Source organism: Pseudomonas sp. GW821-FHT04D07, from assembly GCF_059420225.1.
The window spans coordinates 19474-134816 of record NZ_JBWKTH010000004.1; the positions used below are offsets into that span (position 1 = coordinate 19474).

Genomic DNA, 115343 nt, shown 5'->3' on the forward strand with positions numbered 1-115343 from the left:
CTGCGTTCGGCACGGTCCCCATGTGGGAGCGGAGCTTGCCCGCGAAGCTTTTGGCGGCCTCAAGGGCCTCATCGCTGCGGTGCGGCGTCCCGACAAACCAGGCTCCTGCAAGAGCCGGCAGTCTGTCAGACCGCCGCCAGCTCGGCGGGCGAGACAATGCTGGTCTTGGCCCCACGCGAGCGCCCGGAACTCAGGTAGGCGGCAATCGACTCCTGGGTCACCTCGCCAAGGAATACCCGCTCGGCGTCCATCACCGGCAGCCACGAACGGTTGAACTCGTACATCCGCGACAACAGGATGCGCAGGTGTTCGTCGTACGCCGCCGTGGCGTTGAACTCGCGCAGGAACTGCGCGCAGGTCCCGGCCTGACGGTGCAGGTCGCGGCGGCGCACATAACCCCGCGCCCTGTTCCCAGCGTCAGTAACCACCATGTAGCGCCGATCATGCTCGTCCATCAGCTCCAGGGCATCGGCCACCGGGGTCTCCGGGCTCACCGATGGCGCGTTGTCCGCGGCGTCTTCGGCCTTCACCAGCAGCAGGCGCTTGAGGGTGCTGTCCTGGCCGACAAAGCTGCTGACGAATTCGTCGACCGGGTGGGCCAACAGGGTGTCCGGGTGATCGAGCTGCAACAGCTTGCCAGCGCGAAAGATGGCGATCTTGTCACCCAGCTTGATGGCTTCGTCGATATCGTGGCTGACCATGATCACGGTCTTGTTCAGCGCCCGCTGCATTTCGAAGAACTCGTTCTGGATCATCTCGCGGTTGATCGGGTCGACCGCGCCGAACGGCTCATCCATCAGCAGCAACGGCGCGTCGGCCGCCAGGGCGCGGATCACGCCGATCCGCTGTTGCTGGCCACCGGACAGCTCACGTGGGTAGCGGTGCAGGTACTGCCTGGGCTCCAGCTTGATCATGCTCATCAATTCACGGGCGCGGTCATGGCATTTCTGCTTGTCCCAGCCCAGCAGTTTTGGCACCACCACGATGTTTTCCTCGATGGTCATATTGGGGAACAGACCGATCTGCTGGATCACATAACCGATGTTACGGCGCAGGGTCACGGCGTCCAGGTCGCTGGTGTCTTCGCCGTTGATCAGGATCTTGCCCGAGGTGGGCTTGATCAGGCGGTTGATCATCTTCAGCGTGGTGCTCTTGCCGCAACCCGAAGGGCCGAGAAATACACAGATCTCGCCTTCGTTGACGGTCAGGCTTACCGAGTCGACGGCGCTGATGGTCTTGCCGTTGCTTTGAAAGGTCTTGGTCAGGTTTTGAAGTTCGATCATTTGAGCAGTCCTTTTGGAGTCAGCGTGCGTTGCAACCATTGCAGAAGCAGGTCGGCGACGATGGCCAGGAGGCTGACCAGTACCGCGCCGACGATCAGCATCGACATGTCGCTGCGACTGATGGCGGCGAGGATCAATACCCCCAGGCCGCCGGCACCGATGGTGGCAGCGATGGTCATGACGCCGATGTTCATCACCACGGCGGTGCGGACACCGGCGAGGATCACCGGCACCGCGATGGGCAGCTCGACCCTGCGCAGGCGCTGGCCGAAGGTCATGCCGATGCCGCGCGCGGCTTCGCGAATACCCGGCTCGACACTGGTTAGCGCCAGGTAGGTGTTGCGCATGATCGGCAGCAGGGAGTAGAGGAACACCGCGCTGATCGCCGGCAGCGGCCCCAGGCCCTGGCCGAACCTGGAGTAGAACGGCAGCAGCAGGCCGAACAGGGCGATGGACGGCACGGTCAGCAGCACCGTGGCGCTGGCTTGCAGTGGCCCGGCCAGGCTGGGAAAACGGGTCATCAGCACGCCCAGGGGCACGCCGACGACAATTGCGAGCATGACGGCGATGCCCACCAGGGTGATGTGCTGCCAGGTCAGGTGCAGGACCTGTGTCCAGTCGAGATGGGAAAAGGCCTTGAGAAATTCCATGTCTTCTCCTCAGTTGATCGGATGTTGGCGCAGGAAGTCGGCGGCCACGGCGGACGGGCTTTCATGCTCGACATCGACCCGCGCATTCAGCTGGCGCATGGTGTCGTTGTCGAACAGCGCCGCCAGTGGCTTGAGATCGGCGGCCAGTTGCGGGTGGGCGTCCAGGTAAACCTGGCGCACCACAGGGGCGGCGGTGTAGTCCGGGAAGTAATGCCTGTCGTCTTCCAGCAGCTTCAATTTGAAGGCGTTGAGGCGACCGTCGGTGGTGTAGACCAGGCCGGCAAACACCTGGCCGTTACGCAGCGCCGTATAGACCAGGCCGGCGTCCATCTGCCGGGTGTTCTTGCGGGTCAGGTTCATCTGGTACAGCTTGACCATGCCGGCCAGGCCGTCGGAACGGTTGGCGAACTCGGTGTCCAGGGCCACCAGGCGGTTTTCCTGGCTGTCTTTGGCCAGGGCCTGGGTCAGGTCGCTGATGCTGTTGATCTGCGGGTATTCCTTGGCCACCTGCTCCGGCAGGGACAGCGCGTAGGTGTTGCTGAACTTCGACGGCGCCAGCCAGACCAGGCCCTTTTTCGCATCGAGCTCCTTGACCCGGGCGTAGGACTGTTCGCTGTCGAGTTTCTCGTCGACATGGTTGTAGGCCACCAGCGACACCCCGGTGTATTCCCAGATCAGGTCCAGTTGCCCGCTTTCCTGGGCACTGCGTGCCAGGTTGCTGCCCAGGCCGCCGGTCACCTGGGGGTTGTAGCCCTTGGTGCGCAGGTACTGGGCGGTGATTTCCGCCAGCAGGGTCTGTTCGGTGAAGACCCGGGCGCCGATGCGGATCAAGGGTTTTTCAGCGGCCTGCGCTATTCCCGCGGACAGCAGGACGCAGACCAGTATCGCAGTCAGTTTTTTCATATCGATTCCTTTGCCGAGTCTTAAGACACTCGGACTCCGCGTTCCAGCCAGAAGCGGCTGGTCATGCTCACCAGGCCGTCAAGCAGCAAGGCCAACAGCGCGGTGCAGGCGGCGCCGAGCAGCAGTTGCGGCTGATTGTTCAGGGCAATGCCGGGGAAAATCAGGCTGCCGAGGCTGTTGGCGCCAATCAGGAACGCCAGGGGCGCGGTACCGACGTTGATCGCCAGGGCCACCCGCACACCACCGATGATGATCGGCGCGGCGTTGGGCAGTTCCACCTGCAACAGCACCTGGCGCGGGGTCATACCGATGCCGACGGCGGCTTCTTTCAGGGAGCCCTGGACGTTTTTCAGGCCTTCGTAGGTGTTGCGCACGATGGGCAGGAGGGAGGCGAGGAACAGGGCGAGGATCGCCGGGCCACTGCCAATGCCCAACACGCCGAGGGCGATGGCCAGCACGGCCAGGGGTGGGACGGTGTTACCGATATTGAAGATCTGCATGAAGCGTTCCGCGCGCCCGACCATGCTCGGTCGGCTCAGCAGGATACCGGCGGGAATCCCTGCAATCAGGGCGGCAAGCATGGAGACAAGGACCAGGATCAGATGAGCTTGCAGGTAAAACAGCAAATCGTCGCGGTACCGTTCGATCGTGTTGATGCCAATCCAGTGGACCAGCAGGGCCAGGAGAGCGACGACAACCGCTCCACCTATCAGCCCTTTGCCATAGCGAATAGCCACAGGCGGACTCCTTTTTTCTGTCGGCGAACACCGCTTCGTGTGGCAATGCCATTCCTGGCCGCCGAAGAAAGTGTTCGCGAAATGCAGCTCGCCACTGCCGGCAAAGCGGCAGGCGGTCGGGCCATAAGCGCAGCCTCGTCAGGCTGACTTGCTGATATTTCAGCCCCTGGTACGAGTCAGGTAGCAGGGGAGTGGACGCCTCCACCTTTTAAAAGGTTCCATAATTGGCAGCATTTAGCCACCCTTGAAGTCACTGCAAGCGGGTGAGCGGTGGTCCGTGGACCTCGGTTTGCGCTATACTCGCCGCCCTTTTTTGACTCACCTGCCAGGCGATTTCCCATGACCCACCAGGCCGCCGAAGTCGCGAAACGCCGCACTTTCGCCATTATTTCCCACCCCGATGCCGGTAAAACCACCATCACCGAGAAGCTGTTGCTGATGGGCAAGGCGATTGCGGTTGCCGGCACGGTGAAATCTCGCAAATCCGACCGTCATGCCACCTCCGACTGGATGGAAATGGAAAAACAACGGGGTATCTCGATTACCACGTCGGTCATGCAGTTCCCGTATCGCGATCACATGATCAACCTGCTCGACACCCCGGGCCACGAAGACTTCTCCGAAGATACCTACCGCACCCTGACCGCGGTCGACTCGGCGCTGATGGTCCTCGACGGCGGTAAGGGCGTCGAGCCACGGACCATCGCCCTGATGGACGTCTGTCGTCTGCGTGACACGCCCATTGTCAGCTTTATCAACAAGCTCGACCGCGATATCCGCGACCCCATCGAACTGCTCGACGAGATCGAAGCCGTCCTGAAAATCAAGGCCGCGCCGATCACCTGGCCGATCGGTTGCTACCGCGATTTCAAGGGTGTGTACCACCTGGCCGACGACTACATCATTGTCTACACCGCTGGTCATGGGCATGAACGTACCGATGTGAAAATCATCGAGAAGCTCGACTCCGACGAAGCCCGCGCGCACCTGGGTGACGAGTACGACCGTTTTGTCGACCAGTTGGAATTGGTGCAGGGTGCCTGTCACGAGTTCAACCGGCAGGAGTTCCTCGACGGCCAGCTGACCCCGGTGTTCTTCGGTACTGCCCTGGGCAACTTCGGTGTCGATCATGTGCTGGACGCGGTTGTTGATTGGGCGCCGATGCCTCTGGCTCGCGTCGCCAACGAGCGCACCGTGGAGCCGGTGGAAGAGAAGTTCGCCGGCTTTGTGTTCAAGATCCAGGCGAACATGGACCCCAAGCACCGCGACCGGATCGCCTTTATGCGCATCTGTTCGGGCAAGTACGACAAGGGCATGAAAATGCGCCATGTGCGCACCGGCAAGGATGTGCGGATCGGCGATGCGCTGACCTTCTTCTCCTCCGAGCGCGAGCAACTGGAAGAAGCCTACGCCGGCGACATCATCGGCCTGCACAACCATGGCACCATCCAGATCGGCGACACCTTTACCGAGGGCGAGGCCCTGGGCTTTACCGGTATCCCGCACTTCGCTCCGGAACTGTTCCGTCGCGTGCGCCTGCGTGACCCGCTCAAGTCCAAGCAACTGCGTCAAGGTTTGCAGCAGTTGGCGGAAGAGGGCGCGACCCAGGTGTTCTTCCCCGAGCGCAGCAACGACATCATCCTCGGTGCCGTCGGTGTGCTGCAGTTCGATGTGGTCGCCAGCCGCTTGAAAGAGGAATACAAGGTCGAGTGCTCGTATGAGCCGATCACCGTGTGGTCCGCGCGCTGGATTGATTGCAGCGACAAGAAGAAGCTTGATGAGCTGCGGGTCAAGGCCGTGGAAAACCTCGCGTTGGATGGCGGCGGTCACCTGACCTACCTGGCGCCGACCCGGGTCAACCTGGCGCTGATGGAAGAGCGCTGGCCGGACGTGAAATTCCGCGCGACGCGCGAACATCACTAAATAAAGAAAAGCTATATAAAAAGGCAAAACATTAATGTTTTGCCTTTTTTATTAAAGGGTGATTAGTCGGCCAGGTGCTCTATGAGAGGAGTGAGTTTGACCTGAAGATTTTTATCTTTCGTAATGGTCAGAAATTTATCTCTTTCGGCTTGAGAAATGTTTCTATATTTTTCGTGACGTTCTCTGTCGAAGCTGTCGTCTATACCAAAATACGTGCTTAGTATTTCGTTGTAAGTTTTAAAATCTATAGAGTTTTTCTCTGTCGATGTCAGATGGTCCAAGAGTTCCAGGTGTTTGCGGACGGCTATATTTTCTTCAGCTTCGACGCAGGTTTTGAGTCGTTGCCTGATTTCTACTCCGAGCAAGATAGCGGCTTCTGATTTTTTGAAAACGCTAAGGTCGTTGGGGGTGATCGCTGTTTTGGTCTTTTCCTGCGACAGGCACTCGTCAGATTTTTTGTGATAGTTGTCCGTGGCGTCTTTGAATTGACTGATCAGCTCTTCTTTTACGCTCAAGCCATCAGCCTGTGCGATTGCTGAAAGCAGAACGGCGAAAAAAACAGCTGTATGAGTTAAGCCGCATTTATTATGCACTTCCAGAATTCTCGTTCATTGTAAGTTATAGCGTTATCTTGGCTAAGGTCCCAGGCGATTTGCTGGATGCCGCTCCTGATAATACCCGGTGATGATTGCATGGCGTCGCTAAATAACTTGAAGTCGTAGTTGGAGATGGCGTAGCTGCTACCGATGACGCCATTCTTGAAGAATAAATTGACTAACGTTCCTGCTGAAATGGCAACGTTGAATACCTTCAGCTTTTTATAGAGTGTGCCGATTTTTTCAAGGCCATTTTTGCTTTTCTCTCCGAAGGACACATTGAGCGTGCTGCAGATCATGATGGAGTGCCTTTGTCTGGCTGAGGAATAGATGAATATATTTTCCTGAGGTCAGCGAAAGCTATCGGGAAATTGGATTTGTTTTGTAGGTATTTTCTTTGTTGTTTGAGGCCTGTTTCTATTTTGGATGTGTGTGCGTTTTAGGTATGATCTCGGAAAACCTTGCTGTATAGAGTTGATTTTTATTAGTGTCCATGGTTCTGACTTGCCGAGAGCCCCGCAGGAACCCTGCTTGCTGGCGTTGACTTTTGTGTGGCAGCGTTTGAGTCGACACGCTTTGTGGTACATGGTTCTATAGAGTCGAGAGGATGGTGAGTCATGCATCCCACCCGTACTTTCACTGAAAAATTGGTTGGTTTCGTAATGTTTATCCCGGTTGGGATAGACTATATTCGTACTGGCTGCATATGGCCTGACGCGTCGGAGACGCTATGAGTCTAGCTATATGAGGTGTCTATGAATAATGTAATAACCCATGCTTGGTACTTTGTTCGTAATTCAAGCTTTTTGAAATATTTAATTCTGCTGTTAGCCCCGGCATTCGTTCGGCCTGCGGCATTTATTCCCGGTCTCAATCAGCCCCAGCGCGGGCAAGCCCGCTCGCCACAAATACCGGCAAGCTGAAGATTGCCCTTAACTGAGTTGGATTAGGTTTTGTCTGGGCTTTTCCGATTTCTTATTCTTCGAGGTGTTGCTGATGCTGAGAAACGCTATCGAAGTGGCCTATATTCTTTTTGAATCTAATGGTCATTCAGAATAATTCTATCGCCAGCCAGCAGTTTTCATCTAGCCAGTATGGAAAAGTCCGTTCAACGGGTCTAGGTTCAGACAAGTTGCGGTTGCCTTCTTGAAGTCGGCTGCAAGGTGCTGGTGATTTATCCACAGAGGGACGGAAGCGACGATGAAAATTTTTCAACGCGGCGTGCTGCTGATCAAGGTGCTGGTGTTGTTGATGGTGGGGGCTTCAAGTGCCTGGGCCAGTAATGCGGTGTCGGATCATGGGGCGGTTTCTCCTTCGAAATCCGCGGTGCACGCGCTTTACGCCGATGACACCGACAAGAAAGCCGATCCTGGTCAGGATGATTCGGGCGATGACAGCGGCGATGACAGCGACAGCGATACCTGAGTCGCACGAATGAAAAAGCCCCTTGCGCCCAGCGGATAACTCGCTCGACGAAAGAGGCCGTACTAGCGTTTTCAGCGTTCTCGCTTACTCAGGAGAGCGCTTTTTTGTTGCCTGTCAGCCGAGGAATTGCTCCGCGTAATGGCAAGCCACCTGCCGCGAGTCGAGCTCGCGCAAGGCCGGCTCTTCCGTGCTGCAACGCTCGGTGGCGTATGGGCAGCGCTTGTGGAAGGCGCAGCCGGACGGCGGGTTGAGCGGGTTAGGCAATTCGCCGGCGATCTTGATCTTCGGCTTCAACGGATCCGGGTGGATCGCCGGCGTCGCCGAGAGCAGGGCCTGGGTGTACGGGTGCAGGGGACGGGCATAGATGTCTTCCTTCGGGCCCATTTCCACCGGCCGGCCGAGGTACATCACCAGCACCTGGTCGGCCACGTGACGGACCACTGCCAGGTTGTGGGAGATGAACACGTAGGCGGTGTTGAACTCCTGCTGCAGATCCATGAACAGGTTCAGCACCTGGGCCTGGATCGACACGTCCAGCGCCGAGGTCGGTTCGTCCGCCACCAGCACTTTCGGTTGCAGCATCATCGCCCGCGCCAGGGCGATACGCTGGCGCTGGCCGCCGGAGAACATGTGCGGGTAGCGATGATAGTGCTCGGGGCGCAAGCCGACCTGCTTCATCATCGCCTGGACTTTTTCCCGACGCTCGGCGGCGGACAGCTTGGTGTTGATCAGCAGCGGCTCGCCCAGTTGGTCGCCGATCTTCTGCCGCGGATTGAGCGAGGCATAGGGGCTCTGGAACACCATCTGCACGTCTTTGCGCAGTTGCTTGCGCTGGGCCTTGTCGGCCCCGGCGACTTCCTGCCCGGCGATTTTCAGCGAGCCGGACGACGGCTCTTCGATCAGTGTCAGGGCCCGGGCCAGGGTGGATTTGCCGCAGCCCGACTCGCCGACCACGGCGAGGGTCTTGCCGGCTTCCAGTTCGAACGACACGCCATTGAGCGCGCGCACCAGCGCATGGCCCTTGAACAGGCCACGGGAGACTTCGTAGTGACGGGTGAGGTCGCGGGCGGTAAGAACGACGGCCATTACGCCACCTCCTGGTTCAGCGGGAAGAAGCAACGGGCAAGGCTGTTGGCTTTTTGGTCCAGGGTCGGACGCTGCAGCCGGCAGCTTTCCTGCACATAGGGGCAGCGCGGCGACAGCAGGCAACCCTGCGGCCGGTCATAACGCCCGGGCACGATACCCGGCAGGGTCGACAGGCGCTCGGCCCCCAGGCTGTGCTCCGGAATCGCCTTGAGCAAGGCTTCGCTGTAGGGATGCGCCGGCACATCGAACAAGCCCGGCACCTGGCCGACTTCCACGGCCTGGCCGGCGTACATCACGCAGACCCGCTGGGCGGTTTCGGCAACGACCGCGAGGTCGTGGGTGATCAGCACCAGGCCCATGTTCTGCTCTTGTTGCAGGCTGAGCAGCAGATCCATGATCTGCGCCTGGATGGTCACGTCCAGGGCGGTGGTCGGTTCGTCGGCGATCAGCAGCTTGGGTTCACCGGCAATCGCCATGGCGATCGCAACGCGCTGGCTCATGCCCCCGGACAGTTGGTGCGGGTAGGCGTCCATGCGGCTGGCGGCGCCGGGAATCTCGACTTTTTCCAGCAGTTCGATGGCCCGCTTGCGCGCCGCCTTGCCGGACATTTTCAGGTGCAGGCGGAGCACTTCCTCGATCTGGAAACCCACGGTGTAGCTGGGGTTCAGCGCGGTCATTGGGTCCTGGAAAACCATTGCCAGGTCCTTGCCAACCACCTGCCGACGCTGGCGGGCGCTGAGCTTGAGCATGTCCTTGCCGTCGAAGCGCAGGGCGTCGGCGGTGACGATGCCAGGGTGCTCGATCAGCCCCATCAACGCCATCATGGTCACGGATTTACCCGAGCCCGACTCGCCAACAATGGCCAGGACTTCGCCCTTGTCCACGCTGATGTCGAGGCCGTCGACCACTGGAACGGCGGTCTTGTCGCCGAAGCGAACATTGAGATTCTTGATTTCTAGCAGTGACATGGGAATCTCCTCAGGCGGCGTTCTTGAGTTTCGGGTCCAGCGCATCGCGCAGGCCGTCGCCCATCAGGTTGATTGCCAGCACGCTGAGCAAAATGGTCAGGCCGGGCAGGCTGACGACCCACCAGGCGCGCTCGATGTAGTCGCGGGCCGAAGCCAGCATGGTGCCCCACTCCGGGGTGGGCGGTTGTACGCCCAGGCCGAGGAAGCCCAGGGCGGCGGCATCGAGGATCGCCGAGGAGAAACTCAGGGTGGCCTGGACGATCAGCGGTGCCATGCAGTTGGGCAGCACGGTGATGAACATCAGGCGCGGCAGGCCGGCACCCGCCAGGCGGGCGGCGGTCACGTAGTCACGGTTCAGTTCGCCCATCACCGCGGCGCGGGTCAGGCGTACATAGGACGGCAGCGAGACAATGGCGATGGCGATCACGGTGTTGATCAGGCCAGGGCCGAGGATGGCGACAATCGCCACGGCCAGCAGCAGTGAAGGCAGGGCCAGCATGATGTCCATCAGGCGCATGATGGTCGGGCCGAGAAGGCGCGGGAAGAAGCCGGCCAGCAGGCCCATCATGATCCCCGGGATCAGCGACATCACCACCGAGGACAGGCCGATCAGCAGCGACAGGCGCGAACCATGGATCAGCCGCGAGAGCAGGTCGCGGCCCAGTTCGTCGGTGCCCAGCAGGTACTGGATCTGCCCACCGGCAAGCCACGACGGTGGGGTCAGCAGGGCGTCGCGGAACTGTTCGCTGGGGTCGTGTGGGGCGACCCAGGGCGCGAAGATCGCGCAGAACACCACCAGCGACATGAACAGCAGACCGGCGACGGCGCCCTTGTTCTTGGCGAAGTGCTGCCAGAATTCCTTGTACGGCGAGGGGTACAGCAGGCTTTGATCGACGGTGGTCGAAGCGATAGTAGTACTCATGATCTTGATCTCAGCGCTGGTGGCGGATGCGTGGATTGACAAGGCCGTAGAGGATGTCCACGACGAAATTGACCACAATCACCAGGCAGGCGATTAACAGGATGCCGTTTTGCACGACCGGATAGTCCCGCGCACCGATGGCTTCGATCAGCCATTTACCAATGCCGGGCCAGGAAAAGATGGTTTCGGTGAGCACGGCGCCGGCCAGCAGAGTGCCGACTTGCAGGCCGACCACGGTCAGTACTGGAATCAGCGCGTTGCGCAGGCCATGGACGAACACCACGCGCGCCGGCGACAGGCCCTTGGCCCGGGCGGTACGGATGTAGTCTTCGCGCAGGACTTCGAGCATCGAGGAACGGGTCATCCGGGCGATCACCGCCAGCGGGATGGTGCCCAGCACGATGGCCGGCAGGATCAGGTGGTGCAGCGCGTCCCAGAACGCCTCGGGCTGGTCGCTGAGCAGGGTATCGATGAGCATGAAGCCGGTTTTCGGCTCGATGTCGTAGAGCAGGTCGATGCGTCCGGACACGGGGGTCCAGCCCAGGCCCACGGAAAAGAACATGATGAGGATCAGGCCCCACCAGAAGATCGGCATCGAATAGCCGGCCAGGGAGATGCCCATCACCCCATGGTCGAACAGGGACCCTCGCTTGAGGGCGGCGATCACCCCGGCGAGCAGTCCCAGGACGCCGGCGAACAGCAGCGCGGCGCTGGACAGTTCCAGGGTGGCGGGGAACAGAGTGGTGAACTCGGTCCACACGCTGGTGCGGGTCCGCAGGGACTCGCCGAGGTCGCCGTGGGCGAGCTTGCCGACATAGTCGATGTACTGGGCATAAAGCGGCTTGTTAAGACCGAGGCGTTCCATCGCCTGGGCGTGCATTTCCGGGTCAACCCGGCGCTCGCCCATCATGACTTCCACGGGATCGCCCGGGATCATGCGAATCAACGCGAAAGTCAGCAACGTGATGCCGAAAAACGTGGGGATCAGTAACCCCAGTCGGCGGGCAATAAAACTAAACATCGTGTGGTGTACCTCATCAGCCGGTTAGGCGTGCTCATCAGTACCCGGGGTCGGGTACCGACGAGCGTTTGTTGTTCTACTTCACCTGGGTGGTGGCGAAGTTGTTCGTGGATAGAGGGCTCATGTGGTAGCCCTCTACGTTCTTGCGCATAGCGGTAAACATCTTCGGATGGGCATCGTTCGCCCACAGGACCTGGTTATGCAGGATCTCCAGAGCCTGTTCATAGAGTGCGGCACGTTGGGCGGGGTCAGTCTTGGCGCGAGCCTGGTCGATCAGCGCCTGGAACTGAGGATTGCACCAGCGGCTGTAGTTTTCGCCGTTTTTCGCCGCTTCGCAACTCAATAGCGGGCTAAGGAAGTTATCCGGGTCGCCGTTGTCCCCGCTCCAACCGGCGGAGACCATATCGTGCTCACCTTTTTTCGCTCGTTTGAGCATTTCGGCCCACTCCATGACGCGGATATCCAGAGTGATCCCGACCTTGGCCAGGTCGGCCTGCATCAGCTGGGCACCGAGTTGCGGGTTCGGGTTGGTCGGGCCGCCGCCGTTGCGAGTATAGAGGGTAAAGACCGTACCCTCGGGAACGCCGGCTTCCTTGAGCAGGGCGCGGGCCTTGTCCAGGTCCTGGGGCGGATTCTTCAGTTTGGTGTTGTAGCCCAGCAGGGTCGACGGGTAAGGATTCACCGCGGGGATGGCATTGCCCTTGCCATACAGGGTGTCGACGTAGTTCTGCTTGTCCAGGGCCAGCTCGATGGCCCGGCGCACCCGCACATCGCTCAGGTACTTGTGTTCGGTGTTGATGGCGACGTAGCCGGTGGCCATGGCCGCCATTCCGTCGATCTTCAGGTTCGGATCGGCCTTGATGTTCGGCACATCATCGGGTTTGGGGTACAGGGCGACCTGGCACTCGTTGGCTTTGAGCTTCTGCAGGCGGGTGTTGTTGTCGATGGTGATGGCCAGGATCAGGGTGTCCGCTGGCGGCTTGCCACGGAAATACTCCGGGTTGGCCTTGAAGCGGACCTGGGCGTCCTTGGCATAACGCTGGAAGATGAACGGGCCGGTGCCGACCGGCTTGCTGTTGAGGTCGTCAAGCTTGCCGGCCTTGAGCAGCTGGTCGGCGTATTCGGCGGAGTGGATCGAGGTGAAGGCCATGCCCAGGTCGGACAGGAACGGGGCTTCGGGACGATTGAGGGTGAAACGCACGGTCAGGCCGTCGACTTTCTCGACGCTTTTGAGCAGGTTCTGGAAGTCCATGCTCTCGAAATACGGGAAGCCGACGGTGGACGCTTTATGCCAGGGATGATTGGGGTCCAGTTGCCGCTGGAAGCTCCAGACTACGTCGTCGGCGTTCAGCTCGCGGGTCGGTTTGAAATAGTCGGTGGTGTGGAACTTGACGCCCTTTCTCAGGTGAAAGGTGTATTGCAGGCCGTCCGGGCTGATCTCCCAGCTTTCGGCCAGGGCCGGCTGGATCTCGGTGGTCCCGGGCTTGAAGTCCACCAGACGGTTGAACATGGTTTCAGCCGCGGCGTCGGCGGTGACGGCGGTGGTGTAGAGCACCGGGTCGAAACCCTCCGGGCTGGCTTCGGTACAGACCACCAAGGGCTTGGCTGAAACACCGATAGCCACGCTGAATACGGCGGCCGCGAGGGCGGCGCGCAGGGGAAGCTTCTTCATGTAAACCCTCCTTGATCGATTGAGCCAGATGAGACCCTGGGGCCGATTCGTCGAATCGGCCCCAGGGCCGTCAGGTGTCAGAGAATGTTGAATGGAATGGTGGTGACCAGGCGGAACTCGTTGATGTTGCCATCACCCTGATTCGCGCTGGCGCGGTGGGTGGTGTAGGTCGCACGAATGGAGGTGGCTTTCAGCGGACCACTCTGGATGGCGTAGGAAGTGCCGACGCCATATTCGTAGTGGTGCTCACCGTCGAGGTTTTTCACGTCGTAGGCGGTGCCGGTGTAATGGGTGCCGTCAATGCCCCAGCCGCGGACCGTATAGACGTTGAATTTCAGGCCAGGAACGCCGTACTGGGCCATGTTCAGGCCGTAGGCAATCTGGAAGGACTTCTCGTTCGGGCCGTTGAAGTCCGACAGCATGGAGTTGGCCAGGTAGATGCCGTTGGTTTCGTGCAGGTAGTCGAAGTATTCGTTACCAACGATTTGCTGGTAGGAGAAAGTCAGGCTGTGGGCCTGGTGGGTCAGTCCGAGAGACAGCGAGTAGGCGTCGTTGTCGATTTCGCCCATCTTCTTTTTGCCGGTGTCCAGTGTCTTGTAGTAATTCAAACCAGTCGTCAGGCCGAGCACTGAGGTGTCGCCCAATTCGTGGGTGGCGCCAAAGTAGTACTGGTTCCAGAAGTCCTCGACGTTGGCCATGTACAGGCTGGTCTTCAGACTTTTGAACGGCTGATAGTTCAGGCCGAAGGTATTGACGTGGTCGGTCTCGGCCCCGTTGTTGGAGTACTCGGTGCGGAACCGGGACAGGCTCTCCTCGGTGCGTGGGGATACGCGATCGAAGGTCGCTGCGTCAAACGACAGGTTGCTGAATTCTTCACTGTGAAGGCTTACACCCTCGAAGCTTGAAGGCAGTGGGCGGTTGCCGATGACATCGACGATCGGCGTGCTGAAGTTCTGGCGACCGGCGGTCAGCGTGGTGTTTGATACGCGGAACTTGACGTTGGCCAGGCCGAGTTTGCTCCACTGGTCGACCGCGTCGCCATTGCGGTTGGCCAGGGTGCGGTTGCCACCTCCGGCGATGTCCTCGCGACTGCGATCCAGGGCAATGGCGTTGTAGAGCGCGACTTCAGTGCTGACGCCTACGGTGCCTTGGGTAAAGCCCGAGCTGTAGTCGAGGATGGTCCCCTGGACCCAGTTGATGCGGCGCGGAATGGGGGTTGCCACACCGTGTTTGTCGTAACTGAAGCGGTCGTTACGACGTTTCAACTCATTGGCGTACCAGTTACGAGTGGTGCCACCCAGGCTCTGGCCGTCGATGAAGCCCTTGGCTTCATTTTGTGCATTGGTCGAATTCAGGCCGGTCGGCACGAAATCCTGACTCTGGGTTTCCGCATGGGCCAGCACGGTGGCGCTACTGATGGCTAAGGCTAACAACGCTTTTTGAGAGAGTTTCAAGGCTAAAGCTCCATATTTTCTTTTTTAATATCGGCCTTTTGGGCCTATTTGGTCCGGGTTGGGTGGCGGACATTTTTTGTTACGCAATCGTTTGCTTGGCAGGGTTTTGCCGAATTTCGGCTGCAAGTTGCTCAGGGGCGAAATTCGCCCCCAGAGCGCGGGTCACGGTTTTATTGTTCGATACTGACGCCCGAGAACACGTTGCGACCGAAGGGACTGACCTTGAAACCTTCGACTCTGATGCTTAACGGCTGGTTGACCGTCGAGTGGGCGATAGGGGTAATCGGCACCTGTTGCTTGAGCAACTGCTGGGCCTGTTGGTAGAGGGCCACGCGTTGCTCGTGGTCGGTGACGAGCTTGGCCTGCTTGATCAGCTTGTCGTATTGCGGGTTGCACCACATGGAGTAGTTGTTGCCGCCAATCGCGTCGCAGCCGTAGAGGGTGCCGAGCCAGTTGTCCGGGTCACCGTTGTCGCCGGTCCAGCCGATCAGGCTGATGTCGTGCTCGCCATTCTTGGTGCGCTTGATGTACTCACCCCATTCATAGCTGACGATCTTCACCTTCAGGCCGATCTTCGCCCAGTCGGCCTGGAGCATTTCGGCCATCAGCTTGGCGTTGGGGTTGTACGGGCGTTGCACCGGCATGGCCCAGAGGGTGATCTCGGTGCCTTCCTTGACGCCGGCGGCCTTGAGCAGTTGCCGGGCTTTTTCCGGGTTGTAGGGTGCGTCCTTGATGTTCTCGTCGTAGGACCACTGGCTCGGCGGCATGGCGTTGACCGCCAGTTGCCCGGCGCCCTGGTAGACCGCATTGAGAATGCTCGGTTTGTTCACCGCCATGTCCAGCGCCTGGCGGACCTGGAGTTGGTCGAAGGGTTTGTGCTGCACGTTGTAGGCGATATAGCCGAGGTTGAAGCCGGGCTTCTGGATGACCTGCAGCTTGGGGTCTTTCTTCAATGCCTCGACATCGGCGGGGCGCGGGTGCAGGGTGATCTGGCATTCACCGCGCTTGAGTTTCTGCACCCGCACCGAGGCGTCGGTGTTGATGGCGAAAATCAGCTGGTCGAGCTGGACCTTGTCCGGGTCCCAGTACTGCTTGTTGGCCACGTAGCGGATCTGCGCGTCTTTCTGATAGCGCTGGAACACGTACGGCCCGGTGCCGATCGGCTTCTGGTTGATCTCGCTGGGTTTGCCGGCGGCGAGCAACTGGTCGGCGTATTCGGCGGAGAGAATCGCGGCGAAGCTCATGGCGATGTTCTGGATGAACGCGGCATCGACCGAGTTGAGGGTCATGACCACGGTCAGCGGCCCGGTCTTTTCGACCTTGGCGATGTTCTTGTTCAGGCTCATCCCGTTGAAGTACGGAAACTCGGTGGGGTAGGCCTTGCGAAACGGCTGCGCGGGATCAAGCATGCGGTTGAAGGTGAACACCACGTCGTCGGCGTTGAAGTCGCGGGACGGTGTGAAATAGGGGGTGGTGTGGAACTTCACGCCAGGGCGCAGGTGGAAGGTATACACCAGGCCATCCGCTGAGATATCCCAGCTCTCGGCCAGCGCCGGTGCGACGGATGTCTCACCTTTGACGAACTCCACCAGCCGGTTGTAGAGCGGCTCGGCGGCGTCGTTGTCGGTGGCGGTGGTGTACTGCGCGGTGTCGAACCCGGCCGGGCTGCCCTCGGAGCAGAACACCAGGCTGCCGGCAGCCTGGGCAAAAGGGGTGCCCGCCCACAGGGCGGCTCCCACCAAAGCGGATAAAGTGAAGGTCTGGCGCATGACGGTCCCAATCCTTTTGTTATTGTCGTCGGCGAACAATGGCCGTGTTGGGGACACGGGAACGATCGCCGATCTAGTCAGTGAATGCAGCAATGCCGCTCGTGAACGCATATCAGCGAAGTCTTGACGTTACGAGGCCAAGTCGATGCGGTAAATGCGTAGAGCCTTAGAGAGTTGTAGGAAAACTCTGTGCGGCGGCCATCCGTTTGCGGGTTACCGCCAACGGATTCCGGACAATTCCTGCAATTCTGGCGGGGAGGCGAAGACAGCGTCCTAGGACGCCGTCTTCGCGCAACCTCACTTGCTGACGCTGACGCCGTAGAAGGAGTTCAAGCCGAACGGGCTGATCTTGAAATCCTGCACCTTGGCGCTCATGGGTTGGTACACCGTCGAGTGCGCGATAGGTGTATAGGGGGCTTGGTCTTTGAGGATGTGCTGCGCCTGCTTGTACAGCTCGGTGCGTTTAGCCTGGTCGGCAGTCGACTTGGCTTCTTTGATCAGGTCCTCGAAGGGCTTGTAGCAGAACTTCGAGAAGTTGTTGCCGTTGACCGCGTCACAGCCGAACAGCACGCCCAGCCAGTTATCGGGGTCCCCATTGTCGCCGCTCCAGCCAATCAGCATGGCTTGCTGCTCGCCACCCTTGGCACGCTTGAGGTATTCGCCCCACTCGTAGCTGACGATCTTGACGTTGAGGCCGATATTCTTCCAGTCGGACTGGAGCATTTCAGCCATCAGCTTGGCGTTGGGGTTGTACGGACGCTGGACCGGCATGGCCCACAGGGTGATCTCGGTGCCCGGCTTGACGCCAGCTTCCTTGAGCAGTTCCTTGGCCTTTTCCGGGTCGTACTTGGCGTCCTTGACGGTGGTGTCATAGGACCATTGGGTCGGCGGCATGGCATTGACAGCCAATTGGCCGGCGCCCTGGTAAACCGATTCGATGATCTGCTTCTTGTTCACCGACATGTCCAGCGCTTCGCGTACGCGCAGGTCCGCCAGTGGGTTGGTGGCGGTCTGGCCCTTGAGGACCGGCATCACGTTGTAGGCGATGTAACCCAGGTTGAAACCGGCCTGTTCAGGCATCTTCAGGTTGCTGTCGGCCTTGAGCGGGGCGATGTCGGCCGGACGTGGGTAGGCGGTGATCTGGCATTCGCCTTTCTTGAGCTTCTGCGCACGTACCGACGGGTCGGTGGTGATGGCGAAGATCAGGTTGTCGACCTTGACGTCCTCAGGCTTCCAGTAGTCCTTGTTCCCGGTGTAGCGGATGTTCGAGTCTTTCTGGTAGCTCTTGAACACGAACGGACCAGTGCCGATCGGCTTCTGGTTGATGTCGCTGGCCTTGCCTTCCTTGAGCAGCTTGTCGGCGTACTCGGCGGACTGGATGGAGGCGAAGCTCATCGCCAAGTCCTGGATGAACGCGGCATCCACGGTCTTCAGGGTGAACTTGACGGTCTTGTCGTCGAGTTTTTCCACCTTGGTGATGTTGCCGTCCATGCCCATGTCGGTGAAGTACGGGAATTCGGTCGGGTAGGCCTTGCGGAACGGCATGTCCTTGTCGAGCATGCGGTTGAAGGTGAACAGCACGTCGTCGGCGTTGAAGTTACGCGTCGGTTTGAAGTAATCGGTGGTGTGGAACTTGACGCCTTCACGCAGGTGGAAGGTGTAGCTCAGGCCGTCCGGGGTCACGTCCCAGCTGGTCGCCAGGCCAGGAATCACGGCGGTGCCGCCACGTTCGAACTGGCTCAGACGGTTGAAAACGGTTTCCGCGGAGGCGTCGAAGTCGGTTCCGGCGGTGTACAGGCCTGGATCGAAACCGGCCGGGCTCCCTTCGGAGCAGAACACCAGGTTAGTCGCAGCGACGGCGAACGGTGCGCTGGCCAAGAGGCCTGCGCCGACTAAAAACGGAATGACTGCTTTTTTAAGCATGGTGGCCTCATGATTTGTTGTCATTTTTGGTTTTGAGGACGACCTCGTGAGTCGACCTGCCGATACTTATGCAGGCCCCATACCCATTGCAAGATGCAGAGCGGTGCGAAGCCTCAAAGAGTGGCACGAACGTACAGGAATGTCGCATATGTGTAAATTCTGACGCATTTGTCAGCTTTCGAGGGGATTTTCAGGTGCGCGGGGCGCACTTCAAGCGAGCAACCGGGGCGTCGGGCGCACCCGGTTGGGGCGTTGAGTTACTGGCCCAGGCTCACGCCATAGAAGGGGGTCAGGCCGAACGGACTGATCTTGAAGTCATGCACTTCCCGGCGCATCGGCTGGAACACCGTCGAGTTGGCGATCGGGGTGATCGGCACCTGTTCCTTGAGGACTTTCTGCGCCTGCTGGTAGAACTTGACCCGCTCGTCGTGGTTGCTGCTGAGCTTGGCTTTCTGGATCAGTTGATCATAGGCCGGGTCGCACCATTTCGCGTAGTTGCTGCCCTTGACCGCGGCGCAGCTGTAGAGCACGCCGAGCCAGTTGTCCGGATCACCGTTGTCGCCGGTCCAGCCATAGATCATGACGTCATGCTCGCCGTTCTTGGCGCGCTTGATGTATTCGCCCCACTCATAGCTGACGATATTGGCCTTGATCCCGACCTTGGCCCAGTCGGCCTGGATCATCTGCGCCGACATCCGTGCGTTGGGGTTGGAGGCCCGTTGCACGGTCATCGCCCACAGGTCGATGGGGGTGCCTTCGGCCACGCCGGCTTCCTTGAGCAGTGCGCGGGCCTTGGTCGGGTCGTAGGGCGCGTCCTTGATGTTCGGGTCATAGGACCATTGGCCCGGCGGCAGGGCGTTCTGCGCCAGTTGCCCGGCGCTCTGGTAGACCGCCTTGATGATCGCCGGCTTGTCGATGGCCATGTCCAGGGCCTGGCGGACCTTGAGCTGGTCGAGGGGCTTGTGGGTGACGTTGTAGGCGAGGAAGCCGAGGTTGAAACCCGGTTGTTGCAGCACCAGCAGGTTCTTGTCCTGCTTCATGATCTCGATATCGGCCGGGCGCGGGTAACCGCTGACCTGGCACTCCCCGGCCTTGAGTTTTTGCAGGCGGGCGGCGGCATCCGGGGTGATGGCGAAGATCAGGTTGTCGAGTTTGACGTCCTCGGGTTTCCAGTAGTTCTTGTTGGCCACGTAGCGGATCTGCGAGTCCTTCTGGTAACGCTTGAACACGAACGGGCCGGTGCCCACCGGCTTCTGGTTGATGTCGGCGGCGCGGCCTTCCTTGAGCAGTTGCGCGGCGTACTCGGCGGACTGGATCGAGGCGAAGCTCATGGCCAGGTTCTGCACGAAGGCGGCGTCGATATGGTTCAGGTTGAAGCGCACGGTCTGCTCGTCGAGTTTTTCGACGTTCTTGATCGTGGTGTTGAGGTCCATATCGCTGAAATAGGGCGATTCGGAAGGGTAGGCCTTGCGGAACGGGTGATTGGCGTCGAGCAGGCGCTGGAAAGTGAAGAGCACGTCTTCGGCATTGAAGTCGCGGCTCGGCTTGAAGTCGTCGGTGCTGTGGAACTTCACCCCGGAGCGCAGGTGGAAAGTGTAGGCCAGGCCGTCCGGGGCAACGTCCCAACTCGTGGCCAGGCCGGGTTCGACCTCGGTGCCACCGCGTTTGAACTGGGCCAGGCGGTTGAACACGGTTTCAGCCGAGGCGTCGAAGTCGGTGCCGCTGGTGTACTGGCTGGGGTCGAAACCGGCGGGGCTGGCCTCGGAGCAGTAGACCAGGGTCGAGGCGGCCTGGGCCAAGGGTGTACAGGCCAGCAAGGTGGCGGCCAGCAGCAGCGGTTTGAAGGCAATCTTTTCCATTAAAAGGCCTCGAAGGTGCGTAATAGAGCGGGGAGAGGCCCGACTCTAGCACGCCCCATCGAGGCCTTGGTGCCCACAGTTAATGGAGACGACTGAGAAAATTCGCTCTGGAAAACGCCACAAATCCTGTAGGAGCCCGGCTTGCCGGCGATGACGGCCGATCAGGCGATGCAAGGCTTACGGGCCTCATCGCCAGCAAGCCAGCTTCTATAAAGGAGCGCGTTCAGCCTGCGAACCTGTAATTACTGCAGGACCTCGATCACCCCATCGGCATTCATGTTGACTTGTGCCTTGCCGGCTTCCACGTCCGGCGTTGGTGCGTCCTCCTTGGCCGAGGGTTTCATCATCATCATCGCACCACGCGGGAACGGCTGTGGATAACCGTTGCTGTTGAGGTTCAGGCTGACAATCTTGTAGCCCTTGCCACCCAGCGCATCGGTGGCCAGTTGGGCGCGGGCCTTGAACGCGGCGATGGCCTCCTTGAGCAGGGCATCCTCGCTGGCCTTGCGGCTGCTGGTGGAGATGGCGAAGTCCATGCTGTCCATTTTCAGGTCCTGCATCAGATCGCCGGTCAGCTTGGACAATGCGGCGAAATCGCTGCTTTCCAGGCGCAGCTCGGCGCGTTCACGCCAGCCGGTGATCTTCTGGGTCTTGTTGTCGTAGATCGGGTAGCTGTTACGGCTGCCCTGGCGCAGGTTGATCTCCTTGACTGCCTTGGCCTGGCCCAGCGCCTTGTTCAGGGTGGTGGTGATGTCGGCGGCGAGCTTGGCCGGATCGCTGTTCTGCGCCTCGGTATAGAGGGTCACGATCATCAGGTCGCGGGCCACTTCCTGGCTGGCTTCGGCGCGTAGGGAAATCCGGTTGTAGTGCGGCTCTTCGGCGGCCAGGGCCGGCAGGCTGGCAAGGGTGCTGAGGCTGAGGGCGAGCAGGGCGGCGCGGCGCGTGAAGTGCATATAGAGCTCCTTGGGATTCGATGCGCGGGTCTTGTCGGGCAGTCCCGCGTGCAGGCATCAGACTACGCCGGGATTGTCCGGTTCGCGTTGTTACAACTTCAATACATATAGAACCACCGGGTGGCAGGCAACTCGACAGAGTGCGAAAAATCCCACTAATCAATTCCACATATGGGGGGAGTGCAACAATAGCCTCATGCGCAAAAAACTGTGGGAGCGGAGCTTGCCCGCGAGGGGAGCACCGCGGTCTTGCAGGTACACCGCGTCATCGTTCTTCGCGGGCAAGCTCCGCTCCCACAGTTACAGAGTGTTTTCAATATTCCATTTCCTTAACTGAATGGCATCAGGGCAAGCCCCTTCACCGCAGCGCGTGCCCTTTGCCCAGGACCGGTGTTTGCCGGCTGTGGCGGTTTGCCGCACATTCGCCTGTCCGCCCCCCGGCTGGTTATACTCGTGGCGATCCGCCTGGAGCACTCATCAGGAGAGCTCATGCTCGCCCCCGTTCAATTGCTGTCCGCGACCCGTCAGAATCTCTGGCGCCTGACCTTTATCCGTATTCTGGTGCTGGCCGCCCAGGCCGGTTCCGTGGGCATCGCCTACTGGTTCCAGTTGCTGCCGTTGCCCTGGTTGCAACTGGCGATGACCCTGGGTTGTTCCATGGTGCTCTGCGCCTTCACGGTGGTGCGCCTGCGCACCACCTGGCCGGTCACCGAACTCGAATACGCCGTGCAACTGGCCTGCGACCTGTTTATCCACAGCGCCTTGCTGTATTTCTCCGGTGGTTCGACCAACCCCTTCGTCTCCTATTACCTGGTGCCCCTGACCATCGCCGCGGTGACCTTGCCCTGGCGCTATTCGGTGGTTCTCTCCGGCGCGGCGCTGGTGCTGTACACCCTGTTGCTGGTGCAGTTCTACCCGCTGGAAACCTTCCCGATCTCCCGTGAGAAGCTGCAGATCTACGGCATGTGGCTGAGCTTTGCCCTGGCCGCCGCGGTGATTACCTTCTTCGCCGCAAAGATGGCCGAGGAATTGCGCCGCCAGGAAGAATTGCGTGCCTTGCGCCGTGAAGAGGGCCTGCGTGACCAGCAACTGCTGGCCGTGGCAACCCAGGCCGCCGGCGCCGCCCATGAACTGGGTACGCCCTTGGCGACCATGAGCGTGCTGCTCAAGGAAATGCGCCAGGACCATCCGGACCCACTGCTCCAGGACGACCTGAGCGTGCTCCAGGACCAGGTCAAGCTGTGCAAGCAGACCCTGCAGCAACTGGTCCGCGCCGCCGAGGCCAATCGCCGGCTGGCGGTGGAGATGCAGGATGTCACGGTCTGGCTCGACGAAGCGCTGAACCGTTGGCACCTGATGCGCCCGGAAGCCAGTTATCGCTTCCAGCGCCTGGGTCAGGGCGAGGTGCCGCGCCTGGCACCGCCGGCGGACCTGACCCAGGCCTTGCTCAACCTGTTGAACAACGCCGCCGACGCCTGTCCCGAGGGGCTGGAAGTACGGCTGGATTGGAATGAGGAAAACCTCACCATCAGCATTCGCGACCACGGCGCCGGTGTGCCGCTGGCCATCGCCGAGCAGATCGGCAAACCGTTTTTTACCACCAAGGGCAAAGGTTTCGGCCTGGGCCTGTTCTTGAGCAAGGCCAGCGTGACACGCGCCGGCGGCTCGGTGAAACTCTACAGTCATGAGGAAGGTGGCACGCTCACCGAGCTGCGCCTGCCTCGTGTTGCCCGAGGAGACGAAGCATGAGTGACGAGATCCAGGTCGAAGGCGAGGAGCTGCCGCACCTGTTGCTGGTGGACGACGATGCCACCTTTACCCGCGTGATGGCGCGGGCCATGAGCCGCCGCGGTTTTCGCGTCAGCACCGCCGGTTCCGCCGAAGAGGGGCTGATCCTGGCCCAGCAGGACCTGCCGGACTACGCCGCGCTGGACCTGAAGATGGACGGCGATTCCGGCCTGGTGCTGCTGCCCAAGCTGCTGGAGCTCGATCCGGAGATGCGCGTGCTGATCCTCACCGGTTATTCGAGCATCGCCACGGCGGTGGAAGCGATCAAGCGCGGGGCCTGCAACTACCTGTGCAAGCCGGCGGACGCCGACGACGTGCTGGCTGCCTTGCTCTCCGAGCATGCCGATCTCGACACCCTGGTGCCGGAAAACCCGATGTCGGTGGATCGTCTGCAATGGGAGCATATCCAGCGCGTACTGACCGAGCACGAAGGCAATATCTCCGCCACCGCCCGCGCCCTGGGCATGCATCGGCGGACCTTGCAGCGCAAATTACAGAAACGGCCGGTGCGGCGCTGAACCGGCGCTGAACAGAATCCTTTCAATTCGCACGATATCCCGTGCGAATCATCTATGATCGGCTGGTGAAATTTCTTACGCCAACCGAGTCTTAGAATGACTAAGAACGCTGAATATTCCGCGGTCAACGATGCAGTAAAAGGACATTTTTTTCGTAGGATCTGGCAACTGGCCTCGCCTTACTGGCGTAGCGAAGAGAAGGGCAAGGCCTGGTTGTTGCTGATCAGTGTCGTGGCCCTGTCGCTATTCAGCGTCGGCATTTCGGTCTGGTTCAACAATTGGTACAAGGATTTCTACAACGCCTTGCAGGAGAAAAACAGTGAGGCCTTCTGGCACCTGATCCTGTATTTCTGCGGTATTGCCGCGGTTGCCATCCTCGGTGCGGTCTATCGGCTGTACCTGACGCAGATGCTGACCATCAGTTGGCGCCGCTGGCTGACCGAGCAGCATTTCAAACGCTGGCTCGAACACAAGAACTACTACCAGATGGAGGCGAGCGGAAACACCGATAACCCGGACCAGCGACTGAGCGAAGACCTCAACAGCTTTACCAGCGACACCTTGACCCTGGGCTTGGGGCTGTTTCGCACGGTGGTCAGTCTGGTGTCGTTCTCTATCATTCTCTGGGGGATATCGGGAAGTATCGAAGTCTTTGGCGTCACCATTCCCGGCTACATGTTCTGGTGCGCTTTCCTCTATGCGGTCATCGGCAGTTGGTTGACCCGGGTGATCGGTAGCCACCTGATCCCACTGAATAATCAACAACAACGCTTTGAAGCCGATATGCGCTTTTCGTTGGTGCGGGTGCGTGAAAACGCCGAAAGCATTGCCCTGTATGACGGCGAGCCCAATGAGAACCAGCGTCTCAGTACACGTTTCGGCAAGGTCTGGTCCAACTACTGGGCGCTGATGCGGGTCACCAAGCGCCTGACGTTCTTCACCTCCGGTTACACTCAGATCGCGATCATCTTCCCCTTCATGGTGGCGGCGCCGCGCTATTTCGCCGGCAAGATCCAGCTCGGCGAGCTGATGCAGATCAACTCGGCCTTTGGCAATGTGCAGGAAAACTTCAGCTGGTTCATCGATGCTTACTCCACTATCGCGGTATGGAAGGCGACCTGTGACCGGTTGCTGAGTTTCCGTCAGGCCATGGACGACAATGAAGGCCGTGCGCCTGCCATTGACGTGCAGAGCCAGGGCGAGGCATTGCAGGTGAGCAACCTGAACCTGGATCTGGCGGACGGTCGGCATTTGCTGACTGGCGCGAGCATGAGTGTGGCCCCCGGCGAACGCTTGATGCTCAGTGGGCGTTCCGGCAGTGGTAAAAGTACTCTGTTGCGCGCCATGGGTAATCTCTGGCCGCGTGGCGCCGGTAGCATTCGCTTGCCAGCCGGGCGCTCGCTGTTCCTGCCGCAGAAGCCTTACCTGCCGATTGGCAGCCTGCGTGAGGTGATGAGTTATCCACAGTCCGGTGATGCCTACCCGGATGAGCGTTACCAGGAGGTCTTGCAGACGTGCCGCCTGCCGCACCTGGCCGAACGGCTGGATGAGAGCAATCACTGGCAGCGGATGTTGTCGCCGGGCGAGCAGCAGCGGTTGGCTTTCGCCCGTGCGCTGCTCTATACCCCGCAATGGTTGTTCCTCGACGAGGCCACGGCGGCCATGGACGAGGAGGATGAAGCCGTGTTGTATCAGGCGCTGATCGATCAGATTCCAGGCTTGAGTATTGTCAGTGTCGGCCACCGCAGCAGCCTGAACAAGTTCCACCCGCGACATCTGCGTATCGAGCGCGGACACCTGGTCACTCAGGAGGCCGTCAGCGCATAGTCAACGGTGAGCGTACAACCCGGTTGAGCTATGATGCGCGCTCAGCCGTTCAGCCGAGATAGATGTTCGATATGGAAAACCAGAGCGCCGGGCTTCGCCCGACCCGAAAGCGCCGCAGTCTTGCCCAGGAGTTGGTCACGGTGCTCTCCGAGCAGATCCGCGACGGCCAGCTCAAGCGCGGGGACAAGTTACCCACCGAGTCGGCAATCATGGAGGCCCATGGTGTCAGCCGCACGGTGGTGCGCGAGGCGATCTCGCGCCTGCAGGCGGCCGGGCAGGTGGAAACCCGCCATGGCATCGGCACTTTTGTGCTGGATACGCCGAGCCCCAGCGGTTTTCGTATCGATCCGGCGACGGTGGTGACCCTGCGCGATGTGTTGGCGATTCTGGAGTTGCGTATCAGTCTGGAAGTCGAGTCGGCGGGGTTGGCGGCGCAACGCCGTAGCACCGAGCAGTTGGCGGCGATGCGCGCGGCGCTGGATGCGTTGAATGAAAGTGCGGCCCACGCCAGCGATGCGGTGGCTTCGGATTTCCAGTTCCACCTGCAGATTGCCCTGTCCACCGGCAACCGCTACTTCACCGATATCATGACCCACCTGGGCACCAGTATCATTCCCCGGACCCGTTTGAATTCGGCGCGGCTGGCCCATGATGACCAGCAGCACTACATGAATCGGCTGGGGCGTGAGCATGAAGAGATCTATGAAGCGATAGCGCGTCAGGATTCCGATGCGGCGCGGGCAGCGATGCGTTTGCATCTGACCAATAGCCGCGAGCGGTTGCGCCAGGCCCATGAAGAGGCCGAGGCGCAGAAGGGCTGATCAGCGATCAAAGCCTGAAATACGGATTCTGTGGGAACGGAGCTTGTGTGGGGGTTGAGCTTGTGTGGGAGCGGAGCTTGCCCGCGAAGCTTTTGGCGGCTTCAAGGCCGCCTTCGCGGGCAAGCTCCGCTCCCACATTCAGGTGCTTAACATTCAGGTGCTTTATACGCTTCTCAGGATCGTCCGATCCACACGCACCGCCCATTTCGCGGCTTTCGCCGGCCCATCAAATACCACTTTCGTGCAGCAGGAAGTCCTGCGCGCGCTGTTGGATGGCTGACATGTCTGGCTCCTTGATATGTCGTCTTTTCCGTTCAAAATAGCTGTATTGATATACAGTTAAAATTGAACTTTGATGAAAAAATCCTACATCAAGGAAGGAAAGTCTTGTGGGATCTGTTGAGCGATTCCTGTTGACCTTTGTTATTTAAGTTGTACGATGACGTACGACATCAGCCAGCCTGCGCTGTCTCTTTCATCACAACGTGCTTTCCAGGGTGTTCGAATAATGAATCCACAAGAACTGAAGTCCATCCTTTCCTCCGGCCTGCTGTCCTTCCCGGTGACCGATTTCAATGCCCAGGGCGATTTCCATCGCGCTGGCTACATCAAGCGCCTGGAGTGGCTGGCCCCTTACGGCGCGACTGCGCTGTTCGCCGCCGGCGGTACCGGTGAATTTTTCTCCCTGGCAGCCAGTGAATATTCCGAAGTGGTGAAAACCGCCGTCGATACCTGTGCCGGCAGCGTGCCGATCCTCGCCGGTGTCGGTGGTGCGACCCGCCAGGCCATCGAGTACGCTCAGGAAGCCGAACGCCTGGGGGCCAAAGGCCTGCTGTTGTTGCCGCACTACCTGACCGAAGCCAGTCAGGAAGGCGTTGCCGCCCACGTTGAAGCCGTGTGCAAGTCGGTGAAGATCGGCGTGGTGGTGTACAACCGCAACGTCTGCCGCCTGACCGCTCCTCTGCTGGAACGTCTGGCCGAGCGCTGCCCGAACCTGATCGGCTACAAGGATGGCCTGGGCGATATCGAACTGATGGTGTCGATCCGTCACCGTCTCGGCGATCGTTTCAGCTACCTGGGCGGCCTGCCCACCGCGGAAGTCTATGCCGCGGCCTACAAGGCCCTCGGTGTGCCGGTCTACTCTTCGGCGGTGTTCAACTTCATCCCGAAAACCGCGATGGATTTCTACCACGCCATTGCCCGGGACGATCACGCCACCGTCAGCAAGATCATCGACGACTTCTTCCTGCCGTACCTGGATATCCGTAACCGTCGCGCCGGTTACGCGGTGAGTATCGTCAAGGCCGGGGCGAAGATCGTCGGTTATGACGCCGGTCCCGTGCGCACGCCGCTGACCGATCTGCTGCCGGATGAATACGACGCTTTGGCCGCGCTGATCGACAAGCAAGGCGCGCAGTAACAACGAATAAACCAGGCCGCTGAGCAATCAGCGGCTTTTTCGGTTCAGGAGGTTTTCCGTGGCAGATGCAAAGCGTTTCGACAACTACATCGGCGGCCAGTGGGTCGCGGGTGCCGAGTATTCGGCGAATATCAACCCGTCGGATTTGTCCGATGTCATTGGCGAGTACGCCAAGGCGGACCTGGCCCAGGTGCAGTCGGCCATCGACGCCGCCCGTGAGGCGTTCCCGGCCTGGTCCACCTCCGGCATCCAGGCCCGCAGCGATGCGTTGGACAAGGTCGGTGCGGAAATTCTCGCCCGTCGCGAAGAGCTCGGTAACCTGCTGGCCCGGGAGGAGGGCAAGACCCTGCCCGAGGCTATCGGCGAAGTCAGCCGTGCCGGCAATATTTTCAAGTTCTTCGCCGGTGAATGCCTGCGTTTGTCCGGCGATTATCTGCCGTCGGTCCGTCCGGGCGTCAACGTCGAAGTGACCCGTGAAGCGTTGGGCGTGGTTGGCCTGATCACCCCGTGGAACTTCCCGATCGCGATTCCGGCCTGGAAAATCGCTCCGGCCCTGGCCTACGGCAACTGCGTGGTACTCAAGCCGGCCGAACTGGTGCCGGGTTGTGCCTGGGCCCTGGCGGAAATCATTTCCCGCGCCGGTTTCCCGGCCGGTGTGTTCAACCTGGTGATGGGCAGCGGCCGGCTGGTCGGCGAGGCCATGGTCAACAGCCCGAAAGTCGACGGCATCAGCTTTACCGGCTCGGTCGGCGTCGGCCGGCAGATCGCGGTCAACTGCGTGTCGCGCCAGGCCAAGGTGCAGTTGGAGATGGGCGGTAAGAACCCCCAGGTCATCCTCGACGACGCTGACCTCAAGCAGGCCGTCGAGCTGGCGGTGCAGAGTGCGTTCTACTCCACCGGCCAACGTTGCACGGCGTCCAGCCGTTTGATCGTCACCGCCGGGATTCACGACAAGTTCGTCGAGGCCATGGCCGAGCGCATGCGTTCGATCAAGGTCGGTCACGCCCTCAAGAGCGGTACCGATATCGGTCCGGTGGTGTCCCAGGCGCAACTGGAACAGGATCTGAGCTACATCTCCATCGGCCAGTCCGAAGGCGCGCGCCTGGTCTGCGGCGGTGAGTTGGTGACCTGCGATACCGAGGGCTATTTCCTCGCGCCAACGCTGTTTGCCGACAGCGAAGCCTCGATGCGCATCAGTCGCGAAGAGATCTTCGGCCCGGTGGCCAACATCGTTCGCGTAGCCGATTACGAAGCCGCGCTGGCCATGGCCAACGACACCGAGTTCGGTCTCTCCGCCGGTATCGCCACCACTTCGCTGAAGTACGCCAATCACTTCAAGCGCCACTCCCAGGCCGGGATGGTGATGGTCAACCTGCCGACCGCGGGCGTGGATTACCACGTGCCGTTCGGCGGGCGCAAAGGTTCGTCCTACGGTTCCCGTGAGCAAGGTCGCTACGCCCAGGAGTTCTACACCGTGGTCAAGACCAGCTACATCGGTTCGTAACCCGCTTTACCCGCACGGGGCCCTTGCCTGAAGCCCCGTGCGGTACATCACTGAATGTTTTACCCGCGTAAAAAAATAAAGAGTGGGAGTACATCTACATGCAAGCGACCAAGCAGACACACGTCCGCTATTTGATTCTGTTCATGCTGTTCCTGGTGACCACGATCAACTACGCCGACCGTGCCACCATCGCCATTGCCGGCTCCAGCCTGCAAAAAAGCCTCGGCATCGACGCCGTCACCCTCGGTTATATCTTCTCCGCCTTCGGCTGGGCCTATGTGCTCGGGCAGATTCCCGGCGGCTGGCTGCTCGACCGTTTCGGCTCGAAGAAGGTCTATGCGCTGAGCATCTTCACCTGGTCGCTGTTCACTGCCCTGCAAGGTTATGTCGGCGAGTTCGGTGTCTCCACCGCCGTGGTCGCGTTGTTCATGCTGCGCTTCCTGGTGGGCCTGGCCGAAGCGCCATCCTTTCCCGGTAATGCCCGCATCGTCGCGGCCTGGTTCCCTACCGCTGAACGCGGCACCGCCTCGGCGATCTTCAACTCCGCGCAATATTTCGCCACCGTGCTGTTCGCGCCGCTGATGGGTTGGATCGTCTTCACCTTCGGCTGGCAGCATGTGTTCCTGGTGATGGGTTGCCTGGGCGTGGTGTTTTCGCTGATCTGGCTGAAAGTTATCCACAGCCCGCGCCAGCACCCGATGATCAACGACGCCGAGTTCACCCATATTGCCGAGAACGGCGGCATGGTCGACATGGACCAGGGCAAGGCCGCCGGCGGCGGTCCGAAGTGGGACTATGTGCGCCAACTGCTGAGCAACCGCATGATGCTCGGGGTTTACCTGGGCCAGTACTGCATCAACGGCATCACCTATTTCTTCCTGACCTGGTTCCCGGTGTACCTGGTGCAGGAACGTGGCATGACCATCCTCAAGGCCGGCTTCATCGCCTCCTTGCCGGCCATCTGCGGCTTTATCGGTGGCGTGCTGGGTGGGATCATTTCCGATTATCTGCTGCGTCGCGGCCATTCCCTGACCTTCGCCCGCAAGGCGCCGATTATCGGCGGTCTGTTGCTCTCGACCACCATCGTCGCCTGCAACTACGTCGATATCGAATGGATGGTGGTGGGCTTCATGGCCCTGGCGTTCTTCGGCAAGGGGGTCGGTGCGCTGGGTTGGGCCGTGGTTTCCGATACCTCGCCGAAGCAGATTGCCGGCTTGAGTGGCGGTCTGTTCAACATGTTCGGCAATATCGCTTCCATCACCACGCCGATCGTAATCGGCTACATCATCAGCGCCACCGGTTCGTTCAAGTGGGCTCTGGTGTTTGTCGGCGCCAATGCGCTGTTGGCGGTGATCAGCTATGTGGTGATCGTCGGTGAGATCAAGCGGGTCGAACTGCGCGAGCCACCGGCCGGCCCCAAGCACGATAGCGAACCCCGTCTGTCCCAAGCCCATTCCTGAGGAGCGGCGTCATGCAGTTGATTGAACATTCCGACTCGCCGCGCTACATCCGCCTGCACGAGCGGGACAATGTGGTGATCGTGGTCAATGACCAGGGTGTGCCGGCCGGCACCGAGTTCGCGGACGGCCTGGTGACCCGCGAGCACATTCCCCAGAGCCACAAGGTGACGCTGGTGGATATCGCCGAGGGTGGCGAAGTGATCCGCTACGGCCAGGTCATCGGTTATGCGTTGCTGCCGATTCCCCAGGGCAGTTGGGTCAAGGAAGATCAGTTGCGCATGCCCACCGCGCCGCCGCTGGACAGCCTGCCGTTGTCCACCGATGTGCCGACGGCCCAGGCGCCGCTTGAAGGCTTCACCTTCGAAGGTTATCGCAATGCCGACGGCACCGTCGGTACGCGCAATATCCTCGGTATCACCACCACGGTGCAGTGCGTCACCGGGGTGCTGGACCATGCGGTCAAGCGCATCAAGGACGAACTGCTGCCCAAGTACCCGCATGTCGATGACGTGGTGGCGTTGACCCACAGCTATGGCTGCGGCGTGGCGATTACCGCGACCGACGCCTATATCCCGATTCGCACCGTGCGCAACCTGGCGCGCAACCCCAACCTGGGTGGCGAAGCATTGGTGATCAGCCTCGGCTGCGAGAAGTTGCAGGCCGGCCAGGTGATGCACGAGGGCGACAGCTCGGTGGACCTGAGCGAGCCGTGGTTGTATCGGCTGCAGGATTCCAGCCATGGTTTTACCGAGATGATCGAGCAGATCATGGCGTTGGCGGAAACCCGTCTGAAGAAACTTGATCTGCGGCGTCGGGAAACCGTGCCAGCGTCGGAGTTGATTCTCGGTATGCAGTGTGGCGGCAGCGATGCGTTTTCCGGGATCACTGCCAACCCGGCCTTGGGTTATGCGTCCGATCTGTTGTTGCGGGCCGGGGCGACGGTGATGTTTTCCGAAGTCACGGAAGTGCGCGATGCGATCTACCTGCTGACCTCGCGGGCGGAAAGCCTGCCGGTGGCCGAGGCGCTGGTGCGCGAGATGGATTGGTACGACCGCTACCTGGCCAAGGGCGAGGCCGATCGCAGCGCCAATACCACGCCGGGGAACAAGAAGGGCGGGTTGTCGAATATTGTCGAGAAGTCCCTGGGCTCCATCGTCAAGTCCGGCAGCAGCGCGATTAACGGCGTGCTCGGTCCGGGCGAGCGCTTTACGCGCAAGGGCCTGATCTTCTGTGCGACGCCGGCCAGTGATTTTGTCTGCGGTACCTTGCAACTGGCGGCCGGGATGAACCTGCACGTGTTCACCACCGGGCGTGGCACGCCTTATGGGCTGGCGATGGCCCCGGTGGTGAAGGTCTCGACCCGTACCGAGTTGGCGCAGCGCTGGCCGGACCTGATCGATATCGATGCCGGGCGGATTGCGACCGGACGGGCTTCTATCGAGGACCTGGGTTGGGAGTTGTTCAACTACTACCTGGATGTCGCCAGCGGCCGGAAACGGACCTGGGCCGAGCAGCACAAGCTGCACAACGACATTACCTTGTTCAATCCGGCGCCGATCACCTGAGGCCTCAGCGACGCCATCAACCCTGTAGGAGCCAGCTTGCTGGCGATAGCGGTATATCAGACGACAACAATGTCGACTGCCAGATCGCAATCACTGTAGGAGCCAGCTTGCTGGCGATAGCGGTATATCAGACGACAACAATATCGACTGCCAGATCGCAATCGCCAGCAAGCTGGCTCCTACAGGGAGGGGGCGTGTTGGCCGGGCTGTCTACCGGCAACCAAGGCTTAGGCTGTTTTAGAACACCGACCAACCGATCCGTTGACTCAGCAACTCCAACACCGCCATCCCCACCAGCGAGTTGCCAGCCGCATTCAGCTCCGGCGCCCACACGCACACGGTAAAGCGCCCCGGAACCACCGCAACAATCCCACCGCCGACACCGCTCTTGCCCGGCAAGCCGACCCGATAGGCAAAATTCCCGGCCTCGTCATACAGCCCGCTAGTGGCCATGATCGAGTTGACCTGCTGGGTCTGGCGGCGGGTCAGGATCTGCTCGCCGCTGTGCTTGCAGAATCCGTCATTGGCCAGGAAGCCGAACGCCCGCGCCAGGTCGATGCAGTTCATGCGCAGGGCGCAGTGGCTGAAATAGCTGCGCAGCACGGCTTCGACATCGTTGTGAAAATTGCCGAACGACTGCATCAGATAGGCCATGGCCGCGTTGCGCGCCCGGTGCTGGTATTCCGACTCGGCGACCTTGCCGTCCACCATGACCTGCATATTGCCCGACAGGCGCCGGGCGAAATCGCGCATCGACAGTGCCGGCGCGGCGAAACGCGATTGATTGATATCGCAGATCACCAGGGCACCGGCGTTGATAAACGGATTGCGCGGGCGACCGCGTTCGAACTCCAGCTGCACCAGTGAGTTGAACGGCTGCCCGGAGGGCTCATGGCCCAGTCGCTCCCAGATCGCTTCGCCGGAGTGATGGATCGCCTGCACCAGGCTGAAGACCTTGGAAATACTCTGGATCGAGAACGGCGTCTGCGCATCGCCGGCCTGGAACAGCTCGCCGTCGTTGCTGTACACGGCAACACCCAGCTGATTGCCAGGCACATCGGCCAGCGCCGGAATGTAATTGGCCACTTTGCCCTGGCCGATCAATGGCCGGACTTCATCGAGGATTTCGTTCAACAGCGCTTGCATGCTCGGGCTCGCAGTCACTTCCCGCCGGGTTGCGGGGCTACATGCTGCTAGACGCCACATGAGCGGTTGGGAGCACAGTTTTTATGCTCGGGGTTTAGCCATTGGCGCACTTGCGGACCGGATCAGTTACTACTCGTTGAGACCGGAGCAGAGGCGGGGGTAAACTGCCTGCCCCGTGTAATGTCTGTTGGCTGGAGCCGGTAATGCGCAAAGATAAGAAACAGGTGATTGGTGACGAGATCGGCGATGCGCAGATCAAGTTGTTTCTCGATTTCGAGCCAGTCGACGCCACCTCGCCGTCCCTGCACAAGCTGATCAAGGCCTACCGCGGCCTGCGTATCGACGATTTCGAGCGCTTCCTGGCGTTCTTCAAGGAAGCCGGTTATGACCTCGACGGCAAGGACGAGCACGGCCAGGACTTCGTGAGCCTGATCCGCGACCAGCGCAATGCCGGCGACTATATCGAGTTGATCGACAACGCTCGCGGGTAAGGTTCAAGACCGCGTCGCCTGCATCGCGAGCAAGCTTGCTCCTACAATGCTGCGGCGAACCGACATTTCGTGTTCGGCGCCGTTCCTGTAGGCGCCAGCTTGCTCGCGATGAACGATAACGCGGATTTTCGTTAAACCCCGAGCAAAAAAACGCCCCGCTCTTCAACCGAAGGGCGGGGCGTTTTTTGTCAGCGCTCACCTCAAGCGTAGCTTTCGGTCTCGCTGCTCGGCTCAACCAGTTCCAGGCGGACGTTGTTCTGCGCGTTGATCTGGCGATACAACCGCGCATCCGTCTCCAGGACCTTTTCCCGTGCCGGGAAGATTTCATGGAGTTTGGCCGCCCACTCGCCCTTGGCCTTTTCCGGGAAGCAGCGTTCGATCAGTTCGAGCATGATCGATACGGTCACCGAAGCGCCCGGCGAGGCACCGAGCAGGGCGGCCAACGAGCCGTCCTTGGCCGAAACCAATTCGGTACCGAACTGCAGGACGCCGCCTTTCTTCGGGTCCTTCTTGATGATCTGCACCCGCTGGCCGGCCACTTCCAGGCGCCAGTCCTCGGCTTTCGCTTCCGGGTAGAAGCGGCGCAGGGATTCCAGGCGCTGCTCCATGGACTGCATCACTTCGCTGATCAGGTACTTGGTCAGGTCCATGTTGTCGCGGGCCACGGCCAGCATCGGGCCAATGTTGCCGGCCCGCACCGACAGCGGCAGGTCCATCAGCGAGCCGTGTTTGAGGAACTTGGTGGTAAAACCGGCATAAGGCCCGAACAACAGCGACTTATTGCCGTCGACCACGCGGGTGTCCAGGTGCGGCACCGACATCGGTGGCGAACCCACGGCGGCCTGGCTGTAGACCTTGGCCTGGTGATGCTTGACCACTTCCGGATTGTCGCAACGCAGCCACTGGCCGCTCACCGGGAAGCCGCCGAACCCCTTGCTTTCCTCGATGCCCGAAGCCTGCAGAAGCGGCAGTGCCGCGCCGCCGGCGCCGAGGAAGACGAACTTGGCATCGACGTCACGGCTGTTGCCGCTGTTCACGTCCTTGATGCTCACGGTCCAGCCGGCGCCGTTGCGCTTGAGGCCGGTGACACGCTTGCAGTACTTGACCTGGGTGTCGGGGGCGCTGGTCAGGTGCTTGAGCAACTGATTGGTCAGGGCCCCGAAGTTGACGTCGGTGCCTTTCATCACGCGGGTCGCGGCAATCGCCTCGTCGGCCGGCCGGCCCGGCATCATCAGCGGCATCCACTCGGCCATCTTCGCCCGGTCTTCGGTGTATTCCATCTCGGTGAAGGCGTGGTGCGGATGCAGGGCCTCAAAGCGTTTCCTGAGGAACTCAACGCCTTTGTCGCCCTGGACGAAGCTCAGGTGCGGCACCGGGCTGATGAAGGACTTGCACGAACCGAAGGTGCCTTTCTGGGCCAGATAGGCCCAGAACTGCTTCGACACCTCGAACTGGGTGTTGATGTGCACGGCTTTCTTGATGTCGATGGAGCCGTCAGCCGCCTGCGGCGTGTAGTTCAGCTCGCACAGCCCGGCATGGCCGGTACCGGCGTTGTTCCACGGGTTGGAACTCTCCGCGGCACCGGAATCCATCAGCTCGACGACTTCCAGCTTGATCGCGGGGTCGAGCTCCTTGAGCAGCACCGCAAGGGTGGCACTCATGATGCCGGCCCCAACCAGGACCACATCAACTGCTTCGTTATGCGCCATTAACGCGTCTCCAAAATCTGCAGCACCACATTGACGGCATGGCTGCCGGGCATGGGCGGGGCTCGTTTAACGTTAGCCCAGCAATGACCCGACCAGGATGGCCATGTCCGATTCTTCGCAATTTCTTGCAACTTCAGCGGACGCTGCCGGTGGGCCCAAGGTGCGTATGAACGCATGTGTGGGCAACACGGGCAATTCGACTTATGGTCAAGAGCGTCCGATTCGTGCAACCAAATCCGTAAGCGAACAGGCGTCAAGCACCTGTCGGGGTGTATCGGGTCCTGTGTGATGAGGTCGTTGGGGACGCTGATGGTGCCTGTTCAGACGCGAAACTATTCATTTGTTCGCCACACTCTCGTGAAGTTGTGAAAACCCGTTTTTTCACGCTCTTTTGAAGACGTGAACCTCAAAAAAGGGCTGCCGCGGTCTGTCACCGGGCCCGCAGTGCGAATACCCGCCGGGAAGGGCAGGCGGCACGGGCCAACAACTCAGTGAGCGAGCACAAGGGCAGCTCTGGCAGATTCGCTGAAAACGGTGGTTTGCGCAGGTAACAGCAAGCTCGCCGGCTTCACTCGATCTGTGTGGGCGGCTCTCTGTGGGCAGTACGAAGGTGCCGATGCAAGCGCATTGGCGGTGCTGCGAGGCCCGATCAGGAGACGTCCTTATAATCGGGGTGAGATTGTAACTAAGAAACGGGGAAAAATGGTCGTGTTTAATGACTTTTATTCGGCATCTGGTCAGATGCCGGGCAACGGCGTCGATCAGAGCCCGTGGGCAGGGTCGCAGGCCGGTGTGACAGGCGTGTGACGGGAACGCCGGCCGGGCGTGCTTGTCAGACTTTTCAGCAAGCAGTGGCGGTGCTGGTTAGCGACGCCCGGGCCCCGCTATACTCAGTGCTTGAATGATGCCTGGTCCTTGGAGAGATGAGCATGTTGCAACGCCTGTTGTTCGGTTTGATCGCTGTAACCAGTTTGACGCTTGTCGGCTGTGCCAACAGCCCGCAACAACTCAGCCCGCAGCCCACGCTCACGACTCAGCTGGCGCCGGTCGGCCATGGCCAGCCGGTGGTGGTGCGGGTGGTGGACGGTCGTCGCTCGCCGGTATTGGGCACGCGGGGCGGCCTGTACCCTGAAACCAGCGCCATTACCGTGCAAGGTGCCGACCTGATCCCGAGACTGCAGGCCCAGGCCGACGCGGCCGTGCGCCTGTTGGGTTTTACCCCGACGCCGAATGCGATGAACGCGCCGGTACTGACCGTGACCTTGTCCGACCTGACCTATCAGTCGCCGAAGGAAGGCATGTATGTGACCGAGGCGACCATCGGCGCCAACTTCCGCTCTGACGTGACCAACGCCAACCGTCGTTACAGCGGTAGCTACGGAGCGTCCTTGAACCAGCGTTTCGGCATGGCGCCGAACGAAGAGGCGAACACCAAGTTGATCAGCGACGTGTTGAGCGATGCGCTGACCCGGGTATTCAAGGACCCGAAAATCGGCCAAGCGCTGAGCGAATAACCTGTAGGAGCCGGCTTGCCGGCGATGGGGCCCTCAAGGGCACCCAAAGGCTTGGCGTGGCAACCTCACGCCGCCTCCACATAAAGATCGAGCACACTGACCCCGGTCAGCAGATCGGCTTCCGGCAGGTCGGCGTGCTGGTGCCCGCCCAGGGCGCAATACACCAGCCAATGGCGGTCCTGGACGTTGAACGACATGGCGTCCACCAGCGCCTCCTGTTCGTCGCTGGGGGCGATCAGATAAAGACGATCCTGGTTCTCTGCGTGCAGCATGACAAGCTCCGTGGGCTATCGAGGGGCGACAGACTGGCTTGTTAAGGTGACGTTCCGGTGACAACGGAAATTAACCCGACCAACAGAAACAACAACGGCGCCCGTGGGCGCCGTTGTTGTTTATAAGCGTTGCTATTAAAGCGCCAGGCCGGCTTTGACCCGATACTGATTACGCACTGGTGTCGCATATTGCTGCACCAGGTAGGGACGGTGCTCGACCGGGCAGGCGTCCAGGCGACTCTGCCATTGCGCTTGGGCCTTGGCCAGTTCGTCGGCGGGGAACACCTGGGCGGCGGCGGGCACCGGCAATTGCGGATCGGCGTCGCTCCACTGGGCATACGCCAGGTAGTGCACCGGGAACAGGCGATAACCTTCGAGAATATGCCGGTCCATTTCCGTGGCCAGGACCTTGGTGTCCTCGAACTCGCCGGTCAGGGGCGCGGCGAAGTTCACATGTACCCGGCCCTTGTAGCCGGTGATACCCTTGGCGATGCTGACGTCATCCTCGCCCGGTGCCTTGGTGTAGCGGCCAGTGGTGGCGCGGATATACAGCTCGCGCGCCTTGGCCTGGTCACAGGGGTCGTACTCGTAGCTGATGGACACCGGGGTCAGGTTCAGCGAGCGGATGACCTCGGCGAACGGTTCGTCCTTGCGGCTCATGTGGAACATTTTCAGGATCGCCGACTCGGTACGGTCGTCACCGTCCTTGGCCCGTCCTTCGGCCTGGGCGATCCAGATCGACTGGCAGTCGTGGCGGATCGAGTGGTTGATATAGGCCGAGAGCAATTGATAGGCGGCCATCTTTTCCCGCCGTCCGGCGATCGAACGGTGCACGATAAAGCTCTTGTTCAGGCGCATCAGGTCGCTGACGAAGGGCTTTTGCAGCAGATTGTCGCCGATGGCGATGCGCGGCGTGGGCAAACCGGCGTGATACACGGCGTAGTTGACGAAGGCCGGGTCCATCACGATGTCCCGGTGGTTGGCCAGGAACAGGTAGGCCTGGCCTGACTTGAACTGTTCGACGCCGGTGTAGGTGACGCCGTCGGTGGCGTGCTCGATGGTCCGGTCGACGTAGACCTCGACCTTGTCCTGCAAGGTGGCGACCGAAGTCACACCGGCGAATTCACGGCGCAGGCGGTAGGCGATCAGCGGTTTGAGCAGCCAGCCGAAGGCACCGGCCAGACGCGGGAAACTGAAGTGGGTGAGGATATCCAGAAACGCCTGGTCGCGGAACAGCCGGGCCATGACGGCCGGTACTTCACTGTCGTCGTAAGGTCGGATGGTATCGAATTCGCCCATCATGCTCTCTTGTTGGAAACGGCTAGGGTAAGTAGAGGTTTGAGTGATAAATAACAAAGCCCGGTCTGGAAAATAAAGCCCAGACATAAAATGGCCTGGCAAATAGACCGGCGATTATACGCACAAGTCACTTCGGAGGCCGCGATGCTGGAAACTGAGCGTTACGAATGTCCCTATTGCGGTGAAATCGGTGAGGCGCTGCTGGACCTGTCCGGCGGCGACCAGACTTATATCGAGGACTGCGCGGTGTGCTGTCGGCCAATTACCTTTGTCCTGCAGACCGATGGCGAGGAATGGATGCTCGACGTTTACAGCGAGAACGAGTGATGAGGGCCTCCCTATGCAGCGTATCTACGAGCCGGAAAACCTGATGGAAGGCGAGTTGTTGCAAGGCATGCTCGCCAGTGAAGGGATTCAGGCGCATCTGGTGGGGCGTGACCTGCTGGGTGGGGCGGGCGAGTTGCCGATTTTCGGCCTGCTGGCCCTGGCGGTGGACAATGACCAGGCGCAATCCGCGCGGGCGTTGATCGCCGCGTACAATGCGGCATTGCCGATGGCCGGTGACGAGCCGGATAGCTTTCCGGATGTGCTGGTCTGTTAGCCTGTGTGCGCAATGTTGAATGCGCGTGAACGATTCCTCACTGCGCCGCGAACCCTGTAGGAGCCGGCAAGCCGGCTCCTACACGGACCGCGTGTACCTAGTCCCGAGTTTTTGAAAAGAGCCGTATTGCCCCATGTGTGGACGTTATGCCCTGTTTCGCTGGAACCCCACCTTCGCGGCCTTGCCCGGCTTTCCCGCCGACCAGCAGGCGCAGTGGAATATTTCTCCCAATGATTCGGTGCTGATTCTGCGTGCCGCCGAGGGGCAGCGTGAGCTGGCCCGTGCCCGTTGGGGGCTGACCCCGGCCTGGCTGACCGATCTGTCGAAGACCCCGGCCCACGCCCGCGCCGAAACCCTGGCCGAGCAGCCGATGTTTCGCCAGGCATTCCGCGAGCGGCGTTGCCTGTTGCCGGCCAACGGTTTCTACGAATGGCGCGGCACCCAGCGTAAGCGGCCTTATTGGCTGACGCCGGCGGAAGGTTCGAGCCTGTTTTTCGCGGCGATCTGGGAGGCCTATCCGGTGGCTGGGCATGTCTGGTTGAGCACCGCGGTGGTGACCCAGGCGGCGTCGAATCAGCGACGGCCGCTGATCCTGGATGCGGCGGAGCAGGAGGCCTGGTTGTCCGCAGACACCTCGATGACGGATTTGCAGGCGTTGCTGGCCAGTCCCCAGGCACCTTTGCGTGAGCGGGTGCTGGCCAACCTGGTGAATGATCCGAAGCTCAATGCGCCGGAGTGCCTGACGCCGGGATGAGGCACGCTGCCGACCGCTTGAGCCGCACCAACGACCGACACGGTACCTGTAGGCGCCGGCTTGGTCATTGCGCACGGGCTGCGCTCGACTCGTCGGCGCAGCCCGCCACTTCATTCGCTACCTGGCCACTATTGATCACATTGCGGTTGATGTCGTCGTGGGTTTATGAATATTTTCCTGCGAGAAAGGCGGGATGTATCTGAAATTGATGTACTGCGTGTCAGTTGTATCTGGCGCCGATACAATTCGCCGCCTAGGATAGCCGCAGTTTTCAGGAAGAGTATTCATGGCTAGAGCTTGGGTGTTGGGCGCGTTGAGCGCGAGTTTGCTGTTGAGCGGGTGCCAGGCGGTTAACACCACCAACGGTGGTGCGGTCGGGGTTGAGCGCAAGCAGTACATGTTCAGCCTGTTATCGAGCCAGCAAGTCGATCAGATGTACGCCCAGTCGTACCAGAAGACCCTGGGCGAGGCGGGCGGCAAGGGCGTTCTGGACAAGACCAGCGCCAATGCCAAGCGGGTCCAGGCGATTGCCAGGCGCTTGATCGCCCAGGCGCCGACCTTCCGTCCGGACTCGGCGCAATGGCAGTGGGAGGTCAATCTGATCAAGAGCGACGAGCTCAATGCCAACTGCGGTCCTGGCGGCAAGATCATCTTTTATAGCGGCTTGATCGACCAGTTGAAGCTGAGCGACGACGAGATTGCCGCGGTGATGGGGCATGAAATTGCCCACGCCTTGCGCGAGCACGGGCGTGAGGCGATGTCCAGGGCGTATGGGATCGAGATGGCGAAGCAGGGCGCGGGTGCCTTGTTCGGCCTGGGGCAGGACAGCCTGGCGCTGGCCGATACCGTGGCCAACTACGGCATGACCTTGCCCAACAGCCGGGCCAACGAAAACGAGGCGGACCTGATCGGCCTGGAGCTGGCGGCCCGTGCCGGTTACAACCCGAACGCGGCCATCAGCCTGTGGAACAAGATGAGCAAGGCGGCTGAAGGCGCACCGCCGGAATTCATGAGTACCCACCCGGCATCCGCCAGTCGTATTGCCTCGCTGGAGGCGGCGATTCCGAAGGTGATGCCGTTGTATCAGCAGGCCAGGAAGTCCTGACCGGTTGTGGCAAGTTGGGCAAGTGCCCTATACCGTTCAATTAAGGCCGAACACCGTCCCAGTAGGAGCCGGCTTGCCGGCGATGAGGCCCTTGAGCCTTGCGCTGCCCATTCGGACGCCATCGCCGGCAAGCCGGCTCCTACAGGTTACGTGGCGTTTTCAATATCCCAACAAGGGACTTGCTCTAGATCCAGCCGCTGCTCTGCATCGCCTTGTACACCGCGACCGCCGCGAGGATGAAGAACGCCGTTGCCGCCAGGCGCCGGATCAGGGTCAACGGCAATTTGTCAGCCGCGAAGTTGCCCGCCAGTACCACCGGCACGTTGGCGATCAACATGCCCAGGGTGGTGCCGATGATCACTAGCCACAGCTCCGGATATTGCGCCGCCAGCATCACCGTGGCGATCTGAGTCTTGTCACCGATTTCGGCGAGGAAGAACGCGATCAGGGTGGTCAGGAACGGGCCGAATTTGCGCGCCGTGGTGGTCTCGTCATCATCGATTTTGTCCGGCACCAGGGTCCACAGGGCGGTGGCGGTAAAGCTCGCCGCGAGGATCCAGTGCAGCACCGCATCGGAGAAGAAACTGCCGAACCAGGCGCCTAGCGCACCGGCTGCCGCATGGTTGGCCAGGGTTGCCGCGACGATACCGGCAATGATCGGCCAGGGTTTGCGAAAGCGAGCCGCCAGAATGAGCGCGAGCAGCTGCGTCTTGTCGCCGATTTCGGCCAAGGCAACGATTGCAGTGGGGACGAGCAGGGAATCCAGCATCAGGTTTTCCTAAGGGGCGGGTCGACACGGCTATGACACGTACAGCCTTCCCGCCCCGGGTAAGGTGTGCGTGTCATAGGTCTTGTCAAACCCTGGGCCCGTCTGTGCGGACCCTGGGTCGCATGCGCCATGGTCTGTTGACCAAGTATGTTGACGCATGCCGGACGAGCGTGGCGCTCGTGGGAGACTACTCCCCTAGGACGGAGCGGATTCTGCCTAGGCAAAATCCATTGCGCAAGCCTTCTTTTTCAGCCGCGCTTGGCGCTGTAGACCCGAAAGCCCTGGCCCTCGGCCTTGGTCACACAGCGCCCCAGATGCTCTTCTATCAACGGCTGATAGCGCAGGAAACTGTTCGCCACCAGTCGAAGTTCGCCGCCGTTTTTCAGATGTTTGGCGGCTTTTCGCAGCAAGTTCTCCGTTGCCAGGTAATCGGTGTGGACCCCGACATGGAACGGCGGGTTGCTCAGGATCGCACTCAAGCCCATGGGTGCGGCATCGATGCCGTCACCGGTCAGCACTTCGCCGTCGAGGCCGTTGGCGGCCAGGGTCAGGCGACTGCTGGCGGTGGCAAAAGCATCGACGTCGAGCAGGATGACGTGGTTGTGCGGGTAACGGCGTTTCACGGCCGCGCCGAGTACGCCGGCGCCACAACCGAAGTCCAGCAGGTTGCCGCTCGGCAGTTTGTCCAGATGCTCCAGCAGCAGGGCGCTGCCGCGATCCAGCCGGCCGTGGCTGAACACCCCGGGCAGGCTGACCACCTTGAGCGGCCCTTCGGCCAGGTCCAGTTCATAGTGTCGGGCCAGGCTTTCCAGTGGCTGGGCGAGCGGCGCCTCGGCCACGGTGACCTGCCACAGCTGGCAATGCCGGGCGCTGTCGAGCTTGCGCGGCTTGCCGAAGGGGTTGAGCTGCTTGGCCGCGGCTTCGATACCGCTGCGTTTTTCCCCGACCAGGAACACCTCGCCGCCGGGCAGGCGCGAGGCCACGGCGTTGAGCAGGTAGTCGGTCAGGTCCTTGGCCTTGGGCAAGAACACCACGGCGCTGTCGAACGGCATCTCGGGGATATTCACGCCAAACTGGCTGCGGCCTTCGAAGCGCGCTTCGAGTGCCGCCTGATCGCCGGCGTGCCAGCACCAGCCGTGGGCGTTGGGCAGGCGTCCGAGCAGGTCGTCGGCGGGCAGCCCGACGAGCAACAGTTTGCCCTGGAAATACTCGGCCTGACGAAGCAGTACTTCACTGCGCGGATCCATGGTCTGCTCCCTGAAAAAAAGTGCCGCAGTCTATCAACTGACAACCCGCAACGCTTCACCGTTGAAGAAACCCCGGGCGTTTTCCGCCAACTGCCCGACGATTCGTTGCCGGGCTTCACGGCTGCCCCAGGCGTTATGCGGGGTGATGATCAGGCGCGGGATATCGCCGGCCAGCAGTGGGTTGCCGTTGGTCGGTGGTTCGACGCTCAGCACATCGCTGGCGGCCCCGCCCAGGTGGCCGCTGCGCAGGGCATCGGCCAGGGCCAGTTCGTCGATCAGGCCGCCGCGGGCGGTATTGACCACGAAGGCCCCGGGCTTGAGCTGCGCGAGTTCAGCGGCGCCGATGAAGTGGCGGGTGTATTCGTTGAGCGGACAGTGCAGGGTCAGCGCGTCGACCTGTGGCAGCAGTTGAGCCAGCGGCACGCGATCGGCCCGGGCCGGGCGTCCGGGAATCTGCCCGAGCAATACGCGCATGCCGAAGGCTTCGGCGAGTCGCGCCACCGCACCGCCGAGTTCGCCATGGCCGAGCAGGCCGAGGGTCTTGCCTTCCAGCTCGACAATCGGGAAGTCCAGCAGGCAGAACTGTTTGGCCTGTTGCCAGCGGCCTTCGCCCACGGCTTTCTGGTAATCGGTCAGGCGCGTGGCCAGGGCCAGCAGCAGCATCAGGGTGTGCTGGGCCACCGACGGCGTGCCGTAGCCCTGGCAGTTGCTCACGGTAATGCCCTGGGCGCGGGCGGCGGCCAGGTCGACATTGTTGGTGCCGGTGGCGCTGATCAGGATCAGCTTCAGGTCGGGACAGGCGGCCAGGGTGGCGGCGGTCAACGGGACCTTGTTGCTGATGGCGACGCTGGCGCCTTTCAGGTGTTCGACGACCGTCTCCGGCGTGGTCGTGGCACACAGCCGCAGCTCGTCGAAGCAGGCCCGCAGCGGATCGAGGTCCAGATCGCCGAGATCCAGGGAAGGGTGATCGAGGAATACCGCGCGGCGGGAGTTGCTCATCAACTGTACCTTTTGTGCTGTCGGGTGAAGGCGTAAGGTAGCCAGCCTAACAGACCTATTCAGTGACTGAGGAGCCCACCAACGTGTCCATCTACCTGACGGAATTCCTGACCGTTGCCCTGATTCACCTGCTGGCGGTGGCCAGTCCCGGTCCCGACTTCGCCGTGGTAGTGCGCGAGAGCGTGACCCATGGCCGACGTGCCGGCACCTGGACCGCGCTGGGCGTCGGCACGGCGATTTTCCTGCACGTGGGCTACTCGTTGCTGGGTATTGGCCTGATCGTGTCGCAATCGATCGTGCTGTTCAACGCTTTGAAATGGTTGGCGGCGGCCTATCTACTGTACATCGGCTTCAAGGCCATCCGCGCCAAGCCGGCCAAGCCTGCGACCGACGACCTGGCCTTGCAGGTGGGCGAGCGCACCGCTCGCGGCGCCTTCACCTCGGGCTTTGTGACCAATGGCCTGAACCCCAAGGCCACGCTGTTTTTCCTCTCGCTGTTCACCGTGGTGATCAATCCGCACACGCCGCTGCTGGTCCAGGCCGGTTACGGCGTTTACCTGGCCGTCGCCACCGCGCTGTGGTTCTGCCTGGTGGCGATGCTGTTCAGCCAGCAGCGTGTCCGCGCCGGTTTCGCCCGCATGGGCCACTGGTTCGACCGGACCATGGGCGCGGTGTTGATCGCCATCGGGGTCAAGTTGGCCTTCACCGAGATGCATTGATCGCTTTGAACTGATTCAAGGCATTCAGGTAGTCCCGCGGGTTGTCGCCGAGCAGGCGGCGAAACATCGAACTGAAGGCCCGGGCGCTGCCATAGCCCAATACCTTGGCCACGTGCTGCACGCTTTCCCCGGCGATCAGGCGTGGCAAGGCCTCCATCAGGCGTAGTTGCTGGCGCCAGGCATTGAAATTCATCCGCACTTGCTGCTGGAACAACCGCGCCAGGGTCCGGGTACTGGCGCCGACCTGTTGTGCCCAGTCTTCCAGGCTGTTGGGGTGATCCGGGGTTTCCAGCAGGGCCAGGCAGATCCGTTGCAGGCGCCGGTCGGTCGGCATCGGGATATGCAGCGGCAGATTCTCCAGGGCGGCCAGTTCCTCCAGCATAAGCTGCTGGATCAGCGGATTTCTCGCCTGTTCCGGCCCTTGCACCGCCCGCACGATCAACTCTCGCAGCAACGGTGTCACCGCCAGCACGCAGCAGCCGTGGAGGTTGGCCGGCGAATATTCGGCGGCGATAAATAACGAGCGCATGCGCACCTCGCCGCTCATGAAAATCTCATGCTCGACCCAGGGCGGAATCCACACGGCGCGGGTCGGCGGGATGATCCACGCGCCTTCGGCGGTGACCAGGCGCATCACTCCGCACACGGCATAGAGCAACTGCGCTTCCTGATGGACGTGCAGTTCCTGGTGCGCGCCATCGACGTAATCGCGGGGATAGGCGCTGACCGGGCCGTGCAGGAAGTGGCTGATTAACATGTCCGATTCCATCAGTCTGTCTGGTTTGATGAGTTTGTTGGCAGGTATGCGTTTTATCGCCAATTTAGCATAACGGACCGCTAACCATCCTGACGTGTGCCGTGATGAACCAACCCCGAAACGTAATCCGCTACATCAATGCAGCCCATGTGATCGACCACATGTTCATGCTGATCTACCCCGCCGCCGTGCTGGGCATGGGCCAGGCCTTTGGTCTCGACTTCGCCCAGATGATCGGCCTGTCCCTGGGTGGCTTCATTGCCTTCGGCGCCTGTTCGCTGCCGGCTGGCTGGTTGGGGGACCACTGGAGCCGGCGCAGCATGATGCTGCTGTTCTTCTTCGGGATCGGCACCGCGTCGATCTTTACCGGCCTGAGCAGTACGGCGCCGATGCTGACCCTGGGGTTGACCCTGGTGGGTGTCTTCGCCGCGATCTACCACCCGGTGGGCACCGCGATGCTGGTCAGCTATGCGCAGAACCGAGGCCGTGAAATCGGCGTCAACGGCATGTGGGGCAACCTCGGCGTGGCGTTTTCGGCGCTGGTCAGCGGCTTTCTGGTGGCGCAGTTCGGCTGGCGTTCGGCGTTTATCCTGCCGGGGGCGGTGTCGATCATTCTCGGTGTGCTGTTTGCCCTGCAGGTGCGCGAAGAGCCCATCCCGCTGCAGCCCCATGTGAAACTGCGCAACGCCAGCGGCCAGCAGATTTCCATGATCATGGTGTTCAGCGTCCTGGCGCTGGTCACGGCCACCGGCGGGGTGGTGTTCAACGCCACCACCATGACCTACCCGAAGCTGTTCCAGGAGCGCCTGCATGAATGGCTCGCGTCGCCGCAGTGGCTCGGTGTGATCGTCAGCCTGGCCTACGCCTTTGGCGCGGTGGCGCAGTTGAGCATCGGCCGGATGCTCGACCGCATGAGTCTGAAATGGCCGTTCGTGGTCCTGACCCTGTGCCAGGCGCCCTTGCTGTTCGGATTGGCCTATGTCGACGGCCTGGCGGTGATGGTCCTGGGCGCGGCGCTGATGTTCGTGGTGTTCGGCCAGGTGACGGTGAATGACGCGATGGTCGCCAATTTTGTCGCGCCGCAGTGGCAATCGCGGGTCTTTGCCTTGCGCTACTGCCTGTCGTTCGGGGCCAGCGCGACGGCCATTCCGTTGATCGCCTTTGTCGAGCCGCGCCAGGGTTTCGCCGGCCTGTACCTGATCCTCGCGGGCTTCGCCGCGCTGACGTTTGTTGCCGCCCTGGTGTTTCCGCGCACCCCGGCCCAGCAGCCCGCCGGGCAGCCGGCCTGAGCTTTGGCGGAGGTTTCCGTGGGTGCTGGCTGTGAGCTAGCACTCACGTTCGTCTGCAAATCATTCCTTTGGGTGATTTAGTGAGTGCGCGACGGCTCTAGAGTGCCTATCTTTAGCCACGACCGTGCAGACAGACCAAGGAAGCTCCATGTTGCAGACTCGTATCATTCCGCCCGCCGAAGGGGCTTATCAATACCCCCTGTTGATCAAGCGCTTGCTGATGTCCGGCAGCCGCTACGAGAAAACCCGCGAGATCGTCTATCGCGACAAGCTGCGCTACAGCTATCCGACCTTGAGCGAGCGGGTCGCCCGGCTGGCCAACGTGCTCACTGCGGCGGGAGTCAAGGCCGGCGATACCGTCGCGGTGATGGACTGGGACAGCCATCGCTACCTGGAATGCATGTTCGCCATCCCGATGATCGGCGCGGTGATCCACACCATCAACGTGCGCCTCTCGCCCGAGCAGATCCTCTACACCATGAACCACGCCGAGGACCGCTTCGTGCTGGTCAACAGCGAGTTCGTCGGCCTGTACCAGGCGATTGCCGGGCAGCTGACCACGGTGGACAAGACCCTGCTGCTCACCGACACCGAGGACAAGAGCGCCGAGTTGCCGAACCTGGTGGGCGAGTACGAGCAACTGCTGGCGGCGGCGAGCCCGGTCTACGACTTCGAGGATTTCGACGAGAACTCGGTCGCCACCACCTTCTACACCACCGGTACCACCGGCAACCCGAAAGGCGTGTACTTCACCCATCGGCAACTGGTGCTGCACACCCTGGGCGTGGCGACCATCATGGGCTGTATCGACAGCGTGCGCCTGCTGGGCACCAACGACGTCTACATGCCGATCACCCCGATGTTCCACGTGCACGCCTGGGGCCTGCCCTATGTGGCGACCATGCTCGGGCTCAAGCAGGTCTATCCCGGCCGCTACGATCCGGAGCTGCTGGTGGAGCTATGGCGCAGGGAAAAGGTCACCTTTTCCCACTGCGTGCCGACCATCCTGCAGATGGTGCTCAACGCCAAGGCGGCCCAGGGCACCGACTTCAAGGGCTGGAAGATGGTCATCGGCGGCAGTGCGTTGAACCGCACGCTGTATGAGACCGCCAAGAGCAAGGGCATTCAGTTGACTGCCGCCTATGGCATGTCGGAAACCGGCCCGCTGGTGTCCTGCGCGCACCTCAGCGACGAGCTGATGGCCGGCAGCGAGGACGAACGCACCACCTACCGGATCAAGGCCGGCGTGCCCGGGCCGTTGGTGGAAGCGGCGATTGTCGACGAGGACGGCAACTTCCTCCCGGCAGACGGCGAGACCCAGGGCGAACTGGTGCTGCGCGCACCCTGGCTGACCGAGGGGTATTACAACGAACCGCAGAAGGGCGCCGAGCTCTGGGCCGGCGGCTGGTTGCACACTGGCGACGTGGCGACCCTGGACGGCCTGGGGGTGATCGACATTCGCGACCGGATCAAGGACGTGATCAAGACCGGCGGCGAATGGATCTCCTCCCTGGCCCTGGAAGACCTGGTCAGCCGCCACCCGGCGGTACGTGAAGTAGCCGTGGTGGGCATTGCCGATCCGCAATGGGGCGAGCGTCCGTTCGCCTTGCTGGTATTGCGTGAAGGCCATGTGATCGGTGCCCGCGAACTCAAGGAGCACCTCAAGCCCTTCGTCGAACAGGGCCACTTGAGCAAGTGGGCGATCCCGAGCCAGATCGCCCTTGTTACTGAAATTCCCAAGACCAGCGTCGGCAAACTGGACAAGAAGCGCATCCGCATCGATATCGTCCAATGGCAGGCCAGCAATAGCAGTTTCCTCTCGACCCTTTGAGGTGTCCCCGCCACGCCCGAAAGGGCGTGGCAGCCCCACCAAGCAAGCGCTTGGCTTGTCGAATTCGAATTTTCAGTCATTCTTGCCCGCCGCTTTTCAGCGGCTTGGCGAACGCATTGTTTGTGCAGTGGCCCCAGGGTGCAAATCACACTTTAGAGGGATCAAGCGGTACTGGCTGCTGGCTATAGTCCGCGGACAGATTTTCAGGAGTGGGGCAGGCCGGCGATACGCCGGGCCGCCACTTCGGGCGATGGATGGGAGTGTCTGCTTCCCTTTCGTCCGAGGCGTTCCTGAAGGTGCTCACTGCCAAAACAATAAAAGCACATGGAGTATGTCGATGATCGTGTTAAACCCGTTCTGGCGCCGGGCGAAACTGCCCTTGGCCGTCAGCCTCGCCTCTACGCTCGCCGGTCCCGCTTTTGGCGTCAGTTTCAATGTCGGTGAGATCGAGGGCAGCTTCGACTCGTCCCTGTCGCTGGGGGCCAGTTGGTCGACGCAGAATCCCAACAAAAACCTGATCGGCGTCAACAATGGCGGCGCGGGGTTGTCGCAGACCTCCGATGACGGACACTTGAACTTCAAGGCCGGCGATACCTTTTCGAAGATCTTCAAGGGTGTGCATGACCTTGAATTGAAATACGGCGATACCGGTGTGTTCGTGCGCGGCAAGTATTGGTACGACTTTGCCTTGCAGAACCAGGACCTCGACTTCAAGAACGTCAGCAACGATGGCCGCCAGGAAGGTGCCAAGTCTTCCGGCGGGGAGATCCTCGATGCTTTCGTCTATCACAACTACAGCATTGCCGACCTGCCGGGCACCGTGCGCCTGGGCAAACAGGTGGTGAGCTGGGGCGAAAGCACCTTTATCGGTGGCGGGATCAACTCGATCAACCCGATCGATGTGTCGGCATTCCGTCGTCCAGGCGCCGAGATCAAGGAAGGCCTGATTCCGGTCAACATGTTCTACATGAACCAGAGCCTCACCGATAACCTCTCGGCGGAAGGCTTCTACCAGATAGGCTGGGATTCGACGGTCACCGACAACTGCGGCACCTTCTTCTCGCAGTCGGACATTTCCTCGCATGGTTGTGACAATAACCTGCGGGTCTTGAACTCGACCGCCACGATCAGCCCGGCTCAGCAAGCGGGGCTACGGCCATTGGGTGTCGATATCAACGGCGAAGGTGTCCTGGTTCGACGTACACCCGACCAGGACCCCAGCAGTGGCGGCCAGTTCGGCTTGGCCATGCATTACAACTTCGAGCCGCTGGACACCGAGTTCGGCGCCTATTTCATGAACTACCACAGTCGCGCGCCAATCTTCAGTGCCAAGGGCGCCTCCCAGGCGGTCTTCAATAGTGCTCCGTTCCTCGGTACGGCGGCCCCCTTGGTGGTGGCCGGCAACTCCAGCTACTTCATGGAGTACCCGGAGAACATTCGCCTGTATGGCTTGAGCTTCTCCACCACCTTGCCCACCGGTACCGCCTGGAGTGGCGAATTGAGCTACCGGCCGAATGCGCCGGTGCAGATCAGCTCCACCGATATCCTGTATGCCGGTGTCACACCGTTGCCAGGCCTGGGGAATGCCTCGATCATCAAGGGTTCGCCGGGGCAGACGATCAACGGCTATAACCGCAAGGAAATCACCCAGTTCCAGACCACCTTCACGCATTTCTTCGATCAGGTCATGGGCGCCAGTCGCCTGACCCTGGTCGGTGAAGCCGGGATCACCTATGTGGGCGGCCTGGAAAGTCGGGACAAGGTTCGCTACGGCCGGGATCCGGTCTATGGGCCGGGCACCTTGCCGAACGGTTTTTGCCCAACCCTCAATAGCGGCACGATCAATGGCGCCGGGCCCGGCGCGGACGCCAGCAACCGCAGCAGCAACTGCAACAACGACGGCTTCACCACCGCCACTTCCTGGGGTTATCGCGCCCGGGCCATCTGGGAATACCCGGATGTCTTCGCCGGGGTGAACCTCAAGCCCAACGTGGCCTGGTCCCATGATGTGAAAGGTTATTCGCCGGGCCCTGGCGGCAACTTCGAACAGGGGCGCAAGGCGGTCAGCCTGGGCCTTGATGCCGAGTACCAGAACACCTACACCGCGAGCCTGAACTACACCAATTTCTTCGGTGGCGACTACAGCACGGTGGATGACCGTGACTTCGTCGCGCTGAGCGTTGGCATGAACTTCTAAGTACGCTGAATTTCAGGAAGAACAAAAAGATGAAAATCACCAAGAATCTGCTTCAGGTCGGTGTGCTGGGATTGTCGTTGCTGGCCAGCGGCGTGATGGCGGCGGTGTCCGCCGACGAAGCGGCGAAACTGGGCGCGAGCCTGACCCCGATGGGCGCGGAAAAGGCCGGCAATGCCGCCGGCAGCATCCCGGCCTGGACGCCGATGGCGAAGACCATCGGCACGGCCGACAGCAAGGGTTTCCTCTCCGATCCGTACGCCAGTGAAAAGCCGCTGTTCATCATCACTGCGCAGAACGTCGAGCAGTACAAGGACAAGCTGGCCCCGGGGCAATACGCGATGTTCAAGCGCTACCCGGAGACCTTCAAGATGCCGGTCTACCCGTCCCATCGCGGTGCCACCGTGCCGGATGAGGTGTTTGCCGCGATCAAGGAAAACGCCTCCAGGACCAACCTGGTCAGCGGCGGCAACGGTCTGGAAAACTTCAAGACCGCCGTGCCGTTCCCGATCCCGAAAAGTGGCGTGGAGGTGATCTGGAACCACATCACCCGCTATCGCGGCGGCAGCGTGACCCGTCTGGTGACCCAGGCCACGCCCCAGGCCAATGGCTCTTACAGCCTGGTGTACTTCCAGGACCAGTTCGTCTTCCGCGACAAGATGAAGGACTACGATCCGGCCAACCCCGGCAATATCCTCTTCTACTTCAAGCAGAAAGTGACCGCGCCGGCACGCCTGGCCGGTGGCGTGCTGCTGGTCCACGAAACCCTCGACCAGGTCAAGGAGCCGCGTTCGGCCTGGGTCTACAACGCCGGCCAGCGCCGTGTGCGACGTGCCCCGCAAGTCTCCTATGACGGCCCGGGTACCGCCGCCGACGGCCTGCGCACCTCCGACAACCTGGACATGTACAACGGCGCGCCGGACCGCTACGACTGGAAGCTCGAAGGCAAGCAGGAGATGTACATCGCCTCCGACAGCTACAAGCTCGATTCGCCGCAGCTCAAGTACGCCGACATCATCAAGGCCGGCCATATCAACCAGGACCTGGCGCGTTACGAGCTGCGCCGCGTCTGGCACGTGGTCGCGACCCTGAAGGAAGGCCAGCGCCATATCTACGCCAAGCGTGACTTCTATATCGACGAAGACACCTGGCAGGCGGCGGTGATCGACCACTACGACGGTCGCGGGCAACTCTGGCGTGTCGCCGAAGCCCATGCCGAGAACTACTACGACAAGCAAGTGCCGTGGTACGCCCTGGAAACCCTCTACGACCTGCAGTCCGGTCGCTACCTGGCGCTGGGCATGAAGAACGAAGAGAAGCAGGCGTATGACTTCGGCTTTACCGCCACCACCAGCGATTTCACCCCAGCTGCCTTGCGCCAGGACGGCGTTCGCTGAAACTGTGGGAGCAGCGCCGGTCGATGATCGATTGCCCGCGAAAGGGGAATGAGGTCAATGTCCATCACTGAAGGTTGAACACAGTCCCTGTGGGAGCGGTGCTTGCCCGCGAAGGGGCCGTTAAAGTCGCTAAAAGCTTCGCGGGCAAGCACCGCTCCCACAAAAGTTCTGCCCCCAAACAAGTTCTGCTCCCAAATAGACATCGCTCCCACATGCAACCCCGTTACAAGCGCAGGCGCATCCTGCGTTGAAACGCCCCGGCTGGTTCGGGGCGTTTTTTTGCTTGCGGGATATATGTCGCTAAATATTTCAAAGTCGATGCTTTTCGACAAAATTACGACAATAAGCCTTCATTACGGCGCTTTTTACCGCTAGTCTGCGAACAACTGCCCGCCGATAACAGCCCTTCAACAAGAGCCGGCCATGACTGATCTGTCCCGTATGCAAGGTCCTATGGGCCCGGCCATACCTGCCTCGGAAGGACGCTTCTACCGTCCGCCATTGCCGGACGGCTATGTGTTGCGACCCCGCCTGTGCGAACGCCTGGGTGCCGGGTTGCACGGCCGTCTGTTGCTGGTCAGCGCCCCGGCCGGTTTCGGCAAGAGTTCGTTAGCGGTGGAGTTCTGCCAGAGCCTGCCCGAACACTGGCAAAGCCTGTGGCTGGGGCTCAGTCCGCGGGACAACGATCCGGGACGTTTCCTCGAGCGCCTGCTCGACGGCCTGCAACACTACTTTCCAGACCTGGGCAGCCAGGCGCTGGGCCTGTTGAAAATGCGCCAGCGCCATCAACCCTTCGCTTTCGAGGAGTGGCTGGACGGCCTGCTCGACGAACTGGCGCTGCGCCTGTCCAGCAGCACACCGCTGTTGCTGGTGCTCGACGATTACCATCTGGCCCAGGGCCCGGTGCTGGATCGTTGCCTGCAGTTCTTCCTCAACCACCTGCCCGCGGGTTTGCTGGTGCTGGTCACCAGCCGACAGCGGCCGGAGTGGCACCTGGCACGCCTGCGACTGTCGCGGCAACTGCTGGAGTTGAACGAGCAAGACCTGCGCCTGACCCACGGCGAATCCCTGGACCTGTTCGAGCGCCACAGCAGTTCCTTGCGTGGCGAAGCGCTGAACAACCTGATCGAGCGCAGCGAGGGTTGGGTCGCCGGTTTGCGCTTCTGGTTATTGGCCGCGGCGCAGGCCAGCAGCGATACGGCGCTGCCTCAGGTCCTGCAAGGTGGTACCGGGTTGATTCGCGACTACCTGCTGGAGGAGGTGATCGACTGCCTGCCAGCCGAGGTCCAGAGCTTTCTCTACGACACCGCGCCCCAGGAGCGCTTTTGCAGCGAACTGTGCGATGCGCTTCGCGAGTCCCACGACAGCGCGCAGATCCTCAGCTACCTGCAATCGCACCAGGTGTTCCTGGTGCCGCTGGACCAACACGGCCACTGGTTCCGTTATCACCACCTGTTTTCCGATCTGCTGCGCAGCCGTCCACCGAGCAATGCGCTGGTCCCGGCCGCCAGTCTGCATCTGCGGGCCTGCCGCTGGTTCAGCAGCCAGGGCTTGCTCGACGAGGCGGTGGAACAGGCCCTGCGCGCCGGGCATCTGGATGTGGCGGCGAACCTGGTGCAGAACCTCTCGGAAGAGCAACTGCTGGCCGAACAGAACGTCGGCATGCTGCTGCGCTGGAAAAGCGACTTGCCCGATCGCCTGCTGGTCAGCACACCGCGGCTGATCGTGCTCTACGCCTGGGCTTTGGGACTGGCCTGCCAACTGGATGCGGCCGAAGAGCTGGCCAGTCACTTGAGCCGCTTCCTGCCCGCACCCTCGGCCACCGCGCAGAAGTCCATGCTCGCGCAATGGCTGGCCCTGAGCGGGATCATCGCCCGTGGCCGTGGCGATCGCCAGAAGACCCAGGCCTATTGCGGCGAAGCCTTGCTCAGCCTGCCGCACAAGCGCTATGGCCAGCGTCTGGTGTGCCTGTCGACCCTGTCCAACCTGGCGATTGCCGACGGTGACCTGTGGCGTGCCCGTGGCCTGAATCGTGAGTCGTTGGAGCTGGCCCAGCGGGTCGGCAACCCCTTGTTCGAGGCCTTGGCCCATTACGATCGGGCGCGGGTGCTGCAGGCCCGTGGCGAGGTATTGCGTGCGCTGGATGAGGTCCGCCAGGGCTTGCAGCGCCTGGAGGGTTTGTCCGCCCAGCGGCTGTATGCCGCCCGCGCCCGGTTGACGCTGTACGAGGGTTACCTGCTGACCCTGCGCCAGCAACCCGAAGCCGGGCGCCTTCGCTTGTTGGCGGGTCTTCACGAGGCCCGGGCCTGCCGCGATATCAGCGTGCTGGTGGGGCATTGCGTGATTGCCGGCCAGGAAGGGCGCAACGGTGAGTTCGCCAAGGCCTTTGCCGAACTGGCCGAGGCCGAGCGTCTGATGCATATCTGGGATGTGCCGCCGATTTATTACCTGGCGATGATCACCCTGATGAAGTGCCAACTGTGGCTGGCCCAGGGCCGCATCGACCTGGCCGAAGCCTGGCTGGGGCGCCTGGAACAGACCTATAACGGCGCTCAGCCGGCGGCGGCGCCGGAGTTCCACCCGCAACTGCCCTTGCATATCCAGTTGCAGCAGGCCTTGCTCGAAGCCATGCGCGGCCAGCCCGCGGCCGCGCAGCAGCGCCTGGTGAAACTGGTGGAGCAGGGCCAGGCCAGCGGCGCTCAACTGCTCAGCGTGATGGCCTGGAACCAGTGGCTGCTGGTGTTGCTGGCGACGGCCCGCGAGGCCGAAGCCCGGCCGCTGTTCGCCCGCGCGGTGGAAGCCACCACGGGCGGCGCTTTGTTGCCGTTCCAGACCTTGGCCAAAGCGCATCCGCAGTGGATGCGTGAGCAATTGCTGCAAGGCCCGGACACGCCGCTGCGGCAAAGCCTGCTGGCGCTGCTGCCAGCCCAGGCGGTGCGCGAGGCCGGAGAGCTGGCGCAGCCCATCGACAGCCTGAGTAGCCGTGAACTGGCCGTCCTGCATTTGATCGCCCAGGGCTGTTCGAACCAGGAGATCAGCGACCAGTTGTTCATTTCCCTGCATACGGTGAAAACCCACGCCAGCCATATCAACGGCAAACTGCGGGTCGAACGGCGCACCCAGGCGGTGGCGCGGGCGCAGGAACTGGGGTTGCTGGGCGAATCGCGCTGACTGGCTTGAGCCGGGCGCTGGACAACACCACGACTCCTTGTAGGCGCCGGCTTGCTGGCGATAGCGATGTATATGACGCAGATGATGTGGTGGAGGTACTGGCCTCATCGCCGGCAAGCCGGCTCCTACGGGTTCGCGTATACCGGGATACCTGCTATTTGACCAAATGTACCGTCGAAGACGCTTCGGCGGGGTGGCTATGTGCCTTGCGTCAGCTATAACCAATAGACGTCTACCCTCCCTTTCAACGCCTGGAGTGACTGAAGGCTGGCGAGGGTGTAAAGAATGGGGCCACGTCAGCGCTCTTTGTTCATGAATTACAAAGGAATTGCCTGGGAGCAAGGAATGCGCGAGTCCACATTTAGCCCCGCTCCAGTCGTCCTGATCGTCGACGACCAAGCGACCGACGCGCTGATCCTCCGCGAGTCGGTACGGGATCTGGCCCAGGTGCATGTCGCCACCAGCGGTGAAGAAGCGTTGCGAGTCGCGCGCCAATGCCGTCCCGATGTGGTCCTGCTCGATATCGAGATGCCCGGCATGAACGGCTTCGAGGTCTGCAAGGCGCTGAAGGCCGACCCCAAGTTGTCCGACGCCGCGGTGATTTTCGTCACCTCCCATGCCCAGGCCGATTACGAACTCCAGGCCCTGGGCTACGGCGGCATCGACTTTATCCAGAAACCTTTGAATATCCCGGTGGCCAGGGCTCATATCAACGCCCATATCACCCTGCGCAATGAAGCCAAGCGCCTGGCCAACCACGACGCCCTGACCGGCTTGCCCAACCGTATGCTGTTGCAGGATCGTGCCGAGCAGGCGCTGAAAATGGCCCGGCGCAATCACGGGCGGCTGGCGATGCTGTTGCTGGACCTGGACAACTTCAAGGCCATCAACGATTCCATGGGGCATTCGGTCGGTGACCAGATGCTCAAGTATGTGGCGACACGCCTGTCGATGCTGCTGCGCGGCATGGATACTCTCAGTCGCCAGGGCGGCGACGAGTTCATCATCCTGTTATCGGAGGTGGACGGTTTCGAGGCGGTGGGGGATTTTGCCGAGCAGGTGCTGACGGCCATTTCCAGCCCGTTTTCGCTGCAGGGCACGCGCTACGACCTGAGTGCCAGCATTGGTATCGGGGTCTTCCCGGAAGACAGCGACGACCTTGAGTCGCTCTACCGACATGCCGACGCCGCGATGTATCAGGCCAAGCTGGCGGGGCGTAACCGCTACCTGTTCTTTTCTCCCGGTATCGAAAGCGGCATGCGCGCCCGGCACCTGCTTGAACGGCATATGCGCGCGGCCATCGAGGAAGGGGTGTTCGAGGTGTTCTACCAGGCCAAGGTCGATGCCCGGGACCTGCGCGTGGTCGGCATGGAGGCGCTGATCCGCTGGCGCAACGGCGACGGCAACCTGGTCTCGCCGGCGGACTTCATTCCCCTGGCCGAAGAAACCGGCTTGATCATTCCCATCGGTAAATACGTGTTGCTCCAGGCCTGCAAGGACACCTGCAAATTGCATGAACTGGGCCATCCAGTCTGTGTCAGCGTGAACATCAGCGCCGTGCAGTTTCGTGAAGAGTCGTTCCTCGGCATGGTCAAGGGCATCCTGCGCGACTCCGGTCTGGCGCCGCAATGGCTGGAGCTGGAAATCACCGAAGGGGTCCTGGCCCGGGACATCGACAACGCCCGGGAAACCCTGATGGCGCTCAAGGAGTTGGGCGTACACGTGGCCATCGACGATTTTGGCACGGGTTATTCGAGCTTGGCCTATCTCAAGCGTTTTCCCATTGATGTGCTGAAGATCGACCAGAGCTTCGTGCGCGACATGCTCCTCGACAAGAGCGATCTGGCCATTGTCGAGGCGATCATCAAGCTGGGGCAGGCGCTGGGTCTTGAGCTGGTGGCCGAAGGCGTGGAGACCCAGCAGCAGGCCGACCTGCTGCTGGAGCAGGGCTGCCGGATCATGCAGGGCTTTCTGTATTGCCGACCGGTGCCGTTTACCCAGATAAGCACCTTCTTGTCTTCATGGTCACGAACGGTATGAGGGCAGCAAGGCCAGTCGCCGAAGATCGACATCCCGGTCCCCGGGATAGCCGCATTGCTCAAAGGAGTCTGTATTGAAACGAAAGAGTCTGTCTGCCCTGAATGGGCGCGCTGCGATGATCCTGGCCCTTGGGTTGGTGGTGACGGTCATCGGATGTCTGCTCCTGCAGAACAGTAATGAACAACGCACCCGCGAAGCTCTCGGCGTCACCGCCGAAAGAGCGCTGCAGTCGGTGGTGACCCGGTTGCAGTTGTATCAGTACGGGTTGCGCGGTACCCGTGGCGCGATTGTCACTGCCGGCGAGGATGGCATGACGCGGGAGATCTTCCACCGCTTCAGCCAGATGCGCGACGTGTCCAAGGAGTTTCCCGGTGCCCGCGGGTTCGGTTTTATCCGCCGGGTGTCGCCTCAGGACCTCGGGACATTCCTGCAGCAAGCCCGCGCCGATGGTGAGCCGGACTTCAGCATTCACCAGTTTGCGCCCCATGAAGGCGACCTTTATGTGGTCCAGTACCTGGAGCCCAACGCCGATCACTCCGCGGCGTTCGGCCTGGACATCGCCTCGGAGGCTGACCGGGCCGAGGCGGCACGGGCGGCCGCGCGCACGGGCGAAGCGCGGCTCACCGCGCCGATTACGCTGGAGCAGTCGCTGGACAAGCCGGAACAGGCGTTCTTGATTCTGTTGCCGATCTACAAGCACGGTATTGTGCTGCCCACCGAGTCGGAGCGAGAGGCGGCGATTGTCGGTTGGGGCTATGCGCCTTTGCAGATCGAGAATGTTCTGGAGGGGTTGGTGCCGCAAGGCGAGGCGGTCAACCTGCGGCTCAGGGACATCACTGTCCCGGGAGCCCCTGAGCAGTTTTACCAGAGCACTTATGAGTCGGGCGCCCAGCCGGCGGCCTTGATGACCCATGCCCTGGAACAGGATGTCTTCGGTCGGCGCTGGCAGATAGAGGTGCAGGCACTGCCGCTGTTCGCGCAGCACCTGCACCTGGTGTCGCCGATGCTGGTGCTTTTCCTTGGCATCCTGGCCAGCCTGCTGCTGGCCGCGCTCGCCGCCATTGCCAGGATCAGTTCCCAGCGGCGTCTGCAGGTGATCGCCCAGCAGGCCCGGTTGGCCTCGATCGTCGAAGGCTCGGCGGACGCGATCATCGGCAAGACCCTTGAAGGTATCGTCACCAGTTGGAACAAGGGCGCGCAGAACCTGTTGGGCTATACCGCGCAGGAGGCGGTGGGTCAGCCGCTGGTGAAGCTGATCGTGCCGCCTGAGCTGGTCTCGGAAGATATCGAGATCCTGAGGGGCATTGCGGGCGGTAAGGCGATTACCCATTTCGACACTCTGCGGCGCTGCAAGGACGGTCGCCGCATCTATGTTTCGGTGAACGTTTCACCCATCTGTGACGAAAGTGGCCGGGTGATCGGCGCATCGAAGACGCTGCGCGATATCAGCGCGCAGAAAGCCGCCGAGGCGCGGATTCTCGAGCTCAACTCCAGCCTCGAAGAGCAGGTGGCAGCGCGGACCTCGGAGCTGCGGCGGATCAACCTGTTGTTCAGCAGTGTGCTGCGTTCGGCCTCCGAGGTGTCGATCATCGCCACCGATCTGGACGGTGTGATCAGTGTATTCAACGAAGGCGCCGAGCACATGCTCGGTTATCGCGCCGAAGAACTGCTGGGCAAGGCCACCCCGGCGATCCTCCACGTGGAGCAGGAAATCATCGAGCGTGCTGCTGAACTCAGCGCGGAGTATGGACAGGTCATCGAGGGTTTCAGGGTCTTAGCCCACAAGCCGGAGTTCGAGCACTCGGAAACCCGCGAATGGACCTATGTGCGCAAGGATGCCTCCCATGTGCCGGTCAGCCTGGTGGTGACCGACCTGCGTGATGACGAGGGGCAACTGATCGGCTATCTGGGCATCGCCGTCGATATCACCCAGCGCAAGGCCGCCGAGCATCAACTGGAAGTGAGCCTGCAGGCGAGCCGGGTGATCCGCGACCAGTTGCTGATGGCCGCCGATGTGGCCGAACTGGGTATCTGGACCTGGACCCTGGCGGACAACAGGTTGCAATGGAACGACCGGATGTTCGAGTTCTATAGCCAGCCGCTGAGCTTGCGCGATAACGGTTTGAACTATGCACACTGGTATGAGCGGGTACACCCTGAGGACGTCGAGGCGGTGGCCGCGCAGTTGACCGCGGCCGTTGCCGGGGAGGGGGTGTATGACCCGATCTTCCGGCTGCTGGCGCCGGATGGGCGGATACGTTTCATCCAGGCCGGCGCCCAGGTCGAGCGCGATGCCCAGGGCCAAGCCCTGCGGGTGACCGGTATCAACCGCGATATCACCACCCAACGTGAGTTGGAATCGCACCTGCTGCGGGCCAAGAACCGCGCCGACAGCGCCAGCGCCGCCAAGTCGTTTTTCCTGGCCAACATGAGCCATGAAATCCGCACGCCGATGAACGCGGTGATGGGCATGTTGCAGTTGGTCCAGCACACCGACCTCAATGCCCGCCAGCGCGACTACGTGGTCAAGGCCCAGACGGCGGCCAAGTCACTGCTGGGCCTGCTCAACGACATCCTCGACTACTCCAAGATCGAGGCCGGCAAGCTGCGCCTGGATCCGCACCCCTTCGAGCTCGAACCGCTGATGCGTGACCTGGCGGTGGTGTTGGCGGGCAATCAGGGCAGTAAGGAGGTCGAGGTGATGTTCGACCTGGATTCCAACTTGCCCGGCAGCCTGGTGGGCGACAGCCTGCGCTTGCAGCAAGTGCTGATCAATCTGGCCGGCAACGCCCTGAAGTTCACCCAGCAGGGCCAGGTGGTGGTCAGTATCCGGCAGTTGCGGCGCCTGCACGGCTCGGTGAAAGTTCGGGTCGAGATTTGCGATACCGGCATCGGCATCAGTGCCGAACAACTGCAGCGCGTCTTTGACGGCTTCACCCAGGCGGAAGCCTCGACCAGCCGCCGTTTCGGCGGTACCGGACTGGGTCTGGTGATCTGCAAGCGGCTGGTGGGCCTGATGGGCGGCGAGTTGCAGGTGGAGAGTGAGGTGGGTGTCGGCAGCCGGTTCTGGTTCGATATCAGCCTCGACGTGGCCCGCGAGGAAGCCCTGCGGCTGTCCTGCCCCGGTGTCGATTCGACGATGCGCCTGCTGGTCGCCGACGACAACTCCATGGCCTGCGAACTGCTGCTGCGAACCGTGCGTTCCCTGGGCTGGACCGCCGACACGGTGAGTGGCGGCACGCTGGCGGTCGAGGGGGTGCGCAAGGCGCAGTTGCGTGGCGAACCCTATGACGTGGTGTTGATGGACTGGCGCATGCCGGACATGGACGGCCTCAGTGCCGCCCGCTTGATCAGCTTGCAGGAGCAAGCCGCGCCGCCGCCGATGGTGATCATGATTACCGCCTACGGACGTGAGGTTCTGGCGGATGTGCACCACGAAGGCGATGCGCCCTTTGTCGGTTTTCTCACCAAACCGGTGACGCCGCGGCAGTTGGCCGATGCGGTCCAGCGCGCTTTCAGCACCAGCGAGCCGCTGCCCGAAGCGTTGCCCGGCCCAGCCCGTCCTCGGCGCCTGGCCGGCTTGCGCTTGTTGGTGGTGGAAGACAATGCCCTCAATCGCCAGGTCGCCGACGAGCTGCTGAGAGGCGAAGGCGCCCAGGTCAGCCTGGCGGAAGGCGGATTGGAGGGCGTCAGCCAGGTCATGTCGGCTTCGACGCCGTTCGATGCGGTGCTGATGGATATCCAGATGCCGGACATCGATGGCCTGGAGGCGACGCGGCGGATTCGCCGCCACGCGCATTTTGCCCTGTTGCCGATCCTGGCGATGACTGCCAATGCCTCCAACAGCGACCGTGAAGCCTGTATCGCGGCGGGCATGAATGACCATGTGAGCAAACCCATCGACCTCGAGCAACTGGTGCAGACCTTGCGCGTCCAGACCGGGCGCGAGGCACCTCAACCCCTGATGATGAGCGAGGTGCATGGGTATTCAGTCGATAGCGTGCTCGAGGCGCGTGCGTCGATCATGAGTCGCTTCGGTAGCAATCTCGAGCTGATCTCCACCGTCTTGTACAGTTTCGGTTCCGAGTTGGAAAAGCAGCTGGCGCTGCTCCCGGCGCACCTGCAGGACCGCGACGGGCCGGCGGTGGCGGCGGTGCTGCATGCGATCAAGGGCAGCTCCGGCACCATGGGCGCGCAGGCCTTGTCACTGCGCGCCAGTGCCCTGGAGCGTGAGCTGTTGTATGGTGATGCGGCGGCGGTGAGGCGCGTGCTGGAGGATCCGCAATGGTTGCCGGAGCTCAAGGAATTGTTGGTGCGCAGTGTCGAGCAATTGAAGGCGACGTTTGGGACCGGGTATCGAGGGGATTCGTCTCGGGAGGCCGCCTCGGGGTCGTTCTCCTGAAACCCTGGTCTGCGTTTGGAGAGGGATTGCACCCGGATGCTTGATGAAACTGTTTAGGCCGCTGCTTCAGCGACCGGTGGCGTTGCTCTGGGGCGGGCTGGCGCTCTCGGCAATCGGCGATGAGCTGTTCGCGATCGCCGTGGCCTGGATGGCGGTGCAGGTTGCCGGCAGCGATGCCAGCTGGCTCGGGGCGTTACGCGGTGCCGCGGCGTTGGCGGGTGCCTTGCTGGGCGGGATCTGGGCCGAACGCTGGGACCATCGACGCACGATGATCGGTGCCGACCTGGTGCGGTCCGGGATTGCCCTGATGCCGATGCTGGCCTGGGCGCTGGGGCTGATGAGCCTGTGGACCCTGGCGGTGCCGGTCATGCTGATGATGATCGTCAATTCCTTGTTCGAACCGGCGTTGCGCGCCAGTCTGCCACGGATTGTCGCGGTGCCGGAGCAGTTGCAGGCGCTCAACGCGCTGTTCGACGCGATCATCCGGGTGGCGCGGGTGATCGGACCGATGCTGGCGGCGGCCATCACCCTGCTGATTCCGCTGGAGCAGCTGTTTACCCTCAATAGCCTGACGTTCCTGATCTCGGCCTGGGCGCTGATGAAACTGGGCAAGGCCTTGCCGCGTCAACCCAGCAGGCTGACCAGCCGGCGTGCCGCCTTCACCGCCGGTTGGCGCAGCCTGCTCGGCCGCCGGCGGATGCAGGCGGTCTATGTGTGTGCCGGGTTGGGGAATGTCGCCTGGAGCCTGGGCATTTCCATCGGCATGGCGCTGGCCGTGGTCAAATACGATATCCAGGGCTTTGGTGTCCATGGTTTTGCCGCCTACGGCCTGATCATGGGGGCTTATGGCGCGGGTAACCTGGTCGGCATTTTTGTCGTCGGCAACCTGCAACTGCGCCGCCTGTATGGTGGTTTCAGCTTCGGCTCGGTGGTCAACGGCCTGGGCATCGCGATCATCGGCGCGGCGGTGCTGTACCTGCCGGCGGAGCAGGTGCTGGTGGGCATGATGTTCGGCGCCGGCCTGGCCGCACTCGGCGGTCCGCTGATCGATATCTCGTTTATCCTGCTGATTCAAACCACCTTCAGGCAGGGCGAAATCGCCGGCTTGGCCAGGCTGCGTTTTGCCGCGCTGGGGGCGTCGATCCTGATTGCCGGAGCCTGTGGCGCGGCGCTGTATGCCCGCTTCGAAGCGGGCATGGTCATCGCTGGCAGCGGGATTTTTGAAATCATCGCCGGTGCCCTGGTATTGCTCGTGCCCAAGGGCAATGAGCGCGTCCCCGTTGGCCCCGACAGCCGCCTGGGCGAGGAGGTGCGCGAGAACCCTTTTATTCGCGCATGAGAAGTTTCATGGAATTTTTGCCATTCGTCATGTTCCAAGGCCAGCAGGAGTCTATTGTCAACGACTGTTGCACCTTCAATGAGTAGGAGCTTGATTCATGTTCACCTCGCGTCGCTTGATTATTGTCGCTACCGCCGTCGCCCTCGTGTCCGGCTGTGCATCGCAGAACCCCAACCCGTATGACAACCAAGGACAGGCACAGCAGCAACAAGGTTCGGGGGGCATGAGCAACACCGCCAAGTACGGCGGTATCGGCGTGCTGGCCGGGGCCGCGGCCGGTGCGCTGATCGACCACAAGAACCATGGCAAGGGCGCGCTGATCGGTGGCGCCCTGGCCGGCCTGGCCGGTGCCGGTTACGGCTACTACGCCGACCAGCAGGAAAAGAAACTGCGCGAGAGCATGGCCAACACGGGTGTCCAGGTGCAGCGCCAGGGTGATCAGATCAAGTTGATCATGCCCGGTAGCATTACCTTCGCAACCAACTCCGATGCGATCGCCAGCAGCTTCTATCAGCCGCTGAACAACCTGGCCAACTCGCTGAAGGAGTTCAGCCAGAACCAGATCGAAATCGTCGGCTACACCGACGGCACCGGCAGCCGCCAGTTGAACATGGACCTGTCCCAGCGCCGCGCTCAGAGCGTTGCCAACTACCTGACCTCCCAGGGTGTCAGCGGCGCCAACCTCTCGGCTCGCGGTGCCGGCCCGGACAATCCGGTGGCCAGCAACGCCGACGTCAACGGTCGGGCGCAGAACCGTCGGGTGGAGGTCAACCTGAAGGCGATTCCCGGCCAGCAGTACGGCCAGCCGCAGGGGCAACAGCAAGGCCAGACGCAGTATCAGCAGCAGGGCCAACCCCAGTATCAGCAGCAAGGCCAACCGCAATACCAGCAGGGCCAGCAGTATGGCCAGCCGGTGCAGCAGTACCCTTGATCGCCTGACTGAACCCCAGGCGTAAAAAAGCCCGCCCGATCACTGATCGGGCGGGCTTTTTAATTGCGCTGGCAACCGGCTTATTTTTTCAGGCCGTAGTGCTCATCCAGCATGCCGGGCGCATTCGGCGCCTTGGGCGCGTAGTCGCGCGGCGGCTCCTGGCTGCGCGGTGGCGTCAGGCGTTCCCGTGGACCCGGTACCGCATCGGCGTGCAGGGCGGCGAGCAGGCGTTGGCGAGTCAGTTCGTCGAGGGCCAGGCGGTTGGCGCCCTCGGCGAGATGGTCTTGCACTTCCTGGTAGCTCTGGGTGAGCTTTTTCACCAGGTTCGCGGTGCTGTTGAAGTGGGTGACCACTTCGTTCTGATAACTGTCGAAACGTTCCTGGATATCGTCCAACTGGCGCTGCGTGCTGCTCGGGGCGGCACTCGGTACCAGACGGGCGACCAGGAAACCAATGGCGACACCGGCAACCAGGGCAAGAGTCGGCAACAACCAAACTAAGAGCGAGTGTTCCACGAGTCCTTCCTCTATAAACGGCTTTGCTTTACGTTAACGGCTCGGACCTGCGCTGTATACCGCGATCTTAAGGTCGCAGTCATGTCAGGCACAGACTTTAAGCTAGACGAGTCGACCCCTTGAGAGGTCACGGAGTTCCTTCCTTGCTGATGCGTGAAACCCCTGTAATGATCGATGGCCCTGTCGGCCAACTGGAAGCCTTGTACCTGGACATGCCCGAAGCGCGTGGCCTGGCGCTGATCTGCCATCCCAACCCGGTGCAGGGTGGGACCATGCTCAACAAGGTCGTCTCGACCCTGCAGCGCACCGCCCGCGATGCCGGCCTGATCACCCTGCGCTTCAACTATCGCGGTGTCGGCGCCAGCGCCGGCAGCCACGACATGGGCCACGGTGAAGTCGATGATGCCCAGGCCGCCGCGCAATGGCTGCGCGCACAACACCCGGACTTGCCCCTGACCCTGTTCGGTTTTTCCTTCGGCGGTTTCGTCGCGGCGAGCCTTGGCGGTCGCCTGGAAGCCCAGGGCCAGACCTTGCAGCACCTGTTTCTGGTGGCGGCGGCGGTCATGCGCTTGCAAGCGGTCGACCGCCTGCCGGAACATTGCCCGCTGACCCTGATCCAGCCGGAAACCGACGAAGTGATCGATCCGCAGCTTGTCTATGATTGGTCCGCCGCGCTCGAACGTCCCCATGAGCTGCTGAAAGTGGCAGAATGCGGACACTTTTTTCACGGCAAGCTGACCGATCTCAAGGATCTGATCCTGCCGCGCCTCTCGAATTGAACAAGCGATCATCCATGACCACACGTACGCGCATCCTTACCGGTATCACCACCACGGGCACGCCGCACCTGGGCAACTACGCCGGCGCGATCCGTCCGGCGATCCTCGCCAGCCGTGCCAGCAACGCCGATTCGTTCTATTTCCTGGCCGACTATCACGCCCTGATCAAGTGCGATGACCCGCTGCGCATCCAGCGCTCGCGCCTGGAAATCGCCGCGACCTGGTTGGCCGGTGGCCTGGATGTGGACCGCGTGACCTTTTATCGCCAGTCGGATATTCCGGAAATCCCCGAGCTGACCTGGCTGCTGACCTGCGTCGCGGCCAAGGGCCTGCTCAACCGTGCGCATGCCTACAAGGCCTCGGTGGACAAGAACGTCGAAGGCGGCGAAGACCCGGATGCCGGGATCACCATGGGCCTGTACAGCTACCCGGTGCTGATGGCCGCGGATATCCTGATGTTCAACGCCCACCAGGTGCCGGTCGGTCGCGACCAGATCCAGCACGTGGAAATGGCCCGGGATATCGGCCAGCGCTTCAACCACCTGTTCGGCCAGGGCAAGGAATTCTTCGTCATGCCCGAAGCGCTGATCGAGGAAAGCGTCGCCACGCTGCCGGGCCTCGATGGGCGGAAAATGTCCAAGAGCTATGACAACACCATCCCGTTGTTCAGCAGCGCCAAGGACATGAAGGAGGCGATCTCGCGCATCGTCACCGACTCCCGCGCGCCAGGCGAAGCCAAGGATCCGGACAACTCGCACCTGTTCACCCTGTTCCAGGCGTTTTCCACGCCGGCGCAGGCCGCCGAATTCCGTGGCGAGCTGCTGGGCGGGTTGGGTTGGGGCGAAGCCAAGAACCGCTTGTTCACCCTGCTCGACAATGACCTGGGCGAGGCCCGCGAGCGTTATTACGAACTGATCACCCGTCCGGCGGACCTGGAAGATATCCTCCAGGCCGGGGCGAAGAAGGCCCGCAGCGTGGCCACCCCGTTCCTCGGCGAACTGCGCGAGGCGGTGGGCCTGCGCTCCTTCGTCAAGCAGGCCCAGGTGGCTGCGAGCAGCAAGAAGAAAGCCGCCAAGGCCGCGCGCTTTGTCAGCTTCCGTGAGGACGACGGCAGTTTCCGCTTCCGCCTGCTGGCCGCCGACGGCGAACAACTGCTGCTGTCGCGGCACTTTGCCGATGGCAAGAGTGCCGGCGCGGTGACCAAGCAATTGCAGTCCGGCCAGGCCCTGGACATTCGCGGCGAGGCCGGGCGTTTCAGCGTCTGGCTGGAAGGCGAGTGCGTGGCCGATAGCGCCGAGTTCGCCGACGAAGCGTCGTGTGACGCGGCCATTGAGGCGTTGCGGGTCGCTTTGACGCCGGCGCAGGACTGATTCGAGGCCTTCCCCGACCAAGGGTTGATTGCCATTCCCACGGGCCGTCGCTAAAGTGACGGCCCGTTTTTGTTACCTTGCTAACGAAATTATGACGCCCCTAGAACGATATCAAGCTGATCTGAAACGCCCCGAGTTCTTTCACGACGCGGCCCAGGAAACGGCAGTGCGCCATTTGCAGCGCCTGTACGACGACTTGATCGCGGCTTCGCAGAACAAGCCGGGCCTGCTCGGCAAACTGTTCGGCAAGAAAGACCAGGCGCCGGTCAAGGGCCTGTATTTCTGGGGGGGCGTAGGTCGCGGCAAGACCTACCTGGTGGACACCTTCTTCGAAGCGCTGCCGTTCAAGGAAAAGACCCGCACGCACTTCCACCGCTTCATGAAGCGGGTGCACGAGGAAATGAAGACCCTGACCGGTGAAAAAAACCCGCTGACCCTGATCGCCAAGCGGTTTGCCGCTGAAACCCGGGTGATCTGTTTCGACGAATTCTTTGTCTCCGATATCACCGACGCGATGATTCTCGGCACCTTGATGGAAGAGTTGTTCAAGAACGGCGTGACCCTGGTGGCCACCTCGAACATCGTGCCGGACGGTCTGTACAAGGACGGCCTACAGCGTGCGCGCTTCCTGCCGGCCATCGCCCTGATCAAGCAGAACACCGAGATCGTCAACGTCGACAGCGGTGTCGACTATCGCCTGCGTCACCTGGAGCAGGCCGAGCTGTTCCACTATCCGCTGGACGAAGCGGCGCACGAGAGCCTGCGCAAGAGCTTCCGGGCGTTGACGCCGGAGTGCACCCAGGCCATCGAGAACGACGTGCTGATGATCGAGAATCGCGAGATTCGTGCGATCCGCACCTGCGATGACGTGGCCTGGTTCGACTTCCGCGAGCTGTGTGACGGACCGCGTAGCCAGAACGACTACATCGAACTGGGCAAGATCTTCCATGCCGTGTTGCTCAGCGGCGTCGAGCAGATGAGTGTCACCACCGACGACATCGCCCGGCGCTTTATCAACATGGTCGACGAGTTCTACGACCGCAACGTCAAGCTGATTATCTCCGCGCAAGTGGAACTCAAGGACCTCTATACCGGTGGGCGTTTGAACTTCGAGTTCCAGCGCACCTTGAGCCGCTTGCTGGAAATGCAGTCCCACGAGTTCCTGTCGCGGGCGCACAAGCCTTAACCGTGATAGCCGCGCGGCCCTTGAGCCGCGCGCTGCTCAGGGCTGCACGGGGGCGGGGAAGGTCAGGATGTCTCCGTCCTTGGGGATCAGCAGACGCGCTTCGACGCCGGCCAACTGCGCCGCGTCGGCCAGCGAGCGGCGTGTCACCGGGCAGTGACTGAGGGCTTCAAGGTGATTGGCGATCACCAGGCCCGCTGACAGCCGGGTGAACTCGACCACCTCTTCAACGCCCATGATGATGTCTCCGCCCAGATCGAAGCGCGCGCCGCCCGCCGGTACGACCGATAGCTGTGGTTGATGCTTGGTGACGAACGCCTTGACGGTCGGCGTGAGCAAGGTATCGCCACTCAGGTAGAGGCTGGGCTCGCCCGGCATTTCAATCAGATAACCCACCCCATGTTCCATCAGCTTGCCCACCAGCCCTTGCCCGTGGGTGCAGCGCACCGTGCGAATCCGACCGCCGAGGAAAGGGCTGGGTTGTTCATGATCACTGGGCAACGGCTGCACATTCAAATCATGGCTGGCCAGATAGGCCGCGTCGTGGGGCGTGCAGATCACTGGCGTGCCGGTGTCGCGCAGCCATTTCTTCGCGGCGCGATCCAGGTGATCGAAGTGACCTTTCTGGCAGTGGGTGATCAGACAGTGGGTCACCGACTCGAGCGCTGCCGTTGCCGATGCCGGCAAGTCGACCAGCGGGTTGCGCTGCCGGGCGCTGAATACCCGCAGGGGCGGCAAGGAAAGTTTTCGCGCCAGCATCGGGTCGAGCAAAATACGATGGCGGCCGAACTCCAGGATAATCGTCGCATTGCGTAGCTGATGGATGTGCATGCTCATACCTCTGAGAAGAGCTTGCATTGTGTTCGACCGGGCGGTCACGCAGAATGGCAGGATTGGACATAATGGATTCTGTTTCTGCCATGCGCCGTCCCCTTCGAATCGGTTTGCTGCTTTACCCGGGGTGTCTGCCAGCGGGGCTGCTGGCCTTTGCCGATTTGCTGCATGCCGCTAACCGTCGTTCGGGAGAAACGCTTTTCGAAACGCTGTTCGTCGCCCAGCAGGTCGGCGCGGTGGCGTGTGCCCAGGGGCTGTCGTTGCAGGTGTCCAAGGCTTTGTCGGAGGCCAACGTCGATGCGCTGCTGATTGCTGGCTTCTGGGCCGAGTCGTCGCGGCAGGTCGAGAAGGCCGTGAGTGATAACAAGGCCTTGGTGGCGGCCCTGGCGGCTTGTTCGACACAGCTGCAGTTGTGGAGTTACTGCACTGGTGTCTGCCTGATCGCCGCAAGCGGGCGGCTGGAGGGGCAGGCGGCCACGGTGACCTGGTGGCTGGCGGGGACCATGGCCCAGCGTTATCCCAAGGTGAACTGGCAGAGCCAGCGTCACTGGGTGATCAACCCGTCGACCGCGACTGCGTCCGGGGTCAATGGTTATCTGCCGATTGCCCAGGCGTTGATTGAACGGGCTGTTGGCCAGGATATGTTTCACGACCTGGCGAAGCTGATGGTGCTGGCGCGCCCGGTCCAGTCTCACCCGGCCTTTGCGGCCATGAGCCTGATCGAGCAGTCCAGTTCGCTGTTGCGTCAGTTGCATCGCTGTGTTGAACAATCGCCGGCGGAGCAGATCACCGTGCAGCGGCTGGCGGAGCAGCTCGGGCTGTCCCCACGCACGTTGGCGCGCAGGGTCAGTGCGGAAACGGGGATTGCCGTGGCGGCTTATGCGCGCTGCATCAAGCTCAACCAGGTCAGTGAGCGGCTGATGCTGACGTCCACGGCGGTCAATACCATCAGCGCTGACCTGGGGTTCAGCAGTGATTCGAACCTGCGCCGGATGTTCAAGGAACTGACCGACCTGACCCCGCTTGAGTACCGGCAGCAGTTTGGGCGGCGTTGAGGAAAAACACTGCCAGGCTCAATTGTAGGCGCCGGCTTGTTGGCGATGGCGCCCGCATAAACGGTGCAAGGCTTGAGGGCCTCTTCGCGAGCAAGCTCTGCTCCTACAGGTTTATGCCAAACGCAAAATCTGTGCTTGGCGCTGTACTGTAGGCGCAGGGCTTGGTCCGGGCGGCGTTCCGACGAAGCTTTTGGCGGCCTTGACTTCAACAGGGGCTATTTGAAATGGCGGAGATAATCGGGCAGTTCAACGCTTCGCTGGCAGCCGATCAGCAACCACAACAGAATCCGCGCTTTACGCGGACACAGAAAACCCGCCATCTGCGCCCCGCGCTGGATCAGGTCGATTTCGCTGCCGACAAAGCCATAAGAGTGGCTCGCTGTTGAACCGGCTCCGGTACGTGTGCCGATCACCACCGGGATCTTCAACGCCAACGACGTGATTGCCTTGGCCCAGCTTTCGCTGACGTGACCGGCGCCGAAGCCGGCGATCACCAGGCCGTCGTAGCCCAGCTCCAGCAGCCTCTCCAGCAGCAGCGTATCGGCCGACAGCGACGCTTCGAGCAGGGCGATCCGCTGTCCGCGGCGAACCGGTGACGGCAAGATTTTTCTCGGGGTGGGAGCGTGCAGATAACGCACGGCATTTTCGATGATCAGACCGGTGGGGCCGAATATCGCTGAACTGAAGGCTTCCAGGGCCAGGGCATCGCTCTTGCGCACGCGGCTCGCGCCGTGGACCTGGCCGTTGATGACCACCTGCACGCCGCGCCCACGGCTGGCGCTTGCCAGGCCGACCAAGCCGGCGTGCAGCAGGTTCGCCGGGCCGTCGGCACTGATCTCGGCGGCCGAGCGCATGGCGCCGGTCAGTACCAGCGGCTCTTCACGATCCCAAAGCAGATCGAAAAAGAACGCGGTCTCCTCCAGGGTGTCGGTGCCCTGGGTGATCACCACGCCGCTGGCGCCTTGTTCAACTTGGCGTTTGGCCCAGTCGAGGACACCGAGCAGAAAGTCGAAGTCCAGCGACGCGCTGGGTTGCAGGCACAAGGTCTCGACGTGAATCCGGGCCAGGGTCGTCAGTAGCGGCACCTGCTCCAGCAGGGCCTGGCCGTTGACGCTGGGCACCACGCCTTGGTCCGGGTGGGCGGCTTGCATGCTGACAGTGCCGCCCAGGGCGGCGATGGACAGTTGAGGCAGGGACATGGAACTCTCGCTGATAAAGGTCGGGAAGAGGTGATGCCGGCCGCACCAGAGTACCGCCGGCTGGAGGGGAAAGCGCGCTCGGTGGTGTTGTCCAGGGCGGCGCAAGGCTTGACGGCCTCATCGCCGGCAAGCCAGCTCCTACCCGGACCGGGGACGCTGCGAGCATCTGCGTTGAGGCACCCACCTGTGGGGCTTGCTGGCGATGGAGCCAGCAAGTCTTGCATCGCCTGCCCGAACGCCATCGCTGGCAAGCCGGCGCCTACAAGGACCGCGTCAGCCAGCCGATCAGCGGCACGATCAGTAGCGTGCTGAGGGCCATCGACAGCACATTGCCGATATACGGGTGCATATGCCCCGGGACCCGCCGCGATAGAGCGACGGCCAGCGGCGGTGCGAGCAAGGCCCCGAGCAGGGCGCTGGCGAGTACCACCAGTGGACCGCCACCATGAATCAGCACCGCGGCCGGGGCAACCGAGACAATCGGGATGTAGGTCGGGTACCAGCCTCGCGCAATCCATTGCCCTCGCCAGACGACTACACCGATGGCCGACGCCAGGGCCTGGGCCGCGAGTATCGGCAGCAGCAGGTCCGAGCCATAAGCCGGTCCGGCCGGGTTGAGCCCGTAGGCCAGCAATACCCCCAACAGCAGCCCCAGGCTCGCCCATTCGTTACCGAAGAACGGCGCTTCGGAAAAATCGGCGAGTACCCGGCGCATGCCCCAGATCAGCCCATGTTTGCCGGCTTTCGGCGCAGGTGCCGAGGTCGTGGCCAGCGGCAGCTCGGGTTTCACCAGGGCTGGCCAGCGTCGATAGAGGGTGAAGGCGATTACGCTGCCGATGGCCATTCCCAGCACATTGCCGATGACCGCCGGCAGGTCCAACGGGTTGCAGACAAAGTTGACCAACAGCAGGCACAGCGGCGTGACCAGCAGCGCGCCCATGACCGCACCGCTGACGGCGATCCGCGTGCCGGCGCCGAACAGCAGCACGGTGGCGGCGGGAACGGAGACGAAGGCGGCGAAGGTCGGTTGCCAGCCATGACGCGGCACGCTCCAGCCCCACAGCAGGTTGCTCAACAGCAGGCCCAGCAGCGCACTGCCGATCAGCCAGGGCCACAGGCCGCTGCCATAGCAAATGGCAAAGCCCTGCCAGGCCTTGCCCCGGCGATGAGCCCAATGGGCCAGGCCGGCACCGGCCAGCAGGCCCAGCGAGGCCAGCTCATGTTTGTAGAAGGCCATTTCACTGATATCACCGAGCACCCAACGCAGCCAGGCACTGGGAGCGGGCAGGTTCTCCATCATATGCAGGTAGCCGGCCCCGCCGAGGGTATTGCCGAACAGGGTCAGCCAGGCAAGCAACAGGCCGGGCACGATCAGGCCCAGGGTGAACAGGCAGGCGGGCAGGTAAGCGAGCCTGCCCTGGTTGGGGGTGTTATTCATGTTGGCCCCCTTCAGCGCGGCAGGCCAGGGTGCTGGGTATAGCCGAGCATGCCGTCGTAGAGGTCGGTCCGGCGGTCCCTGGGCAGGTCGTTCAGGCTGTTCCAGATCGGCGCGCTACGGGCGCTGACCAGATCGATATCGGCAAACAGCACGGCCTCGTCGATGGGCGAGGCCACCTCGCTAAGCGGCCAGCCGTTGGTTCCGGCGATCAGCGAGCAGCCGAGGAAGCGCTCGCCGCGATCGCTGCCGACACGATTGGCGGCGGCGATAAACACGTTGTTGACGTGGGCGGCGGTGATGGTCAGGTACGAGGCCATGCATTTGCCGGTCTCATCGAACAGCGGTGGCGGGGTCCAGACCCAGTTGTTCAGGCTGCAGATGATATCCGCTCCCTGCTGGCTCAGCAGGCGCGGTACTTCGGGAAACCAGATATCCCAGCAGATCAGCAGGCCGATCCGCCCGATGGGCGTGTCGAAGACCGGAAAACCCAGGTTGCCCGGGGTGAACCAGAGTTTCTCCTCGTTCCACAAGTGCGCTTTGCGGTACTTGCCGATAAAACCGTCCGGGCCCACCAGCACGGCGGTGTCGAACAACTGCACGCCGTCACATTCAGCGATACCGGCCGCCAGGTAAATCCGATGTTCCTGTGCGAAATTTACCCATGCCTGCACGCTGGGTCCTGCTGGTACGGCTTCGGCATGGGCGAAAGCCTCCTGACGGTTCTGGAAGCTGTAGCCGGTATTGGCCAGTTCCGGCAACACAATCAGATCGGCTCCGCCGCGCACGGCCTGGCCCGCCAGCGCGAGGCCGCGGTCCAGGTTATACGGGGTGTGGGCAACGCCGGCTTGGGGATCGAACTGCACAACGGCAACGCGGACGGGACTGATGGCGGGGCGAGATTCGTTCATTTGAGGTGCTCTCATTGTTGTTATTCAACTCGAATGAGTTGATGTGACTATGAGAAGCCATTCAATGAGTGGTGTATGTCGGTGGCCCTCCGGTAAGCCAGTCGGCTATTTCCTAGACCGACCTGGGAATACTGAACGCCATTGGTGGGTTGTTGGCGATCGGTCGGCCACCGTATTCGGGGTAGTGCTTCAGGCTGAAGCCGCCATTGAATGCCGCGCCGGTGCGCTGGCACAGATGGATGGTGGCATCGAGGGCGCCCCGCAGGCAGGGCTCGGTCCAGCCGGCGTCGACCGAAAAGGATTCGCCGCACAGGTAGAGCCCGGAATGCGCGGAATAGTGGCGGTTGTAGTTCATCAGATCGATGGCCTCGTAATAGGTGCCGGGGCGATAGAGCTTGGCGGCGCCGAGGGCATTGCGATCACTCATCCAGCGATGTACGGCAGCGTTTTGGGTGTCGATGTAAGGCGAGATCCGCCGATTGATATTGCGCGCGTGCAGCAATATTCGATCGAGCTCGCCGACGCACTTGTCCACCAGTTCCTGATCGGAAAACAGCGCGAGCTTGGTCGCATCGTCCTCCCAGGTGTAACTCAGCAGGATGCAGTCATACGGGTAGCTGTCGTTGTAGCGGTAGGTGTACATGTCATGGATCAGGCTGTCGGTGACCAGTGCCTGAGGGATGCCATGGGGTTCGTCGAAAAAGCTTTTTTTCAGCGGTGCAAAGACCTTGCAGCTGGTTTCCCAGTGGGCGGTCTTGTAGGCGCTGCGAATGTGGAACGGCAGCATTCGCTCGTCGAAGCCCTTGAGCTCGACGGTGGTTTCGATCAGCCAGGACGGCAGGGTGAGAATCACCGAGTCGAAGACTTCGCTACGCTGCTCGCGGTGGTCTGGATCGTTCCATTGCCAGGCGTAGTCGACGCGAATCCGCTGGTTGGGCAGTTTGCTCAGACCGTTGACCTGGGCCTGGGTGGCGAACCCGGCACCGCGCTGTCGGCAATGCTCGTAGAAGGACAGGCCACGCGCTTCGACCGGCATGAACAACAGGCATTCGTCGAGGGCGGCAACGCCCAGGTAGCGGGGGGCGTCGAAGGCCAGGCCGTTGCAGTCGAGCAGTGTGCCCGCCTGCAGGTGCGGCGACGGCAGCGGATCGCCGCGCTCATCGACGCGGCCGTGCATCAATTGCAGGCGATTGCTGAAACCAAAGATGGCGGTGCGGATCGGGTACAGGCTGCAGGCGTCATAGAACGCGCCCCAACTGCCGTCGCCGATACCGATGGCATAGAAGATCGCCGACTCTTCGGCGCTCATGCCGACGCCGCCGAAATCGCCCGGATCGTCCGCTTGCCAGTGACTGATCGCGGGCAGCGTGACCAGGTTGCGAAACGACAGGCTCTCATAGCGCCGGACAATCGCCGACCAGAGGCTTTCCCAGCCCTCGCTGGCGTAGCGGGCCTCTACCTGGCGAGTCATGCGTTCGGCGAAGAGGCGCCATTTGTCGTGGACCTGTTTCAGCAGTTTTCCCGGTGGCGGGGTCTGGCCGTCGCGGTTGTCCCAGATCAGCATTCGCGGGGTTTCCTGGCCCTCCAGCAGGCCTTCACGGAGGAAAATTCCGGTGCTCCTGACCTGGGCGCTGCCCGGGTTGGCGAAGTCGGAAAGGCGCAGGTCGAACTGTTCGGTGTAGTGCGCCAGCACGGAGCGCCCCTGCAGCGGCGTTTCATCGGCGCGATTGAAATACGGCAGACGCATCGCGCCCATTTCGAAGGGGGTGGAACCGGTGGTGGCGGGTTGGCTTTTGTCGATCACGGTCAGGTGCCGGCCACCGATCCGCCGGGACTGTTCGAGCAGGGTGATGTCAGTGAAGCCGCAGCGCAGCAGCTCACGCGCCGCGCTGAGACCGGTGACGCCGGCGCCGATGATGCAGATCCGGTGGCCCGTGGCGGTGGCGCGGGCGACGCCGCCGGGTTGCTCGACCAGTCGGCGATAGTCGAAGCACAGGTCCGGCGGATTGGGGAACCGGGCGCGCCAGGCGCGGTTGGGGTCTACCGTCGGTGTCGGGAATAATGAGGGCTGCTGTTGAGCCAATCCAATAGGCATGTACGACGCTCCTTGTCAGTGGCAATCGGTAGTGATTGCCGGAGCGAGTCTACGAAGGTGAGGGCAGGGCGCTGTGGTAATTAATTATGCAAGGTCGCGCGCCTGTTTCCGCTAGTGTCGAAACAGGCGCACGGGCTTCATGCCGCTTGCTGGAACTGCTGGCGATACTGGTTGGGGGACAGCTCGGTGTGCTGGCGGAACAGGCGCGCAAAGAAGCTGGCATCGTCATAGCCGACTTCGTAGCTGATGGTCTTGATGCTCTTGCGAGTGCCCGAAAGCAGGCCCTTGGCGGTCTCGATACGCAGGCGCTGCAGGTAGTGCAATGGCTTGTCGCCGGTGGCGGTCTGGAAGCGGCGCATGAAGTTGCGAATGCTCATGCCGTGTTCCCGGGCGACATCCTCGAAGCGGAACTTGTCGGCGAAATGCTCTTCGAGCCACTGCTGGATCTGCAGGATGATCACGTCCTGGTGCAGCTTCTGTCCGCCGAAGCCGATACGCCCCGGGGCGTAGCTGCGCTGGACCTCATAGAGGATATCGCGGGCCACGGCCTGGGCGACATTGGCCCCGCAGAAGCGTTCGATCAGGTAGATATAGAGGTCGCAGGCCGAGGTGGTGCCACCGGCGCAGTAGAGATTGTCGGCGTCGGTCAGGTGCTTGTCCTGGTTCAACTGGACGTTGGGGTAGCGCTCGCTGAAGGCGTTGAAGAACCGCCAGTAGGTAGTTGCTTCCTTGCCATCGAGCAGGCCAGCTTCGGCCAGCCAGAACACTCCGGTGGCCTCGCCGCAGAGCACGGCGCCGCGGGCATGCTGTTCGCGCAGCCAGGGCATGACTTGCGGGTAACGCCGACAGAGGGTTTCGAAGTCGTCCCAGAACGCCGGCAGGATGATCACATCAGCATTTTCCAGGCCGCCGTCGACCGGCAGGATCACATCGCTGAAGCTGCATACCGGTTTGCCGTCGGGACTGACCAGGCGGGTTTCGAAGGCCTTGGTGAGGCCTTGGCCGAGCTGTTTGCCATAACGCAGGCTGGCCAGGTGGAAGAAATCCTTGGCTTGCATAAGAGTGGAAGCGAATACCCGGTCGATAGCCAGGATGCTGACGCGCCGCAAGGGCGTGGAGAGTGGATTAGCCATAATTCCATTGTTCTTATTAGCGGAAAGTTCTTATAGGGGAAAGTGGTCAACAGACGGCTGGATCGTCTTATTTTTTGGCGCATGTGTCCAGTGTTACCCGGCAAAACACTGGCATAGGCTCTACAGGCCAATCCCGGCCTCAGTGTCCTTGCAGGTAGCCCCGATGATTCCCAGAACCCTGTTCAGTTCCGAGCACGAGCTGTTTCGCAGCAGCGTGCGCAAGTTTCTCGAGCAGGAGGCGGCGCCCTTCCATGCGCAGTGGGAGAAACGCGGCTATATCGACCGCGAGCTGTGGAACAAGGCGGGCGCGCAGGGGATGCTCTGCTCCCATCTGCCGGAGGCTTATGGCGGCATGGCGGCGGACTTTCTCTACAGTGCCGTGGTGATCGAGGAGATCAGCCGACAGGGCTTGAGCGGCATCGGTTTTTCCCTGCACTCGGACATTGTCGCGCCTTATATCCTGCATTACGGCAGTGAGGCGCTGAAGCTCAAGTACCTGCCCAAGCTGGTGTCCGGCGAGATGGTCACGGCCATTGCGATGACCGAACCGGGAGCCGGTTCCGACCTGCAAGGGGTGAAGACCACGGCGCTGCTGGACGGCGACGAGTATGTGCTCAATGGCTCGAAGACCTTTATCACCAACGGCTTTCTCGCCGACCTGGTGATTGTCGTCGCCAAGACCGATCCGCAAGCCGGGGCCAAGGGTACCAGCCTGTTCCTGGTCGAGGCCGATACACCGGGGTTCGCCAAGGGCAAGCGCCTGGAAAAGGTCGGCATGAAGGCCCAGGACACCTCCGAGCTATTTTTCCAGGATGTGCGGGTGCCCAGGGAGAATCTGCTCGGGCAGGCCGGGATGGGGTTTGCCTATCTGATGCAGGAGTTGCCCCAGGAACGCCTGACGGTGGCGATAGGCGGCCTGGCATCGGCCGAGGCGGCGTTGCAGTGGACGCTGGAATACACCCGCGAACGCAAGGCTTTCGGCAAAGCCATTGGTGACTTCCAGAACACCCGCTTCAAGCTGGCGGAAATGGCCACCGAGATCCAGATCGGCCGGGTGTTTGTCGACCGCTGCCTGGAGTTGCACCTGCAAGGCCAGCTCGATGTACCGACGGCGGCGATGGCCAAGTACTGGGGCACCGACCTGCAATGCAAGGTGCTCGACGAATGCGTGCAACTGCATGGCGGCTATGGGTTCATGTGGGAATACCCGGTGGCCCGGGCCTGGGCGGATGCGCGGGTGCAGCGCATCTATGCCGGGACCAATGAGATCATGAAGGAGATCATTGCCCGGTCGCTTTGACGTCTTGGGTGGGTTTGCGAAGTGTGGTTATAGCCTTAAGGGCCTCTTCGCGGGCAAGCTCCGCTCCCACAAAGTCCGGGTTGTGCTCAAGATCTGTGCACGACCGAAAACCTGTGGGAGCGGAGCTTGCCCGCGAAGACGTAGGAACAGGCGCCGCCTGATCCGCAGGCCAGTTACGGCGCCGGGTTCGGGTGATCCTTGTGGATCGCCTCGATGCCCGCCAGCACTTCGTCCGATAGTTTCAGATTGGCGCTGGCAATGTTGCTGTCCAACTGCTCCAGCGTCGTTGCCCCGATGATGTTGCTGGTGACGAACGGTTGCTGGGTCACAAACGCCAGGGCCATCTGCGCCGGGTCCAGGCCGTGCTCACGGGCCAGGGCGACATAACGGCTGCACGCTGCTTCCGATTGCGGGTTGAAATACCGGCTGAAGCGGCTGTACAGGCTCAGGCGCGCCTTGTCCGGCCGCGCGCCGCCTTCATACTTGCCCGACAGGAAGCCGAACGCCATCGGCGAGTAGGCCAGCAGGCCGCACTGTTCGCGCAGGGCGACTTCCGCCAGGCCGACTTCGAAGCTGCGGTTGAGCAGGTTGTAGGGGTTCTGAATCGACACCGCCCGTGGCCAGCCGCGGCGCTCGGCTTCAAGGAGGAATTTCATGGTGCCCCACGGGGTTTCGTTGGACAGCCCGATATGGCGGATCTTGCCGGCCTTGACCTGCTCGTCGAGGGCTTCGAGGATGTCCTCGATCGGGGTGAAGCTTTCATCGGCCTTGTGCTTGTAGCCCAGTTGGCCGAAGTAGTTGGTGCTGCGCTCGGGCCAGTGCAACTGGTAGAGGTCGATCCAGTCGGTCTGCAGGCGCTTGAGGCTGGCATCCAGGGCTTCGACGATATGCTGGCGGTTATGCTTGAGCTGGCCGTCGCGGATATAGCCGATGCCATTGCCGGGACCGGCGATCTTGCTGGCCAGGATCCAGTCGGCACGGTCGCCGCGCTGCTTGAACCAGTGACCGATCATGCGCTCGGTGCTGGCGTAGGTTTCAGCCTTGGGCGGCACCGGGTACATCTCGGCGGTGTCGAGGAAATTGATGCCAGCGGCCTTCGCCCGTTCGATCTGGGCAAAGGCTTGATCCTGGGTGTTTTGCTCGCCCCAGGTCATGGTTCCCAGGCAAATTGCGCTCACATTCAGATCGGTCTGACCTAGCTGACGGTATTCCATTGGCGGCTCCTGTGGGAAAACACCCATAAAAGCAGGTTGAAATTTTTTTGGCAATCTGCATAATTACGCACCTCTTTATGCAGTGGAAGTGATGCGCCGCCGCCAAAGAATCTTGCCGTTGAACGGACGCGCCGACCCGAGCCCCCGAAAGCGTCTGTATCCGGCTGCCTTTGACCTTGTCAAAGTACGCACTATTCAGTAAGATCCGCCGTCTTATTTACAGGCGGCCCCTGAGGCTATAAAGAATGAAAACTTTTACTGCTAAACCGGAAACAGTTAAGCGCGACTGGTTTATCGTCGACGCTGCTGGTCAGACCCTGGGTCGTCTGGCCACCGAAATCGCGAGCCGCCTGCGTGGCAAGCACAAAGTCGAATACACTCCGCACGTTGACACCGGTGACTACATCGTTGTTATCAATGCCGAGCAAGTACGCGTTACCGGTGCTAAAACCACCGACAAAATGTACTACTCCCACTCCGGTTTCCCGGGCGGCATCAAGTCGATCAACTTTGAAAAGCTGATCGCCAAGGCCCCTGAGCGCGTGATCGAGACCGCGGTCAAAGGCATGCTGCCTAAGAACCCGCTGGGTCGCGACATGTACCGTAAGCTGAAAGTCTATGCGGGCGCTGTCCACCCTCATACTGCTCAGCAGCCCCAAGAACTGAAGATTTAACGGAATAGTTCATTATGTCGGCGACTCAAAATTACGGCACTGGCCGTCGCAAGACTGCAACCGCACGCGTTTTCCTGCGTCCGGGTACTGGCAACATCTCCATCAACAACCGCACCCTGGAGACGTTCTTCGGTCGCGAAACTGCCCGCATGGTAGTTCGCCAACCGCTGGAACTGACTGAGACTACCGAGAAATTCGATATCTACGTCACTGTCATCGGTGGTGGTGTAAGTGGTCAAGCTGGCGCAATCCGCCACGGTATCACTCGCGCTCTGATGGACTACGACGAGACTCTGCGCGGTGCGCTGCGCAAAGCCGGCTTCGTAACCCGCGATGCTCGTGAAGTTGAACGTAAGAAAGTCGGTCTGCGTAAAGCGCGTAAGCGTCCGCAGTACTCGAAGCGTTAATTCGGTCCTCGTACCGTTTTACGTTTCAGTTCTACGTTTTAAAAAAAGCCCGGTTTCCTTGTGGAACCGGGCTTTTTTGTGGGCGAAATATTTTCCTGTGACAACTTGCCACATCCGTAGACCCCCTATACTACAAGGCTTGGGGCAAGGTGGGGCTGGTAATTACCTTGTCAGACGTGGGGCTTTTCATTACCATTCGGCAAAATTTATAAGTACAAAGTTTTACTTAGTAGACGCCTGATTTAACAGGCCACAAAGCTGATGGGAGAGGACTGAATGAGTAGCAATGACGGCGTGAATGCAGGCCGGCGTCGCTTCCTCGTAGCAGCCACATCCGTGGTAGGAGCTGCAGGAGCGGTGGGGGCTGCGGTCCCGTTCGTGGGGTCATGGTTTCCCAGTGCCAAGGCGAAAGCCGCGGGGGCACCGGTGAAGGTGAATATCAGCAAGATCGACCCCGGACAGCAGATGATTGCTGAGTGGCGAGGTCAACCGGTTTTTATCGTTCACCGTACCCCAGAGATTCTGGGCAATCTCGCCAAGATCGAGGATCGCTTGTCCGACCCCGACTCCAAGGATTCTGTACAACCCACCTATGTTGACCCCAAGAACCGTTCGATCAGGCCAGAGCTGCTGCTGCTGATCGGGATCTGTACGCACCTGGGGTGTTCACCGACCTTCCGTCCGGAAGTGGCGCCCGCCGATCTGGGAAAAGATTGGGTCGGTGGCTATTTCTGCCCTTGCCATGGTTCTCACTACGATCTGGCTGGCCGTGTCTACAAGTCGCAACCCGCGCCTTTGAACCTGCCGGTTCCGCCGCATTCCTATGAGTCCGACACGATAATTGTGATTGGCGTCGATACGGAGAAAGCGTGATGAGCAAGTTCATGGATTGGGTCGATGCGCGTTTTCCCGCGACCAAGATGTGGGAAGACCATCTCAGCAAGTATTACGCTCCGAAGAATTTCAACTTTTTCTACTTTTTTGGCTCCCTGGCGCTGCTGGTGCTGGTCAATCAGATCGTCACTGGTGTCTGGCTGACCATGAGCTACACCCCGTCGGCGGAAGAAGCTTTCGCTTCCGTCGAATACATCATGCGCGACGTCGAGTACGGCTCGATCCTGCGCCTGCTGCACTCCACCGGCGCTTCGGCGTTTTTTATCGTGGTCTACCTGCACATGTTCCGTGGCCTGCTCTACGGTTCGTACCAGAAGCCCCGTGAGCTGGTGTGGCTGTTCGGCATGCTGATCTACCTGGCGCTGATGGCCGAGGCCTTCATGGGCTACCTGCTGCCGTGGGGGCAGATGTCCTACTGGGGCGCCCAGGTGATCATCTCGCTGTTCGGTGCCATCCCGGTCATCGGCAACGACCTGACCCAGTGGATTCGTGGTGACTACCTGATTTCCGGGATCACCCTGAACCGCTTCTTCGCCCTGCACGTGGTGGCCCTGCCGATCGTGATCCTCGGCTTGGTGGTGCTGCACGTACTGGCGCTGCACGAGGTCGGTTCGAACAACCCGGACGGCGTCGACATCAAGAAGCACAAGGATGAAAACGGCGTACCGCTGGATGGCATTGCCTTCCATCCGTACTACACCGTGAAGGATATCGTCGGTGTGGTGGTGTTCCTGTTCATCTTCTGTTCCATCGTGTTTTTCTTCCCGGAAATGGGCGGTTATTTCCTCGAAAAACCCAACTTCGAGGTGGCCAACGCCTTCAAGACCCCTGAGCACATTGCCCCGGTCTGGTACTTCACGCCGTTCTACGCGATCCTGCGGGCCGTTCCGGACAAACTCATGGGCGTCATGGCCATGGGCGCGTCGATCGCCGTACTGTTCGTCCTGCCGTGGCTGGACCGTAGCCCCGTCAAGTCCATGCGCTACAAGGGCTGGCTGAGCAAAATCTGGTTGTGGGTGTTCTGCATCGCCTTCGTCACCCTTGGCTGGCTGGGGGTGATGCCGCCGACACCGGAGCGCACGCTGCTGTCACGGATCTGCACGGTCCTGTACTTCGCCTACTTTATTCTGATGCCGTTCTATACCCGGCTCGAGAAGACCAAACCGGTTCCGGAAAGGGTGACTGGCTGATGAAAAAATTATTTGCAGTCTTGATGTTTGCGGCCCTGCCGCTGCTGTCCTTCGCCGCTGAGCATGGTGGTCCGGAACTGGAAAAAGTCGATATCGACGTTTCCGACAAGGCCGCCATGCAGGATGGTGCGCGGACCTTTGCCAACTATTGCATGGGTTGTCACAGTGCCAAGTTCCAGCGCTATGAGCGTGTCGCCGATGACCTGGGGATTCCCCATGACGTGATGCTCAAGAACCTGGTGTTCACCGGCGCCAAGATCGGCGACCACATGACCATCGGCATGCAGCCAGCCGACGCCAAGGCCTGGTTCGGCGCGGCTCCTCCCGACCTCACCCTGGTAGCCCGGGTGCGCGGTACTGACTGGCTCTACGGCTACCTGCGGTCCTTCTACGAAGACCCGACACGTCCCTGGGGCGTGAACAACAAGGTCTTCCCGAACGTCGGCATGCCCAACGTGCTGGTGGGGTTGCAGGGACGTCAGGTCGTCGGTTGCAAGCAGGTTCAAATCGTCGAGGACGGCAAGAAGCAGTATGATCCGCTGACCGGTACGGCTTTGACCCATGAAGCGTGCGACCAGCTGACCATCGTGCCGAAAACCGGTGCCTTGAACGAAGAGCAATTCGACGAGAAGGTCAAGAACCTGGTGACCTTCCTGGCCTACTCGGCCAACCCGGTGAAGCTGGAGCATCAGCGCATCGGTACCTACGTTTTGCTGTACCTGGCCTTCTTCTTCGTGTTCGCTTATCTGCTCAAGCGCGAATACTGGAAGGATGTGCATTGATAACGTTGTAACATAGCTGTCAATCGTGCGCGCCCAAGGGTGCCTCTGAAGATGTAGCCAGCAAGGACGGGTGGGTGAACCGGCAACGGTCTCACCCTCTGTTTGTTTCGTGGCTGCGGGAGGCTTGTCTTGGGCGCGCTCGTTTTTCTGTTTTCAATAATTTCAACAAGCGAGGAGGACCGCCATGGGCGTGACCAACCGGTTGGCCTGTTACTCCGACCCCGCCGACCACTATTCCCACCGGGTGCGCATCGTGCTCGCGGAGAAGGGTGTCAGCGCCGAGATCATTACTGTGGAAGTGGGGCGTCAACCGCCGAAGCTGATCGAAGTGAACCCTTACGGCAGCTTGCCCACCCTGGTCGATCGTGACCTGGCGTTGTGGGAGTCGACCGTGGTGATGGAATATCTGGATGAGCGTTACCCGCATCCGCCGCTGCTGCCGGTTTATCCCGTGGCGCGGGCGAACAGTCGTTTGCTGATCCATCGCATTCAGCGCGATTGGTGTGCGCTGGTGGATCTGATTCTGGATTCGCGCAGCAAGGAGCCGGCGCGGGTGCAGGCGCGCAAGGAGTTGCGCGAGAGCCTGACAGGGGCGTCGCCGCTGTTTGCCGACAAGCCATTTTTCCTGAGTAATGAGCAAAGTCTGGTGGACTGCTGTCTATTGCCGATACTCTGGCGTCTGCCGATTATGGGTATTGAATTGCCGCGGCCTGCAAAGCCGTTGCTCGATTATATGGAGCGCCAGTTTGCGCGTGAGGCTTTCCAGGCAAGCTTGTCTGGTGTCGAACGCGATATGCGCTAAGGAGCTGTTTTATGAACTCCAGTCGCCCTTATTTGGTTCGTGCGCTGTACGAATGGATAGTGGATAACGATTGTACGCCGCACATACTGGTCAATTCCGAGTACCCCTCGGTCCAGGTGCCGCAAGGTTTTGCCAGCGACGGGCAAATCGTCTTGAACGTTTCGCCCAGTGCAGTGCGTCACTTGCACATGGACAACGAGGCTGTCAGCTTCGAAGGGCGTTTCGGCGGTGTACCGCATACGCTTTACGTGCCGATCAGTGCCATTCTCGGGATCTACGCCCGGGAGAATGGCCAGGGCATGGTGTTCGAGTTGGAAGCGCCCCTGGAGGATGACGATGGGGTCGAGCCGGATGACGACGGTCCGCCGCCGGGTTCCGAGCCGCCGCGTCCTAGTGGTCGGCCAAGCTTGAAGGTTGTGAAGTAATAAAAAAGGCGCCTGCATCCGAGGCGCCTTTTTTACATCTGTATTTCGGCTGGATCGCGATCCTGTAGGAGCTGGCTTGCCGGCGATGAGGCCAGTCAACCTTGCGTCGCCTGATCGGCCGCCATCGCCGGCAAGCCGGCTCCCACAGTTAAGCGTAAGGGCTGGGTCAGTCGATGTACTCGAACAGTTTGACGATCTTCTGTACGCCGCTGACGCTCTGCACCAGGTTGGTGGCGCGAGTGCCTTCGGCCTGGGTGACCAGGCCCAGCAGGTAGACGATGCCGTTCTCGGTGACGACCTTGATGCGCGAGCCGGGAATGGCGTTGTCGGTCAGCATCTGGGTCTTGATCTTGGTGGTCAGCCAGCTGTCGCTGCTGCGGGCTGCCAGCGAGGACGGTTCGAGGACCTGCAGTTCGTTGTTGACCTTCTTCACCCGCTGGACCGCGGCGGCGGCCTGTTCGGCCTTGGCCTTGAGGTCTTCGCGTGGGGTCTGGCCAGCCAGCAGGACAATGCCGTTATAGCTGGTGACGACAATGTGCGAGCCGTTTTCCAGGCCAGGGTCGGCCTTGGCGACGTTGACCGCCACCTTGGTATCGATCAGCGAGTCATCGATCTTGCTGCCCAGGGTGCGGGTTCCGCGATCGTCGTTGATCGGTTCGTCGCGGGTGGCGGTCAGTACCGAACTGCAGCCGCTGAGGCCCAGGCACAGGGTCAAGGCCAGCAGGCTAAGGCGATTGATGGTCATTCTTCACTCCCGAACAATTGGCTGTCGATCAGATCACAGAGGCAATGGATCGCCAGCAGGTGGACTTCCTGAATACGTGCGGTGACGTTGGCCGGGACGCGAATCTCGACATCTTCGGGCAGCAGCAGGGAAGCCATGCCGCCGCCGTCGCGTCCCGTCAAGGCTACGACAATCATTTCGCGATCATGTGCGGCCTGGATGGCTTGAATAATGTTGGCGGAGTTGCCGCTGGTGGAAATTGCCAGCAGGACGTCGCCCGGTTGGCCCAGTGCGCGGATCTGTTTGGAGAAGACTTCGTTGTAGCTGTAGTCGTTGGCGATCGAGGTGAGGGTCGAGCTGTCGGTGGTCAGGGCAATGGCCGGCAGGCTCGGGCGCTCGCGCTCGAAACGGTTGAGCAGTTCCGAGGAAAAGTGCTGGGCATCGCCGGCGGAGCCGCCGTTGCCGCAGGAGAGCATTTTGCCTTCGTTGAGCAGGGCATTGACCATGACCTGGCTGGCTTGCTCGATGTGAGGTGCAAGAACGTCCATCGCCTGTTGCTTGGTGTCGATACTGGCCTGGAAAAGCTGGCGAATTCGGGATTGCATGTCCATCTATGTGACCTTAAGTAGGGCGGCTGGTCGAGCGCAGACCGGGTTTTCCCGGTGGCTGCCCGGCACAAGAATGTGCAGCCCGCAAAGCAATAGAGCAAAAATCGGTGAGTGAAAAGAGTAACCGGGCCGACAGCCTGGATCAGCTGTCGAAGGCATTCCTTAGCCAGTTCAGCTGGGGTGTCGCGTCGACCGGGCCGTCTATGGCCACCACGTCGAAGCGGCAGGGGCAATGGGCCCAGCGTGACTCGCGTTGCAGGAAATACTGCGCGGCGAATATTACCTTCTTGCGCTTGCGGGCATCGATGCTGCCCAGTGCGCCACCCCATTGGGTGTTTTTCCTGTAACGAACTTCGACGAATACTACTGTATCGCCGTCGAGCATGACCAGATCAAGCTCGCCCCGTTTACATGTCCAGTTCTGCGCCAGCAGGCGCAGACCCTGTTGTTCGAGATGCCGCCGCGCGAGGGACTCGGCCTCCTTGCCGTGTTCCAGGTGCGCGGCGGGGGCCATCAGCGTGGCGTGTCCGGCAGGCGCTGGACCTGGCCGCTGACGAACTGGGCCCAGGGCAATTGGCGTTCAATCCGTTGCGCCGGGTCCATGCTCAAGCTGCCCGAGAGGCCTTCGATACGGCTGTCGGGCAGGGCCTTGAGTTGGCCCAGGCGCGGTGCCAGGCGATAGGCGTCGACACCCATGGCGTACAGGCGACCGAGGGCGCCGCCGGCTTGTGGCCATTGTGTGGTGACCTGCTTGCGCAGCGGGTCGTTGGCGTCCAGCAGCCAGGGAGTTTCGCAGAAGCGCACGCCGTTCATGTCGTTGTACTGATTCTGGTCGCCGGTGGCACTGAACACGTGGGAGGTGGCGTATACCGGCACATCGCCGGCGTACTGGAAGTTCAGGGTCGGTTTGATCTGCTGCGCCTGTTGCGGTGTCGCGGCGAGGAAGATGAACTCGATGTCCTGGCGTCGCGACGGTTGGGCGGCAACCTGGCCACCTACGGTGCTTTGCAGGCTCTTGGCGCGACCTTCGCTCTGACGCAACTGGAACAGCTCGGCAATCTGCTGGGCCAGGGCGACCGGTTGATCGACGCGCTCGATACCGACCACGGTGCCGCCGTTGGCTTCCCAGTTCTGGCGGAAGGCCTTGAGCACGCGATCACCCCATTCGCCTTTCGGCACCATGGCGGCAGCGCGGTGCAGGCCGTCGGCGCGGGCACGACGGGCCACTTCGCGGGCTTCGTCTTCGGCGGCGAGGCCGAACTGGAACAGTTGCGCCGGGTTCTGCGCGCTTTCGCTGTAGTTCAGTGCCAGGGTGGTGATCGGCAATTGCGCGCGGGCGCTGAGTTGCTTGACCAGCGGCTTCTCCAGTGGCCCGATCACCAGTTGCACGCCGGAGGCCTGCGCCTTGCGATAGAAGTCATCCAGGGAGGTGAGACGCGAGCTGTCGTAGAACTCGATGACCGGCGGCTTCTGGCCAGCCTGCTGGGCCTGGTAGTGAGCGGCCATGAAGCCTTCACGCAGGGCCTTGCCGACCGAGGCCAGCGGACCTTCCTGAGGCAGCAGCAGGGCGATCTTGCTCAGTGGCTGGCTGGCCAGCTCCTTGAGTTTCACCAGGGGCAGCGGCAATTGCACGGCGGCCGGGTGCTTGGGGTTCTGCGCGCGCCAGGTGTCGATAGCCGTCTGCTGTTGCTCCAGGGTGCCGGACGATTTCACCGCCAGCGCCAGGCTCAGCCAACCGCTGAGGTCGTCGTTGCCGGTGGGTTGCAGCTGGTCGGTCGGCAGGGCCGCGATCAGTGCCCAGATGGCTTCGTGGTTGTTCTTCGCCGCATCGCCACTGAGCAGCGGGGCGATAAAGATGCGCTCGCGGGCGGCGGCCAGGGTCTGGCCATCGGCTTCGAGGGCGCGGGCGCGCACGGTCTGGGTGCGAACCTGCTGGTCCACCGGCAGTTCACTGAGGCGCTCCAGGCTCGGATGGCTCAATGCAGTCAGTGCCGCCTTGGGCTGGTTGCGGGTCATGGCCAGTTCGGCCGCCAGGGTACTGGCGTACACCTGTTGCGCCGGTTTGAGGGGCTCCAGGGGCACCTGCGCGAGAATCTGCGCGGCACGCCCGCTGTCTTTCTGGCGGTAGGCCAGGTCGGCAGCGGTCAGGCGCAGCAAGGCGGCTTGTTCCGGCGTCTTGCTGGAAGCCGCCTGCTCGAGCAATTGCTCGATGCTGGCATTCGGGGTCCGTGGGAGTTCGCCAAGGCTGGAAGAGGGCGAGCTGGCGCAAGCCGCCAGCAAGGCAGCGAGGCAGAGGGCAGAGAACAGCCGCAGGCAAGCGATCATGTAGTGTTCCTGATACTCGATCATATGAGCGTGGAATTGTACCCAAGCACTGGCCGGGGCGCGATGTTACTGGCGTGAAACGGTCAAATTAGGTCGTACAAAGCGTGTCACGGCACTCGAATCGCTCGCCTTTCAGGCCCGCGCTCGCCGTTGTGAAGCATATCGGCAGGGCCGCTACGCGCTACAATGGCGTTTTCGTTCTTCTCGAGGTGTGCGCTTTGACTGCTCCAGGTGCTTTGAATTCCGCTGTCGGCTCGCTTTATGTGGTGGCGACGCCCATTGGCAACCTGGATGACATCAGTGCGCGGGCAATGAAAGTGCTGCGCGACGTGTCGCTGATTGCCGCGGAAGACACCCGCCACTCACTCAGATTGCTGCAGCACTTCGGGATTGCGACACCGCTTGCGGCCTGTCACGAGCACAACGAACGTGACGAAGGCAGCCGTTTCATCGCCAAGTTGCTGGCGGGCGAGGACGTGGCCCTGATCTCCGATGCGGGCACGCCGTTGATCTCCGATCCCGGTTATCACCTGGTGCGCCAGGCGCGGGCGGCAGGTATCAGTGTAGTGCCGGTTCCCGGCGCCTGCGCGTTGATCGCCGCGCTCTCGGCGGCGGGGCTGCCGTCGGATCGCTTCATCTTCGAAGGTTTCCTACCGGCCAAAGCGGTGGGACGTCGGGCTCGCCTGGAGTTGCTGAAGGAAGAGTCGCGCACGCTGATCTTCTATGAAGCACCGCATCGGATCCTTGAGTGCCTGCAGGATCTGGAGACGGTCTTCGGCGCCGAGCGCCCGGCGCTGCTGGCCCGTGAGCTGACCAAAACCTTCGAGACCCTCAAGGGCTTGCCGCTGAGCGAGCTGCGCGGCTTTGTCGAGGCGGACGCCAATCAGCAGCGCGGCGAGTGCGTGGTGCTGGTCGCCGGTTGGACCGCGCCGGAAAACGACGACGCGGTCGGCGGCGAGGCGATGCGCGTCCTCGACCTGTTGCTCCAGGAGATGCCGCTCAAGCGTGCCGCGGCCCTGGCGGCGGAAATCACTGGGGTGCGGAAGAACCTGCTGTATCAGGTGGCGCTGGATCGGCAGAAAAATACCTGACTGATTAGGCTGTAGGTTGGATCCTATGCAGGTGTGGGATCCGGCCTGGCGCTGTTTGCCGGGACAGTGCCCGGCGGCGAAACGGCTTTAAAGCTTGTCCTTCAGGGCATGTGCCGGTAACCTTCGCGGCGGAGAGTCGATTGGACAGTCGCTGCCCCCTATGAAAATTAGGGGGGGGAGGAAAGTCCGGGCTCCATAGGGCGGAGTGCCAGGTAATGCCTGGGAGGCGTGAGCCTACGGAAAGTGCCACAGAAAATAACCGCCTAAGCGCTTCGGCGCCGGTAAGGGTGAAAAGGTGCGGTAAGAGCGCACCGCACGGCTGGCAACAGTTCGTGGCTAGGTAAACCCCACTCGGAGCAAGACCAAATAGGGTTCCAAGGCGTGGCCCGCGCTGGAACCGGGTAGGTTGCTAAAGATGTCCAGTGATGGCCATCGTAGAGGAATGACTGTCCTCGACAGAACCCGGCTTACAGATCGACTCTCCACCTCTTTCCTTCCCTGCACGCAATCGCTGGCAGAAGCGCATTTGTAATACCGAAAAAATCTTACTCTTCATAAATCACTTTAACTTCCGAACTCAAAATTCTGAGTGCGTTGAAGTTCGTCTCCGGAAACACTCTCCCGATTGTCGAATTACCTCCCTTTATGCTCCTAAATCTCCGATCTGTAAGGCTTTTCCTTAAGACCGCGCCTTGACGGTGTGGTGGGCGCATTCCTATAGTGTGCGCAAGTGGCGGAAAGTGGCATGAAGTGGGTTTTTTTGACGTAAAACGCTAATATTTGGAGAAACGCAGCTGTGTTTCGCGGAGCCAACGCTATCAGTCTCGATGCAAAGGGCCGTCTCGCTATGCCGAGCCGGTACCGTGACGAGCTCGTTTCGCGTAGTTCCGGCCAATTGATCGTGACCATTGATGCCGTGGACCCCTGTCTGTGTGTGTACCCGCTCGACGAGTGGGAGCTGATTGAAACCAAACTGCGGGCATTGCCGTCGTTGCGGGAAGAGAACCGCCGGCTGCAGCGTTTGCTGATTGGTAATGCCGTCGACCTCGAACTCGACGGCAGCGGCCGTTTCCTGGTGCCGCCACGCCTGCGCGAGTACGCGAAGCTGGACAAGCACGCGATGCTGGTAGGCCAACTGAACAAGTTTCAACTGTGGGACGAGGACGCCTGGAACGCTGTATCGGCAGCGGACCTGGCGGCCATTCAACAACCGGGCGCCATGCCTGATGAACTGCGTGATCTGATCCTGTGACTATTGATAGCGGCTTTAACCACATCACCGTACTGCTTGACGAAGCCGTCGAGGCTCTCGCCGTACGTCCTGATGGCTGCTATCTGGATGGCACCTTCGGTCGTGGCGGGCATAGCCGGCTGATCCTCAGCAAGCTCGGGCCGGGTGGCCGACTCCTCGGATTCGACAAGGATCCACAGGCGATTGCCACCGGGCAAGCGCTAGCGGCCGAAGACGGCCGCTTTGTCGTTGTGCAGCGTAGCTTTGCCGAACTCGGTTCGGAAATCGTCGAGCGCGACATGGCTGGCAAGGTCAACGGCATCCTGCTCGACCTGGGTGTGTCGTCGCCGCAGCTCGACGATCCGGAGCGTGGCTTCAGTTTCATGAACGACGGTCCGCTGGATATGCGCATGGACCCGTCCCGTGGCATCAGTGCCGCCGAGTTCATCGCCACCGCGCCGGCTGAAGAAATTGCCCGGGTGTTCAAGGAATACGGCGAAGAGCGTTTCTCCGGACGCATGGCCCGGGCCGTGGTCGAGCGGCGTGTCATCAAGCCCTTCGAGCGCACCGCCGACCTGGCCGAAGTGCTGAAGGTCGCCAACCCGGCCTGGGAAAAGGGCAAGAACCCGGCGACCCGTGCGTTCCAGGGCCTGCGCATCCACGTTAACAACGAGCTGGGCGATCTGGAAACCGGCCTCGAAGCGGCGCTCGACGCCCTGGAAGTCGGCGGTCGCCTGGTAGTGATCAGTTTCCATTCGCTGGAAGACCGCATCGTCAAGCTGTTCATGCGCCGCCTGGTCAAGGGCGAAAGCGACAACCTGCCGCGTAACCTGCCGGTCCGCCACCAGGCTTTCGAGCCGCGGATCAAAGTGCATGGCAAGGCCCGGTTCGCCTCCGAAGCCGAGCTCAAGGCCAATCCACGTGCGCGCAGCGCAGTCATGCGCGTCGCGGAGAAGTTGCGGTGAGCAAGCTGTACGCCAAGCCACTTCCCGGCGGAAGCTTTTTCATGTTCCTGCTATTTATCGCCGTGCTGGTCTCCGCCATCGGCGTGGCCTACAGCGCGCACTGGAATCGCCAGTTGCTCAACTCGCTCTACAACGAACTGAGCGTGCGCGACAAGGCTCAGGCCGAATGGGGTCGGCTGATTCTTGAGCAGAGCACCTGGACCGCCCACAGCCGGATCGAAACCCTGGCCACCGAACAACTGAAGATGCGCATTCCCAGCCCATCTGAAGTCAGGATGGTGGCGCCATGATGAAACTCGAAGGCGCGCTCTATCCCTGGCGCTTCCGCGTGGTGCTCGGCGCACTGGCGATCATGGTCGGCTATATCTGCTGGAAGATCGTCGACCTGCAGGTCATCGACCGGGCGTTCCTGATCGGCCAGGGCGATGCCCGGAGCATGCGGCATATCCCGATTCCGGCGCACCGTGGCCTGATCACCGACCGTAATGGCGAGCCCCTGGCCGTCAGTACCCCGGTGACCACGCTGTGGGCCAACGCCAAGGAAATGCAACTGGCCAAGGATCGCTGGCCGGCGCTGGCGATGGCGCTCGGGCAGGACCCGAAGCTGTTGACCGAACGCCTGGAACAACAGGCCAATAAAGAATTCATCTACCTGGTCCGTGGCCTGACCCCGGAGCAGGGCCAGTCCGTGCTCGACCTCAAGGTCCCCGGCGTCTACGGCATCGAGGAGTTCCGGCGGTTTTACCCGGCCGGTGAAGTGGCGGCCCATATGGTCGGCTTTACCGACATCGACGACCACGGTCGCGAAGGGGTGGAGCTGGCCTACGACGAGTGGCTGGCCGGGGTGCCCGGCAAGCGCCAGGTGATCAAGGACCGGCGCGGCCGGCTGATCAAGGATGTCCAGGTCACCAAAAACGCCAAGGCCGGCAAGCCCTTGGCGTTGTCCATTGACCTGCGCCTGCAATACCTGGCCAACCGCGAGCTGCGCAACGCCCTGGTGGAAAACGGCGCCAAGGCCGGCAGCCTGGTGATCATGGACGTGAAGACCGGCGAGATCCTTGCCATGGTCAACCAGCCGACCTACAACCCCAACAACCGACGCAACCTGCAACCGGCGATGATGCGCAACCGCGCGATGATCGACGTGTTCGAGCCGGGTTCGACGATGAAGCCCATCTCCATGAGCGCGGCCCTGGAAACCGGACGCTGGAAACCCAGCGACACGGTGGAGGTCTATCCGGGCACCCTGCAATTGGGCAAGTACACCATTCGTGACGTGTCCAAGACCGAAGGCCCGGTGCTCGACCTGACCGGCATCCTGATCAACTCCAGTAACGTCGGTATGAGTAAGGTCGCCTTCGATATCGGCGGCGAAGCGATTTTCCGCGTGATGCAGAAAGTCGGCCTGGGCCAGGACACCGGCCTCGGCTTCCCCGGCGAGCGGGTTGGCAACCTGCCGAACTACCGTGAGTGGCGCAAGGCCGAGACCGCGACCCTGTCCTACGGCTACGGCCTGTCGGTGACCGCGATCCAGCTGGTGCACGCCTTCTCGGCCCTGGCCAACAACGGCAAGATCGTGCCGCTGACCCTGATCAAGTCCGACAAGATTCCCGACGGTACCCAGGTTATCCCGGAAAATGTCGCCAAGACCATGCAAGGTATGTTGCAACAAGTGATCGAGGCCCCACGCGGTGTCTGGCGCGCCAAGGTCCCGGCCTATCACGTGGCCGGCAAGTCGGGTACGGCGCGCAAGACCTCGGTGGGCACCAAGGGCTATGAAGAAAACGCCTACCGTTCGCTGTTCGCCGGTTTCGGCCCGATGAGCGACCCGCGCTACGCCATCGTGGTGGTGATCGACGAACCGAGCAAGGCCGGTTACTTCGGTGGTCTGGTCTCGGCCCCGGTCTTCAGTAAAGTCATGTCCGGCACCCTGCGCCTGATGAACGTCATCCCCGACGACTTGCCGACAACGCCCCAACAGCAAGCCGTTGTCGCGCCTGCCCCGGTTAAAGGAGGGCGTGGTTAATGTCCCTGAGCCTGAACAAGATTTTTGCCCACGCTGGTCGCGATCTGCTGATTCGCGAGCTGGCGCTCGACAGCCGTAAAGTCCGTGCCGGCGACCTGTTCCTGGCGGTGCCGGGCGGCAAGGTCGACGGTCGCAACCATATCGCCGACGCCTTGCAGCGTGGCGCGGCGGCGGTCGCCTATGAAGTCGAAGGCGCCACGGTGTTGCCGATTACCGATGTGCCGCTGATTCCGGTCAAGGGCCTGGCCGCGCAACTTTCCGATATCGCCGGGCGGTTCTACGGCGATCCGAGCCGTCACCTGAACCTGGTGGGCGTGACCGGAACCAATGGCAAGACCAGTGTCAGCCAGTTGATCGCTCAAGCCCTGGACCTGTTGGGCCAGCATTGCGGCATTCTCGGCACCCTGGGCACGGGTTTTTACGGCGCGCTGCACAGCGCCGTGCTCACCACGCCGGACCCGATTGCCGTGCAGGCGAGCCTGGCCGACTTGAAGAAAGCCGGGGCCAAGGCCGTGGCCATGGAAGTGTCTTCCCACGGTCTGGATCAGGGCCGGGTGACCGCGCTGGCGTTCGACGTGGCGGTGCTCACCAACCTGTCTCGCGATCACCTGGATTATCACGGCACCATGCAGGCCTACGGCGCGGCCAAGGCCAAGCTGTTCGACTGGACCGACCTGAGCTGTCGCGTCATCAATATCGACGATGAGTTCGGTCGTCAGCTGGCGGCGGAAAAACACGAATCGCGCCTGGTGACCTATAGCCAGGAAGACCCGAGTGCCTACCTGTATTGCCGCGACGCGCAATTCAGCGACGAAGGCGTACGCGCCACGCTGGTGACGCCGCAAGGCGAGCATCACCTGCGCGGTGCCCTGCTCGGACGTTTCAACCTGAGCAATCTGCTGGCGGCGATCGGTGCCTTGCTGGGCCTGGATTACCCGCTGGACGAGATCCTGCGTGTGTTGCCTCAGCTCGAAGGTCCGGCCGGTCGCATGCAGCGCCTGGGTGGCGGCTCCCGGCCATTGGTGGTGGTCGACTACGCCCACACCCCGGATGCCCTGGAAAAAGTCCTGCTGGCCCTGCGTCCGCACACTAAGGGCCAATTGCTCTGCCTGTTCGGCTGTGGCGGTGACCGCGATCGCGGCAAGCGTCCGCTGATGGCGGAAGTGGTCGAGCGTCTGGCCGATGTAGTGCTGGTCACCGATGACAATCCACGTACGGAAACCCCTTCGCGGATTTTCGACGATATCCGTGCCGGCTTCGTCGCTGCGGACAAGGTCCGTTTTGTCGCCGGTCGCGGTCCGGCCATCGCCGAACTGATTGCCGGCGCCTCGGCCGATGACGTGATCGTCCTGGCCGGCAAAGGTCACGAGGACTATCAGGAAATCAATGGCCAGCGCCATGACTTCTCCGATCTGGTCGAGGCCACCAAGGCCCTGGACGCCTGGGAGGTCGCGCATGCTTGAAGCGATGAAACTCAGCGAAGTGGCCAATGCGCTGTCGGCGCGTCTGGTGACGGCCGATGCCAGTTTCAATGGCGTGAGCATCGACAGTCGGGCGATTCAGCCGGGCCAGTTGTTTGTCGCGCTGGCCGGACCGCGTTTCGACGGTCACGATTATCTGGACGATGTCGCCGCCAAAGGTGCCGTTGCGGCGCTGGTCGAGCGTGAAGTGGCCGGCAGCAAGCTGCCGCAGTTGCTGGTTGCCGACAGTCGTCTGGCTCTGGGTCAGTTGGGCGCCCTGAACCGCGCTGGGTTTACCCGGCCGGTGGCGGCCGTCACCGGCTCCAGCGGCAAGACCACGGTCAAGGAACTGTTGGCGAGCATCCTGCGCACCCGTGGCCTGGTCTTGGCCACCCGCGGCAACCTGAACAATGACCTGGGCGTGCCGCTGACCCTACTCGAACTGGCCCCGGAACACAGTGCCGCGGTCATTGAACTGGGGGCGTCGCGCGTCGGCGAAATTGCCTATACCGTTGCCATGACCCGGCCACAGGTCGCTATCTTGAACAATGCCGGAACTGCCCATGTCGGCGAGTTTGGCGGCCCCGAGAAGATCATCGAGGCCAAGGGCGAGATCATTGAAGGGCTGCCGGCCGATGGCGTCGCGGTCCTCAACCTGGATGACAAGGCTTTCGGCATCTGGAAAACCCGTGCCGCCGGTCGAAAAGTCCTGAGCTTTGCCCTCGAAAACACCGCCGCCGATTTCCATGGCGGACAGATTTCCCGTGATCCACGCGGCTGCCCGGGGTTCGAACTGCACGGTCCGCTGGGCAGTGCCCGGGTCCAACTGAACCTGCTGGGCACCCACAACGTCGCCAATGCCCTGGCCGCCGCGGCCGCCGCCCATGCCCTTGGCGTGTCCCTGCCGGGCATCGTCGCTGGGCTGGAAGCGGTGCAGCCCGTCAAAGGCCGCGCCGTGGCGCAATTAGCAACCAATGGCATTCGTGTCATTGACGACACGTACAACGCCAACCCTGCCTCAATCGCCGCCGCCGTTGATATACTCGCCGGCTTTTCCGGCCGCACCGTTCTGGTGCTCGGAGATATCGGCGAGTTGGGCGAGTGGGCGGAGCAAGGACATCGTGAAGTAGGCGCTTATGCCGCCGACAAGGTTTCAGCGCTGTATGCGGTGGGACCGATGATGGTTCATGCCGTCAACGCCTTTGGTCCACACGCCCGTCATTTCGCCACCCAGGCCGATCTGATCGAAGCACTGGGCGCTGAGCAAGACACGGACACCACCATTTTGATCAAGGGTTCGCGCAGCGCTGCGATGGAAAACATCGTGGCGGCTTTGTGTGGGCCCGCTTCTGACGAACACAAGGGAGAGAAACATTAATGCTGCTGCTGCTAGCGGAGTACCTGCAACAGTTCTACAAAGGCTTCGCGGTCTTTCAGTACCTGACCCTGCGCGGGATTCTCGGGGTGCTGACCGCGCTGTCTCTGTCGCTGTGCCTGGGTCCCTGGATGATCCGTACGTTGCAGCATCGTCAGATTGGTCAGGCCGTGCGTAACGATGGCCCGCAATCGCACCTGTCCAAGTCCGGTACGCCGACCATGGGCGGTGCCTTGATTCTTTCGGCCATCGGCATCAGCACCTTGCTCTGGGCCGACCTGCACAACCGTTATGTCTGGGTGGTGCTGTTGGTCACCCTGCTGTTCGGCGCCGTCGGCTGGGTCGACGATTACCGCAAGGTGATCGAGAAGAACTCCCGTGGTTTGCCGAGCCGCTGGAAATATTTCTGGCAATCGGTGTTCGGCCTCGGGGCGGCGATCTTCCTGTTCATGACCGCGCAAACCCCAGTGGAAACCACCCTGATCGTGCCGATGCTCAAGGATGTCAGCATCCCGTTGGGTGTCGGCTTCGTGGTCCTGACCTACTTCGTCATCGTCGGCTCGAGCAACGCGGTCAACCTGACCGATGGCCTCGACGGCCTGGCGATCATGCCGACGGTGATGGTCGGCGGCGCACTGGGGATCTTCTGCTACCTGTCGGGTAACGTGAAGTTCGCCGAATACCTGCTGATTCCTTATGTTCCGGGCGCGGGCGAACTGATTGTGTTCTGCGGCGCGCTGATCGGTGCCGGCCTGGGCTTCCTCTGGTTCAACACCTATCCGGCGCAGGTCTTCATGGGCGACGTCGGCGCACTGGCGCTGGGCGCGGCCCTGGGCACCATCGCCGTGATCGTGCGCCAGGAAATTGTCCTGTTCATCATGGGCGGGGTGTTCGTGATGGAAACCCTGTCGGTGGTGATCCAGGTCGCTTCCTTCAAATTGACTGGCCGCCGTGTATTCCGCATGGCGCCGATCCACCACCACTTTGAACTCAAGGGTTGGCCCGAGCCACGGGTGATCGTCCGTTTCTGGATTATCACCGTGATCCTGGTGCTGGTCGGCCTTGCCACCCTGAAGCTGAGGTAGAGCACGTGTCACTGATCGCTTCTGACCACTTCCGCATCGTTGTCGGCCTCGGCAAGAGCGGCATGTCCCTGGTTCGCTTCCTGGCGAACCGGGGCATTGCCTTTGCCGTGGCCGATACGCGGGACAATCCACCGGAGCTGGCCACGCTGCGCCGTGACTATCCGCAGGTGGAAGTGCGTTGTGGCGAGCTGGACGTCGAATTCCTCTGCCGTGCCGACGAGCTCTACGTGAGCCCCGGCCTGGCCCTGGCGACGCCGGCCCTGCAAGCCGCCGCCGCGCGTGGCGTGAAGTTGTCCGGCGATATCGAGCTGTTCGCGCGTCACGCGAAGGCGCCGATTGTCGCCATCAGCGGTTCCAACGCGAAAAGCACCGTCACCACCCTGGTGGGCGAGATGGCCGCCGCGGCCGGTAAGCGTGTCGCCGTCGGCGGCAACCTCGGCACTCCGGCGCTGGACCTGCTCAGCGACGACGTCGAGCTGTACGTGATGGAACTGTCGAGCTTCCAACTGGAAACCACTGAGCACCTCGGTGCCGAAGTGGCCACCGTGCTCAATGTCAGCGAAGACCATATGGACCGCTACAGCGGCCTGCCGGCCTATCACCTGGCCAAGCACCGGATCTTCCGTGGCGCCAAGCAGGTGGTGGTCAACCGCCAGGACGCCTTGTCCCGGCCGCTGATGAGCGAAGGCTTGCCATGCTGGACCTTTGGCCTTGGCAAACCGGACTTCAAGGCCTTCGGCCTGCGTGAAGAGAACGGTGAGAAGTACCTGGCCTTCGAATTCCAGAACCTGATGCCGGTGAGCGAGTTGCGGATTCGTGGCGCCCACAACCAGGCCAATGCCCTCGCGGCCCTGGCTCTGGGCCATGCGGTCGGGCTGCCGTTCGACGCCATGTTGTCGAGCCTGCGCACCTTTGCCGGTCTCGAGCATCGCTGCCAGTGGGTGCGTGAGCTGAACGGCGTGAATTACTACAACGACTCCAAGGCCACCAACGTCGGTGCGGCCCTGGCTGCCATCGAAGGCCTCGGCGCCGACATTGCCGGCAAGCTGGTACTGATTGCCGGTGGCGATGGCAAGGGCGCGGACTTCAGCGGCCTGCGCGGTTCGGTCGCGAGCCATTGCCGGGCGGTGGTCCTGCTTGGCCGCGACGCCGAGCTCCTGGCTCAGGCCCTGGGCGACGGCGTGCCGCTGATTCGCGTGCAGAGCCTGAACGAGGCCGTGCAGCGCTGCGCCGAACTGGCCGAGCCGGGTGACGCGGTGCTGCTGTCGCCGGCCTGTGCAAGCTTCGATATGTTCAAGAACTACGAAGAACGCGGGCGCCTGTTCGCCCAGGCCGTGGAGGGGTTGGTATGAATTTCAACATTATCAAGCCTTACCCGTCGCCGATTATCAGCGGGCGTGGCGTCGACGTTGACTTTCCGATGCTGGCCGGCGCCCTGGGGCTGCTGGGCCTGGGCCTGGTCATGATTACCTCGGCGTCGTCGGAAGTCGCCGCCGTGCAGTCGGGCAACGCGCTGTACCACATGATTCGCCACCTGATCTACATGGTCATCGGCCTGGGGGCCTGCATCGCCACCATGATGGTGCCGATCGCCACATGGCAGCGCATGGGCTTCATGATGCTGGTCGGTGCCTTCGGCTTGCTGGTCATGGTGCTCTTGCCGGGCATCGGCCGTGAGGTGAACGGTTCGATGCGCTGGATCGGCTTCAGCTTCTTTAACGTGCAGCCCTCGGAAATCGCCAAGGTCTTCGTGGTGATCTACCTCGCCGGTTACCTGGTGCGGCGACAGAAGGAAGTGCGCGAAAGCTGGATGGGCTTCTTCAAGCCGTTCATCGTCTTGCTGCCGATGGCCGGGCTGTTGCTGATGGAGCCGGACTTCGGCGCCACCGTGGTAATGATGGGCGCGGCGGCGGCGATGTTGTTCCTCGGCGGGGTCGGGCTATTGCGCTTCGGCCTGATGGTCATGCTCGCGGTGGTGGCGGTGGTGGTGCTGATCAAGGCGCAACCCTACCGGATGGCGCGTCTGACCACCTTTACCGACCCCTGGGCCGACCAGTTCGGTTCCGGCTACCAGTTGACCCAGGCGCTGATCGCCTTCGGTCGCGGCGAATGGCTGGGCGTGGGCTTGGGCAACAGCGTACAGAAACAGTTCTACCTGCCCGAAGCGCACACCGACTTCGTGTTCTCGGTATTGGCCGAAGAGCTGGGGGCCGTGGGCTCGCTGGCCACGGTCGCGCTGTTCGTCTTCGTCAGCGTGCGGGCCATGTACATCGGCCTGTGGGCGGAAAAGTCCAAGCAGTTCTTTGCCGCCTATATGGCCTACGGCCTGGCGTTCCTGTGGATCGGTCAATTTTTGATCAATATCGGCGTGAACGTCGGCCTGTTGCCGACCAAGGGCCTGACCCTGCCGTTCCTCAGTTACGGCGGTAGTTCGTTGGTGATTTGCTGTGCCCAGCTCGGCTTGTTGTTGCGCATCGAGTGGGAGAGTCGAACCCATCTGGGCAGTGAAGAGATGGAGTTCGATGAAAGTGACTTCGCCGAGGAGTCGCCCCATGGCCGATAAAGTGCTGATCATGGCCGGCGGCACCGGCGGACACGTGTTCCCGGCGCTGGCCTGTGCGCGGGAATTCCAGGCGCGCGGCTTCGACGTGCACTGGTTGGGCACGCCGCGTGGCATCGAGAACGAGCTGGTGCCGGGCGCCGGCCTGCCGTTGCATCTGATCCAGGTCACGGGGCTGAGGGGCAAGGGCAAGTTGTCGCTGCTCAAGGCGCCGTTCGTCCTGCTCAAGGCGGTATGGCAGGCGCGCAAGGTCATGCGTGAACTAAAGCCGGTCTGTGTGCTGGGCTTCGGCGGTTACGTGACCGGCCCCGGTGGTGTAGCCGCGCGGATGGCCGGTATTCCGGTGATCGTTCACGAACAGAACGCCGTGGCGGGTACCGCCAATCGGCTGCTGGTGCCCTTGGCGACCCGGGTCTGCGAAGCTTTCCCGAATACGTTTGGCGCGTCGAGCAAACGGCGGACCACCGGCAACCCGGTACGTACCGAACTGTTCCTGGAAACGCCGCGCCAGGATCTGGTTGGACGCCGTGCGCGTCTGCTGATCCTGGGGGGCAGCCTGGGGGCCGAGCCGTTGAACAAGCTGTTGCCCGAAGCCCTGGCGCAAGTGCCGGCCGAGTACCGCCCGGAAGTGTTCCACCAGGCCGGGCGCAATCACGACGAAATCACCGCCGAACGCTACCGGGCGGTCGGCGTCGAGGCGCAAGTGGCGCCCTTTATCAAAGACATGGCCCAAGCCTATGGCTGGGCCGACCTGGTGGTCTGCCGTGCCGGCGCCTTGACCGTCAGTGAACTGGCCGCCGCCGGTCTGCCGTCGTTGCTGGTGCCCTTGCCCCATGCGATCGACGATCACCAGACCCGCAATGCCGAATATCTGGCCGGGGAGGGCGCTGCCTTCCTGCTGCCGCAAAGAACGACTGGCGCCGCCGACCTGGCGGCTCGCCTGACAGAGGTTTTGATGCAACCGGAACGACTGAACAGCATGGCGCGCACTGCCCGCCGCCTGGCCAAGCCAGATGCCACCCGCACCGTGGTCGAGATTTGCCTGGAGGTGGCCCATGGTTGAGAGTAAGAAAGCCATGCCGCAACCGGAAATGCGCCGCATCCGCCGCATCCACTTCGTCGGTATCGGTGGCGTGGGCATGTGCGGTATCGCCGAAGTGTTGTTGAACCTGGGCTATGAAGTGTCCGGTTCCGACCTCAAGACTTCGCCGGTGACCGAGCGCCTGGAGTCCTTCGGTGCGCACATCTTTATCGGCCACCACGCCGAGAACGCCGCCCACGCCGATGTGCTGGTGGTGTCGAGTGCCGTGAACAAATCCAACCCGGAAGTCGCCACCGCCCTGGAACGGCGCATTCCAGTGGTGCCGCGCGCCGAGATGCTGGCCGAGCTGATGCGCTATCGCCACGGCATCGCTGTCGCCGGTACCCATGGCAAGACCACCACCACCAGCCTGATCGCCTCGGTGTTCGCCGCCGGCGGCCTCGATCCGACCTTTGTCATCGGTGGCCGGCTGAATGCCGCGGGCACCAATGCCCAGCTTGGCACCAGCCGTTATCTGATCGCCGAAGCCGATGAAAGTGACGCCAGCTTCCTGCACCTGCAACCGCTGGTCGCCGTGGTCACCAATATCGACGCCGACCATATGGACACCTACGAAGGCGACTTCAACAAACTGAAGAAGACCTTCGTCGAGTTCCTCCACAACCTGCCGTTCTATGGTCTGGCCGTGGTCTGCCTGGACGATCCGGTGGTGCGCGAAATCCTCCCGCAGATCGCCCGTCCGACCGTGACCTACGGTGTCCACGAAGACGCTGACGTGCGCGCGATCAATATTCGCCAGGCCGGCATGCAGACCTACTTCACCGTGTTGCGCCGCGACCGCGAGCCGCTGAACGTGTCGGTGAACATGCCCGGCAACCACAACGTGCTCAATTCCCTGGCAACCATCGCCATCGCCAGCGACGAGGGCATCAGCGATGAAGCCATCGTCCAGGGCCTGTCGGGCTTCGAGGGCGTCGGCCGACGCTTCCAGGTCTACGGCGAACTGCCAGTGGACGGTGGCAGCGTGATGCTGGTGGACGACTACGGTCACCACCCGACCGAAGTCGCCGCGGTGATCAAGGCCGTGCGTGGCGGCTGGCCGGAGCGCCGCCTGGTGATGGTCTACCAGCCACACCGCTACACCCGGACCCGTGACCTGTACGACGATTTCGTCCAGGTGCTGGCCGACGCCAATGTTCTGTTGCTGATGGAAGTCTATCCGGCCGGCGAGGAAGCGATTCCCGGCGCGGACAGCCGTCAGCTGTGCCGCAGCATTCGCCAGCGTGGCCAGCTCGACCCGATCTATATCGAGCGCGGCGTGGAGCTGGCACCGTTGGTCAAGCCGCTGTTGCTGCCCGGTGACATCCTGCTCTGCCAGGGCGCCGGCGATATCGGTGGCCTGGCCCCGCAGTTGCTCAAGAGCCCGCTGTTCGTCAGTGCCGTAGTCAGTCAGGGGGAAACGAAATGACCGCTGCCTACGCCAACCTGTTCTCGACCGTCGAGCCGAAAGCCTTCGGCCGCGTCGCCGTGCTGTTCGGCGGCAAGAGCGCCGAGCGCGAGGTTTCGCTGAAGTCCGGCAACGCGGTGCTTGAGGCGCTGCAAAGCGCCGGTGTCGATGCCTTCGGTATCGATGTGGGCGACGATTTCCTGCAACGCCTGCTCAATGAAAAGATCGACCGTGCCTTTATCATCCTGCACGGTCGCGGCGGCGAAGACGGTAGCATGCAAGGCCTGCTCGAATGCCTGGGGATTCCCTACACCGGTAGCGGCATCCTGGCTTCGGCCCTGGCCATGGACAAGCTGCGGACCAAGCAGGTCTGGCACAGCCTGGGTATTCCGACGCCGCGTCACGCCGTGTTGGGCTGCGAGGCCGACTGTATTTCAGCCGGCGCGGAACTGGGTTTCCCTTTGATCGTCAAACCTGCTCATGAAGGCTCCAGTATTGGGATGGCCAAGGTGAGCAGCGTCGATGAACTGATCGTCGCCTGGAAAGCCGCCGCCGCCTACGATTCGCAAGTATTGGTCGAACAGTGGATTCAAGGTCCGGAGTTCACCATCGCCACCCTGCGCGACCAGATCCTGCCGCCGATTGCCCTCGGCACCCCGCACTCTTTCTACGACTACGACGCCAAGTACCTGGCTTCCGATACCCAGTATCGGATTCCCTGCGGCCTCGATAGCGCCAAGGAAAAGCAATTGATGGACCTCACGGCCAAGGCCTGCGAGGCGCTTGGTATCGCCGGTTGGGGCCGGGCCGACGTGATGCAGGACGCCGACGGGCAGTTCTGGTTCCTGGAAGTCAACACCGCGCCGGGCATGACCGACCACAGTCTGGTCCCCATGGCCGCGCGGGCCGCCGGCCTGGATTTCCAGCAGCTGGTGCTGGCGATCCTGGCGGCCAGCATAGAGGCGCGAGGTTAAGACCATGCAAGGCGCATCGATTCGTCATCAGTCACCCGCTCCCGGCCGCAACAAGCCGGTGCCGCGCGGTGCCAGCCGGATGGTGGCTAAAGAGCCGATGTCGGTGCGCCTGCCGAAAGCCAATTTCGGTTTTTTGAAGAGCCTGATGTGGCCGGTGCTGCTGGTGGCCCTGGGGTTCGGTACCTACGAAGGTGCCCAGCGCCTGTTGCCCTATGCCGATCGGCCGATCAGCAAGATCAATGTGCAGGGTGACCTCAGCTACATCAGCCAGCAGGCGGTGCAGCAGCGGATCGCGCCGTACGTCGCGTCGAGCTTCTTCACCATCGACCTGGCGAGCATGCGCGCCGAGCTTGAGACCATGCCATGGATCGCCCACGCCGAGGTCCGGCGTGTGTGGCCGGACCAGGTAGTGATCCGCCTGGAAGAACAATTGCCGGTGGCCCGCTGGGGCGACGGGGCGTTGTTGAACAACCAGGGCCAGGCGTTCGCGCCACGGGAACTGGCGAACTACGAACATCTGCCACAGCTGTTTGGTCCCCAGCGGGCCCAGCAGCAGGTGATGCAGCAGTATCAGGTGTTGAGCCAGATGCTGCGCCCGTTGGGCTTTTCGATTGCCCGGTTGGAGCTGCGTGAACGTGGCAGTTGGTTCCTGACCACCGGCGCGGGTAGTGCGGGGCCGGGAATCGAGTTGTTGTTGGGCCGCGACCATCTGGTCGAGAAGATGCGCCGTTTCATTGCCATATATGAAAAAACGCTGAAAGAACAGATTACGAACATTGCCAGCATCGATCTGCGCTACTCCAACGGCCTGGCCGTCGGATGGCGGGAACCTGTGGCGCCCGTGACGGCCAAACCCGCCGTTGCGAAGAATTAAGAAGAGGCAGGACCATGGCAAACGTGCAAAGCGGCAAAATGATCGTCGGGCTGGATATCGGCACCTCCAAGGTGGTGGCGCTGGTGGGCGAGGTCGCGGCCGATGGCACGCTGGAAATCGTCGGTATCGGCACCCATCCTTCGCGCGGCCTGAAGAAGGGCGTGGTGGTGAATATCGAGTCCACCGTGCAATCGATCCAGCGCGCGGTAGAAGAAGCGCAACTGATGGCCGGTTGCCGGATCCACTCGGCGTTCGTCGGCGTGGCGGGTAATCACATCCGTAGCCTGAACTCCCACGGCATCGTCGCGATCCGTGATCGCGAAGTCAGCGCGGCGGACCTCGAGCGTGTGCTCGATGCCGCCCAGGCCGTGGCGATCCCGGCGGACCAGCGGGTTCTGCACACCCTGCCGCAGGACTACGTGATCGATAACCAGGAAGGCGTTCGCGAGCCCCTGGGCATGTCCGGCGTACGTCTGGAAGCCAAGGTCCATGTGGTCACCTGTGCGGTGAACGCAGCGCAGAACATCGAGAAGTGCGTACGCCGTTGTGGTCTGGAAATCGACGACATCATTCTTGAGCAACTGGCCTCGGCGTACTCGGTACTGACCGACGACGAGAAAGAGCTGGGCGTGTGCCTGGTGGACATTGGCGGCGGCACCACCGACATCGCGATCTTCACCGAAGGCGCGATCCGCCACACCGCGGTGATCCCGATTGCCGGCGACCAGGTGACCAACGACATCGCCATGGCGTTGCGCACCCCGACCCAGTACGCCGAAGAGATCAAGATCCGCTACGCCTGTGCCCTGGCGAAACTGGCCGGTGCCGGTGAAACCATCAAGGTGCCGAGCGTCGGCGACCGTCCGCCGCGCGAACTGTCGCGCCAGGCCCTGGCCGAAGTGGTCGAGCCGCGTTACGACGAACTGTTCACCCTGATCCAGGCCGAACTGCGTCGCAGCGGCTACGAGGACCTGATCCCGGCCGGCATCGTGCTGACCGGCGGTACCTCGAAGATGGAAGGCGCGGTCGAACTGGCCGAAGAGATTTTCCATATGCCGGTGCGCCTGGGCGTGCCGCACACCGTTAAAGGGCTGTCGGACGTGATCCGCAACCCGATCTATTCAACTGGGGTAGGGCTGTTGCTGTACGGGCTGCAAAAGCAGTCGGACGGCATTTCCCTGTCCGGCTACAACGGCGGCAACAGAAACGACTATCGCGATGAAGAACAGAAAGCACCTGTGCTGGAGCGCTTGAAGCGCTGGGTCCAGGGCAACTTTTAAAGTTTCAAAGCAGTAGAAGTAGGCGAAAAAACTAGAGAATGAAAGGAGAGGGAACATGTTCGAACTCGTAGACAACGTCCCACAAAGTCCGGTAATCAAAGTTATCGGCGTCGGCGGTGGCGGCGGCAACGCTGTTAACCATATGGTCAAGAGCAACATTGAAGGCGTCGAGTTCATCTGCGCCAACACCGATGCCCAGGCCCTGAAAAACATTGGCGCGCGGACTATCCTGCAACTGGGTACCGGCGTGACCAAGGGCCTGGGTGCTGGTGCCAATCCGGAAGTCGGTCGTCAGGCCGCGCTGGAAGATCGCGAGCGCATCGCCGAAGTGCTGCAGGGCACCAACATGGTGTTCATCACCACCGGCATGGGTGGCGGTACCGGTACCGGTGCGGCCCCGATCATTGCCGAAGTGGCGAAGGAAATGGGTATCCTCACCGTTGCGGTGGTGACCCGTCCGTTTCCGTTCGAAGGCCGCAAGCGCATGCAGATCGCCGATGAAGGCATCCGCGCGCTGAGCGAAAGCGTCGACTCGTTGATCACCATTCCCAACGAGAAGCTGCTGACCATCCTGGGTAAGGACGCCAGCCTGCTGTCGGCTTTCGCCAAGGCTGACGATGTACTCGCCGGTGCCGTTCGCGGTATCTCCGACATCATCAAGCGTCCGGGCATGATCAACGTCGACTTCGCCGACGTGCGTACCGTGATGAGCGAAATGGGCATGGCAATGATGGGCACTGGCTGCGCCAGCGGTCCTAACCGTGCACGTGAAGCGACCGAGGCGGCGATTCGCAACCCGCTGCTCGAAGACGTCAACCTGCAAGGCGCGCGTGGCATCCTGGTGAATATCACCGCCGGTCCTGACCTGTCCCTGGGTGAGTACTCCGACGTGGGTAGCATCATCGAAGCCTTCGCTTCCGAGCACGCCATGGTCAAGGTCGGTACCGTAATCGATCCGGACATGCGCGACGAGCTGCACGTGACCGTGGTTGCCACCGGCCTGGGTGCGCGTATCGAGAAGCCTGTGAAGGTCATCGACAACACCCTGCAGACCAGCCAATCGGCTGCCGCCCAGACGCATGCACCCTCGCGTCAGGAACTGCCGTCGGTAAACTACCGTGACCTCGACCGTCCGACCGTCATGCGCAACCAGGCCCAGGCCGGTGCTGCGACTGCCGCGAAGATGAACCCGCAAGACGACCTGGACTATCTGGATATCCCGGCTTTCCTGCGTCGCCAGGCTGATTGATGGAATGTATCAGGAGTATTAGGGTGATTGGTGTTCAGCAAAGGCCTGGTCTGCTATTATCGCCAGCCTTTGTTGATACCTGTTCGCAATTTGCGCTGAAGCGGCCCATGCCATGATTAAACAACGCACCCTGAAAAATATTATCCGTGCTACAGGTGTCGGCCTGCACTCCGGTGAGAAGGTCTACCTGACCCTCAAGCCCGCGCCTGTGGACACCGGTATCGTGTTTTGTCGTGCTGACCTCGACCCTGTGGTGCAGATCCCTGCTCGCGCGGAAAATGTTGGTGAAACCACGATGTCGACCACGTTGGTCAACGGTGACGTCAAGGTGGACACGGTGGAGCACTTGCTCTCGGCCATGGCCGGCCTGGGCATCGATAACGCCTACGTCGAGCTCTCCGCGTCCGAAGTCCCGATCATGGATGGTAGCGCTGGACCCTTCGTATTCCTGATTCAATCTGCCGGCCTGGAAGAACAGGACGCAGCCAAGAAGTTCATCCGTATCCTGCGTGAAGTCACAGTGGAGGACGGCGACAAGCGCGCCACTTTCCTGCCTTTCGAAGGTTTCAAGGTGAGCTTTGAGATCGATTTCGATCACCCGGTGTTCCGTGACCGCATCCAGAGTGCCAGCGTGGATTTTTCCAGCACTTCGTTCGTAAAAGAAGTCAGCCGCGCCCGGACCTTTGGTTTCATGAGTGATATCGAGTACCTGCGCAAGCACAACCTCGCACTCGGCGGTAGCGTGGAAAACGCCATCGTGGTCGATTCGGACGGTGTACTGAACGAAGACGGCCTTCGTTACGAAGACGAATTCGTCAAGCACAAGATCCTCGACGCTATCGGTGACCTCTACCTGCTGGGCAATAGCCTGATTGGTGAGTTCAGAGGCTTCAAGTCGGGTCACGCCCTGAACAACCAGCTTCTGCGTAAGCTCATCGAGCAGAAAGATGCCTGGGAAGTGGTGACCTTCGAAGACGCCAGCACCGCGCCGATCTCTTACATGCGTCCCGTTGCGGCCGTGTAACGACTCTCTCCTTTTGTTGCATTTGAAAGCCGCCCTCGGGCGGCTTTTTTTATATGCATCTGTAGGCGCTCGCATGCACCGCGCGATCGCGGCCGTCGTGCTTGGCCTGATACAGCGCCTGGTCGGCACTGCGCAGCAATTGCTCCAGCGTACCTTCGCCGGGCGGAGACGCGGTGCTGGCACCGATGCTGACGGTGATCGGCTGGCGGTCACCGTTGAAAGGCGCCAGCGCGGCCATCGCCGACCGGATCTGTTGCGCCAGGTTCAACGCACCTTGCGCATCGGTCTCCGGCAAGACCACGGCAAACTCTTCGCCGCCATAACGTGCCGCCATGTCTCCTGGGCGACGAATGCTGGCGTCGATCACCCGCGCCAGCCGTCGCAGGGCCTCGTCACCGATCGGGTGACCATGGCGGTCGTTGAAGGCCTTGAAGTGGTCGGCATCGATCATCAGCAGTGACAGCGCTTTGCCCGAGCGTTGCGCCCTGGCCCACTCGCGCTGCAGGGCTTCATCCAGCGCCCGGCGATTGGCCAGGCCGGTCAGCGAGTCGGTTGCCGCCAGTTCGGCGAGTTCCTCTTCGGCGCGCAAGCGCAGGCGCAGTTCCCGTGACAGCAGCCAGGTCAGCCAGAGCAGGATCAGACACAGAGTGCCCGTGGCCAGGCCGATCAGCAATGCGGTGCGCCTCCAGGCGCCATAGACATCATCGGTGGAGAGCGCGATGACCACGATCAATGGCAATTCCCCCACCTGGGAGAAGGTATATAGCCGCTCGGTACCGTCGACACTGGAGATGCTGGTAAAGCTGCCTTCACCCTCGCGCAGGATACGAATGAAGTTGGGGCGTTTGCCGAAGTCCTTGCCGATCAGTTCTTCGGCCAGTGGTGGCTGCTGGGCGAGGAGAATCCCCTCGGTGCTGACCAGGTTGACCGAACTACCCTTGCCGACGTTCAGGGTCTTGAACAGCTCGTCAAAGTAACTCAGGCGCATGGCGGCAGCGGCGACCCCGAGAAACTCTCCATCCGTCGTGGATAACCGCCGACTGAAACCGATCAACCACGGATGGGGGGCTCGGCGAGCCTTGAACGGGCGACTGATCATCAGGTCCGGGTTCGGGTTGTGCAGATGCGCCTGGAAGTATTCGCGGTCGGAAAAGTTATCGACCCGCGGTGTGATCGAGAGCGAGTCGGCGATGACATCGCCATGACGATCAAGCAGGAGCACATCGCCCCGATGGGACGCGGTCGAGGAGCGGTCGAAGAGTGCGAGGTGACGAACCTGGGGCGGTACGTTCAACAGGTCCTTGCGTTGCGAAGCCTCGATCAGACCTTTGACCGCCAGGTCGTAGAGTTCCACGTTGCGCAGTACATCGGCATCGATCAGTTGCACGATATTGCTCGCTGCCCGGGCGGCGGCCTGGGCGGCACTCTCGCGCTCGCGGACCAGCAGATAGGTGACGATGGCGAGAATGGCGACGACCGTTAGCGTGCCACCCAGAATCAGCAGCAGTTGCGGGTTGGCGGGTTTTACCGGGCGGTGATTGATAATGGCACTCTCGATCGCAGGGTTTATTGGCGCATGTATACGGCCCACGCAAGAAAAAGGCCAGTCTCAGGCGGCTGGCCTTTTCCGTTCCACTTCTGGAAAGCGTTGATCGGGGAGGTCTTGGGGCGGTCGCGTTCGCCGTGGAAACCGGTAACAGTGGCCGCGGCGCTTCAGGCCGGAAGGTAGAGGCCAAAGGTATTGATCCCATCGTGACTGCGCACGAACACATCGCCGCCATGCATCAGCGCGATGGCCTTGACGATGGCCAGCCCCAGTCCGTGATTGGCGCCACTGTTGCTGCGCGAGGCATCGACCCGATAGAAACGTTCGAACAGCCGCGAAAGATGCTCCGCGGCAATGGCTTCGCCGGGGTTGGACACGGCGATTGCCACGTGCTCGCGCTGGCGTTCGATGCGCACCACGATCACCTGCCCGGGCGCGGTGTGCTGCACCGCATTGCTCAGCAGATTGATCAAGGCACGGCGCAGGTGGGCGATCTCGATGCTCACCTGGGCATCGCCGCTGACCCGCACCTGGACCTGGGCATCTTCGAGAATGAAATCCAGATAGTCCAGGGTGGTTGCCACCTCGCCAGCCAGCGACGTGCTGATCAGCTTGGTGGCCTTGCTGCCCTGGTCGGCGCTGGCCAGGAACAGCATATCGTTGATGATCGAACGCAGGCGCTCCAATTCTTCGAGGTTCGATTGCAGGACCTCGAAATAATGCTCGGCCGAGCGCCCGCGGGTCAGGGCCACCTGGGTCTGGCCAATCAGGTTGGTCAGCGGCGAGCGCAGTTCATGGGCGACGTCGGCGTTGAACGACTCCAGCCGCGAATAGGCTTGCTCAACGCGCTCCAGGGTCGAGTTGAAGGAGTTGACGAACTGACTGAGCTCCGGTGGCAGTGGCGACAACTGCAGGCGTCCGGAGAGTCGTGGCGGGGCCAATTTCCGCGCCTCTTCCGAGAGTTTGATCAAGGGCTTCAGGCCGATCCGCGTCACCCAGTAACCCAGCGCGGATGCCAGGGCGATGCCCAGGATGGCCAGGCCAATCAGGGCGATCAGCAGGTGGTGCTGGGTCTGGCGGAAGGTTTCGGTGTCGATCGCGATCAGAAACTTCAGTGGCGGCCGTTGCTCCTTGGCCGGCATGGCGTTGACCAGCACCTTGAACGGGTAGGCATGCCCCGGCAGGCGCAGGTCGCGCATGCCCCCGGGGCCTTCGGCAAAGGTGCGAATCCGCGCATCGGGTGCGCCGTACTCATAGTTCGCATCGCCGCTGACTACCCAGAAACGAATGCGCTTGTCCTCTTCACCCAACTGCTTGAGTTTGGCGCTGACCTTGGCCCAGTGCTCCAGATTGCCGAAGCGATTGAGGGACGACTCCAGCACACTGTAGCGCGCCTCCAGCTCGGCTTCCGGGAGCAGGCCCAGGCCCTTGTCCACCTGCTGGTAGAGGGCCCAGCCGATCAACAGGAACACCAGCAACGCCACGCCGCTGAACAGGCCGCTCAGGCGCAGGGCGATACTGTTAGTTGACACCACGACTCTCCAGCACATAGCCCATGCCGCGAATGGTGTGCAGCAGTTTCTGCTCGAACGGCCCGTCGAGCTTGGCCCGCAGGCGCTTGATCGCGACTTCGACGACGTTCGCGTCGCTGTCGAAATTGATGTCCCAGACCATCTCGGCAATCGCCGTCTTGGAGAGGATTTCGCCCTGGCGCCGAGCCAGCACGCTGAGCAGCGAGAACTCCTTGGCGGTCAGGTCCAGGCGCATGCCGGCGCGGCTGGCCTTGCGGCTGATCAGGTCGACCCAGAGGTCGGCGACACTGATCTGCACCGGTTCGTGGCCGCCGCCGCTACGCCGGGTCAGGGCCTGCAGGCGGGCCACCAGTTCGAGGAAGGAAAAGGGTTTGCCCAGGTAGTCGTCGGCGCCCTCGCGCAGGCCACGAATCCGGTCTTCGACGCGCTCGCGGGCGGTGAGCATGATCACCGGCGTCTGCTTGCGCGCGCGCAGCGCCTTGAGCACGCCGAAACCATCCAGCTCCGGCAGCATCACGTCGAGGATGATCACGGCATAGTCGCTTTCCAGCGCCAGGTGCAGGCCGCCGACGCCATCCCCGGCGAGATCCACGGTGTAGCCCTGTTCGGTCAGGCCGCGATGCAGGTAATCGGCGGTTTTTTCTTCGTCTTCGATAATCAGAACGCGCATGGACCCGTCTCAGAGAGTGATCGCCGGCGCGGGCGCCGGTGTTGGCCGATGGAAGAGCCGCTCAAGCCACAAGTATATGACGGGGGTGGTGAACAGCGTCAGCGCCTGGCTCACCAGCAGGCCGCCGACCACGGCAATCCCCAGCGGCTGGCGCAACTCGGCACCGGTACCGTGGCCGAGCATCAGCGGCAGGGCACCGAGCAGGGCGGCCAGGGTAGTCATGATGATCGGTCGGAACCGGGTGATACAGGCCTTGTAGATCGCGTCCTCCGGTGACAGCCCGCCACGCTGGGCTTCCAGGGCGAAGTCGATCATCAGGATGCCGTTCTTTTTCACGATGCCGATCAGCAGCACCAGGCCGATCAGCGCCATGATCGAGAAGTCCTGGCCCAGCAGCCATAACATGATCAGCGCGCCGAGACCGGCGGAGGGCAGGGTCGAAATGATTGTCAGCGGGTGCACAAAACTTTCATAGAGCACCCCGAGGATGATGTAGACCGCCACCAGTGCCGCGAGGATCAGCCACGGCTGGCTCGCCAGGGAACTCTGGAAAGCCTGGGCCGCGCCCTGGAAGTAACCGTTCACCGAGGCCGGCATGCCGATCTCGTTCTTCGCCTGGTTGAGTTGCAGCACCGCGTCACCCAGGGCCACGCCGGGGGTCAGGTTGAACGACAGGTTGGCGGCCGGGAACATGCCGTCGTGAGCGATGGACAACGGGCCGCTGGTGGGCACGTCGAAGCGCGCCAGGGCCGAGAGCGGAACCATCTCGCCGGTCAGCGGCGAGCGCAGGTAGAAGTAGTTCAGGCTTTCGGCCTTGCCGCGCTGCGCGGCATCCAGTTCGAGGATCACGTTGTACTGGTTGGTCTCGGTCTGGTACTCGTTGATCTGGCGCTGGCCGAAGGCGTCGTAGAGGGCTTCGTCGACGTCGCTGGCGGTCAGGCCGAAACGCGCGGCGGCGCTGCGGTCGATGTTGATATGGGTGATGCTGCCACCCGTTTGCAGGTCGTTGGACAGGTCGCGAAACGCCGGGTAGGTGCGCAGCTTTTCCGTCAGGCGCTGGGTCCAGGTGTTGAGCGTATCGCCGTCATTGCTCTTGACCACGTACTGATACTGGGCCCGGCTCGGGCCGGAACTGAGGTTGATGTCCTGGCCCGCTCGCAGGTAGAGAACGATGCCGGGAATCTTCATCAGTTGTGGCCGGAGGCGGTCGATAAAGGCGCTCGCCGACACATCCCGTTGGTCCTGTGGCTTGAGGGCGATCCAGAAGCGGCCGTTGGCGATGGTCTGGTTGCTGCCCGAAACCCCCACGGAATGGGAGAAAGCCTGCACCGCCGGGTCGGCCGCGACGATCTCGGCCAGGGCCTTGTGCTTGCTCACCATATCGGCGAAGGACACGTCGGCGGCGGCTTCGGTGGTGCCGAGGACAAAGCCGGTGTCCTGGATCGGGAAGAAGCCCTTGGGAATGAACACGTAGCCGGCGATGGCCAGGCACAGGGTCACGCAGAACAGCCCGAACATGCTTTTCTGGTGCGCCAGGGCGCGGCGCAGGCCCCGTTCGTAGACGGCCAGCAGGCGTTCGCCGAAGCCCGCTTTCGAATGCTCGTGCTGCACCGGCGAGCGCATGAACAGTGCGGCCAGGGTCGGTGCCAGGGTCAGCGAGACCACCACCGAAATCAGGATGGTCGAGGTCGCGGTCAGGGCGAATTCCTTGAACAACCGGCCGACCACACCGCCCATGAACAGCAGCGGAATGAACGCGGCGATCAGCGAGAAGCTGATGGAAACCACGGTAAAGCCGATCTCCCCGGCGCCCTTGATCGCCGCTTCGCGCATGCCGTCGCCGGCTTCGAGGTGGCGGTGGATGTTTTCCACCACGACAATCGCGTCGTCGACCACGAAGCCCACGGCGATGACGATCGCCACCAGGGTCAGGTTGTTCAGGCTGAAGCCCATCACGTACATCAGGGCAAAGCTGGCCACCAGGGATACGCCGAGCACGGCGGACACGATCAGCGTTGCCGACAACTGGCGCAGGAACAAGGCCATGACCGCCACCACCAGCAGGATGGCGATCAGCAGGGTCATTTCCACTTCATGCAACGAGGCGCGGATGGTCTGGGTCCGGTCGATCAGCACCTTGACCTGCATCGAGGCCGGCAGCATGGCTTCCAGCCCCGGCAGGGCGGCCTGGATACGGTCCACGGTCTCGACGATGTTGGCCCCCGGCTGGCGCGAAATCACCAGGTTGACCCCAGGCTCGTCACCGGACCAGGCTTGTACGTAAGCGTCCTCGGAACCGCGGATGACCCGGGCGACATCCTTGAGTTGGACCGGCGCGCCGTTCTTGTAGGAGACGATCAGCTGCTGGTACTCCTCCGGCTGGAACAATTGGTCGTTGGTCGACAGGGTGGAGATGCTCGACTTGCCGTACAGCGCGCCCTTGGCCAGGTTGAGGCTGGTCTGCTGGATCGCCTGGCGGATGTCGGCCAGGGTCAGGCCGATGGCCGCCAGCTTGTCCGCCGAGGCCTGGACCCGGATGGCCGGGCGCTGCTGGCCGGTGATGTTGATCTGGCCAACGCCGTCGATCTGGCTGAGCTGACGGGCCAACAGGGTTTCGGCGTAGTCGCTGAGCTCGGTTCCGGGCATCTGGCTGGAGCTGACACTGAGGATCAACACCGGGCTGTCGGCCGGGTTGACCTTGCGCCAGGTCGGCAGGGTCGGCATGTCCTTGGGCAGTTTGCCCGAGGCGGTGTTGATCGCCGCCTGGACTTCCTGGGCGGCGGTGTCGATGCTTTTACTGAGAGTGAATTGCAATGTCAGGGTGGTGGTGCCCAGGGCGCTGCTGGAGGTCATCTGGGTCATGCCGGGGATGGCGCTGAATTGCACCTCCAGCGGCGTGGCGACCGAAGACGCCATGGTTTGCGGGCTGGCGCCGGGGAGTTGGGCGGAGACCTGGATGGTCGGGAACTCGGCCTCCGGCAACGGCGCCAGGGGCAGACGCGGGAAGGCGATCACCCCGAGCAGGACCAGGGCGAAGGTCAGCAGGATGGTCGCCACCGGGTGGTCGATGCACCAGGCCGAAACGCCGCGACTTTCCTTGATCATGGCTGGCTCCCCACGGCGGCCTGGCGGTCAGCCAGTTTCGCCTGACCCTGGATTTCGATCCGCGAGCTCGGCTTGAGCCGCGACTGGCCGTCGCTGACCAGCACATCGCCGGCCTGCACGCCCTGGATGATGTTCAGGTCGCTGTCCTGGTAGGCCATCTGCACCGGTACCACTTCCACACCGTTGCCTTTGACCCGGTAGACGAAGTAGTTGTCCAGGCCGCGCTGGACCACCGAGGGCGGCACCACCAGGGCGCTACGCTCCAGGGCGGTCTGGATCTTGATGTTCACCAGTTGGCCCGGCCAGAGTTTCTGGCTCTTGTTGCTGAGTTCGGCCTTGGCCTTGATGGTCCCGGTGCCCGCCGCGACCTGGTTGTCGATCAGGCTCAGGTGGCCTTCGCCCAGCAGCAGGCCGCTATGCCCGTCGTCGCCAAGAAAGGCGCTGACCGGCGCCGCTGGGGTGGTGGAGAGCAGGCCTTGCAAGGTCGGCAGCATTTGCTGGGGCAGGGAGAACTCCACGGCGATCGGGTCGATCTGGGTCACCGAGAACAGCCCCTGGGCATCGCTCATACGCAGGAAGTTGCCTTCGTCCACGGCACGAATACCGACTCGACCGGTGACCGGCGAGTGGATCTGGGTATAGGACAGCTGGACCTGTGCCGCGTTAATCGCCGCCTGGTTGCCTTGCGCGGTGGCCTTCAATTGGTTGACCAGCGCTTGTTGCTGGTCGTAGGTCTGCTTGGAAATGCCGTTATCGACCGTCAGCAATTTGTAGCGCTTGAGGTCGACTTCCGCCACTTGCAACTGCGCCTGACTCTGCGCCAGCTGGGCCTTGGCCTGCGCCAGGCTGGCCTGGATCGAACGGTCATCGAGGGTCGCCAGCAGGTCGCCTTCCGTAACCAGTTGTCCTTCCTTGACCAGCAACTTGGTG

Annotated in this window: 97 protein-coding genes, 1 other RNA gene, 1 pseudogene and 1 riboswitch (1 of these 100 running past the window's edge); of the genes and pseudogenes, 57 read left to right on the plus strand and 42 right to left on the minus strand. The window is 61.8% G+C overall.

All coding sequences use genetic code 11. The features are described 5' to 3' along the window. Positions 1-125: 125 nt before the first annotated feature. From AC07T0_RS07530 to AC07T0_RS07545, 4 genes are read right to left on the minus strand one after another with little or no spacing between them, the layout of a single operon-like run. Entirely contained in the window at positions 126-1283 is a 1158-nt protein-coding gene (locus tag AC07T0_RS07530; protein ID WP_495000570.1) for an osmoprotectant ABC transporter ATP-binding protein OsmV, read from the minus strand. Beyond that, positions 1280-1933, minus strand: coding sequence for an ABC transporter permease (locus AC07T0_RS07535; protein WP_495000571.1), 654 nt, complete (start codon positions 1931-1933; stop codon positions 1280-1282). The genes AC07T0_RS07530 and AC07T0_RS07535 overlap by 4 nt, the downstream gene beginning before the upstream one ends. 9 nt (positions 1934-1942) lie before the next feature. Beyond that, positions 1943-2836 carry a glycine betaine ABC transporter substrate-binding protein gene (locus tag AC07T0_RS07540; protein ID WP_495000572.1) on the minus strand — a complete coding sequence of 298 codons (894 nt, stop codon included), beginning with the start codon at positions 2834-2836 and terminating at the stop codon, positions 1943-1945. A 20-nt stretch (positions 2837-2856) separates the two neighbouring features. Further along, the gene (locus AC07T0_RS07545; protein ID WP_495000573.1) at positions 2857-3573 is read right to left on the minus strand and encodes an ABC transporter permease; all 717 of its coding nucleotides are present in this window, start codon (positions 3571-3573) and stop codon (positions 2857-2859) included. A gap of 339 nt (positions 3574-3912) precedes the next feature. Here AC07T0_RS07545 and AC07T0_RS07550 point away from each other — a divergent pair, with 339 nt between their 5' ends. After that, on the plus strand, positions 3913-5496 hold the full coding sequence (locus AC07T0_RS07550; RefSeq protein WP_121134782.1) for a peptide chain release factor 3: 1584 nt from the start codon (positions 3913-3915) through the stop codon (positions 5494-5496). Positions 5497-5558: 62 nt separating this feature from the next. On the opposite strand, the gene AC07T0_RS07555 is transcribed toward AC07T0_RS07550, so the two are convergent. Further along, positions 5559-6089, minus strand: coding sequence for a hypothetical protein (locus AC07T0_RS07555; protein WP_495000574.1), 531 nt, complete (start codon positions 6087-6089; stop codon positions 5559-5561). Next, positions 6068-6391 (minus strand): hypothetical protein, encoded by a 324-nt coding sequence (locus tag AC07T0_RS07560; protein WP_495000575.1) that lies wholly within the window; start codon positions 6389-6391, stop codon positions 6068-6070. The genes AC07T0_RS07555 and AC07T0_RS07560 overlap by 22 nt, the downstream gene beginning before the upstream one ends. Positions 6392-7292: 901 nt before the next feature. Here AC07T0_RS07560 and AC07T0_RS07565 point away from each other — a divergent pair. Continuing rightward, positions 7293-7517 carry a hypothetical protein gene (locus AC07T0_RS07565; protein WP_495000576.1) on the plus strand — a complete coding sequence of 75 codons (225 nt, stop codon included), beginning with the start codon at positions 7293-7295 and terminating at the stop codon, positions 7515-7517. A gap of 114 nt (positions 7518-7631) precedes the next feature. On the opposite strand, the gene AC07T0_RS07570 is transcribed toward AC07T0_RS07565, so the two are convergent. From AC07T0_RS07570 to AC07T0_RS07615, 10 genes are all read right to left on the minus strand, one after another. Further along, on the minus strand, positions 7632-8603 hold the full coding sequence (locus AC07T0_RS07570) for a peptide ABC transporter ATP-binding protein (RefSeq protein ID WP_495000577.1): 972 nt from the start codon (positions 8601-8603) through the stop codon (positions 7632-7634). Further along, positions 8603-9571 carry an ABC transporter ATP-binding protein gene (locus AC07T0_RS07575; RefSeq protein WP_495000578.1) on the minus strand — a complete coding sequence of 323 codons (969 nt, stop codon included), beginning with the start codon at positions 9569-9571 and terminating at the stop codon, positions 8603-8605. Before AC07T0_RS07575 ends, AC07T0_RS07570 begins: the two co-directional genes overlap by 1 nt. A gap of 10 nt (positions 9572-9581) precedes the next feature. Next, complete coding sequence (locus AC07T0_RS07580) at positions 9582-10493, minus strand: ABC transporter permease subunit (RefSeq protein ID WP_495000579.1); 912 nt, start codon at positions 10491-10493, stop codon at positions 9582-9584. Positions 10494-10503: 10 nt separating this feature from the next. Continuing rightward, positions 10504-11514 (minus strand): ABC transporter permease subunit, encoded by a 1011-nt coding sequence (locus tag AC07T0_RS07585; RefSeq protein ID WP_495000580.1) that lies wholly within the window; start codon positions 11512-11514, stop codon positions 10504-10506. 76 nt (positions 11515-11590) lie between these two features. Continuing rightward, positions 11591-13186, minus strand: a complete 1596-nt coding sequence (locus AC07T0_RS07590) for an ABC transporter substrate-binding protein (protein ID WP_495000581.1) — start codon at positions 13184-13186, stop codon at positions 11591-11593. A 77-nt stretch (positions 13187-13263) separates the two neighbouring features. Beyond that, positions 13264-14640 carry an OprD family porin gene (locus tag AC07T0_RS07595; protein ID WP_495000582.1) on the minus strand — a complete coding sequence of 459 codons (1377 nt, stop codon included), beginning with the start codon at positions 14638-14640 and terminating at the stop codon, positions 13264-13266. A 170-nt stretch (positions 14641-14810) separates the two neighbouring features. Beyond that, on the minus strand, positions 14811-16409 hold the full coding sequence (locus AC07T0_RS07600; RefSeq protein WP_495000583.1) for an ABC transporter substrate-binding protein: 1599 nt from the start codon (positions 16407-16409) through the stop codon (positions 14811-14813). Between the two features lie 297 nt (positions 16410-16706). Continuing rightward, positions 16707-18332 (minus strand): ABC transporter substrate-binding protein, encoded by a 1626-nt coding sequence (locus AC07T0_RS07605; RefSeq protein WP_495000584.1) that lies wholly within the window; start codon positions 18330-18332, stop codon positions 16707-16709. Positions 18333-18589: 257 nt separating this feature from the next. Then, entirely contained in the window at positions 18590-20191 is a 1602-nt protein-coding gene (locus AC07T0_RS07610) for an ABC transporter substrate-binding protein (RefSeq protein ID WP_495000585.1), read from the minus strand. Between the two features lie 242 nt (positions 20192-20433). Then, positions 20434-21144: an SIMPL domain-containing protein gene (locus AC07T0_RS07615; protein ID WP_495000586.1), complete on the minus strand. Its 711-nt coding sequence runs from the start codon at positions 21142-21144 to the stop codon at positions 20434-20436. Positions 21145-21633: 489 nt separating this feature from the next. Between AC07T0_RS07615 and AC07T0_RS07620 the strand changes: the two genes are divergently transcribed. From AC07T0_RS07620 to garD, 9 genes are all read left to right on the plus strand, one after another. Then, on the plus strand, positions 21634-22893 hold the full coding sequence (locus tag AC07T0_RS07620) for an ATP-binding protein (protein WP_495000587.1): 1260 nt from the start codon (positions 21634-21636) through the stop codon (positions 22891-22893). Further along, the gene (locus tag AC07T0_RS07625; RefSeq protein WP_100941240.1) at positions 22890-23450 is read left to right on the plus strand and encodes a response regulator transcription factor; all 561 of its coding nucleotides are present in this window, start codon (positions 22890-22892) and stop codon (positions 23448-23450) included. The genes AC07T0_RS07620 and AC07T0_RS07625 overlap by 4 nt, the downstream gene beginning before the upstream one ends. Before the next feature lie 96 nt (positions 23451-23546). Beyond that, entirely contained in the window at positions 23547-25277 is a 1731-nt protein-coding gene (locus AC07T0_RS07630; RefSeq protein WP_495000588.1) for an ABC transporter ATP-binding protein/permease, read from the plus strand. Positions 25278-25348: 71 nt separating this feature from the next. Beyond that, the gene (locus AC07T0_RS07635) at positions 25349-26098 is read left to right on the plus strand and encodes a FadR/GntR family transcriptional regulator (RefSeq protein WP_495000589.1); all 750 of its coding nucleotides are present in this window, start codon (positions 25349-25351) and stop codon (positions 26096-26098) included. A 64-nt stretch (positions 26099-26162) separates the two neighbouring features. After that, positions 26163-26378 carry a hypothetical protein gene (locus tag AC07T0_RS07640; protein ID WP_495000590.1) on the plus strand — a complete coding sequence of 72 codons (216 nt, stop codon included), beginning with the start codon at positions 26163-26165 and terminating at the stop codon, positions 26376-26378. 228 nt (positions 26379-26606) lie between these two features. After that, a complete protein-coding gene (kdgD, locus tag AC07T0_RS07645; protein ID WP_495000591.1) occupies positions 26607-27518 on the plus strand; it encodes a 5-dehydro-4-deoxyglucarate dehydratase in 912 nt (303 codons plus the stop codon). A 58-nt stretch (positions 27519-27576) separates the two neighbouring features. Further along, a complete protein-coding gene (locus AC07T0_RS07650) occupies positions 27577-29022 on the plus strand; it encodes an aldehyde dehydrogenase family protein (protein WP_495000592.1) in 1446 nt (481 codons plus the stop codon). Positions 29023-29120: 98 nt separating this feature from the next. Next, entirely contained in the window at positions 29121-30482 is a 1362-nt protein-coding gene (locus tag AC07T0_RS07655) for an MFS transporter (protein ID WP_495000593.1), read from the plus strand. 11 nt (positions 30483-30493) lie between these two features. Next, a complete protein-coding gene (gene garD / locus AC07T0_RS07660; protein WP_495000594.1) occupies positions 30494-32047 on the plus strand; it encodes a galactarate dehydratase in 1554 nt (517 codons plus the stop codon). 237 nt (positions 32048-32284) lie between these two features. Here garD and glsB read toward each other — a convergent pair whose 3' ends face one another. Next, positions 32285-33193 (minus strand): glutaminase B, encoded by a 909-nt coding sequence (glsB, locus tag AC07T0_RS07665; protein WP_495000595.1) that lies wholly within the window; start codon positions 33191-33193, stop codon positions 32285-32287. A gap of 203 nt (positions 33194-33396) precedes the next feature. Here glsB and AC07T0_RS07670 point away from each other — a divergent pair, with 203 nt between their 5' ends. Then, positions 33397-33684 carry a PA4642 family protein gene (locus tag AC07T0_RS07670; RefSeq protein WP_495000596.1) on the plus strand — a complete coding sequence of 96 codons (288 nt, stop codon included), beginning with the start codon at positions 33397-33399 and terminating at the stop codon, positions 33682-33684. Positions 33685-33884: 200 nt separating this feature from the next. Here the strand turns inward: AC07T0_RS07670 and mqo are convergent, their stop codons facing one another. Then, entirely contained in the window at positions 33885-35393 is a 1509-nt protein-coding gene (gene mqo / locus AC07T0_RS07675; RefSeq protein WP_495000597.1) for a malate dehydrogenase (quinone), read from the minus strand. A 929-nt stretch (positions 35394-36322) separates the two neighbouring features. Here mqo and AC07T0_RS07680 point away from each other — a divergent pair. Continuing rightward, positions 36323-36907 (plus strand): YajG family lipoprotein, encoded by a 585-nt coding sequence (locus tag AC07T0_RS07680; RefSeq protein WP_495000598.1) that lies wholly within the window; start codon positions 36323-36325, stop codon positions 36905-36907. 65 nt (positions 36908-36972) lie between these two features. On the opposite strand, the gene AC07T0_RS07685 is transcribed toward AC07T0_RS07680, so the two are convergent. Together AC07T0_RS07685 and AC07T0_RS07690 are read right to left on the minus strand one after the other, a co-directional pair. After that, on the minus strand, positions 36973-37179 hold the full coding sequence (locus AC07T0_RS07685) for a hypothetical protein (RefSeq protein WP_495000599.1): 207 nt from the start codon (positions 37177-37179) through the stop codon (positions 36973-36975). A 135-nt stretch (positions 37180-37314) separates the two neighbouring features. Next, positions 37315-38478 (minus strand): 1-acyl-sn-glycerol-3-phosphate acyltransferase, encoded by a 1164-nt coding sequence (locus tag AC07T0_RS07690; RefSeq protein ID WP_495000600.1) that lies wholly within the window; start codon positions 38476-38478, stop codon positions 37315-37317. A 144-nt stretch (positions 38479-38622) separates the two neighbouring features. Between AC07T0_RS07690 and AC07T0_RS07695 the strand changes: the two genes are divergently transcribed. The 3 genes from AC07T0_RS07695 (at position 38623) to AC07T0_RS07705 (ending at position 39833) form a co-directional block, all read left to right on the plus strand. Next, the gene (locus AC07T0_RS07695; protein ID WP_495000601.1) at positions 38623-38805 is read left to right on the plus strand and encodes a CPXCG motif-containing cysteine-rich protein; all 183 of its coding nucleotides are present in this window, start codon (positions 38623-38625) and stop codon (positions 38803-38805) included. A 13-nt stretch (positions 38806-38818) separates the two neighbouring features. Next, positions 38819-39079: a putative signal transducing protein gene (locus AC07T0_RS07700; RefSeq protein ID WP_495000602.1), complete on the plus strand. Its 261-nt coding sequence runs from the start codon at positions 38819-38821 to the stop codon at positions 39077-39079. 133 nt (positions 39080-39212) lie between these two features. Next, on the plus strand, positions 39213-39833 hold the full coding sequence (locus AC07T0_RS07705) for an SOS response-associated peptidase (RefSeq protein ID WP_495000603.1): 621 nt from the start codon (positions 39213-39215) through the stop codon (positions 39831-39833). A 64-nt stretch (positions 39834-39897) separates the two neighbouring features. Here the strand turns inward: AC07T0_RS07705 and AC07T0_RS07710 are convergent. Beyond that, positions 39898-39990, minus strand: a pseudogene (locus AC07T0_RS07710) (hypothetical protein); the annotation flags it as partial. Between the two features lie 129 nt (positions 39991-40119). On the opposite strand from AC07T0_RS07710, the gene AC07T0_RS07715 reads away from it, so the two are divergent. After that, the gene (locus AC07T0_RS07715) at positions 40120-40938 is read left to right on the plus strand and encodes a M48 family metallopeptidase (RefSeq protein ID WP_495000604.1); all 819 of its coding nucleotides are present in this window, start codon (positions 40120-40122) and stop codon (positions 40936-40938) included. A gap of 184 nt (positions 40939-41122) precedes the next feature. On the opposite strand, the gene AC07T0_RS07720 is transcribed toward AC07T0_RS07715, so the two are convergent. From AC07T0_RS07720 to AC07T0_RS07730, 3 genes are all read right to left on the minus strand, one after another. Beyond that, on the minus strand, positions 41123-41707 hold the full coding sequence (locus tag AC07T0_RS07720; protein WP_495000605.1) for a TMEM165/GDT1 family protein: 585 nt from the start codon (positions 41705-41707) through the stop codon (positions 41123-41125). Positions 41708-41794: 87 nt separating this feature from the next. Next, a riboswitch (yybP-ykoY riboswitch) is annotated at positions 41795-41916 on the minus strand. Between the two features lie 39 nt (positions 41917-41955). Next, a complete protein-coding gene (locus AC07T0_RS07725) occupies positions 41956-42954 on the minus strand; it encodes a methyltransferase (RefSeq protein ID WP_495000606.1) in 999 nt (332 codons plus the stop codon). A 33-nt stretch (positions 42955-42987) separates the two neighbouring features. Further along, complete coding sequence (locus AC07T0_RS07730; protein WP_495000607.1) at positions 42988-43953, minus strand: 2-hydroxyacid dehydrogenase; 966 nt, start codon at positions 43951-43953, stop codon at positions 42988-42990. 89 nt (positions 43954-44042) lie between these two features. On the opposite strand from AC07T0_RS07730, the gene AC07T0_RS07735 reads away from it, so the two are divergent. After that, a complete protein-coding gene (locus AC07T0_RS07735) occupies positions 44043-44672 on the plus strand; it encodes a LysE family translocator (RefSeq protein ID WP_248799016.1) in 630 nt (209 codons plus the stop codon). On the opposite strand, the gene AC07T0_RS07740 is transcribed toward AC07T0_RS07735, so the two are convergent. After that, entirely contained in the window at positions 44656-45429 is a 774-nt protein-coding gene (locus AC07T0_RS07740; RefSeq protein WP_495000608.1) for an AraC family transcriptional regulator, read from the minus strand. The genes AC07T0_RS07735 and AC07T0_RS07740 overlap by 17 nt on opposite strands. Positions 45430-45533: 104 nt before the next feature. Here AC07T0_RS07740 and AC07T0_RS07745 point away from each other — a divergent pair, with 104 nt between their 5' ends. The 9 genes from AC07T0_RS07745 to AC07T0_RS07785 all read left to right on the plus strand — a co-directional run bounded on the left by AC07T0_RS07745 (position 45534) and on the right by AC07T0_RS07785 (position 64023). Beyond that, entirely contained in the window at positions 45534-46718 is a 1185-nt protein-coding gene (locus tag AC07T0_RS07745) for an MFS transporter (RefSeq protein WP_495000609.1), read from the plus strand. Between the two features lie 148 nt (positions 46719-46866). Continuing rightward, a complete protein-coding gene (locus AC07T0_RS07750) occupies positions 46867-48549 on the plus strand; it encodes a fatty acid--CoA ligase (RefSeq protein ID WP_495000610.1) in 1683 nt (560 codons plus the stop codon). Positions 48550-48886: 337 nt separating this feature from the next. Then, a complete protein-coding gene (locus AC07T0_RS07755; protein WP_495000611.1) occupies positions 48887-50746 on the plus strand; it encodes a DUF1302 domain-containing protein in 1860 nt (619 codons plus the stop codon). Positions 50747-50775: 29 nt separating this feature from the next. Next, positions 50776-52140, plus strand: a complete 1365-nt coding sequence (locus AC07T0_RS07760; protein WP_495000612.1) for a DUF1329 domain-containing protein — start codon at positions 50776-50778, stop codon at positions 52138-52140. 423 nt (positions 52141-52563) lie between these two features. Continuing rightward, the gene (locus AC07T0_RS07765; RefSeq protein WP_495000613.1) at positions 52564-55311 is read left to right on the plus strand and encodes a winged helix-turn-helix domain-containing protein; all 2748 of its coding nucleotides are present in this window, start codon (positions 52564-52566) and stop codon (positions 55309-55311) included. Positions 55312-55656: 345 nt separating this feature from the next. Further along, complete coding sequence (locus AC07T0_RS07770) at positions 55657-57351, plus strand: putative bifunctional diguanylate cyclase/phosphodiesterase (protein ID WP_495000614.1); 1695 nt, start codon at positions 55657-55659, stop codon at positions 57349-57351. Between the two features lie 115 nt (positions 57352-57466). Beyond that, the gene (locus AC07T0_RS07775; protein WP_495000787.1) at positions 57467-61753 is read left to right on the plus strand and encodes a CHASE domain-containing protein; all 4287 of its coding nucleotides are present in this window, start codon (positions 57467-57469) and stop codon (positions 61751-61753) included. A gap of 43 nt (positions 61754-61796) precedes the next feature. Continuing rightward, the gene (locus tag AC07T0_RS07780; protein ID WP_495000615.1) at positions 61797-63092 is read left to right on the plus strand and encodes an MFS transporter; all 1296 of its coding nucleotides are present in this window, start codon (positions 61797-61799) and stop codon (positions 63090-63092) included. Between the two features lie 97 nt (positions 63093-63189). After that, positions 63190-64023 (plus strand): YiaD family glycine zipper/OmpA-like lipoprotein, encoded by an 834-nt coding sequence (locus AC07T0_RS07785; protein ID WP_495000616.1) that lies wholly within the window; start codon positions 63190-63192, stop codon positions 64021-64023. Positions 64024-64103: 80 nt separating this feature from the next. Here AC07T0_RS07785 and AC07T0_RS07790 read toward each other — a convergent pair whose 3' ends face one another. Beyond that, positions 64104-64538 carry a Z-ring associated ZapG family protein gene (locus AC07T0_RS07790; protein WP_248798878.1) on the minus strand — a complete coding sequence of 145 codons (435 nt, stop codon included), beginning with the start codon at positions 64536-64538 and terminating at the stop codon, positions 64104-64106. Positions 64539-64687: 149 nt separating this feature from the next. Between AC07T0_RS07790 and AC07T0_RS07795 the strand changes: the two genes are divergently transcribed. The 3 genes from AC07T0_RS07795 to zapE all read left to right on the plus strand — a co-directional run bounded on the left by AC07T0_RS07795 (position 64688) and on the right by zapE (position 67873). Then, on the plus strand, positions 64688-65317 hold the full coding sequence (locus tag AC07T0_RS07795; RefSeq protein ID WP_495000617.1) for an alpha/beta hydrolase: 630 nt from the start codon (positions 64688-64690) through the stop codon (positions 65315-65317). Positions 65318-65331: 14 nt separating this feature from the next. Further along, the gene (locus tag AC07T0_RS07800; protein ID WP_495000618.1) at positions 65332-66687 is read left to right on the plus strand and encodes a tryptophan--tRNA ligase; all 1356 of its coding nucleotides are present in this window, start codon (positions 65332-65334) and stop codon (positions 66685-66687) included. 91 nt (positions 66688-66778) lie between these two features. Then, positions 66779-67873: a cell division protein ZapE gene (gene zapE / locus AC07T0_RS07805; RefSeq protein ID WP_495000619.1), complete on the plus strand. Its 1095-nt coding sequence runs from the start codon at positions 66779-66781 to the stop codon at positions 67871-67873. A gap of 36 nt (positions 67874-67909) precedes the next feature. Here the strand turns inward: zapE and AC07T0_RS07810 are convergent, their stop codons facing one another. Then, positions 67910-68701, minus strand: a complete 792-nt coding sequence (locus AC07T0_RS07810; protein ID WP_495000620.1) for an MBL fold metallo-hydrolase — start codon at positions 68699-68701, stop codon at positions 67910-67912. 71 nt (positions 68702-68772) lie between these two features. Here AC07T0_RS07810 and AC07T0_RS07815 point away from each other — a divergent pair, with 71 nt between their 5' ends. Continuing rightward, a complete protein-coding gene (locus AC07T0_RS07815; RefSeq protein ID WP_495000621.1) occupies positions 68773-69759 on the plus strand; it encodes a GlxA family transcriptional regulator in 987 nt (328 codons plus the stop codon). A gap of 215 nt (positions 69760-69974) precedes the next feature. Here the strand turns inward: AC07T0_RS07815 and AC07T0_RS07820 are convergent, their stop codons facing one another. The 5 genes from AC07T0_RS07820 to AC07T0_RS07840 form a co-directional block, all read right to left on the minus strand. Further along, on the minus strand, positions 69975-70958 hold the full coding sequence (locus tag AC07T0_RS07820; protein WP_495000622.1) for an asparaginase: 984 nt from the start codon (positions 70956-70958) through the stop codon (positions 69975-69977). A 259-nt stretch (positions 70959-71217) separates the two neighbouring features. Continuing rightward, positions 71218-72396, minus strand: a complete 1179-nt coding sequence (locus AC07T0_RS07825; protein WP_495000623.1) for a hypothetical protein — start codon at positions 72394-72396, stop codon at positions 71218-71220. Positions 72397-72407: 11 nt separating this feature from the next. Further along, positions 72408-73304, minus strand: coding sequence for a nitrilase family protein (locus AC07T0_RS07830; protein ID WP_495000624.1), 897 nt, complete (start codon positions 73302-73304; stop codon positions 72408-72410). A gap of 112 nt (positions 73305-73416) precedes the next feature. After that, entirely contained in the window at positions 73417-75399 is a 1983-nt protein-coding gene (locus AC07T0_RS07835) for a flavin monoamine oxidase family protein (RefSeq protein WP_495000625.1), read from the minus strand. A gap of 137 nt (positions 75400-75536) precedes the next feature. Then, positions 75537-76433, minus strand: coding sequence for a GlxA family transcriptional regulator (locus AC07T0_RS07840; RefSeq protein WP_495000788.1), 897 nt, complete (start codon positions 76431-76433; stop codon positions 75537-75539). Positions 76434-76695: 262 nt separating this feature from the next. On the opposite strand from AC07T0_RS07840, the gene AC07T0_RS07845 reads away from it, so the two are divergent. Then, a complete protein-coding gene (locus AC07T0_RS07845; protein ID WP_495000626.1) occupies positions 76696-77832 on the plus strand; it encodes an acyl-CoA dehydrogenase family protein in 1137 nt (378 codons plus the stop codon). A 173-nt stretch (positions 77833-78005) separates the two neighbouring features. Here AC07T0_RS07845 and AC07T0_RS07850 read toward each other — a convergent pair whose 3' ends face one another. Continuing rightward, positions 78006-79046: an NADP(H)-dependent aldo-keto reductase gene (locus AC07T0_RS07850; protein WP_495000627.1), complete on the minus strand. Its 1041-nt coding sequence runs from the start codon at positions 79044-79046 to the stop codon at positions 78006-78008. 245 nt (positions 79047-79291) lie between these two features. Between AC07T0_RS07850 and rplM the strand changes: the two genes are divergently transcribed. The 7 genes from rplM to AC07T0_RS07885 all read left to right on the plus strand — a co-directional run bounded on the left by rplM (position 79292) and on the right by AC07T0_RS07885 (position 84220). Then, positions 79292-79720 carry a 50S ribosomal protein L13 gene (gene rplM / locus AC07T0_RS07855; protein ID WP_191486125.1) on the plus strand — a complete coding sequence of 143 codons (429 nt, stop codon included), beginning with the start codon at positions 79292-79294 and terminating at the stop codon, positions 79718-79720. Between the two features lie 14 nt (positions 79721-79734). Continuing rightward, complete coding sequence (gene rpsI, locus AC07T0_RS07860) at positions 79735-80127, plus strand: 30S ribosomal protein S9 (protein WP_495000628.1); 393 nt, start codon at positions 79735-79737, stop codon at positions 80125-80127. A 276-nt stretch (positions 80128-80403) separates the two neighbouring features. Continuing rightward, positions 80404-81000, plus strand: coding sequence for a ubiquinol-cytochrome c reductase iron-sulfur subunit (petA, locus tag AC07T0_RS07865; protein WP_495000629.1), 597 nt, complete (start codon positions 80404-80406; stop codon positions 80998-81000). Beyond that, positions 81000-82211, plus strand: a complete 1212-nt coding sequence (locus tag AC07T0_RS07870; RefSeq protein WP_100941287.1) for a cytochrome b — start codon at positions 81000-81002, stop codon at positions 82209-82211. Before petA ends, AC07T0_RS07870 begins: the two co-directional genes overlap by 1 nt. Continuing rightward, complete coding sequence (locus AC07T0_RS07875; RefSeq protein ID WP_495000630.1) at positions 82211-82993, plus strand: cytochrome c1; 783 nt, start codon at positions 82211-82213, stop codon at positions 82991-82993. The genes AC07T0_RS07870 and AC07T0_RS07875 overlap by 1 nt, the downstream gene beginning before the upstream one ends. 184 nt (positions 82994-83177) lie before the next feature. Then, the gene (locus AC07T0_RS07880; protein ID WP_495000631.1) at positions 83178-83795 is read left to right on the plus strand and encodes a glutathione S-transferase N-terminal domain-containing protein; all 618 of its coding nucleotides are present in this window, start codon (positions 83178-83180) and stop codon (positions 83793-83795) included. A gap of 11 nt (positions 83796-83806) precedes the next feature. Continuing rightward, entirely contained in the window at positions 83807-84220 is a 414-nt protein-coding gene (locus AC07T0_RS07885) for a ClpXP protease specificity-enhancing factor (protein ID WP_495000632.1), read from the plus strand. Positions 84221-84386: 166 nt separating this feature from the next. On the opposite strand, the gene AC07T0_RS07890 is transcribed toward AC07T0_RS07885, so the two are convergent. From AC07T0_RS07890 to AC07T0_RS07905, 4 genes are all read right to left on the minus strand, one after another. Next, positions 84387-84965: a BON domain-containing protein gene (locus tag AC07T0_RS07890; protein WP_495000633.1), complete on the minus strand. Its 579-nt coding sequence runs from the start codon at positions 84963-84965 to the stop codon at positions 84387-84389. Continuing rightward, on the minus strand, positions 84962-85555 hold the full coding sequence (locus AC07T0_RS07895) for a phosphoheptose isomerase (protein WP_040070768.1): 594 nt from the start codon (positions 85553-85555) through the stop codon (positions 84962-84964). The genes AC07T0_RS07890 and AC07T0_RS07895 overlap by 4 nt, the downstream gene beginning before the upstream one ends. A gap of 139 nt (positions 85556-85694) precedes the next feature. Then, complete coding sequence (locus AC07T0_RS07900; RefSeq protein WP_495000634.1) at positions 85695-86066, minus strand: YraN family protein; 372 nt, start codon at positions 86064-86066, stop codon at positions 85695-85697. Beyond that, positions 86066-87877 carry a penicillin-binding protein activator gene (locus AC07T0_RS07905; RefSeq protein ID WP_495000635.1) on the minus strand — a complete coding sequence of 604 codons (1812 nt, stop codon included), beginning with the start codon at positions 87875-87877 and terminating at the stop codon, positions 86066-86068. The genes AC07T0_RS07900 and AC07T0_RS07905 overlap by 1 nt, the downstream gene beginning before the upstream one ends. A 236-nt stretch (positions 87878-88113) precedes the next feature. On the opposite strand from AC07T0_RS07905, the gene rsmI reads away from it, so the two are divergent. The 18 genes from rsmI (at position 88114) to lpxC (ending at position 107560) form a co-directional block, all read left to right on the plus strand. Continuing rightward, positions 88114-88968 carry a 16S rRNA (cytidine(1402)-2'-O)-methyltransferase gene (rsmI, locus tag AC07T0_RS07910; protein WP_495000789.1) on the plus strand — a complete coding sequence of 285 codons (855 nt, stop codon included), beginning with the start codon at positions 88114-88116 and terminating at the stop codon, positions 88966-88968. A gap of 132 nt (positions 88969-89100) precedes the next feature. Next, positions 89101-89454, plus strand: an RNA gene (rnpB, locus tag AC07T0_RS07915) — RNase P RNA component class A. Positions 89455-89764: 310 nt separating this feature from the next. Continuing rightward, a complete protein-coding gene (gene mraZ, locus AC07T0_RS07920; protein WP_100941295.1) occupies positions 89765-90220 on the plus strand; it encodes a division/cell wall cluster transcriptional repressor MraZ in 456 nt (151 codons plus the stop codon). Beyond that, positions 90217-91164 carry a 16S rRNA (cytosine(1402)-N(4))-methyltransferase RsmH gene (rsmH, locus tag AC07T0_RS07925; protein WP_370868312.1) on the plus strand — a complete coding sequence of 316 codons (948 nt, stop codon included), beginning with the start codon at positions 90217-90219 and terminating at the stop codon, positions 91162-91164. The genes mraZ and rsmH overlap by 4 nt, the downstream gene beginning before the upstream one ends. Next, entirely contained in the window at positions 91161-91454 is a 294-nt protein-coding gene (ftsL, locus tag AC07T0_RS07930; protein ID WP_040070760.1) for a cell division protein FtsL, read from the plus strand. Before rsmH ends, ftsL begins: the two co-directional genes overlap by 4 nt. Next, positions 91454-93190, plus strand: a complete 1737-nt coding sequence (locus AC07T0_RS07935; RefSeq protein WP_495000790.1) for a peptidoglycan D,D-transpeptidase FtsI family protein — start codon at positions 91454-91456, stop codon at positions 93188-93190. Before ftsL ends, AC07T0_RS07935 begins: the two co-directional genes overlap by 1 nt. Then, on the plus strand, positions 93190-94653 hold the full coding sequence (locus AC07T0_RS07940) for a UDP-N-acetylmuramoyl-L-alanyl-D-glutamate--2,6-diaminopimelate ligase (protein WP_495000636.1): 1464 nt from the start codon (positions 93190-93192) through the stop codon (positions 94651-94653). The genes AC07T0_RS07935 and AC07T0_RS07940 overlap by 1 nt, the downstream gene beginning before the upstream one ends. Further along, on the plus strand, positions 94646-96028 hold the full coding sequence (locus AC07T0_RS07945) for a UDP-N-acetylmuramoyl-tripeptide--D-alanyl-D-alanine ligase (protein ID WP_495000637.1): 1383 nt from the start codon (positions 94646-94648) through the stop codon (positions 96026-96028). The genes AC07T0_RS07940 and AC07T0_RS07945 overlap by 8 nt, the downstream gene beginning before the upstream one ends. Next, a complete protein-coding gene (gene mraY / locus AC07T0_RS07950; RefSeq protein ID WP_495000638.1) occupies positions 96028-97110 on the plus strand; it encodes a phospho-N-acetylmuramoyl-pentapeptide-transferase in 1083 nt (360 codons plus the stop codon). The genes AC07T0_RS07945 and mraY overlap by 1 nt, the downstream gene beginning before the upstream one ends. Positions 97111-97115: 5 nt before the next feature. Further along, on the plus strand, positions 97116-98462 hold the full coding sequence (murD, locus tag AC07T0_RS07955) for a UDP-N-acetylmuramoyl-L-alanine--D-glutamate ligase (protein WP_495000639.1): 1347 nt from the start codon (positions 97116-97118) through the stop codon (positions 98460-98462). After that, complete coding sequence (ftsW, locus tag AC07T0_RS07960; RefSeq protein ID WP_495000640.1) at positions 98459-99673, plus strand: putative lipid II flippase FtsW; 1215 nt, start codon at positions 98459-98461, stop codon at positions 99671-99673. Before murD ends, ftsW begins: the two co-directional genes overlap by 4 nt. Beyond that, positions 99663-100733, plus strand: a complete 1071-nt coding sequence (murG, locus tag AC07T0_RS07965; RefSeq protein ID WP_495000641.1) for an undecaprenyldiphospho-muramoylpentapeptide beta-N-acetylglucosaminyltransferase — start codon at positions 99663-99665, stop codon at positions 100731-100733. The genes ftsW and murG overlap by 11 nt, the downstream gene beginning before the upstream one ends. Continuing rightward, positions 100726-102180 carry a UDP-N-acetylmuramate--L-alanine ligase gene (murC, locus tag AC07T0_RS07970; RefSeq protein ID WP_495000642.1) on the plus strand — a complete coding sequence of 485 codons (1455 nt, stop codon included), beginning with the start codon at positions 100726-100728 and terminating at the stop codon, positions 102178-102180. Before murG ends, murC begins: the two co-directional genes overlap by 8 nt. Continuing rightward, positions 102177-103133: a D-alanine--D-alanine ligase gene (locus AC07T0_RS07975; protein WP_495000643.1), complete on the plus strand. Its 957-nt coding sequence runs from the start codon at positions 102177-102179 to the stop codon at positions 103131-103133. Before murC ends, AC07T0_RS07975 begins: the two co-directional genes overlap by 4 nt. 4 nt (positions 103134-103137) lie before the next feature. Next, complete coding sequence (locus AC07T0_RS07980) at positions 103138-104007, plus strand: cell division protein FtsQ/DivIB (RefSeq protein WP_495000644.1); 870 nt, start codon at positions 103138-103140, stop codon at positions 104005-104007. 14 nt (positions 104008-104021) lie between these two features. Further along, complete coding sequence (gene ftsA / locus AC07T0_RS07985) at positions 104022-105287, plus strand: cell division protein FtsA (protein ID WP_248798936.1); 1266 nt, start codon at positions 104022-104024, stop codon at positions 105285-105287. Between the two features lie 55 nt (positions 105288-105342). Beyond that, on the plus strand, positions 105343-106536 hold the full coding sequence (gene ftsZ, locus AC07T0_RS07990; RefSeq protein WP_495000645.1) for a cell division protein FtsZ: 1194 nt from the start codon (positions 105343-105345) through the stop codon (positions 106534-106536). Positions 106537-106648: 112 nt separating this feature from the next. After that, a complete protein-coding gene (gene lpxC / locus AC07T0_RS07995) occupies positions 106649-107560 on the plus strand; it encodes a UDP-3-O-acyl-N-acetylglucosamine deacetylase (RefSeq protein WP_495000646.1) in 912 nt (303 codons plus the stop codon). A 49-nt stretch (positions 107561-107609) separates the two neighbouring features. On the opposite strand, the gene AC07T0_RS08000 is transcribed toward lpxC, so the two are convergent. The 5 genes from AC07T0_RS08000 to AC07T0_RS08020 form a co-directional block, all read right to left on the minus strand. Beyond that, positions 107610-109103, minus strand: a complete 1494-nt coding sequence (locus tag AC07T0_RS08000; protein WP_495000791.1) for a sensor domain-containing diguanylate cyclase — start codon at positions 109101-109103, stop codon at positions 107610-107612. A 170-nt stretch (positions 109104-109273) separates the two neighbouring features. Next, the gene (locus tag AC07T0_RS08005; RefSeq protein WP_495000647.1) at positions 109274-110638 is read right to left on the minus strand and encodes a heavy metal sensor histidine kinase; all 1365 of its coding nucleotides are present in this window, start codon (positions 110636-110638) and stop codon (positions 109274-109276) included. Beyond that, positions 110628-111308 (minus strand): heavy metal response regulator transcription factor, encoded by a 681-nt coding sequence (locus AC07T0_RS08010; protein ID WP_495000648.1) that lies wholly within the window; start codon positions 111306-111308, stop codon positions 110628-110630. The genes AC07T0_RS08005 and AC07T0_RS08010 overlap by 11 nt, the downstream gene beginning before the upstream one ends. Before the next feature lie 9 nt (positions 111309-111317). Beyond that, a complete protein-coding gene (locus AC07T0_RS08015) occupies positions 111318-114413 on the minus strand; it encodes a multidrug efflux RND transporter permease subunit (RefSeq protein ID WP_495000649.1) in 3096 nt (1031 codons plus the stop codon). Continuing rightward, positions 114410-115343, minus strand: the 3' portion of a protein-coding gene (locus tag AC07T0_RS08020) for an efflux RND transporter periplasmic adaptor subunit (protein WP_495000650.1). Its footprint extends 230 nt past the window's final position; 934 of the gene's 1164 nt are visible here — the last part of the coding sequence; its start codon lies beyond the right edge, outside the window; it ends in the stop codon at positions 114410-114412. The genes AC07T0_RS08015 and AC07T0_RS08020 overlap by 4 nt, the downstream gene beginning before the upstream one ends.

What these genes read in the sequence shown, in the direction of transcription:
- AC07T0_RS07740 (WP_495000608.1), bottom strand. Translation starts at nt 45,429, where the DNA reads ATGTTAATCAGCCACTTCCTGCACGGCCCGGTCAGCGCCTATCCCCGC.
- kdgD (WP_495000591.1), top strand. Translation starts at nt 26,607, where the DNA reads ATGAATCCACAAGAACTGAAGTCCATCCTTTCCTCCGGCCTGCTGTCC.
- garD (WP_495000594.1), top strand. Translation starts at nt 30,494, where the DNA reads ATGCAGTTGATTGAACATTCCGACTCGCCGCGCTACATCCGCCTGCAC.
- murG (WP_495000641.1), top strand. Translation starts at nt 99,663, where the DNA reads ATGGCCGATAAAGTGCTGATCATGGCCGGCGGCACCGGCGGACACGTG.
- AC07T0_RS07765 (WP_495000613.1), top strand. Translation starts at nt 52,564, where the DNA reads ATGACTGATCTGTCCCGTATGCAAGGTCCTATGGGCCCGGCCATACCT.
- AC07T0_RS07685 (WP_495000599.1), bottom strand. Translation starts at nt 37,179, where the DNA reads ATGCTGCACGCAGAGAACCAGGATCGTCTTTATCTGATCGCCCCCAGC.
- ftsZ (WP_495000645.1), top strand. Translation starts at nt 105,343, where the DNA reads ATGTTCGAACTCGTAGACAACGTCCCACAAAGTCCGGTAATCAAAGTT.
- AC07T0_RS07755 (WP_495000611.1), top strand. Translation starts at nt 48,887, where the DNA reads ATGATCGTGTTAAACCCGTTCTGGCGCCGGGCGAAACTGCCCTTGGCC.
- AC07T0_RS07795 (WP_495000617.1), top strand. Translation starts at nt 64,688, where the DNA reads ATGCGTGAAACCCCTGTAATGATCGATGGCCCTGTCGGCCAACTGGAA.
- AC07T0_RS07530 (WP_495000570.1), bottom strand. Translation starts at nt 1,283, where the DNA reads ATGATCGAACTTCAAAACCTGACCAAGACCTTTCAAAGCAACGGCAAG.
- AC07T0_RS07870 (WP_100941287.1), top strand. Translation starts at nt 81,000, where the DNA reads ATGAGCAAGTTCATGGATTGGGTCGATGCGCGTTTTCCCGCGACCAAG.
- AC07T0_RS07750 (WP_495000610.1), top strand. Translation starts at nt 46,867, where the DNA reads ATGTTGCAGACTCGTATCATTCCGCCCGCCGAAGGGGCTTATCAATAC.
- AC07T0_RS07605 (WP_495000584.1), bottom strand. Translation starts at nt 18,332, where the DNA reads ATGCTTAAAAAAGCAGTCATTCCGTTTTTAGTCGGCGCAGGCCTCTTG.
- zapE (WP_495000619.1), top strand. Translation starts at nt 66,779, where the DNA reads ATGACGCCCCTAGAACGATATCAAGCTGATCTGAAACGCCCCGAGTTC.
- AC07T0_RS07730 (WP_495000607.1), bottom strand. Translation starts at nt 43,953, where the DNA reads ATGAGCAACTCCCGCCGCGCGGTATTCCTCGATCACCCTTCCCTGGAT.
- AC07T0_RS07780 (WP_495000615.1), top strand. Translation starts at nt 61,797, where the DNA reads ATGAAACTGTTTAGGCCGCTGCTTCAGCGACCGGTGGCGTTGCTCTGG.
- AC07T0_RS07700 (WP_495000602.1), top strand. Translation starts at nt 38,819, where the DNA reads ATGCAGCGTATCTACGAGCCGGAAAACCTGATGGAAGGCGAGTTGTTG.
- AC07T0_RS07785 (WP_495000616.1), top strand. Translation starts at nt 63,190, where the DNA reads ATGTTCACCTCGCGTCGCTTGATTATTGTCGCTACCGCCGTCGCCCTC.
- AC07T0_RS08015 (WP_495000649.1), bottom strand. Translation starts at nt 114,413, where the DNA reads ATGATCAAGGAAAGTCGCGGCGTTTCGGCCTGGTGCATCGACCACCCG.
- AC07T0_RS07600 (WP_495000583.1), bottom strand. Translation starts at nt 16,409, where the DNA reads ATGCGCCAGACCTTCACTTTATCCGCTTTGGTGGGAGCCGCCCTGTGG.
- AC07T0_RS07610 (WP_495000585.1), bottom strand. Translation starts at nt 20,191, where the DNA reads ATGGAAAAGATTGCCTTCAAACCGCTGCTGCTGGCCGCCACCTTGCTG.
- AC07T0_RS07725 (WP_495000606.1), bottom strand. Translation starts at nt 42,954, where the DNA reads ATGGATCCGCGCAGTGAAGTACTGCTTCGTCAGGCCGAGTATTTCCAG.
- AC07T0_RS07900 (WP_495000634.1), bottom strand. Translation starts at nt 86,066, where the DNA reads ATGGCCCCCGCCGCGCACCTGGAACACGGCAAGGAGGCCGAGTCCCTC.
- AC07T0_RS07945 (WP_495000637.1), top strand. Translation starts at nt 94,646, where the DNA reads ATGCTTGAAGCGATGAAACTCAGCGAAGTGGCCAATGCGCTGTCGGCG.
- AC07T0_RS07560 (WP_495000575.1), bottom strand. Translation starts at nt 6,391, where the DNA reads ATGATCTGCAGCACGCTCAATGTGTCCTTCGGAGAGAAAAGCAAAAAT.
- rplM (WP_191486125.1), top strand. Translation starts at nt 79,292, where the DNA reads ATGAAAACTTTTACTGCTAAACCGGAAACAGTTAAGCGCGACTGGTTT.
- AC07T0_RS07745 (WP_495000609.1), top strand. Translation starts at nt 45,534, where the DNA reads ATGAACCAACCCCGAAACGTAATCCGCTACATCAATGCAGCCCATGTG.
- AC07T0_RS07620 (WP_495000587.1), top strand. Translation starts at nt 21,634, where the DNA reads ATGCTCGCCCCCGTTCAATTGCTGTCCGCGACCCGTCAGAATCTCTGG.
- ftsW (WP_495000640.1), top strand. Translation starts at nt 98,459, where the DNA reads ATGAATTTCAACATTATCAAGCCTTACCCGTCGCCGATTATCAGCGGG.
- AC07T0_RS07690 (WP_495000600.1), bottom strand. Translation starts at nt 38,478, where the DNA reads ATGGGCGAATTCGATACCATCCGACCTTACGACGACAGTGAAGTACCG.
- AC07T0_RS07575 (WP_495000578.1), bottom strand. Translation starts at nt 9,571, where the DNA reads ATGTCACTGCTAGAAATCAAGAATCTCAATGTTCGCTTCGGCGACAAG.
- AC07T0_RS07890 (WP_495000633.1), bottom strand. Translation starts at nt 84,965, where the DNA reads ATGACCATCAATCGCCTTAGCCTGCTGGCCTTGACCCTGTGCCTGGGC.
- petA (WP_495000629.1), top strand. Translation starts at nt 80,404, where the DNA reads ATGAGTAGCAATGACGGCGTGAATGCAGGCCGGCGTCGCTTCCTCGTA.
- AC07T0_RS07775 (WP_495000787.1), top strand. Translation starts at nt 57,467, where the DNA reads ATGATCCTGGCCCTTGGGTTGGTGGTGACGGTCATCGGATGTCTGCTC.
- AC07T0_RS07835 (WP_495000625.1), bottom strand. Translation starts at nt 75,399, where the DNA reads ATGCCTATTGGATTGGCTCAACAGCAGCCCTCATTATTCCCGACACCG.
- AC07T0_RS07635 (WP_495000589.1), top strand. Translation starts at nt 25,349, where the DNA reads ATGGAAAACCAGAGCGCCGGGCTTCGCCCGACCCGAAAGCGCCGCAGT.
- AC07T0_RS07940 (WP_495000636.1), top strand. Translation starts at nt 93,190, where the DNA reads ATGTCCCTGAGCCTGAACAAGATTTTTGCCCACGCTGGTCGCGATCTG.
- AC07T0_RS07880 (WP_495000631.1), top strand. Translation starts at nt 83,178, where the DNA reads ATGGGCGTGACCAACCGGTTGGCCTGTTACTCCGACCCCGCCGACCAC.
- AC07T0_RS07625 (WP_100941240.1), top strand. Translation starts at nt 22,890, where the DNA reads ATGAGTGACGAGATCCAGGTCGAAGGCGAGGAGCTGCCGCACCTGTTG.
- AC07T0_RS07885 (WP_495000632.1), top strand. Translation starts at nt 83,807, where the DNA reads ATGAACTCCAGTCGCCCTTATTTGGTTCGTGCGCTGTACGAATGGATA.
- AC07T0_RS07905 (WP_495000635.1), bottom strand. Translation starts at nt 87,877, where the DNA reads ATGATCGCTTGCCTGCGGCTGTTCTCTGCCCTCTGCCTCGCTGCCTTG.
- AC07T0_RS07615 (WP_495000586.1), bottom strand. Translation starts at nt 21,144, where the DNA reads ATGCACTTCACGCGCCGCGCCGCCCTGCTCGCCCTCAGCCTCAGCACC.
- AC07T0_RS07695 (WP_495000601.1), top strand. Translation starts at nt 38,623, where the DNA reads ATGCTGGAAACTGAGCGTTACGAATGTCCCTATTGCGGTGAAATCGGT.
- murC (WP_495000642.1), top strand. Translation starts at nt 100,726, where the DNA reads ATGGTTGAGAGTAAGAAAGCCATGCCGCAACCGGAAATGCGCCGCATC.
- AC07T0_RS07630 (WP_495000588.1), top strand. Translation starts at nt 23,547, where the DNA reads ATGACTAAGAACGCTGAATATTCCGCGGTCAACGATGCAGTAAAAGGA.
- AC07T0_RS07895 (WP_040070768.1), bottom strand. Translation starts at nt 85,555, where the DNA reads ATGGACATGCAATCCCGAATTCGCCAGCTTTTCCAGGCCAGTATCGAC.
- AC07T0_RS08010 (WP_495000648.1), bottom strand. Translation starts at nt 111,308, where the DNA reads ATGCGCGTTCTGATTATCGAAGACGAAGAAAAAACCGCCGATTACCTG.
- AC07T0_RS07670 (WP_495000596.1), top strand. Translation starts at nt 33,397, where the DNA reads ATGCGCAAAGATAAGAAACAGGTGATTGGTGACGAGATCGGCGATGCG.
- AC07T0_RS07825 (WP_495000623.1), bottom strand. Translation starts at nt 72,396, where the DNA reads ATGAATAACACCCCCAACCAGGGCAGGCTCGCTTACCTGCCCGCCTGC.
- AC07T0_RS07540 (WP_495000572.1), bottom strand. Translation starts at nt 2,836, where the DNA reads ATGAAAAAACTGACTGCGATACTGGTCTGCGTCCTGCTGTCCGCGGGA.
- mraY (WP_495000638.1), top strand. Translation starts at nt 96,028, where the DNA reads ATGCTGCTGCTGCTAGCGGAGTACCTGCAACAGTTCTACAAAGGCTTC.
- rpsI (WP_495000628.1), top strand. Translation starts at nt 79,735, where the DNA reads ATGTCGGCGACTCAAAATTACGGCACTGGCCGTCGCAAGACTGCAACC.
- AC07T0_RS07770 (WP_495000614.1), top strand. Translation starts at nt 55,657, where the DNA reads ATGCGCGAGTCCACATTTAGCCCCGCTCCAGTCGTCCTGATCGTCGAC.
- AC07T0_RS07760 (WP_495000612.1), top strand. Translation starts at nt 50,776, where the DNA reads ATGAAAATCACCAAGAATCTGCTTCAGGTCGGTGTGCTGGGATTGTCG.
- ftsA (WP_248798936.1), top strand. Translation starts at nt 104,022, where the DNA reads ATGGCAAACGTGCAAAGCGGCAAAATGATCGTCGGGCTGGATATCGGC.
- AC07T0_RS07935 (WP_495000790.1), top strand. Translation starts at nt 91,454, where the DNA reads ATGAAACTCGAAGGCGCGCTCTATCCCTGGCGCTTCCGCGTGGTGCTC.
- AC07T0_RS07850 (WP_495000627.1), bottom strand. Translation starts at nt 79,046, where the DNA reads ATGGAATACCGTCAGCTAGGTCAGACCGATCTGAATGTGAGCGCAATT.
- AC07T0_RS07810 (WP_495000620.1), bottom strand. Translation starts at nt 68,701, where the DNA reads ATGCACATCCATCAGCTACGCAATGCGACGATTATCCTGGAGTTCGGC.
- AC07T0_RS07590 (WP_495000581.1), bottom strand. Translation starts at nt 13,186, where the DNA reads ATGAAGAAGCTTCCCCTGCGCGCCGCCCTCGCGGCCGCCGTATTCAGC.
- AC07T0_RS07830 (WP_495000624.1), bottom strand. Translation starts at nt 73,304, where the DNA reads ATGAACGAATCTCGCCCCGCCATCAGTCCCGTCCGCGTTGCCGTTGTG.
- AC07T0_RS07535 (WP_495000571.1), bottom strand. Translation starts at nt 1,933, where the DNA reads ATGGAATTTCTCAAGGCCTTTTCCCATCTCGACTGGACACAGGTCCTG.
- AC07T0_RS07820 (WP_495000622.1), bottom strand. Translation starts at nt 70,958, where the DNA reads ATGTCCCTGCCTCAACTGTCCATCGCCGCCCTGGGCGGCACTGTCAGC.
- glsB (WP_495000595.1), bottom strand. Translation starts at nt 33,193, where the DNA reads ATGCAAGCGCTGTTGAACGAAATCCTCGATGAAGTCCGGCCATTGATC.
- AC07T0_RS07715 (WP_495000604.1), top strand. Translation starts at nt 40,120, where the DNA reads ATGGCTAGAGCTTGGGTGTTGGGCGCGTTGAGCGCGAGTTTGCTGTTG.
- AC07T0_RS07875 (WP_495000630.1), top strand. Translation starts at nt 82,211, where the DNA reads ATGAAAAAATTATTTGCAGTCTTGATGTTTGCGGCCCTGCCGCTGCTG.
- AC07T0_RS07845 (WP_495000626.1), top strand. Translation starts at nt 76,696, where the DNA reads ATGATTCCCAGAACCCTGTTCAGTTCCGAGCACGAGCTGTTTCGCAGC.
- AC07T0_RS07655 (WP_495000593.1), top strand. Translation starts at nt 29,121, where the DNA reads ATGCAAGCGACCAAGCAGACACACGTCCGCTATTTGATTCTGTTCATG.
- AC07T0_RS07800 (WP_495000618.1), top strand. Translation starts at nt 65,332, where the DNA reads ATGACCACACGTACGCGCATCCTTACCGGTATCACCACCACGGGCACG.
- AC07T0_RS07980 (WP_495000644.1), top strand. Translation starts at nt 103,138, where the DNA reads ATGCAAGGCGCATCGATTCGTCATCAGTCACCCGCTCCCGGCCGCAAC.
- AC07T0_RS07815 (WP_495000621.1), top strand. Translation starts at nt 68,773, where the DNA reads ATGGATTCTGTTTCTGCCATGCGCCGTCCCCTTCGAATCGGTTTGCTG.
- AC07T0_RS07565 (WP_495000576.1), top strand. Translation starts at nt 7,293, where the DNA reads ATGAAAATTTTTCAACGCGGCGTGCTGCTGATCAAGGTGCTGGTGTTG.
- lpxC (WP_495000646.1), top strand. Translation starts at nt 106,649, where the DNA reads ATGATTAAACAACGCACCCTGAAAAATATTATCCGTGCTACAGGTGTC.
- AC07T0_RS07705 (WP_495000603.1), top strand. Translation starts at nt 39,213, where the DNA reads ATGTGTGGACGTTATGCCCTGTTTCGCTGGAACCCCACCTTCGCGGCC.
- AC07T0_RS07570 (WP_495000577.1), bottom strand. Translation starts at nt 8,603, where the DNA reads ATGGCCGTCGTTCTTACCGCCCGCGACCTCACCCGTCACTACGAAGTC.
- AC07T0_RS07550 (WP_121134782.1), top strand. Translation starts at nt 3,913, where the DNA reads ATGACCCACCAGGCCGCCGAAGTCGCGAAACGCCGCACTTTCGCCATT.
- mqo (WP_495000597.1), bottom strand. Translation starts at nt 35,393, where the DNA reads ATGGCGCATAACGAAGCAGTTGATGTGGTCCTGGTTGGGGCCGGCATC.
- AC07T0_RS07680 (WP_495000598.1), top strand. Translation starts at nt 36,323, where the DNA reads ATGTTGCAACGCCTGTTGTTCGGTTTGATCGCTGTAACCAGTTTGACG.
- AC07T0_RS07720 (WP_495000605.1), bottom strand. Translation starts at nt 41,707, where the DNA reads ATGCTGGATTCCCTGCTCGTCCCCACTGCAATCGTTGCCTTGGCCGAA.
- AC07T0_RS07580 (WP_495000579.1), bottom strand. Translation starts at nt 10,493, where the DNA reads ATGAGTACTACTATCGCTTCGACCACCGTCGATCAAAGCCTGCTGTAC.
- AC07T0_RS07585 (WP_495000580.1), bottom strand. Translation starts at nt 11,514, where the DNA reads ATGTTTAGTTTTATTGCCCGCCGACTGGGGTTACTGATCCCCACGTTT.
- AC07T0_RS07975 (WP_495000643.1), top strand. Translation starts at nt 102,177, where the DNA reads ATGACCGCTGCCTACGCCAACCTGTTCTCGACCGTCGAGCCGAAAGCC.